Here is a 115,343-nt window from a genome sequence, read left to right as displayed (position 1 = left end):
AGCTCCGCTTCGGGAAGCCCCAGTTCTTCTCCCTGATAGAGGCACAGGCTGCCACGCAGCGAACACAACACCGTCAGGGCGAGCAGGGCGCGCGATTCTCCCCAGCTGGTCGCACTGCGTTCCACGTCATGATTGGACAGGGCCCAGCAAGGCCAGGTGTCTTCGCCTTGCTCGGCAAAGCGCGTCAGCACGTCGTAAAGCGCGCGGGCATCGCCATCACTGTTGAGCAGGTCAAAGGTGTAGGCCATGTGCAGGCGGCGTTGGCCGGCGGTATAGGCAGCCATGGTCGGGAGAGGGTCATTGCCGGCGATCTCGCCGACACTGGTGGTGCCCGGGTACTCATCGAGCAGGTCGCGGATGCGCTCCAGATACGCCAGATTCTCCGGTTGCTCGATATTGTGCTGCATCCGCTGATAGCTCTGCGGGTTGCCCGGGTTGACGCCTTCGCGCGCCATCGCCGGGTTGTCGGTCAAGGCGCGGTCATGGAAGTAGTAATTGACGACGTCGAAGCGGAAGCCGTCCACCCCCAGATCCAGCCAGAAGCGCAGGTTGTCCAGCTGCGCCTGGCGCACCTCGGGATGATGGAAATTCAGATCCGGCTGACTGGCCAGGAAGTTGTGCAGATAGTACTGGCGACGCTTGGCATCGAAGCTCCAGGCGCGACCACTGAAGGCTGCCATCCAGTTGTTGGGCGGGTTGCCATCCGGGAGCGGGTCGGCCCAGACATACCAGTCGGCCTTGGCGTTGTGGCGGTCCTGACGGCTTTGCTGGAACCAGACGTGTTGATCGGAGCTGTGAGACAGCACCTGGTCGATGATCACGCGCAACCCCAGCTGGTGGGCTTGCGAGACCAGGTGCTTGAAATCCTCCAGGTGGCCGAACATCGGGTCGACATCCCGATAGTCCGCGACGTCATAGCCGAAATCATTCATCGGCGAGGTGAAGAAGGGGGACAGCCAGATGGCATCCACGCCGAGGCTGGCCACATGGGGCAGGCGCTCGATGATGCCGGCCAGGTCGCCGATGCCGTCGCCGTTGGCATCCATGAAACTGCGGGGGTAGATCTGATAGATCGTGGCACCACGCCACCAGTCGAGGCGTGCGTGAGGATCGAGTTGAGACAGGGTCATCATGACCTCCTTGTGAGTCGCGTGATCGGCAAGCGGGAGATTCAGTGCACCTCGCCAACACAGCGCGCGATGGCAACGCCGTGGGGCGGCAGCGTCAGGCGACCTGCCTGCCAGTGACCATTGATCATGCCGGGGGCATCCTCGAGGGCTTCCGCTCGCCAGGCGGTCTCCAGAGTCAGGGCCTGAGCAGAGAAGTTGAGCGCGATCAGCAACGACTCGCCGCCTGAGAGACGCGTGAAGCAGATGACTTCCTCATGCAGCGAGTGGAAGTGGATCTCTCCTCGGCTGAGGGCGGGGTGACGGCGGCGGAAGGCGAGCAGCTCCCGGCTGGCATTCAACAGCGATGCCGGGTCGTGTTCCTGATGGTCGACGGCCAAGGCATGATGGAAGTCGGGAACCGGCAACCAGGGAGACACGCGAGAGAAGCCCGCATGTGACTCACCGGCCTGCCACGGCATGGGCGTCCGGCAGCCGTCGCGTCCCTTGTAGCGTGGCCAGAAGGTGATGCCGGCGGGGTCCACCAACTGGTCATGGCGTAGCTGGGCTTCACTCAGCCCCAGTTCTTCGCCCTGATACAGACAGACGCTGCCGCGCTGGGTCAGCAGGAAGGCGAGATAGAGGCGCAGGCGCGCCGGCGAGGCTTCGGCGTCCCAGCGCGTTGCCAGACGTGTGACATCGTGATTTCCCAGCGCCCAGCACGGCCAGCCGTCCCCGATCTGCGCTTCCATCGTCTGTAGGGTCGCCAGGAGGTGGCCGGGTGAGGCGTTCTCGGTCAGCAGATCGAAGGAATAGGCCATGTGCAGCCGCTGGTCGCCCCGGGTGTACTCGGCCATGACGCGCAAGGAGTCATCGTCGCCGACCTCGCCAACGCTGGTGGTGCCGGGGTATTCATCGAGCAGACTCCGCAGCCGTTCGAGAACGGCGAGGTTCTCGGGTTGGGTCTTGTCGTGAAGATGTTGTTGATAGCCGTAGGGGTTGTCCGGGCGCACGCCAATGAAGCCCTCGGCGATCTCACGCCGCGGCGGGTTATCCTTTAGCTCACCATGTGTGCAGAAGTTGATGGCGTCCAGGCGGAAACCATCCACCCCCCGCTCCAGCCAGAATCGCACTTCTTCAAGAATGGCCGTCACGACTTCGGGGTGATGGAAGTTGAGGTCCGGCTGCTCGATCAGGAAGTTGTGCAGGTAGTACTGGCAGCGGCGAGTGTCCCATTGCCACGCGGAGCCCCCGAAGATCGATTGCCAGTTGGTGGGCGGTGCGCCATCGGGTCTGGGGTCTGCCCAGACATACCAGTCGGCGCGCGGGTTATCGCGGCTCTGGCGGCTTTCCTCGAACCACGGGTGGGCGTCGGAGGTGTGTGAGAGCACCTGATCGATGATGACTTTCAGGCCGCGCGCATGCGCTGCCTCGACCAGACGGTCGAAGTCCTCCAGGGTGCCGAACATCGGGTCGACATCGCGATAGTCGCTGATGTCATAGCCGAAGTCCTTCATGGGCGAGGTAAAGAAGGGGGATAGCCAGATCGCATCGACATTCAGCGAGGCGATGTAATCCAGGCGCTCGAGGATGCCCGGCAGATCACCGATGCCATCGCCATTGCTGTCCTGAAAGCTGCGCGGGTAGATCTGATAGATGACGGCGCCGCGCCACCAATCGTGGGCCGACACCTGGGTGTCTCGAATCGTGGACATGCGAGTCTCCTGGGCGGGAACCATGGCTCCCGCCCGTGGGGTCCTTGCGGAGAATGAAGCGGTTGGCCTGAGGCGCCGTGAGCAGGCGCTGGACACTCAGTCCTGGCTGCCAGGCCCTCGAGAAAAAGCCCTGCAGAACAGGCCCTGAACGTCAGGCTGCCTGGCGTTGCTGGGTCAGGCTCAGCGCGCGATCCTGGCTGTCGAAGAGATGCACGTGCTCCAGGTCCGGCACCAGCGCGACGCGTTGGCCGATCTTCCACTGACTGGGGGCTTCACTGCGGTGGATCAGCAGGCTGTCGCCGACTTTCGGATCCAGATAGACATAGACTTCGTTGCCCAGGTACTCGACGTTGACGATCTCGAAGGCGTTGTCGCCACGGGCCTCTTCCAGGCAGAGGTGTTCGGGACGAACCCCCAGCATCAGACGGCTACCAACGCGCTCGCTACCGGCATCGCGAGGCAGGCCCAGCTCGCCGATCCCGGCCGTCGTGATGCGACAGTTATTGGCATCGCTGCTCAATAGCTCCGCCGGCAGGAAGTTCATGGTCGGGGAGCCGATGAAGCCGGCCACGAAGCGGGTCGCCGGTGCCTGATAAAGTGTCTGGGGACTGCCGACCTGTTCGATACGGCCATCACGCAGTACCACGATCTTGTCGGCCAGGGTCATGGCTTCGACCTGGTCGTGGGTGACGTAGACCATGGTGGAGCCCAGGCGGTGGTGCAGGCGGGCGATCTCATTGCGCATCTGCACCCGCAGTGAGGCATCCAGGTTGGAGAGCGGCTCATCGAACAACAGGATCTTCGGCTCACGCGCCATGGCGCGCCCCATGGCGACGCGCTGTCGCTGGCCGCCGGAAAGCGCCTTGGGCTTGCGGTGCAGCAACTCCTCGAGCTGAAGGATGCGCGCCGTCTCCATCACGCGTTGTTCGACGCTTTCCTTGTCGGTCTTGGCAAGCTTGAGGCCGAAGGCCATGTTCTCGTACACCGTCATGTGCGGGTAGAGGGCATAGGACTGGAAGACCATGCCCACGCCGCGCTCACGCGGGGGGAGGTCATTGACCAGATCGTTGGCGATATGCATCTCACCCTCGGTGATCGATTCCAGCCCGGCGATCAGGCGCAGTAAGGTCGACTTGCCACAGCCTGACGGCCCGACGAAGACCACGAATTCTCCGCTGCCGATCTTCAGGTCCAGGTCCTTGATGATGTGCGTGCTGCCGAAGGTCTTGTTGATCTTGGAGAGGGTTACGCTTGTCATCTTGCGACTCCCAGCCGGTGCTCGGCACCGGCTTTCGAAAGAAGGTTAGTCGAGTGCCAGGAAGGCAGCCTGATAGGGCGGCAGTACCAGGCGCGCTGTCTGGGGCTGAGCCTCATCCAGTTCGGCAGTGAAACCCGTGCCCTTGAGAAGACGCGCGCCGCCTGCGTAGGCTTGCGGCAGCGCGGTACTTAGTTCAGTGCCTGTGAGATTGAACAGGCACAGCATGCGCTGACCGTCATGCTCACGCAGGAAGCCCAGAAGCTCGTCCCCCACGTCGACCAGTTGAATGTCCCCCTCACGCAAGACCGGATGCTGACGGCGGAAGTTCAGCAGAATCCGCGTGGCATGAAGCACAGAGTTAGCGTCGTCTTCCTGGTTGGCCACGGCCAGTGGCAGGTGGCGCTCATCGACCGGTAGCCAAGGCTCGACACTTGAGAAGTCCCCTTGCGCCGCTTGACGCCAGGGCATGGGGGTCCGGCAGCCATCACGGCCCTTGAACTCCGGCCACAGCACCTTGCCGTAAGGGTCCTGAATACGCTCGAAGGGCACCTCGGCTTCTGGCAGGCCCAGCTCCTCACCCTGGTAGAGGCAGACGCTGCCGCGCAGTGACAACACCATGGCCAGGGCGACCTTGGGGTAGGACACCGGGTCTTCGTGGGCCCCCCAACGGGTGGCGCTGCGCACCACGTCGTGGTTTGACAGGGCCCAGCATGGCCAGGCATCACCGGCCAGGCGCTGGAAGCGCTCGATGACTTCTCGGATATAGCCTGCGGAATGCGGCGCATTGAGCAGATCGAATCCGTAGGCCATGTGCAGCTTGTCGCCCCCAGCGGTGTATTCCGCCATGCGCTCCAGCGGCTTGTCGTCACCGATTTCACCGACCGTGGTGGTGCCGGGGTATTCATCCATCAGGGCACGTAGGTCTCTCAGGAAGTCGAGATTTTCCGGGCGGCTCAAGTCATAGACGTGGCGCTGCCAGGTATAGGGGTTGGAATCCGGTGCGCCCAGTGTCTTGGCTTCGCCTGCTGGCACTGGCGGATTGTCGCGCAGAGCCTGATCGTGGAAGTAGAAGTTGACGGTATCCAGTCGGAAGCCATCGACGCCGAGTTCCAGCCAGAAGCGCATGTTGTCGAGCTGAGCCTGACGGGCCTCCGGGTGATGGAAGTTCACGTCGGGCTGGCTGGTCAGGAAGTTATGCAGGTAATACTGCTGGCGGCGCGAATCGAAGGTCCAGGCCGAGCCGCCGAAGATCGACAGCCAGTTGTTGGGCGGCGTGCCATCGGGCTTGGGGTCTGCCCACACAAACCAGTCGGCCTTGTCATTCGTGCGGTCCTGACGGCTTTGCTGGAACCAGGGGTGCTGGTCGGAGGTGTGGCTGATCACCTGGTCGATCATGACCTTGAGATTGAGCGAGTGAGCGCGCTCCAGCAGGGCCTTGAAGTCCTCCAGGGTGCCGAACATCGGGTCGACATCACGGTAATCGCTGATGTCATACCCGAAGTCGAGCATCGGAGAGGTGAAGAAGGGCGACAGCCAGATGCCATCCACGCCCAGGGAGGCCACGTAATCGAGTCTGGCGGTGATGCCCGGCAGATCGCCGATCCCGTCGCCGTTGCTGTCCAGGAAGCTGCGCGGGTAGATCTGGTAGATGACGCCACCGCGCCACCAGTTGGAGGAGGTCTGCATTTGGGCTTCGAGCAATGACATGAAAATTATCCTTTGACGGCGCCGGCGGTCAGGCCGGATACGATGCGGCGCTGGAAGATCATCACCAGGATGACCAGCGGTATGGTGACGGTGACGGAGGCGGCCATGATGGGGCCCCAGGGGAGCTCATGCTGGCTGCCGCCGGAGATCAGGGCGATGGCGACCGGCACGGTGCGTTCGCTGTCGGTCAGCGTGAAGGTCAAGGCGAACAGGAACTCGTTCCAGGCCGCGATGAAGGCGAGCAACCCGGTGGTGGCCATGGCCGGCCACATCAGGGGCAGGAAGACCTTGGTGATGGTCTCCCACGGCGTAGCGCCGTCCATGATCGCGGCCTCTTCCAGTTCCATGGGCAGCTGACGCATGAAGGTCGTCAGCACCCAGACAGTGAAGGGCAGCGTGAAGATGGTGTAACTGAGAATCAGGCCACCAGGGTTGTTGTAGAGATTCAGGCTGCGAATCACCTCGAACAGCCCTGACAGCACCGCGACCTGAGGGAACATCGAGACCCCGAGGATGATCAGCATCACGGTGGAGCGGCCGCGAAAGCGCACGCGTCCCAGTGCATAGGAGGCGGTGATACCCAGCAGCAAGGCGATCAACACGACGCTCAAGGCGATCAGGATCGAGTTGCCGATCGCCTGCAGGAAACTCTTCTGCGCAAAGATCTGGGCGTAATTGCTGAAGTCCAGTGAGGTCAGCCAGTAGTTGACCTCGAACAGCTCATTGGACGGTTTCAGTGAGGTGATGACCGCGTAATAGAAGGGGAACACGGCGTAGACGATGATGATGGCGATCAAGGCCCATTTGCCGACCAGCTTGGCGAGTCGGGTCATCTGGTAACGATTCATCGGATGCTGATTCATTTATCCACTCCCAGTTGGCGGCGGCCAAGGTAGAGGTAGACCACGACGGCCAGCGCGATGATCAGGAACAGCATCGTGGAGGCGGCACTGCCGTAGCCCACGTCCTGGAACTCCACCAGTTGCTGGCGGGCGTAGATCGACATGGTCATGGTGCTGGACGAGTTGGAGGTCAGCACATAGATGACGTCGAAGACGCGCAGTGCATCGAGAAGACGGAAGATCACGGCGACCAGCAGGGCCGGGGTGATCAATGGCAGGGTGACACGGAAGAACACCTTCACCGGGTGGATGCCATCGACCTCGGCGGCTTCATAGCAATCCTTGGGCAGCATCTGCAGCGCGGCGAGTACCAGCAGTGCCACGAACGGGATGGTCTTCCACACATCGACCATGATCACGGCCCACATCGAAAGATCGGCATCCGCCGTCCAGGCCAGTGGCGCATCGATCAGCCCCAGCCCCATCAACAGGTGGTTGATGATTCCGAACTGGTCATTGAGCATCCAGGCCCACATCTTGGCGGAGACGATGGTCGGGATGGCCCAGGGGATGAGCACCGCGGCGCGGACCAGCATGCGCCCCTTGAATTCGGCGTTGAGCAGCAGGGCCACGATGATGCCGAAGACAACTTCCAGCGACACCGAGATGACGCTGAAATAGACGGTGTTCCAGACGGAATTCCACCACACCGGGTCAGCCAGCAGGCCGTACCAGACGCCGTCGTCCTTCACGAGATAGTTTTCAAAGCCGATGAAGGCGGCGCCGGTCGTGTCCGAGAGCGAGGCATCGGTCAAGCTGAGGTAGAAGGTTCTCAGCAGTGGCCAGCCGGCCACCAGGGCCAGCGCGACCAGCATCGGCGCGAGATAGGTCCAGGCCGCACGTACCCGCTGGCGTCTGACCTTGGTACCGCGTTTGCGGGTCCGGGCCGAGGGCGTGTCCGTCGGCACTGACTCATTGAGCGTGGTTGTCATGCGAAACCTCCCGGGTTACCAGCGACGACGTTTGATGCGAGCCAGCTCGCCCTTCAGCTGAGCCACGGCCTGGGCGCCGCTCTGCTCGCCGCTCAGCACACTGTGGGTCGCATTGAAGAAGGCGTTGCTGACCTGGCCGTAGTTGTCACCGGTGACGGCAGACGGACGTGCCACGGCATTGGTGAAGGTGTCGTAGAGCGTGCCGAAGAAGGGCACGGCGGTGAGCACCTCTTCGTCCTGATACAGCGCCGTGAGGGTCGGGTTGTAGGCGGCCTGGATGGCCCGGCGTTTCTGCTCGGACTCACCGGTGAGGAAGGCCACCAGCTGCGAGGCGAGCTCGGGGTTCTCGCTGTACTTCGAGACCGCCAGGTTCCAGCCACCCAGCGCCGCCGCGCTTTCTCCCTCGGCACCGTGAGGCAGCTTGACCACCCCGACCTTGCCAGCCACCTTGCTGTCATCGCTCTGGGTCAGCGACCAGGCGTAGGGCCAGTTGCGCATGAAGACGGCGTTGCCGGACTGGAAGATGCCGCGGGCTTCTTCCTCGGAATAATTGAGCGCCCCTTGCGGGGTGATCTCGCCGATCCAGCTGGCGGCCAGGTCGAGAGCGGAGGCCGTATTGGGGTTGTCGACGGTGATCTCGCCATCGGCATCGACAATGGCGCCACCGTCGTTGCTGGCGACCCATTCCAGCGCATTGCAGGTCAGGCCCTCATAGGCACGCCCCTGGAAGACGTAACCCCACATCTTCTCGCTGCCGGCCTCGCGTTCCTTGGCCTGGATCTGCGTGGCAGTCTCTGTCAGCTCCTGCCATGTCTCGGGCGGTGCGAACCCGTACTTCTCCAGCAGGTCCTTGCGGTAGTAGAGCACCCCGGCATCCGTGAACCAGGGCATGGCCACCAGGCGGCCATCGACCGTGTTGTTGTCGATGATGGTCTTGAAGTGGCCCTGCGCTGCCTTTTCGCCGAGCGTCTGGTGCAGATCAAGCAGGTGATTGCCGAGCAGACCCGGCCAGACCACATCGATCTGCAAGACGTCGATGTCACCGGACTGCGCTGACAGAATCTGCTGATAGAGCGAGAGGCGTTCCGTCGAGGAATTGGGCGTGGAGACGATATCGACCTCATGGCCGGTCTTGTCTTCCCAGGCAGCGACGCCCTGTTCACAGAGTTCCAGTTCGGCCCCGACCGCACCGCAGGAGATGGTCAGGTCCGCGCCCAAGGCAGGGGCGGTGGTGGCCGCTCCCAGCAGGGCGAAGCTTGAGGCGATTAACGTCTTGCGTTGCATGGTGGATCCTCGTCACTTGTTGTTGTTTGACCCGCATCGGACGTCTGGGTGGGGGAGAGTCACAACGTCGTCCGATGGTGGTTTCTTAATCGATTAAGGCGTAGTCACAGTCAAGCGATTGGCGTCGATATCCGCAACCTGAACTTTGGTCTTGCTGTCACCGATATGTCGCCAGAAATGGGAGTTTTACGCGGTGATCGCTCCCCTTTGGTCGAATTTCGACATAAGTCGTGTGTCTGGAGCACCAGATTGCCACTAGGGTCTTAAACGATTAAGTGAATGTGGCCACCCCTCCAACGCCAACGCCAATGATTCGGGCGCCACTTCGCTGATCATCGCCAAGCGAGTGATTCGTCAACAACAACAAAGGCTCTCTTCAACATGACAACTCCCCCTCAGCACCCGCTCAAGACCCCACTCGTCATGGCCGTTACCATAGCGGTCATGAGCACCAGTGGACTCGCCAATGCCGACGGGACAGGCGATATCGAGGCGCGGCTCGCAGAGCTGGAACAGCGTATCGATGACGCCGAACAACGGGCCAGAGCGGCTGAGCGTCGCGCCGCCGAGGCAGAGCGCGCGATGGCCGTTCAGCGCCAGTCGAATGAGGCTGATCAACCCGCGCGCGTGACCGCGCAGACCGAGGACCTCGAAGAGCGTCTGGCGGCCGTCGAGCGCCAGGCCAGTGGCGAAGAAGGTTTCTCCTTCAATGCCTATGCCCGCTCTGGGCTATTGATCGGCGAAGGAGGCAAGAGCATCGAAGGCGGCCCCTATCTCACGCCGGCGGGCTCGGTGGGCGGGGCGGTCGGGCGGCTGGGGAACGAGCCCGACACCTACGTCGAGTCGGTATTCAACTACAAGACCCGCTACGACAACGGGACGAAGGCGCTTTACCGCACCATGATTGCCGACGGAGTAGAGACCAGTAACGACTGGACCTCGGACGAGTCCAGTCTGAACGTACGACAGGTCTTCGTGGAGTTGAGCGATCTGCCGAGCTTTACCGGCGCCTTCGAGAATTCCTCCATCTGGGCGGGCAAGCGCTTCGATCGGGACAACTTCGATATCCACTGGCTAGACAGCGATTTCATCTTCCTCGCCGGGACCGGCGCAGGTATCTACGACGTTCAGCTTGCCGATGACTGGAAAGCCAACTTCTCGGTCTACGGGCGCAGTTACAGTGAATACCCGACAGAGGACTCCGATACTGGCGGCAATACCGACAACCTGACGTTCACCATGAACAACTATGTCGGCCACTGGCAGTGGATGGTCAGTGCCCTATCGGCGGCAGACAATGAAGAGCGCGCCATGGACACGGGGGCCGAAGCGGCCGATTCCGGCTTCCACACCATGCTGGCCTACCATGGCGACAGCTTCTTTGGCCTCGCCGATGGCAGCTTCAAGGCCGCCGTGCTGCATGGCCGCGGGCTCGGCGCGGAGACCAAGGTCATCGGGGCTGACGGGAACCTGACGGATGACGCCACCTCTACTCGCCTGGGGCTTTACGGCACGACCTATCTCGCACCCAAGTGGCGCTTCGCACCAGCCGTTCTGGCAGAGGTGAGCAAAGATCGCTACGACGACGGAGATGAGTATTCCTGGGCGACCTTCAATGCGCGTCTGGCCAATGAGCTGACGACGAATTTCGAGATGCAGTACGAGCTGAGCTATCAATGGATGGACCTGGACCCCGGCTCGACAGGCAATGCCGTGGAAGGCGGGTATCGCAAGTTCACCATTGCACCGACCTTCAAGCCTGAAGTCGGTGGCTTCTGGAAGCGTCCGGAAATTCGCCTGTTCGCGTCCTGGAGTGACTGGGATGAGGAGCTCAATGATTACTCCGAAGACGATGCCCTCGGGAGTGCAGGCTTCACGGGAGGCGAATGGGCCTTCGGTGTCCAGAGCGAGGTATGGTTCTAGGAGCAGGATGCCAAGCTGATCATCGCCTGCCAGTGTTTCGATCTTGCCCGCGGTCAGCCGCGGGTTTTTTGTAACACCATCGCTGGATGGTTGAGACGCTGACCGAAAACTGACGAGCGAGATCTTTTTCGTAATGCTGGAAGGAGCTGCTTAGGAAGTCGGCATGAATTTTCGGTGTCGTTGTCTCTTGATTGTGCAGCTTGATACCCATGATGCCTTTTCTGTATGAATTGCTTGTTGGGTATACGAGAGGCCAATAAAGGATAGGTTCATTGTAAGAATCGATCATCCGGCACCTTATAGTGAGTTGTTGATGGGTTATGCTGAATATTTCCTCCTTATATATTTAATGGCAGTTTTCATATTGATTTTTGAAGGCAGGGGAATGACAGTATGTCACGGAAAGATGAAGGGAACTTTCTGTCGATTATGTTGTATTGAGTCGGCTGGCTCGCGCTATGTTTTATGTAAAGTCAGTGGTCGCGCCACCAATGAGGTGAAGCGGTAGGGCTGTTGTTGAGCCCTAATATCTGTGCTAGCTTATATTCGTGGCCTGCCATGAGGCTCAATCACAGCATGTGACTGGTCATTGGTTGATTTTTATTTGTCGCATTATCTGTTTGATTTAGGAGACTGCCATGAATAGTGATATCGCCGAAGGTAAGTGGAAGCAACTCAAAGGTAAGGTCCGCGAAGGTTGGGGAGAGCTTACAGATGAAGATGTCGACGAAATTGCGGGTCGCAAGGAGCACTTTGTCGGAAAGGTTCAAGAGCGTTATGGCATGAACAAAGAAGACGCTGAAAAGGAATGGAATAAACTGTCCGATTCGTAAAGCTTTTTTAATATATATTCCATGTTACCGATGCTTGCGCTTTGCAGGCATCGGTTTTTTGTGTCTGAGCTCCAGCAATCAGAGCAGCACGCATGGTATACAGGGGTTTAGAACATTCTCTCGAGAATACTTGGGATGGCTATTCGATAGCCGAGGCGCTGTCGAGAATGGTCATTCCGTTTCTCGACGCACCTTGCGTAGCTCAGTATTACTGACATTCTTGGAGACTGCCCCTTGGAGAAGTACTGGCGTGTCAAGCCATTGATATTCTCCTTGGTCCCTCGCCAGGTGGGGCTATAGAGGGCATAGCAATACATTTACTGTCAAAGCCCTTTGCACATCTTCGTGATTGGCGACCTCCGAGTCGTATCCAGGGTCATCGTCTGGGTGTGCCACGACGAGGCTCCAGCAACCGATGCATCGGCTGTTGCGTCAGTTCTACTGTGGTCCTGAGCCGTCGTGCTGCCAGAGATAGTCGCCAGGGTCGTGTTATCGAAAGGCGGCTATTGAATCCCTGGTGGCACACGTCAAAGCCAACGTGATATGGCTGTATTCTTCATCATACGCCTGCTGCATGCTTGCGTGATCCGCGGTATGGTCGGCCAATGATTATCCAATGTGGGGTGGAATGCCTTGATGAGATGTTGAGCATTGAGCCCCGTTAGGGAGTGAGCATGAAGAAGTCCGAGGACATATCCTCATCCAAGCGTGTCACCATCACTGAAGTTGCCAAGGAGGCCAACGTCTCGATTGCGGCGGTCTCTCGGGCAATGAATCCTGAAGGCAGCAGCTCCCCCGAGATGCGTAGCCGGATCCTGGCGGTAGCCGAGCGAATGGGGTACAAGCCGAATCGTCTGGCACGAGGCATCAAGTCGCAATCCAGCCTGATCGGGATTCTCGTGACCAATTTCGAGAACCCTGTCTACCTGGCGATTCTCAGCGAATTTTCTGCTGCGATTCAGCGGCATAACTGCCACACCTTGTTGATCAACGTGAATACCGAGAAAAGCATCTCGGAGGCTGTCTCGTTGGTGATGGAATATCATGTCGATGCCTTGATCGTCACTTCTGCATCGGTGCCGCCGGAGTTGGTCGAGGCCTGTGCGAAGCAGAATACGCCTGTGGCCATATTCGGGCGTGATGGAGAAGATTCCGGCGCCTGTGTGGTGACCTGTGACGATGTCGAGATGGGGCGCATGGCAGCAGATCATCTCATTGATCTCGGTTATCGTCGGCTGGCTTATGTGGGGGCGTCGACCAAGGAGCAGGCCACGCTGGATAGAAAGCGTGGCTTCATCGAGCGGCTGGAGCAGCGCGGGCTGACCTTGCATGGCGTGGGGGAAGGGCATCGCCACAGCTACGATGCGGGTTATGAAGCTACCTGTGAGTTGTTCGCAGAGGCGGAGGTCATTCCTGATAGCATCTTCTATTTTGACGATATCATGGCATGTGGCGGCATGGACGCCATACGTCATGAGTTCTCGCACCGCATACCACAGGATATCGGTATCGTCGGGGTGGATGACATTCGCTTTGCCTCAAGCAAATCCTATGATCTGACGACGATCTGCCAGCCATTCACGGAAATGGTCAACAAGACGGTGTCGTTGTTGTTCGCGCGCATCAAGCAAGGTGGCATGGCGCCCAGTCGGGTCATCATGCCGTGTCAGATCACGCAACGCGGGTCGACTCGTCACGTCAACTGACACGCGCACTGCAGAACGCTTGATAGTTTTCTCGTGAAATCTTCTCTGGTGGCGGAGCAGCACTCTCTTGGTAGTCCGCCTGGAATACTGGCGATTCGTTGGCACATCGGTGGATTTTCGTTCTTTCTCGTCCCTTGGTCTAAATGGCTTTGAAAACATTTTCAAAGCCGGTTTGGCTGCGCTAGGCTGCTTGATATGCAGCGTACCAAAGCCAAGGAAAAGCCCCTGTGGTACGCGATAGAACAATAACGCCATCCACGCCTGAAGCCGAGACGCCCAATGACTCAGCAGACACCGCCCTCATTCGATCACCGTTCAAGCTCACAGCAGACAGCGGAACACCGGTCGAGCACTTTGGCCCCCAAAGTGCTGCGCATGGGGATGATCGGGGGAGGCGTTCAGTCTTTCATCGGTCAGGTCCATCGTGCGGCGGCGCAGATGGATGGACGGTATCGTGTCGTCGCCGGTGCGCTGTCATCGAATCCCGAGCGTGCTCGCCAGCAGGCGGAACAACTCAACATCGCACGTGGTTATGGCGATGGTGAATCACTGCTACGCGAGGAAGCTGCCCGCGAAGATGGTGCTGAGGTGATCGCCATTCTCACGCCCAACGATAGTCACTTCGTCCTGGCCAAGCTGGCTCTGGAGCTGGGCTTTCATGTCGTCTGTGAAAAGCCGCTGGTCAATGATCCGGCTCAGGCTCGCGAGCTTGAAGCGATTGCCGAGCGGGCAGGGCTGCGCTTCTGCATGGCCTATGGCTATACCGGTTATCCCATGGTGCGTCAGGCACGCGCCATGATCGAGAATGGCGAGCTCGGTGAAATCCGTCAGCTGCAGTGTGACTACGTTCAGGGGCACCTGGCCTGCCTGACGGATGCGGAAAAGGCAGGCCACGACTGGCATATGGACCCCGCCATCGCGGGGGAGTCGATGATACTCAATGATATCGCGACCCACGCCTTTCATATGCTCGAGTATGTTTCCGGGCTTGAGACCAGTGAATTGAGTGCCGATGTCACGGCCAGCGTGGCCGGACGCGAAGCGCACGATAATGCCAACGTAATGTTGCGCTATGGCAATGGTGCCCGCGGCCTGATGTGGATTACCCAGGCGGCTGCCGGCGCCGAGCATGGCCTGAGCTTCCGGATCTTCGGCAGTCTCGGGGGGCTCGAATGGCATCAGGAAACCCCCAATCAGCTCCTGTTCCGCCGTCTTGATGGCGCTCCTGTGCTGCTCTCCAAAGGGGCAGCGGGACTTCATGAAGCCTCCACGCGCATCTCTCGTGTGGCCTTTGGACACCCCGAAGGTTATCGCGAAGCCTTTTCTTCCCTGTATAGCGACCTCCATGAGGACATCACTGCCTGCCAGCAGGGGACTGAGCCGCACCCATTGGCCTGCTGGTATCCCGACCTGCGCAGTGGTGTGCGTGGTGTCGAGTTCGCCGCCACCGCGCTCGACTCCAGTCGACGAAATGGCGATTGGGTGTCTCTCCCATCACGGCGGACAGTCAATTGACGCGCTGATTCGGCTGTGGAATTGAGATAGCCAATGTCACTTCATTCAGGAATGACGCAATGACGGGCCGCCCTCGAGGCAGCCGGTGCGGATTCTGCTACGCCATTGTTCGGTCAATTACGTTGTAAGGAGTACGGGATGAACAGGAAAGGGGTCGACGATCTGCGCAGTAATCGCTGGTTCAAGCAGGATGATCTGCGCTCTTTCGGGCATCGCTCTCGCGTCAAGCAGATGGGTTACTGGGGAGAGGAGTTCGTCGGCAAGCCGGTGATCGCCATCATCAATACCTGGAACGACCTCAATACCTGCCATTCTCACTTTCCTGAGCGGGTCAAGGATATCAAGCGTGGTATCACGGCAGCGGGGGGCTTTGCTGTCGAACTGCCTGCCATGTCATTGGGTGAGCAATTGATGAAACCCAGCGCCATGATGTATCGCAACATGCTGGCCATGGAAGTCGAGGAATTGCTGCGCAGCTACCCCGTGGATGGCGCCGTGGTCATGGGCGGGTGTGACAAGACCACGCCGGGCGTGCTCATGGGCGCGATCTCCATGAATCTGCCGACCATCTATGTCCCCGCTGGTGCCATGCTGCGCGGCAATTACCGTGGTCAGGTGTTGGGGAGCGGTACGGATGTCTGGAAGTACTGGGATGAGCGACGTATCGGCAACGTCAGTCAGAGTGACTGGAACGAGATCGAGAATGGGATTGCCCGCTCTCCGGGCACTTGCATGACCATGGGCACGGCGGCAACGCTGATGTCGATCGGTGAATCGCTGGGCATGAGCCTGCCGGGGGCCTCAAGCATCCCCGCGGTGGACGCCAATCACAACCGTATGTGCTACGCCAGCGGCAAGCGAGCGGTGGAAATGGTCTGGGAAGATCTCAAGCCGACCGATGTCATGAGCGAGGCCTCCTTTGATAACGCGATTGCTGTCGACATGGCGATCGGTGGTTCGACCAACGCCATCATCCACATCGTGGCCATGGCACGTCGTCTCGGAATCACGCTGCCGATGGAGCGCTTCAACGAGATATCGCGTCGTGTGCCGCTGGTGCTGAACCTCAAGCCTTCCGGCGAATATCTGATGGAAGACTTCTTCTATGCCGGAGGGCTTCCGGCGCTGATGACGAACATCGGCAGTGAGCTGAAGCTCTCCGCGATGACCGTGACCGGCCGCACCCTGGGCGACAACATCGAAGGCGCCAAGGTCTGGCGCCCGGAAGTCATTCTCCCGCTGGACACGCCGGTCAATGCCTCGGGCGGGACTGCCGTACTGACCGGCAGCCTGGCGCCGAAGGGGGCCATCATCAAGCCGACCGCGGCGGACCCTCGTCTGCATGTTCATCAAGGGCCTGCCTATGTGTTCGAGAATATCGCCGACCTCAAGGCGCGTATCGATGATGAAGACCTCCCGGTCACGGCTGACAGCATCATCGTGCTCAAGAATGGCGGACCGGTGGGCGGCCCCGGCATGCCGGAGTGGGGCATGATGCCGATTCCGGCCAAGCTGCTGAAACAGGGCGTGCGCGACATGCTGCGTATCTCCGACTCGCGCATGAGTGGCACCAGCTACGGGAGCTGCATTCTGCATGTGGCGCCGGAAGCCGCCGTCGGCGGCCCGTTGGCCATCGTCAAGACCGGCGACATCATCGCCGTGGATGTCCCCAATCGGCGGCTGGACCTGATGGTCGATGAGGAGGAGATCCAACGTCGACTGGCAGATTGGCAGCCGCCCAAGGACCGGCACCCTCATGGCTATGCCTCTCTCTACAAATCGCATGTCACCCAGGCGGATGAAGGCTGTGACTTCGACTTTGCCAATGGTGCCCCTGGCAGTACTCCTGAGCCCGATATCTATTGAGCGCCGCTGCCTGAAGCAGGGAGATAAGGTCGAGGGTATCGGGGGCAGAGAGATAGAAGGTGTAAGCCCGCAGGGGTATCCACGCATGTGCCATAGCCATCGTCGACGGGAGTCCAGGAAATGGCGGAAATCGAACTGTTGATAGAGAGCCGGGCGGAATTGGGTGAATCCCCGGTCTGGGATGCCAGTCGCAACAGCCTGTTATGGGCGGACCTTTATGCCCCGGCGATCGAGCGCTACTGCCTGAGTGATGGCAAGCGAGAGCGTCGCGTGCTGCCAGAGACCTTGGGTGCCTTCGGGCGCTGTGCCGATGGGCGTTTGATCGTTGCCATGCGTTCGGGTATCCATCTGCTCGATTTCGAGTCGGGTGCACTGGAGTTCCTGGCCTGCCCACCCGGTGAGCCGTTGGCTGGCACGCGCTTCAATGACGGCAAGGTCGCACCGAATGGACAGTTCGTGATCGGCACCATGGATGAAGCGAGCCGCTCCCGGCCGTTGGGGCATTTCTACTCGGTCACGCCTGCGGGCGAGACACATCGTCTGCAGTCAGGCCTCATTGTCGCCAATGGACTGGCCTGGAGTGCTGATGGACGGCGCATGCATTTTGCGGATACGCGGCGCGACACGATCCATGTCGCGGACTACTGCCCGGAAAATGGTGTCATGGGAACGCCGCGAGTGTTTGCCGAGACCCAGCCTGCACTGCACGGTCGCCCCGACGGTGGGGCGATGGATATGGCGGGAGGCTACTGGAGTGCAGGTGTCTTTGGCGGAGTCCTCAATTATTGGGATGCCCAGGGACGTCTGGCGCGCCAGGTCCGCCTGCCATGTCCCGGCCCGACCATGCCGTGCTTTGGCGGGGCCGATATGACAACGCTTTACGTGACCACCTTGCGCAAGGGCATGAGCCCTGAGGCACTGGCCGCAGCCCCCTTGTCTGGCAGTGTCTTCGCGCTGGAGGTCGAGGTGCCGGGTGTCCCCATCGCCACCTTTGCCTCTCGCTCTCCAGCATCACCCGACGTGCTGAATGGAGAACGCTCACCCTCCCTGGACACGACCCGTGAACCTCACGCGTGACTGACCTTGTGGCTGCTCTTGTGCCCCGTCCCTTGTGACCTCCACCGTTGATGAATTCCAGAGGGAGACCCCATGCGCCTCAATCGCCTCAAGCAACGCATTGCCCAAAAAGAGGGCGTCGTGAATGGCTGGCTCTCCATGCCGTGTGCCTTCTCGGCAGAGATCATGGCCCATCAGGGCTGGGACAGCCTGACCATCGACATGCAGCACGGGGTGATCGATTACAGCGATCTGCTGCCGATGCTGACGGCCATCTCTACCACTGACACCGTCCCGCTTGTCCGGGTGCCAAGTCTGGAGCCGGGGTTGATCATGAAGGTGCTGGATGCGGGGGCCTATGGCGTGATCGCGCCTTTGATCAATACGGCCGATGACGCCAGGGCACTGGTGGCCGCCTGTCGTTATCCCCCGCTGGGGATGCGCAGCTTCGGCCCTCATCGCGCCATGCTGTATGGCGGAGCGGATTATGCGAAGCATGCCAATGACGAGATGCTGGTGCTGGGCATGATCGAGACCAGCGAAGGCGTGGCGAACCTGGAAGAGATTCTGGCCGTCGAGGGGCTGGATGGCATCTATATCGGCCCTGCGGATCTGGCGTTGTCACACGGGCACACACCTGGGTTCGATCACGGTGATGGCCCCATGGATATCTTGATCGACGAGATTGTCGCACGGGCTCGGCAGCACGGCAGCGTCATCGGCATTCACAACGGCAGTGCCGCGCATGCGCGACGGATGTTGGCGCGTGGCTGTGATCTGGTCACGGTCGGAGCCGATACACGTCTGTTGATGGCAGGGGCACAGGCAGTACTGAAGGACATGGAGCGCAGCGCGAATCATTGTGAAGGCTATTGAATGCACCTGGCCGTGGCAGTCGTTCGCCTGAGCCAGCGATACGCTATCAGAGGAGAGGCAAAATGAATCAGTTCGCACGTTATCCCAGCCTGGAAGGCCGGCATGTCTTCATCAGTGGCGGCGCCAGCGGCATCGGCGCGACCTTGGTAGAGCATTTCTGTGAGCAGCAGGCGCGAGTGAGTTTCATCGATATCGATGATGCCTCAGGCGAGGCCCTGGCGGCGCGTCTGACCGATCAGGGAGGAGAGGTGCATTACCGACATTGCGATGTGACTGACATCCAGCAGCTGCGCACGGTCATCGAGGCTGCAGCAGATGAGTGGGGGCCGATAGGGGCCCTGGTCAACAATGCCGCGCGTGATACCCGGGTACCGCTCACGGAGCTGGATGTCGAGACATGGGATGACCTTCAAGCCACCAATCTTCGCCATGTGGTGTTTGCCTGTCAGGCAGTCTTTGCCGGGATGCAGGCGGCGGGCGGCGGGTCGATCATCAATTTCAGCTCGCCCAGCTTCCTGCGTCGCTCGCGGGACATCTCGGCCTATTCGAGCGCGAAGGCGGCCACCATCGGTCTGACGCGCACCTTGTCGCGTGACATGGGAGATGCGGGGATTCGCGTCAATACCGTGCTGCCGGGGTGGATCATTACCGAGCGTCAGAAGGCGCTGTGGTGGAATCCCGAGCTGGAGAAGCAGGTATTGGAAAATCAGAGCCTGCACCAGCGGGTACAGCCCGAGGATGTGGCTCGGATGGTGTTGTTCCTGGCAGCGGATGACAGTCGCATGATGACGGCCCAGACCTATATCGTGGATGGTGGCCTCGTCTAGCCATGCTGAAGTGGTCATGGCGTTTTCGCAGAGCGTTTTGGGAGGCTGCGTTTTGCATGCATCACTCCCCATGAAGCGCTTTTCGTGCCAGCGCCACTGGCAACGAGATGGCGGCTTTCGCCGGAGTGGTATCGAGTGCTCCTTGGGATGATCAATAGGATAAGGGTGATCGAAGCGACAGTTTTATAGGCTGCTTCAATCATGCCAAGACATCCTTATTGAACTTTGATCCAAGGAAAGCACTTTTTTTGAAAATGAAGGTGAAAACGTTTTCAAGCGCTGCTAGTGTCTTTTCAAACGGCGAAGAATTCAGCGCTGACCATCATTTTCCTACGTCATCATCACTGAGCTTCAGGTGCGGATTTTTCGACCTGAATGCACACAATAAAACAACGCCATATGCTCGTCGGGAGAGAGGAATGAAAACGATAAAATTGACCGTCTCCGAAGCCATCGCCAGATACCTGGCGGCGCAGAAGATTGAACTTGATGGCAGTGTCGAGACCTTGTTCGGTTGCGGGTTCGCCATCTTTGGCCACGGTAACGTGACCTGTCTGGGGCAGCAGCTGCACAACATCCAGGACACTATCCCGATCTGGCGCGGCCAGAATGAGCAGTCCATGGCGGTTGCCGCCGTTGCCTACGCCAAGGCCAACAAGCGCCAGCGCATCGGGATCGCCAGCACCTCCATCGGGCCGGGTGCCACCAACATGATCACGGCTGCGGGTATTGCGCACACCAACCGCCTTCCGTTGCTGATGTTCGCCGGCGATGCCCATGTCTCACGCCTGCCAGACCCGGTGCTGCAGCAGGTCGAGCATGCCCATCAACCAGGCCTGAGCGTCAATGATGCCTTCAAGCCCGTCACTCGCTATTGGGATCGCATCACTCATCCCGCACAGATCATGCAGTCCTTGCCGACAGCGATCGCGACGCTGACGGATCCCGCCAATTGCGGGCCGGTCATGATTTCATTGCCACAGGATATTCAGGGCGTTGCCTATGACTATCCAGAGGCGCTCTTCGAAGAATGCATCCATCATATTCGTCGTCCGGAAGCCGATACGCGTGCTGTACAGGATGCCATTTCCCTGCTGGAAAAGGCGGAGAAGCCGCTGATCATCGCTGGCGGTGGCGTTCATTATTCCGAAGCCAATCAGTTGCTGGCCGACTTTGCACAACGTCGTAATATTCCGGTGGTCGAGACGATTGCGGGCCGTTCTTCGCTGCTGCAATCCCACCCCTGCAATATCGGCCCGATTGGTGTGACTGGCTCGAATTCCGCCAATGCCATGGCGGCACAATGTGATGTGCTGGTGGCCATTGGCACACGCCTGCAGGACTTCACCACCGGATCCTGGTCGGTGTTTCGTAATCCAGCGCTGAAGATCGTGTCAGTCAACGTGGCGCATATGGATGCCATCAAGCATCGCGCCATGGCGGTCATCGGCGATGCTCGCCACACGCTGGAGCGTCTTGATTCCGGGTTGGGTGAATGGCAAGCCGATCAGCGCTGGCTGGAAAAGGGCCAGGCTGAGGTCGCCGAGTGGAAATCCCTGTGCGCCAACCGTGGCGAGATCACGCCCGGCGAGATGGCGTCCTACGCCCAGGTCATTGCCAGCGTCAATGCGGTGCAGGAACCCGGCGATACCGTGCTGACTGCCGCCGGTGGCTTGCCGGCAGAGCTCAACATGAACTGGCAGAGCAAGCAGCTCGGCAAGTTCGATATCGAGTTCGGCTTCTCCTGCATGGGATATGAAGTGGCGGGCGGCTGGGGCGCCAAGATCGCCAATCCCGACAACGAGGTCGTGGTCCTGGTCGGCGATGGCTCCTACATGATGATGAATTCCGACATCTACAGCTCGGTGCTGACGGGCCACAAGATGATCGTGCTGGTGTGTGACAACGCCGGGTTTGCGGTCATCAACAAGCTGCAGAACAACAGTGGCAATCCGTCCTTCAACAACATGCTGGCCGATTGTCGCAGCCAGGCCGATGAGCTGGTACGCGTCGACTTCCTCAAGCATGCCCAGTCGCAAGGTGCCTATGGTGAGCACCTGAGTGACATCAGTGATTTCCGGGCCGCCTACCAGCGCGCCAAGGAGAGCCCGCGGACCTACGTCATCGTGGTGGATATCGATTCCAGCAAGTGGTCTTCCTGTGACTGCTGGTGGGATGTGGGGCTACCCGAAGTCGTCCGCGAGGACGTGGATGAAGCGCAGGTCACCGCCATGAATGCCGGCCGTGTCCATCAGCGTCGCGGGCTCTGATTCTGCGTGAGGCCTGGCGCACACCGCAACGGGCCTCATGAACACGCTTGGAATGACAACGCCAATTACCAGCACCCATGCATTTGCAGGAGAACCCTGATGTTCAATGAAGAACACAATATCGCACCGCTGCGCTGGGCCATGGTCGGTGGTGGCCGTGGCAGTGAAATCGGCCACGCCCATCGTGCTGCTGCCCATCGTGACAACTTGTTCCAGCTGGTCGCCGGTGCCTTCGATCTCGACGCTGAACGCGGGCGTGAATTCGGCACCAACCTGGGACTCGATCCAGAGCGTTGCTACCCGGATTACGCCAGCCTGTTCGAGGCCGAAGCTGCTCGCGAGGACGGCATTCAGGCGGTCAGCATCGCCACGCCCAACAGCACCCACCATGCCATCAGCCTGGCAGCGCTCAAGGCCGGTCTGCATGTGATCTGCGAAAAGCCGGTGACCTTCACGGTTGCCGAGGCCGAGGAGCTCAAGGCCGAAGCACAGGCGCGCGGTCTGGTCTTCGGTGTCATGTATGGCTATAGCGGCTATCAGATGCTGCACCAGGCCCGTGCCATGGTGCAGTCGGGTGAGCTGGGGCAGATCCGCATGGTCAACATGCAATTCGCTCATGGCTTCCATAGCCAGCCGGTCGAACAGGTCAGCAGCGGCGCCAAGTGGCGTACCAGTCCTGCCGTTTCCGGGCCGACTTATGTGCTGGGGGATCTCGGGACGCACATCTTCTATGCCGGCCAGTTCATCACCGGACTCAAGGTCGAACGCCTGATGTGCCACCGCCAGAGTTTCGTGGCCTCGCGTGCGCCGCTGGAAGACAACGCCCAGGTGTTGCTCCAGTACCAGAACGGCGCGGTGGGGTCGCTTTGGGCCAGCGCCGTGAACGCGGGTTCCATGCACCAGCAGAAGATTCGCGTGGTGGGAGAGAAGGCCAGTATCGAGTGGTGGGATGAGTATCCCAACCAGTTGCGTCTGGAAGTGCAGGGCGAGCCTGCCCGCATTCTCGAGCGTGGCATGGGCTATCTCGCCGAAGGCGACAGCGCCGTGAACAGCAATCGCATCGGCGGCGGCCACGCGGAAGGCTTCTTCGAATCCTGGGCCAATGTCTATCACCGCTATGCACTCGCCATGCAGGGCGCCGAAGCGCGCCGTGATGGCAGAAGTACCCAGCATCTCGGTCTGTCAGAGCAGGAGTTGGAGTCGCTCTGGTTCCCCAATATCGACGCCGGTATCGAAGGTGTGCGGTTGCTGGAGTGCTGTGTGGAATCGTCTGACAACGAGAATCGCTGGGTCGCGTTCTGACCTGACTGCCGGCATCTGGAGCGCCTCACTCTGACGCTATCACCGCCATGGATTGGCGGTTGCTGTGAGGTCGCTTCGCCAATGCGCTACTGACGATGGTTATTTCAAAAGACAACGACAACGCCAAAGAGAAGGACATCCTCATGCAAATCAAGCTTTCCAACGCGCCGTGTTCCTGGGGTATCGAGTTTGCCGACAATCCCGCCAACCCCAGCTGGCAGACCGTACTGGATGAGATCGCCGGCGCCGGCTTCAAGGCGACGGAGCTGGGTCCGCTCAACTATCTGCCGACCGAGCAGGCAGCACTGGCGTCCGCGTTGGACAGCCGAGGGCTCGAGCTGATCGCCGGTACCATCTTCAAGCATCTACATGACGCGTCACGTCGTCAGGAAATCCTGGATTACACCCGCGCGACCTGTGAAGTGCTCAAGCCGCAGCAGGGCAACTATATGGTCATCATCGATCACGTCAGCTCGCCGCGCACCGATGAGGCTGGCCAGCAGGAAACCGCGACACGTCTCAATGATGAGCAATGGAACGAGATGATGGTCACTATCCGCCAAGTGGCTGAAATCTGTCAGGAATATGACGTGATGCCGGTGCTTCACCCGCATGCCGGCACCTATATCGAGTATCGTGATGAAGTCGATCGCGCCATGAAAGAGCTGGACTCTGACCTGGTCAAGCTGTGCATCGACACTGGCCATTGCACCTATGCCGGGATCGACCCCGCCGAGCTGATTCGCACCTACGGCGAGCGCGTCGCCTATATCCACTTCAAGGATATTCAGGCGCCGGTGCTGGAAAACGTGGTTAAGGATGGCATCGACTTCTATACCGCCATCGGCCAGGGCGTGTTCTGCCCGCTGGGCCAGGGCTGTGTCGACTTTGATGCGGTTCGCGAGAGTCTGGAATCCATCGGCTATCAAGGCTGGATCACCGTCGAGCAGGACGTGGACCCGACCAAGGACAACAGCGCGCTGGAAAATGCCCGCGAAAGTCGTGAATTCATTGAACGCAGCATTCTTGAAAAGGGCCTGGCGGAAGCCTGATCCGCATGAAGCCCTGTCGTCATCGCGCCAGAAGACGGCAGGGCACGGAAGATACCGCAATGACTTGTCTCGATAGCGTGGTGCGTCAGATGCCACGAGGACTCGAGCCACACCTGCCTCAGCAGTTCTCGTAATACTATAACAATCGATCACGAGAGGTCGTCATGCCCACTTCACACCCCGGTAGCGACACCGCTACCCCCTCAGCATCCACCGATTCCTCCTCACCCGACAATCAAGAAAAGCTGACGCCAGCGCAGCTTGTCTTCCTGATCAAGATCATTCTAGTGGCCGCCCTGGGTGGCCTGCTGTTCGGTTATGACACCGGCGTCATCTCCGGGGCCATCGGGCCCATCGCGCAGTATTTTGATCTGTCCGCCGCCGAGAAGGGCTGGGCAGTCTCATCTGTGGTCATCGGCTGTATCGGTGGCGCACTCATCGCCGGACGGCTGTCCATTGCCTATGGGCGCAAGGCCGTCTTTATGCTGTCAGCGTTGATGTTCACGGCGTCAGCACTGGGATCCGGCCTGGCGAGCACCTTTGATGCCTACATCTGGTGGCGCATTCTCGGCGGGATTGCCGTCGGCATGGCCAGTGTCATGGCACCGATGTATATCTCCGAGATGTCACCCGGGTATATGCGTGGGCGCACCGTCAGTCTGTTCCAGCAATCCGTGGTCTTTGGCCAGATGGTGGTGTTCTTCGTGAACTACTTCATAGCCAAGGGCATGGCGGAAACCTGGATCCTGAATCACGGCTGGCGCTGGATGCTGGGGTCTGAAGCGATCATTTCCATTCTGTTTGCGGTGCTGATTCCTTTCGTGCCGGAATCTCCACGTTGGTTGGTGCTGAAAGGGCGCCTGGACGATGCCCGCCGAGTCCTGGCGCGCTTCTATCATGGCGACGCCATTGAACGCACGCTGGGCGAGATCCAGAAATCCTTCCAGCACAATGAGAGCAAGCGTCACGCGTCGCTGCGTACCAAGGGGATGCTGGGGCTGGTGGCCATCGGGATCTTCATCGCTGCTGCTCAGCAACTGACCGGCATCAATGTGGTGATGTACTACGCCCCGGATGTGTTGTCCGCCGTCACTTCCAGCAATGAAGATGCCCTGTTCCAGACCTCCATCATGGGGGTGACCTTCGTCGCCGGTAACCTGCTGGGCATGCTGTTGATCGACAAGGTCGGGCGTCGTCCGCTGTTGATTGCGGGGAGCCTGGGCAGCATTGTTGGCATGACCTTCCTGGGTGTCGTGATCGGCAATGGCGAACCGGGCATCAGTGCCTTGATCGCCCTGATCGTCTATGTCGTCTCGTTTGCCATCTCCTGGGGGTGTGTCTGCTGGACACTGGTCTCCGAGATATTCCCCAATGCCATTCGCGCACGAGCCATGTCACTGGCCGTGGCGGCGCAGTGGCTACTGGGCTTCATCGTCACTCAGACCTTCCCGATGATGCGCCAGAGCGACTTCCTCAATGAACTGGTCGGTGGTGGATTCAGCTTCTGGCTCTACGCTGTCCTGACCTTCCTCAGCTTGATGATCGTGCTGCGCTACGTGCCGGAAACCAAGGGCAAGACCCTGGAAGAGCTCGAGAACATCACCGGTAGTCGTCTCAGCAAGCGTCGCCGTCGTCTTGCTCGTCAGGGCTTGCCGCTGACCGCTGAGTAAGCCAGGAGCGCTCTGGACTGTTCATCAAGCCGTCGTTATCTACTCCCGCTGGCAATCTTCACGTGCTGGCGGGAGCATGTCTTGCACCGGGCATTATCGTTCTGCCCCGATACCGATGGCATGATCAAAGGACACCAAGCCACAGCCAGAGGACACATGGATGAAGCATAACGTCGCGCGGTATGGCCTGATATTGAATACAGAACGGTTCGAGGAGTGTGTCGCTTTCTATCAAGGTCTTTTCGAACTGCCGCTGATGTTCAGCAAGGAAGATGGCAGTTTCAGGCTGACCTGCCTGTCTTATGGGGCGGGCTATCTGATGATCGAGCAGGGTGGGAAAGCCATTGAAGGCGGCAAGACACCAGAACAAGGTAGCGCCAAGCTACGCTTCAATGTCAGGGATATCGATCAGGCATTGGCAGATGTCAAAGCCTGGGGTATCGACGCCGAAATTGAAGAAACACCATGGGGCAGGACCATACATCTGCATGATCCCGACGGTAACCGGGTGGGGATTCGGGATGAGTCCGGGTTCGAGTTACAGGTCTCGAAATGAGAGCCTAACCCATTTGCACGATATCTTCTGAGAAGGCGAATCGTGTTCGCGTGTTTCTGGCCTCAAACACTTGCCCCTTGCGAGCCATCGCAAAATGATGGCAGGCAAGGGGCAGGTGTTACGACAAGTCAGTCTTGCGATGGCGAGGGTAGAGTATCAACTGCTGGCATTGGCGCTTGCGAGCTCCCGGCGGCGCTTACTTAGACGTGTACCAGTAATATCTTCCAATTCTTCCAGCGTCTTGCCTTTGGTCTCGGGCACATAGCGCATCACGATCAGCATGCTGAGCAAAATCAAGACGGCATATAGCCAGAAACTGAAGCCAGTGCCGAAGGCCGAGTTGAGGAACTCACTCTGACGTAGCATGGGGAAGGATTGGGTGACCACAAACCCCATGAACCATTGAGCCGCCAGAGCGATGGCCATTGCACGGCCGCGGATGGCATTGGGGAAGATTTCTGACAGTAGCGTCCAGCATACGCAGCCCCAAGAGACAGCAAAGGAAACGACATAGACAATAAGCGCCAGTAGTGCGCCGTAGCCAATGGCATCGCGCGAAATGATCAGCCCTAGTGCGCACATACCAATCATGCTGCCAATGCTTCCCGCTATCAGCAGCGGACGGCGGCCGACCTTATCGATGAGTAGCATGCCCAGCAAATTCCCGCCCACGAAGGTCACACCCATGATGGAGGTTTGTAACAGCGCATCTTCACTGCTTGAAGTTACGGTGGAGAGGACTTCCGGCGCGTAATACATCACGACGTTGATTCCTGTCAGCTGCTGGGCGCAGGCCAAGAATGAGCCCAGCACCACTAAACCAAGCAGGCCACGCTCTTTGAGGCTGATGCGATTCTCCAGGGTGGCGTCACGATAGGAAGAGACAATTTCTTTCAGCGTGCTCTCGACACGAGTGGCAGGGGTAAATTTGGCCAACACTCCGCGTGCTTGCTCGTGTCGTCCACGGAGGACCAACCAGCGAGGTGATTCGGGAATGAACATCAACAGAATGGCAAACAACAGGGCGGGCAAGGCTTCTGATCCCAGCATCCAGCGCCAGCCATGCTCAATGATCCAGGCCTCTGCCATGCCCTTGGCAATGAAGTAATTCACGAAGAAAACGACCATCTGACCAAAGACGATCGATTGCTGGAAAAGGCTGACAGTGCGGCCTCGCAGGTGGCCTGGTGACATTTCTGATATGTACATCGGGGCGACGACACTTGCCAGGCCGACGGCCATACCACCGATGACTCGCCAGATACTGTAAACGGTGAAGTCCGTAGCTGTCGCTGAGCCAATGGCAGACAGGAAAAAGAGGATGGCAGCAATCAGGAAGGCCATACGCCTTCCGAATCGAATAGAGACCCAGCCTGCACAGATGGCGCCGCCGATACAGCCGATAACCACAGACGATACGGCCCAACCTTTCTCTGCTGGTGCTAATTGGAAGTAATCCGTGATGGGACCGATAGCACCTGAGATGACGCCGGTGTCATACCCGAATAGCAGTCCCCCTAGGGTTGCAATCAGCGTGATACGAATCAGATAGCCCAGTTGTCCTTTGGTCAGCCCCTGATGTTCGGAGCCGGTCTTGTGATGTGTCGATCCTGACGTGACTGGCATGCATGTCCTCCAGCGTCATGCTTGTGCAAGACGCGGTTGGCCAGGGTTCCGGCGGGTTGGCGTGGCCGGTCCTGATATTGTTCTGTTCTGAGGATGGACGTCTTGACGTTCTTGGCCCATGCGGGCCTATCCATCCTGACAAGACCGGAGCCAGCCATAAGGCTGACTCCGATATAGTGGGCACTATGAAGTTAGATTGCGGTAGCGGGGGCGAATTGCTCGCGGAGCGCTGTAACGCTCAGTGACAACTGATGTTCAAGCTTGGTGAGGTAGTCGCCCTCTTTGACAGGAGTGAAGGGGTCAGGGCCCATAGCTGGCGCCTCGATGATAATCGGCCCTGGATAACCCATTTTAGCCAGTTGTTCGAATTGTGGCTGCAGGGCGCTGTGGCCTTGGCCAATTCCGCCTCGATTGGAATCTGCGACGTGGTAAAGGCCGAGCTGCTGGCCGGTCTGCGCCAGTGCCTTCACAGGGTCGGCTTCCTCGATGTTCATGTGATAAGCGTCCAGCAACACTTTCAGCTGATCGCTGCCGACATCCTTGATCAGTTGGCGGCATTGCTCCCCAGTATTGATCAGGTGAGATTCGTAGCGGTTGAGCACTTCGAAAACCAAAGGTACCTGCCGCTCTGCAGCATAGGCACAGATTGGCCTGAGGAATTCAACGAGATAGCCGTATTCAGTGGCATGATCGCTACCTGCGGAGGGGCGGATGCGTCCCACCAACCCATGGAGTGATACTCGAGCACCGCCAATTGCATGCGCAAAATCAATAAGATCTCGGTAATACTTATCAGCGGCTTCCCGATCTGATGCATCCGGAGATGCCGGATCACAGTCACCCGGCGTCAGGGAAAAGACTTGCAGGTTGTGCTTCTGGCACAAGCCCAGTACATACTCGGGAGTAAAGCTTTCCAAGTCTCCGTGCAGCTCGACACCGTCAAACCCCAAGCGCGAGACGCGCTCAAAGGTATTTTCCAGAGAGATCGGGCCGAAAGTCCAAGTGCAGACACCTAGTTTCATGAATGACTCCATTGATCGCTATTGTTGTTGAAGGAAGTGAGTGCCCCCTGCCAGGATTAGATGTATGGCAGGGGGAGACATCAAAGTGTTGGCATCGTGAAGTGGCTTGTCTGCTCGCTTCTGAGTCCATCCGGCCAGCGAGTCGTTACGGCCTTCATGCGGGTATAGAAACGCACACCATCCGGGCCGTGCATGTGAAGCGGACCAAAGAGTGAGCGCTTCCAGCCGCCAAAGCTATGGAATGCCATCGGCACAGGGATGGGGACGTTTACGCCGACCATGCCGACCTGAATACGGGTGGTGTATTGGCGGGCAGCATCACCGTCGCGAGTGAAGATGGCCGTGCCATTGCCATACTCGTGGGCATTGATGAGGGAAATCGCCTCGTCGAGTGATTCCTGGCGAACCAGACACAAAACCGGCCCGAAAATTTCTTCGGCATAGATGCGCATATCTGGGCGCACATGATCAAAGAGGGTAGCGCCCACGAAATAGCCGTTCTCGTGCCCGGGAACCTTGATGTCACGGCCATCCACGACCAGCTCCGCACCTTGCTCGACACCGCTGTCGATGAACTCGATGACCTTGTCGGCATGCACGCGCGAGATCAGCGGTCCCATGTCATTTTCTTGCCCCTCGACTTCGCCGGGGCCAACTCGCAGGGTGGCCATCCGCTCGAGGATCTTGTCACGCAGTCGCTGAGCGGTTTGCTCACCGATCGGTACTGCTACGGAGATCGCCATGCAGCGCTCACCAGCACTGCCATACGCCGCTCCCATCAGAGCGTCTGCGGCCTGATCCAGATCGGCATCCGGCATCACGACCATATGATTCTTCGCCCCCCCCAGGGCCTGAACACGCTTGCCATGTGCAGAAGCTGTGGAATAGATGTATTCGGCGATCGGGGTGGAACCGACAAAGGAAACGGCCTCGACGCGCTCATCGGTCAGCAGGACATCGACGGCTTCCTTGTCCCCATTGACGACGTTGAATACGCCCGGCGGCAGTCCGGCTTCTGTCAGCAGTTCTGCCATGCGCAGCGGAGCAGAGGGATCTTTCTCCGAAGGCTTCATGATGAAGGTATTGCCGGTTGCCAGGGCAATGGGGAACATCCACATCGGTACCATGGCCGGGAAGTTGAACGGGGCGATGCCTGCGCAGACACCTAGCGGTTGCATCAGAGAGTGGCTGTCTACGCCGGTACCGACGTTAAGAGAGTGTTCACCTTTTTGAAGGTGAGGCATGCCACAGGCGAATTCGACGACTTCCATGCCGCGAGTCACCTCACCGAGCGCATCCGAATGCACTTTGCCGTGCTCACGCGAAATCAGTGTGGCGAGTTCGTCGCTATGCTTTTCCAGCAGTGCCTTGAAGCGGAACAGGATGCGTGAGCGCTTGAGGGCTGAGGTGTTGGACCAGCCGGGGAAGGCGGCGCTGGCGGCAGCAATGGCGGAGCGGGTTTCCTCGGCACTGGCCAGTGACACACTTGCGGACTGCTCGCCCGTGGCCGGGTTGTAGACTGGTGCATTACGACCGCTGTCGCCGGGTTGCGTTTGACCATTGATGAAGTGATGTAACTGTTGCATGAACGTGTCCTCGTGGAGAGTGGTATTGGCGCTGACTCAAGCGAAGTGATCTGAGTCGTGCGGGCTGTCTATGCAGCCTAGTGGCCTAGAGCCGGCTCCCTCCGTGCGCAGAGGAATAAGAACCGTTCTATTTGTTGAGCGCGGTTGCCACATCATCCCGGCCCAAATATTTCGGATAACTTTGAAATGGCAGATGAATCAGGCGTTGATCAGCTCTGCCTCGCGTGCGAGATGAGCCAGATTGTCGTGACCGAGCGTTGCGTAGGTCAGCGGGTCGGCGACGGCAGGGTCTTGCTCGGCCTCTACAACCAGCCAGCGATCATCGTGCTGACCATATCCCTGACGCTTCAGCTCGGTGAAAAGCGCGGCAAAGTCAACACCGCCGTCTCCCGGCACGGTGAAAACGCCATCCAGTACGGCATCCAGGAAGGACTTGTCACGGTTGATCGCGTTGTCCATCAGTGCCATACGGATGTCCTTGCAGTGGACGTGGGTAATGCGTTTGCCATGCTTGCGTGCCACAGCGACGGGATCGCCACCGGCATAGGTCAGGTGACCGGCATCCAGCAACAGCTTCACGTGTTGTGTGGAGGCCATCAAACGGTCCACATCGGCTTCACTCTCGATGACGGTGCCCATGTGATGGTGATAAGCCATTTCCACGCCTTGAGACGCCATCTCTTTTGCGACAGCATCCAGGCCGGTTGTTAAACGCTCCCAATCGGCATCATTCATGACGGGGCGGCGTGAGACAGGAGTGTCTTGATCCCCATGTACACAGCGGCTGACTTCGCAATACACCATGACAGTAGCGCCACACGTCTTGAGCAGCTGAAGATGATCATTCAGGGCTTCCAGCTCTTCCTCGACGCTACGCTCCAGCAGGCGGCTTGAGTACCAGCCAGATACCAACGCCAGATCGTGAGCATTGAGTACCTGAGACAGGGCGTCGGGGGTGCGCGGGAATTTGTTTCCTAGCTCGAAACCAGCAAAACCTGCCTGGCGGCCTTCGCTGAGACATACCTCCAGCGGTGTGTCGGCACCGAGGCTCGGTAGATCATCATTGGTCCAGGTCAGCGGGTTGATGCCTAGGCGAATGCTCATGGCGGTATCCTTCTTCGAGATATTGAGTGTGCAAGGAGGCACCGTGGCCTCCGAGGGCATGGCGTAGACTCAGGGCCGGAGAGGCTGGCTGCACCCGACCCTGTGGATGTTTTAGTGAGCTTGTTGCTGTTTTTGCGTCACATAGCCCTGGTAGGCGTCACGGACCTCAGTACGTTCGCTGACCTCGGGAATGGCGACCTCCCACCAGTGCCCGCCTTCCTGGGTGGAGGGCAACGGATCAGTGTCTAGCGCGATGACGTAGGTTGTCTCTGAGGCCCGGGCACGCTCGAGGGCGGCTTCCAGTTCGCCAATCCCTGTGACCTGTTCGGCCTGACAGCCCAGCGCACGAGCGTGTGCCGCAAAATCCACCTTGGGAGCGCCTTCCGGAACGGTGCGACAGTCCTTGAGCAGATTGTTGAAACCGGCACCGCCAGTCGCGTGTTGTAGGCGATTGATGCAGCCGTAGCCTCGGTTATCGAGCACGACGACGGTCAATTTGTGGCCCAGCATCACTGAGGTGGCCAGCTCGGAGTTAAGCATCAGGTAACTACCGTCTCCCACTACGACGGTCACATCACGCGATGGGTGAGCCATCTTGACGCCCATCCCGCCGGCCAGTTCATAGCCCATGCATGAGAAGCCATATTCCACGTGATAACTGCCGGGGACAGTGGCTGCCCATAGCTTGTGAAGCTCACCTGGTAAGCCGCCGGCGGCACAGACCACGGTGGTGTCTTCTGTCGCTTGACGATTTACGGCACCGAGTACCTGAGCATCGGTTGGCAGCGAGAGTGCCTGGTCAGCCATCACGCTTTCCCTGACCGCTTCCCATTCCTGCTTGAGCCCAGATTGGCGTTGCACCCAGCTATCTGGTGCAGCCCAGTCGGCTAGCCCCGTCGTTAAAGCTTCTATTCCGCGCAGTGCGTCGCACTGCAGCTGCTGTGCGCCATGCTTGACGGCATCGAAGCGACCGACATTGAGGCTGATGAGTGTTTGATCGGCGGCTTCAAAGAGCGTGCGAGAGCCGCTGGTAAAGTCTTGGAGTCGTGAACCGATGGCCAGAATGACATCTGCTTCACGTGCCAGCTGATTGGCGCTGGCCGCGCCCGTCACCCCAATCGCGCCCATATTGCGAGCGTGGCTCCAAGGCAGGGCACCTTTGCCTGCCTGTGTTTCGACCACGGGGATACCGTGCTGCTCGGCAAAGGTGGATAGAGCATCGCACGCCTCGCTGTAGTGCACGCCACCGCCTGCAATCAAAAGTGGGCGCTTGGCTGAGCGGAGCGTGTCTAACGCCATCACAAGCTCTTCCTGGGCGACAGGAGCACGGCGGATACGATGGAGCTGGCGGTCGAAGAAATCGGTAGGCCAGTCGTATGCTAGCGTCTGGACGTCCTGTGGCAGACACAGGGTGGCAGGGCCGCAGTCCACGGGATCCAACAGCGTCGCCAATGCTTGGGGAAGGCTGGTCAGCAACTGTTCCGGCCGTGTGATGCGATCAAAGAAGCGCGAAACAGGTCGGAAGCAATCATTGACGCTCAGGCCGGGGTCGTTGAAATGTTCGACCTGTTGAAGCACCGGATCTGGTGCGCGGCTGGCGAAGGTGTCACCGGGCAAGAACAGCACCGGTAATCGGTTGACATGGGCAAGCCCGGCAGAGGTCACCATGTTGGTGGCACCAGGTCCGATGGACGAGGTGCACGCCATGATTCGGCGACGGTTGTTCGCCTTGGCATAGGCGATGGCAGCATTGGCCATGCCTTGTTCGTTATGAGCACGATAGGTGGGGAACGCATCACTTGCAGCGTGCAAGGCCTCGCCAAGGCCTGCCACATTGCCGTGGCCGAAGATGGCAAAGCAGCCACCGAACAAGGGGACTTCCTGTCCGTTTTGCTCGATATATTGCGCACTCAGGTATCGCACCAATGCCTGAGCGACTGTCAGGCGCACGGTACCCGGCGCTGCCGCTGAGTGAGAAACAGAGCTCATTGCAGGACTCCTTCTGCGAGCGTGGTGGCAGGACTGGCATCCTCTGCGTTGCAATAGGCATCACGCAGTTTCTGCCAATGGGTAATCAATTCGAGATAGTTGTCAGCGGCCTGTCGGGTCAGGGTCGCGTCATCGATAGTGCCCGAAAGCCAAGCTTGGCTGGGGGCGGTGAATAATGTACGGCCGACGGTGAACCCTTTGCAGATCGGGAAACGTGCTGCCTGTTCGAATCCACGCTTTACGTCTTCGATGGGGGCATCCAGTCCCAGAAGTACGACACCGTGACACCAGCTATCGCGTGTACTGATGATTTGATTTACCTTTTCCCAGCCCTGGGCTGTAAGAGCCGGAAGTTTCCACCAATCGGGACGAATGCCGAGGTTGTAGAGACGCTCCAGACTGCGCGGAATGGTGGTCTCATCGCAGGTGGGGGCGTCTGCCTGACGTGGCGGAATCACTTCAATCAGCAGTTCATGTCCGGAAATGCAGCAAGCGTCATACAGCTGGCGCAAGCGGGCTTCCTGGTCAAGGCGCAGTGTGGCTTCGTCATCGGGGTGGTAGAACACCAGGCACTTCACGATGTGGTGGCGCGGCCAGCGTCTCAGCTGGCTACCGATGTCATCGCCATGCTGGAAGCGAAGTGGGCGTGAGCTGGGGAGCTCGACCGGGCGGCCGACCCACCATTCCAGTTCAGCGGTGTCATTGAGTGCATCCTGGCCCAAGACATCATCACAGAGGATCGCCGGCCGTGTGATGCCGGCCTGCTGTGCCGCTGTGCGGGTGGCTTGTACCAGTAACTGCTTCAAGCGAGGCAGGCGATCGGGGTTACCTTCGACATCGCGTGCCATGTCCAGGAATTGACGGCGATGATCGAATGCCAGTCCCAGCACGCTGTCCCAGTGCGCTACACGACGGGTGGTGACGCGATGCAAGTGGGTTAGATGATCATCAAGATCCGGGCGAGGCACGGACTCGCGGCGGCTCAGATAATCGAACAGTTCCGCTTCTGTGGGCATGGCTGGTGCACACCCGTGACGGGACACCACCAAGGCGCCGCACGCGTTGGCGTAATGGCCGCAAGTTTCCCAACTTTCATCGCGCAGGTAGCCACGCAGGAAACCGCTCATGAAAGCATCGCCGGCACCGAGTACATTCATGACCTCGACCTTGACGCCCTCGACCAGAATGCCGTCTTCAAGTTGTTGCGGGATCTCTTCTTCGAAGATGACGCAGCCACGCGCCCCTATCTTGCACACGAGCACTGCCTCGCTATGACGGCGAACTTCACGCAGCGCTTCTAGCGTGTCGGTACTGTTGCCGGCAATGTGAAACTCTTCTTCCGTGCCGACGATCAGGTCAAAGTCGCCAAGCCAACGTGCCATGTGCTGGCTTACGCTTTCATCCGCGACGAACCGAGTCTCGCCATCGCCAATGCTGGTCAGCCCCCAGAGTACTGGCCGGTAGTCGATGTCCAAGACACGCTTTACACCAGCGTTTCGTGCAGCATCCAGTGCCTTGCGAGCAGCGCGCTGCGTACGCGGTGTAGAGAGATGAGTGCCGGTGATGGCTAAGGCACGTGCTCGGGAGATAAATGCCGGATCGACATCATCTTCATCAATGGCCATGTCAGCACAGTCGTTACGAACAAAGAGTAGGGGGAACTGGTCTTTGTCCTTGATGCCGAGGAGCACTAGGCCCGTCAGGCGTTCAGGATCGCGGATTAAGTGGCTGACATCACAACCGGCCGAGGTGAGCTCTTCGCGCAGAAATTCCCCCATCTGCTCGTTGCCAACTCGAGCTAGCATCGAGGATTTGAGTCCAAGGCGTGCCGTACCATACGCCATATTGCCGGAGCTCCCGCCCAGGTATTTCTTGAAGCTGGTGGCGTCCTCGAGACGCGCACCGATCTGTTCAGCGTAGAGGTCAACGGCGACGCGGCCGAGGCAAATGACATCCAGATCCGGTGAGTGAGGAGAGTGGCGCGTCATGGGCATATCCCTTAATGGGCCGGTGTTACCCGGCATTGACAATAATCGATGTAGATCGAGGTATCGGGGGGAGCCCCGTAGTGCTTATTGATGATCTACGTGTACGCCTGCTCGCGGTCAGGCAACAGAGGCGGAATCCGTCCGTTGGAACTCCGCCAACTCTGCATCCAGGCTGGCCATTTCCTCGCCACCGGCCATCATGTTGAGCACTTCCTCACGAGTGATGTCCTCTTTGCGCCAGCTTCCTAATGAGGTGCCGCGCTTGAGCAGAGTAAAGGCATCACCGATGGGGTAGGCGTGATGGACGTTATGCGTGATGAAGATGACGCCGAGCCCTCGGTTGCGCGCCTGAGCGATATAGCGCAGTACCTTCGATGCCTGCTTGACACCTAGTGCTGACGTTGGCTCATCCAGAATGAGCACCTTGGCACCGAAGTAGACAGCGCGTGCGATTGCGACACACTGGCGTTCGCCGCCTGACAGCGTGCCGACTGGTTGAGACGGGTCACGCACATCGATCCCGATCTTGGCCATCTCTTCACGTGCCACCCGATCTGCAAACTCCCAGTCCACATATTTGAAAGGACCGAACCCCTTGGTGGGCTCACGGCCCATGAAGAAATTACGGGTGATCGACATCAAGGGAATCATTGCGAGGTCCTGGAAGACCGTTGCGATGCCGGCATCGAGTGCCTGGCCGGGGGACGTGAAATTGGCAGGATTCCCCTCCAGCAGCAGTTCACCGTGAGTCGGGGCATGCACTCCTGATAACGTCTTGATGAGGGTCGACTTGCCGGCGCCGTTATCGCCGAGCAGGCACATGACCTCGCCTGCGTAGACTTTCAATGAAATATTGGAAAGGGCGACTACGTTGCCGAAGTGCTTGTCGACAGCCTGCATCTCGATAAGAGGAGTGCGGGTGTCAGCGGCTTTCGGAGTATCACCTCTGGCGCGATCGGCGGCGGTCGTAGTCTGTTCCGGCGTCTGTTGCAGGTTGGCGTTAGTAGTCATTACTTAGCCTCCAGAGCTTTCTTGCGCACGTAATTGTTGAACAGTACTGCGATCAGGAGCATGGCGCCGAGGAAGACCTTGAACCAGTCAGTGTTAACGCCGGTGTAGAAGATGCCCATCTGTACCGTGCCGAAGATAAGCGCACCGAATACGGCACCCACGGCAGAGCCATAGCCGCCTGTCAGCAGAGCTCCGCCGATCACGACGGCGATGATGGCTTCCAGTTCCTTGAGCAGACCGCGAGTCGTGTCGGCTGAACCGGTATCCATGACTTGCAGGCAGGCAAAGATGGTGGCGGCGACAGCGGTAAAGATGAACAGCAGGATCTTGACCTTCATTACAGGGACGCCGACGTTGCGTGCAGCATTCACATCACCGCCGCAGGCGAATATCCAGTTGCCGAAGCGGGTGTAAAGCAGCAGCCAGGTCGCGGCAGCGGCCAGTACAATCCACCAGACGATAGAGACCGGGACACCAGTGACACTTGGATTTCCCGCGAAGTTGGTGGCAATCCAGCCTTGGGCTGCCATCCAGCTGAAGAGGCCAGTAAATACCTCGCCGGAGAAAAACGGTGCCAACCAGTCATGATCGGCAATCTCTTGCAGACCGCTGACTTGGGTGCGTCCAGTCGTCAAGCGGGTCAGGCCGATGGCCAGGCCGCGCAGGATGAACAGAAAGCCCAGTGTGACGATGAAGGAGGGCAGGCCTGTCCGCATCACCAGATAGCCGTTAATCCAGCCAATCAGGACGGCACAAGCAAAGGCGAAAGTAATGGCCAGCCAGAGGGGCCAGCCGTATTGCACGGCAGGGATGGCAATCAAGATGCCGGCAAAGCCGATCATGGAGCCGAGAGAAAGGTCGAATTCACCGCCGATCATTAGCAGCGACGCCGCGATCGCGAGAATGCCTAGCTGCGCAGAGACTTCCAGGAAGTTGAGGATGCCCGCCAAGCTGAACATGCCTGTCCCCGAAGCGGCGACAGAGAAGAAGGCAAATACCAGGATGGTGCCGGCAATGGCGCCAAATTCAGGACGTTTCAGCGCGGCCTTGAGGGGATGAACGCGGCGCAGCCGTTCGTCATCAGCGGCCGGAACGGCACTGACAGTGTGATCAGTCATGATGCTCTCTCCTGGCGCCCTCACTGAGAGGACGCCATGTCATGGAAATGAAAGTTTTGCCAAATTGAGCTTTTCGCTTAGCGAATGCCTTGCTCTGAAAGCTCGATGACCTGACCTGCATTTTCGGCGGTAACAAACCCGGGGCCTGTGGCGACATCGCCAGCCGGCATCAGACCGTGTATGTGGTACTGATGCATGAAGACCACCGGCAGATAGCCCTGCAGGTACTGTTGTTGATCAATGGCAAAGTTCATTTCACCCGACTGAATCGCGGCAAGAATATCGGGGGAGAGGTCGAAGGTGCCGAGCTGAAATTTTTGAGTAGCGCCGGCTTCTTGCATGGCTTTGAGCATTGGCTCAGAGCCGAGAGGCCCCAGGGCGAGGATGGCGTCCACTTCGCTATGCTGATTGAGGTAAGCCACGAGAGAGTTTTTGATTTCGGTGGGATCGGTGCTGGTGGCTAGCTCGCTGGCGCTACCGTCAAACCCTTTGATGAAGCCCGCACACCGTGCATCTAGGCCTACGTTGCCTTGTTCCTGATTGATGCAGAGCCCGTGCTTGGCGCCGCTCTCGACCATGCGTTCTGCTGCACCGCGCCCTGCTTCATATTCACTTTGACCAATGTGAAGGCGTGCGCCAATCTCCTTGGACTTATCGCCACCAGAATTGATGGTGATGACCGGGATCTGCTGCTCCACAGCGTTCTTGATGCCTTTGCCCAATGCATCGGCGTCTGTCAGGGAAATGATAAGGCCATCTGGCTGTGAAGCCACAGCAGCATCCAGTAGTTGGGCCATCTTTGCCATGTCAAAGGTAGAAGGTGCGCGGTACTCGACTTTGACACCAAGCTCTTCAGCCGCATCGTCAGCGCCGCGCTTGACGACAGACCAGAAGGGGTCGGAGTTCTGGCCATGAGTGATCATGACGTAGCGCTCGGTGTCGGCTGCCCAGGCGGCATTGGCCACAGAGACTGCTAACAAGGCTGTCGTGAGACTGGCTATCGCACGACGCAGGCGTGGCATCCTTCTGTGAGAGTTCGGAGAGGTGGCGAGAGGCTCGACTTTGTACATGGTTGGCTCCTGACGTTCTTTGGTTATTGTCTTTGTCAGTGAGGAAGAGCGGACTGGCGCTGCTCTCTTCCAGTATGCGAGTGCCCGGTGGTCTGGAACATGGCGTATTCCATCGCGACCGGTAGTTGGAATGTAGATTCCACTCGGATGGAATGCAACCGGAATATTCATTTTATTTTGATCTTGGAATTTTCATTCCATGCGCCTAGACTCCTCCCTATCGCCTACCGGGGGATCGCCAAGATCTCAGCGCCCAGTCAGGTAGGCACAGCGAGGAGTATTTATGCCAGATCCCACTTCCTTGCAGCGCGCCGCGCGTCAGCTGCAGACTTTTGAAGCCCTAGAGGCGCATATAGGCGAGCAATATCCCGAGCTCTCCAAGCGCTTGCAGCAGAGTGCTCGCTTTCTTCTGGATCATCCCCAGGAAGTGGCATTCGGCACGGTAGCCGCACTGGCTGACAAAGCTGGGGTGACACCCTCCACCATGATCCGCTTTGCGAATGCGCTGGGATTCTCTGGCTTTTCGGAGATGCAGAAGCTGTTCCGCTCACGCTTGGTTGAGGCAGAGCCCGATTACAACGAACGCATTCGTGTGGCTCGTGAGGTCACTGGGACGAGCCCAAGCGTCAACGAGCTACTGATGAATTTCGCCGAGGCCAATCTGCAAGCTTTGGCTCAGTTGCCTCATCGCGTGCCGACGCAAGATATCGAGCGAGCGCTGGACCTCATGCAGGCCGCGGAGGCCATTCATCTGTTGGGTGCTCGCCGTAGCTTCGTGGTCTCAAGTTACCTGGCCTATTCGCTGCGTCACGTGGCCAAGCGTGCGTTTCTCATGGATGGGATGGGGGCGATGTATCGCGAGCAGGCCGAGGCAGTGTCTGAACGGGACTGTCTATTGGTGACCAGCTTTGCCCCCTATGCCGAGGAGGTACAAAACGCCGTCAGGTCGGTCAGGGAGCGAGGGGTCCCCATCATATTGATTACGGATTCCTCGTTGAGCCCTCTGACTCGCCAAGCGGATGTGGCATTGGTCGTCAATGAGGCGGAAGTACAGGGATTCAGAGGATTGACCTCCACGTTATGTCTGGCACAAGTGCTGGCAATCGGGCTGGGGGTTCGCAATGAAGCCAATATGGCAACAGATAGTCAGAAATTGCAGATAGAAAACTGATGTTTCAATAACCAGCGGGTTCTCTTGGCAAGTCAACACAGGAGGTGTTGCCTTCCAGCCCCGCGACTTCTCGCAATGCAGTTGCAACAAGCTCAACAACAAACGCCATGAAGAGGAAGTCTTATATGAAAATCGCTCTGTTAGGTGCCGGTCGCATCGGCCGTGTTCATGCTCGCGCTATCTCTGACCACCCGACGGCCGAGCTGGCTTCGGTTAGCGACGCCTTTTCTGCAGCAGCCGAGTCACTGGCTAGCGAGTACGGCGTGCCGGTGCTAAGTGCTGATGATGTTTTCAGCTCTAACGATATTGACGGTGTCTTGATTGCGTCTTCAACACCAACGCATTCTGACTTCCTGGAACGCGCCGCTCGTTCTGGCAAGGCCGTACTGTGTGAAAAGCCGATTGACCTGGATCTAGTGCGTACGCGCCATTGTCTCGCGGTGTTGGAAGAGTATCCGGTCACCTGCGCTCTGGGGTTCAATCGTCGTCACGACCCCCAGTTTTCCGCGCTGAAGACCGCAATGGACTCAGGACGCATTGGCAAGTTGGAAATGATCACGATCACCAGCCGTGACCCTGAGCCGCCCCCCGCTGAATATATTGCAGCCTCGGGCGGTATCTTCCGTGACATGAGCATTCATGATCTGGATATGGCTGCCTGGTTGCTCGGAGAGCCTGTAACGGAAGTGACAGTAAGTGGCAGCTGTCTTGTGGACCCGGCTATTGGTGAGGCAGGTGATCTCGACAGTGTCCTGATCAATCTGAAAAGTGCGTCGGGCAAGTTGGTCAATATCAGCAATTCTCGCCGGGCCTGCTATGGCTACGATCAGCGTATTGAAGTGTTTGGCAGCAAGGGGATGTTGGAGGCGCGCAACGAAACGGATACTCAGTTGCGCTTCACGGGTGCCGAGGGGGTCGTGGATGAGCGTCCACAGTGGTTCTTCCTCGAGCGTTACTCGCGCGCTTATGCACAGGAAGTCGCCGACTTCGTGGCAGCCTGGCAGGAAAATCGGGCGCCGTTGGCAGGAGCGCATGATGGTCTGGCGGCACTTGAACTAGCAGAAGCCGCGCTGATTTCCTACCGAGAAGGTCGGCGAGTCTTGCTCAGTGAAATCCGCTGAGACCTGCTCAGTAATTTGAATTGCCATCGCCATGATAGGAGTCGACCAATGAGCCTTCTGGTAAGACCGCATGCCCCGAGTGAAGATGGCACCTTGCTCGAGGTAACCCCGGAATCTGCAGGCTGGACACACGTGGGCTTTCGCGTGCATCGCTTGAAACAAGGTGAGCGTTTCAAGCGCCACACCGAGAGCCGTGAGCAATGCCTCGTGCTGCTCTCGGGGCGTGCGACCGTGCGTACCGGTGACCAGACTTTCGAGAATATTGGCGAGCGCATGAGTGTTTTCGATCACTTGCCTCCCTATTCGGTGTATCTGCCAGATGGCGTCGCCTACTCGGTAGAAGCCCTGACAGAGCTTGAGATAGCAGTTTGCAGTGCACCGGGGCATGGCAACCATGCCGCGCGCTTGATTCGCCCCGAGCAGGTGGCCTGTTCGACACGAGGCGAGGGGACCAATACGCGCCATGTGCAGGACATTCTTCCGCAGACAGAGCCTGCTGATAGTTTGTTGGTGGTTGAGGTCTATACACCGCCGGGTAATTGGTCCAGCTACCCGCCGCACAAGCACTGTGCGGACAACCTCCCGGAGGAGTCTTTCCTGGAGGAAACCTATTATCACAAGCTCAATCCGTCACAGGGCTTTGCGTTCCAGCGCGTCTATACCGATGATCGCTCTCTGGATGAAACCATGGCGGTGGAGGACGGTTGCTGTGTGATGGTGCCGGAGGGATATCATCCTGCCGCTGCCCCGCACGGCTATGAGCTCTACTACCTCAATGTCATGGCCGGGCCCAAGCGGGTCTGGAAGTTCAAGAATGATCCTGCGCATGAGTGGATCGTCGAGCAGGCGTGATAGACAGGCTATTCTTCGGTAAGTCGTAAAAAAGCCCGCTTCTGGGCATTCCAGAGGCGGGCTTTTGCGTTCATGGCGTCACATTACGCCAGAGGGCTTTATACCAGCTCGCGCTTTTCTTCCCGTGCGATGCGGCGATCACGTGCGACCGCGCGGCAGATGACGATCAATACCGCCAGGGTGAGCACTGGCCATACCAGTACGTAGGTGGCAAATAGCAATGTCATGTGTGTTGTCTCCCTGTTCTGTTTCGGACGTTATCCAGAATCATGCGCCGGTGGAGGCGGCAGGCTGCGTCTGGATCGGTGTTGTCGTATCACGACCGCCTGAGTCGAGTGCTTCGTCATAGTTGCCGACACGTGCGGTGATAGTGTCGAAGTCGAAGCGTTCCTGGCGGCTGGTGAGGCTCATGACCACACACACCAGGGTGCTGGTGCCGTAAGCGGTCAGCGATGCCAGCAGGACGGTGTAGTCGCGCAGGAAGTCAGTCGCGAAGATCAGCATGGCGATCATGGCCGCGATTCCAGCAAGGATGCCGAGAATGCGCCCCAGGAAGCCGAATACCATCAGTCCGATGATCACGCCGCCGCCGATGCTGGCGAGCAGCTCGAAGAACAGACCGCTCATGCCCGTCAGCGGCACCAGTTCAAAGCGTGCCAGGCAGAACATCACCATCGCGACGATGACCGACGTGGTGAAGGCGGTATTGGTCACTCGATTCCAGAAGCAGCTGGCGATGACCGGGAAGACGATCGCGCCCCACAGAGCCCCGACGAAGACCAGCATCACCAGGATATCCAGTGAGAAGCTGGCGAAGACGATACCCAACACCGTGGCGATGATCATGGTCAAGCGGCCGATGAAGAGCATGCGCTTCGGGTCTGGCTTGCCGCGGGCGATATTCTTGCCATAGACATCGGCCATGATGATGGCGGACAGCGCGGAAAGGTCGGAATCCGCGGTGGAGGACAGCGAGCCGATCACCAGAATGAAGAACAGCGCGATGAAGAACGGCGGCAGGTACTCGGACACCATCTGCGGGATGAGGTTGTTCATGTCGCCGTTGAGCGGCTCCACCCCGAGTGTCAGTGCCATCAGGCCAATCATGCCCAGGCCGATGACGATGGCGCCATAGCCCAGCGTCGCGGTGAGGAAGGTCGGCTTGATGTGGTCTTCGTTGACGGCGAACAGGCGCTGGGAAATGGTCTGGTTACCGATCGCATAGGCCAGTACCGCGACGAAGAAGGGCGCACCCTGATTCAGGATGGCATCCGTCGAGAAGAAGTTGGCCTGCTCGGGCGTCAGGTTATCCAGGCCTGCGACCAGCTCTGTCGGGCCACCCATCGCAAAGAACACCGCCGGAATGATCACGATGGCGATCGCCATCAGGGCAACCAGTTGCGCGAAGTCGGTCAGTACCGAGGCGCGGAAGCCCGACCACAGGGTATAGAACAGCACCCCCACGCCCGCCATGATCACGCCCGCCTGGAAGGACAGCGGCGAGAGCACGGAGACGAGCGCCCCGGCGGCAGTGAAGTTGACCATCAGGCTGATCACGCTACCCAGCAGGTTGGAGAGCGCCAGAATCAGCTGACTGGAGGAGCCGTGGCGCGCATGGATCAGCTCGCCCAGTGTATGCGCATTGGGCGCCAGCTTGCGGAAGCGGCGGCCGAAGGGGTAGATGAACAGAATCATCAGTGCGCCCCACAGGCCATAGTGGATCGGCCCTGAGACACCATAGGTATAGCCGGAGGTGGCGGCAGCATAGAAGGAGGCCGCCCAGATCCAGGTAGCCGTCATGCTCGCCGCGCCCATGCCGAAGCCAACGCGATGGTTGGAGACCATGAAGGCATCGGCATCTTCATTTTTCTTGCGGATCCCCAGCGTCATCAGGTAGGTGCCGCCATAGAAGGCAAGCAGCAGCAGTACGACAGTCAGGGTAGAGAATTGATATAGCGATTCGTTGTTCAAGAACTGGCCCTCGGTAGGGAAACAGGGCGCTACGCAACGCAGTCGCCCGAGGGCAAACGGTTGTCGATAGCGACGAGTAAGGAGGGGAAGGTTCTTAGCCGTGGACGTAGTTCTGCGTCATTTGCTCAAGCAAATGGCATCCAGCGCAGCACGTGGGCCGCGTCATCAATAATCGGCAATCTCGGTCAATGAAGACGGAGTTGGTGGCACTTCCCGGTCAGGCGGGAACTTGGGGGAGGGCGGCGTGGCATGCATCTGCCTTCATCGGAATAATGATATCGCATACGCGTCCTTGTTATCGGTCAAGCCTTGCAAGGGCGCTGATGCGAGTTGTTGGTCAGCCCCAAGCTTGGCAAAACGGTGTTTTTATTTTCTCTCGTTATCAAATTCGTTGACAACGATAAATTATGCGCATGTCAATGTCTACACCCTGGCGGGCAAAGCTTGCCTCTCATTCACGTCAACGGTGGTTGGACGAGCGGGTGCGACGATGTTCAGTTGCGTGACACGTGCCAGAGCAGCATGGAAGACATGACTTATTATATATAAATAATATTACTCGGCATGAGTTGTGTTTATTTGCTGAGTGTTCTGAATGGTGCCAGAAAGTGGAATAAATCGTTGTTATTACGTCATGCGTATTACTTGTCCAATGCTTGAGGAAAAGACTCCCTCAATGGCTCAGGCAACGACTGACTCGGCTTGGAGGGGGTGTTGACCCATGGGAGAGCGAGTCTTCAAAGCGGCCTACCCACAGTAAAACGCCCTGTCCGAAGACAGGGCGTAGTGGGCATGCTCAACGCAGGGTTTGGCTTACCGAGAGCTTTCTGCTGTCTTGCGAGTGCTTTCCCAGCGCAGGTGCGCTTCGGGAGAATAGCTACGTGACGGCGTGTGCTCGAGACCGATCTTGGCGGTACCGATCGACACCAGACGCAGCAGGGACGCCGTGGCGGCAATCACGATGAACAGCGCCGGCACACCGCCGAGATTGGAGAGCATCTTGATGCCATCAATGCCCACGAAGGCCGTCATGATCCAGGCGACGGCGCCGATGGTGCAACCCCAGATGATCTTCATGAGCAGACGATCATTGGTATTTTCATCACTGTCACCGGCCATGGCGGCCTGGCTGTCAGTGCTGCACAGCTGGCTGATCGCTTCGGTGTTGGAGTCGGCTGCCGTCACGAAGGACAGGAAGGCGATGATCAGGAAGACGGCGCTGACCAAGGTGCTCATCGGCAGTTCGTCAAACAGGGCATAGATGACGGAGCCTGCACCAGACTCATTCAGCAGTTGGTAAAGCGCACCGCCACTTTGCATGTCGAACTGGATAGTGGAGCTTGCGAAGACACTCACGTAGGTGATCGAGAACAGGGCCGGCGCGACCAGGTTGATCAGCATGAACTGTCGCACGGTATAGCCACGGGAAATCTTGCCCAGGAACAGGGCGGATATCGGTGCCCATGCCATCCAGTTGGCCCAGTAGAAGATACTCCAGCTTTTCGGCCACGGATCGTCATCGAAGGCCCCGGTGAACAGGCTCTTTTGCATGAAGTTGTTGAAATACTCACCCGCAGCTTCGGTGCCATAGCCAAGAATGGTCTGGGTCGGGCCGCACAGGAAGACGAAGGCCATGAAGACGAAGAAGGCCTTGGCGTTGATGGCGGACAGACGCGCAATGCCTTTCTGCAGACCACTGGCCGCGGAGGCGGTAAAGCAGGCCACGATGGCGAGAGTCACCAGTGCCAGCATCAGCGGGCCAGTGCCGGTCCCCAGGAAGCGGTCCAGGCCGCCGGCCAGTGTCATGGCGCCGGTGCCCAATGACGATGCCATGCCGCAGACCAGTGCGAACAATGCCAGTGCATCCAGCGCGCGGCCCTTGCGGCCGATCAGGCGATCACCCAACAGCGGCACGAAGAGCGTGCCGAGCGAGAACGGCTTGCCCAGGTTGTAATGCATCAGAGCGAACAGCAATGCCGGGACGGTATAGATCGCATAGGGCGTGAATGACCAATGCAGGAACATCGTCGAGAGTGCAAAGCGTGCTGCCTCAGGAGAGTTCGCCGTCACCTCCAGTGAGCCGGGCGGAGTGTGTAAGTGATAGAGCGGTTCTGCGGTCGACCAGAACATGATGCCGACGGCCAGCGTGGTACATAGCGTGATAGAAAACCAGCGCCAGGGTGTCAGGATTCGCGTGGCATTTTCACCACCGATCCGCGTGCGGCCCAGTGGTGACAGGTAAGTGATCAGGCATGTCACCACCATCGCCAGTGCCGTAATCGAGAACAGCCAACCGAACTTGTTGAGTACCCAGTCATTCAAGGCCGTCGTGGTGGCGAGAAAGCCTTCGAGATTGATAAGGCTTGCTGCCACTGCGACTATCAGCAGGATGAACGGTGGCCAGAAGACGAGGGGGCGGATGGAAGAACTAAACATACGCGTTCCTATAATTTTCTTGTGTGTCTGAGGATGCTAACCCATAAAATTCTGTTTTGTCAGCGTTGTGCTTTCAGCCTTGTATGGGTATACACGCGCGCGTTCAGGTAAGGAATCTGGGTTATTTTTTGAGGGTTCTGTCAGGAAATCGCTTCAGTGGCTAACGCACCCTAGCCGTAACGCAGGCTGCATGGCCCATGCCACTGTGCGGGCCATGACACTCAAGAGAAAACCACGACACCCCCGTCGCCTCTCGGCCCGGGGGTGTCGTGGTTTCTCCTTGAGGACTTGAGTGTCACGCCATCTCGAGTTGGCTCAGCTGGACTGGGAAGATTGCCAGCGCTGGTGAGCTTCCGCCGAATAACTGCGTGACGGCGTGTGCTCGAGGCCGATCTTGGCGGTGCCGATCGAGACCAGTCGTATCAGAGACGCCGTGGCACCGATCACGATGAAGAGCGCTGGTACCCCGCCGAGGTTGGAGAGCATCTTGATGCCATCGATGCCGACGAAGGAGGTCATGATCCAGGCGACGGCACCGATGGTCGAGCCCCAGATGATCTTCATCATCAGGCGGCCCTTGCTGCGGTCTTCGCTTTCGTTGCCTGCCAGAGCCTCCTGGCTATCCGAGCTGCAGAGTTGGCTGATGGCATCGGTATTGGAGTCGGCCGCTGTCACGAAAGACAGGAAGGCGATGACCAGGAAGATCCCTCCCACCAGAGAGCTCATCGGTAGCTCATCGAATAGTGCGTAGATCACCGAGCCAGCCCCGGCCTCGCTGAGGATGGTGTTGAGTGCCCCGGCGGTATCCATGTCGAGCTTCAATGTCGTGCTGCTGAACACCGCGACATAGATGATCGAGAAGAGTGAGGGCGCCACCATGTTGATCAGCATGAACTGCCGCACGGTATACCCCCGTGAGATCTTGCCCAGGAACAGAGCCGAAATCGGTGCCCATGCCATCCAGTTGGCCCAGTAGAAGATGGTCCAGCTCTGTGGCCAGGGGTCATTGTCGAAGGCCCCGGTGAACAGATTCTTGCTCATGAAGTTGGTGAAGTATTCGCCAGCCGCTTCCGTGCCGTAGCCCAGGATGGTCAGCGTCGGACCGAAGGCGAACACGAAGATGAGAAAGGCGAAGAAGGCCTTGGCGTTGATGGCGGACAGGCGTGCGATGCCTTTTTGCAGACCACTGGCCGCCGAAGCGGTGAAACACAGCACGATCGCGAGGGTGACGATGCCCAGCATCAGCGGGCCCGAGCCAGTGCCGAGGAAGCGGTCGATGCCGCCTGCCAATGTCATGGCCCCTGTACCGAGGGACGACGCCATGCCACAGACCAGGGCGAAGAGCGCGAGTGCATCGAGCGCACGTCCCTTGCGACCGATCAGTCGATCTCCCAGCAGCGGCACGAACAGGGTTCCGAGCGAGAAGGGCTTGCCGAGGTTGTAATGCATCAGGGCAAAGATCAGCGCAGGGACGGTGTAGATCGCATAGGGCGTGAACGACCAGTGCAGGAACATGGTCGAGAGCGCGAACCGCGCGGCTTCCGGGCTATTGGCGGCAATGTCCAGCGAGGTGGGCGGCGAGTGCAGATGATAAAGCGGCTCTGCGGTCGACCAGAACATGATGCCCACGGCCAACGTGGTGCATAACGTGATGGAGAACCAACGCCATGGGGACAACAGTCGCGTCGCGTTCTCGCCGCCGATACGGGTGCGGCCCAACGGCGAAAGATAGGCTATGAGGCAGGCCACCACCATGCTGAGCGCCGTGATGGAAAACAACCAGCCGAACTTGCTCAGTACCTGGTTGTTGAGATTGGTAGTGACAGCCAGAAAGCTGTCGAGATCGATCAAGCTCGCCAATACGGAGGCGAACAGCAGAATGAAAGGTGGCCAGAAGACCAGTGGGCGCACGGATGCTCCGAACATTTGATACTCCTCGATCTTGTTGTCGGGTGTAGCCGATCATCTTGTTGTCAGGTGTTACCGATCATCTCGGGGTGGCGCTTGACGTCTTGTCTGCGCCGATCAGGGGCCTCATCGGTAAGGGGGGGAATGAGCGTCTGATCATGTAGGGACGATCATCTGATTTTGCAACGTCAGTGCTCGAGGAGGAGGCGGAATTACGTCAGCTTTCCGGGCTCCCTGTGACATGCAGCGAACTGCCGTGCAGCGTATTGCAGGGCAGTTCGGAAAATCTTCCATCCTGTCGCAGGCAGAATGTCAGGGGTCGTAATGGAGATAGTAAAAACGCCCGTATAAGCAGCAAGACCAGTGATCCTGATGAGGACTCATCGCTCCTGAGGTTTCTCTCGCAACAATTCGCGAATCATCTCTGCGCAAGTATCGAAGATCGGATGCGTCAGGCTGGGGGAACGATGGAGTTCAATTTCGGCAGTGGGTAGCGCCGGAAGCCCCGCTTCGGTGCCCAGCTCGCACCAGTCTTCAGGCAACGAGCGTCGATCTGCCACCGTGATGGCATGGCCCTGATTGACGATGACTCTCAAGCCACTGGGGCTCTGACTGGTGGAATCGATACGCCAACTGCGTTCTGCCTGGGTCAGGGCGGACAATGCCCTCTCGCGATAGATGCATTGTTCGGGGAACAGCGCCAACGGCAGCGGAGCGGAGGGGTCCAGCACAAAGCGTTGATGCGCCGCCCACACGACAGGCTCGCGAGACAGCAGTTCCCCCTGGCGTTGTTGGTTGTGGCTGACCGCGATGACCAGATCCAGCTGGCCGGCATCGAGCTGTTCCAGCAGTTCCGTGGACATCCGGCAGTGGATGTGCGGACGGATCTGGGGGTGGCGCTCGCCGAGATGTGCCAGCAGCTCTGGCAACCAGGTGGTGGCGTAATCCTCCGGCAAGCCGAGGCGCAACGTGATCGGGTGGTCGTTTTCGCTGAGGGCCGCCACGGCTTCGCGTTGCAGTTGCAGGATGCGTCGTGCGTAACGCAGAAACGTTCGGCCGGCATTGGTCAATTCCATATGACGGCTGGTTCGCATCAGCAGTCGATAGCCAAGACGCTCCTCGAGGGTGCTGATGCGCAGACTGACAGTGGACTGCGTGCGATGCAGATGCCGCGACGCCTGAGTGAAGCTCCCGCTGTCGGCCACCGTCACGAATGCCAGCAGGAGATCCGTATCCAGCGATGGCAGCGGGCGAGGGGCGTCTGCGCTTGATGTATCGGGTTTGCCGATGGATTTCATTGGAATGACTCGTTTCTCAAATGCATGGATTCTGGCCAGCATAGTGCCTGACCCACGAGCTGTCTTGTCCCCCAGCCCCACGACGTGAGGATACCTCCGTGACTGACCTGACTTCCGCGATGCCCCCGCAATTGGCCGATGCCGAGACCGTCGATCTCTCCGCGTTGGTTGATACCGAGCGTTACCCCCTGCATGACCCCCGATCTCCAGCGCTTGAGGCCACGATCGCCAAGGCGCGTGAAGATCTCGAGCGTGAGGGTTGCGCCGTATTGAGAGGATTTCTGCGTCCGGAGCGCCTTGCGCAGATGCAAGCGGAAACGGCCCGTCTCGCCGAGACCGCGTTCTACAACACCCGTGAGGTGAATGCCTATTTCACGGCCGATGACGACCGCTTGCCCCAACAGGACCCGCGTCGCTTGTTCATGACGCGCACCAGTGGCTTCGTGACGCGTGACATGATCCCTGCCGATAGCCTGATGCAGCGGCTGTACGTCTCGCAGGCCATGAAGCAACTGGTGTCGGCCTGTCTTGGTCGTGAGCGGGTGTACGAGTATGCCGACCCCTTTGCCGGGCTCGTGCTCAACGTGCTGCCAGATGGCACCGAGCAACCCTGGCACTACGACACCAACGAATTCATCGTCACCATGATGACGCAACAGCCCGAGAGCGGGGGTCAGTTCGAGTATTGCCCCGGCATCCGTACCCCCAACGATGAGCACTACGCTGCCGTAGGCGAAGTGATCCGGGGAGAGTCGCGTGAAGCGGTGAAGACCTTGAGCCTCAACCCGGGCGATCTGCAGTTGTTCAAGGGGCGGTTCAGTCTGCACCGCGTCACGCAGGTGTCGGGTGAGGTTCCCCGGTTGACGGCGATCTTCGCGTATTCCGAAACGCCGGGAGTGGTCGGCCGGCTTGAACGTACGCGTCAGCTGTATGGACGAGTCTCGGAGCAGCACATTCTGGCGGAAGCTCAGCACGTCCAGCGTGCCGATGGTCTGCTCGACTGAGACGGGCGCGACATTCCCGTGACGCCTTCCCCCTTGTACGCGCCTTGGCGCTTGACCGAACTTTTCCCACAGGGCACTTCACATGAAAATGGACCTGACAGCGATGGGCATTCTGGCCCCGACCCATGCACTGGAAGACTGCGAACCGACTTCGGAAGAGATTGCGCAGATCCAATGCGACCGACTCGCGCGTGTTCGCCAGGAACTGGCCCGTCGCGATATCTCGGCGGCAGTGCTGTTCGACCCGGCCCATGTCCGCTATGCCACCGGGTCTCGCAACATGCAGGTATACAGCTCACGCAATCCCGCTCGCTACGTATTCGTCCCCGCGGCAGGGCCGGTCGTGCTGTTCGAGTTCTCGGGGTGTGAACACCTGGCCAGCCATCTGCCGACCGTGGACGAGATTCGTCCGGCCAAGGCGATTTCCTATTACTTCAATGAGAAGAATACACAAGACGTCACCAGGGCCTGGGCGGATGAAATCATTGACCTGGTGCGCCAGTGTGGCGGAGGTGAGCGGATCGCCCTCGAAAGCGCGACTGCGGAAGCCGCTTTCATGCTCGAGCAGCGTGGCTATCAGGTGTTGGATGCCCATGAGCCCCTTGAGCAGGCACGTGCCATCAAGGTACCCAACGAGATAAAGATGATTCGCTCCTCCCTGAGAGCGGTCGAGGAGGGGGTGCGCAAACTGGAGACCTCCATCCGTCCTGGCGTCACCGAGAATCACGCCTGGTCGCTGCTGCACCAGCACATCATCGAGACAGACGCCGATTTCATCGAGACACGCCTCATGAATTCCGGGCCGCGCACGAACCCCTGGTTCCAGGAATGTTCCGACCGTGTCATCCAGGCAGGAGAACTGGTCGCACTGGATACCGATGTGGTGGGACGTTACGGATACTATGCGGATTTCTCGAGAACCTTCCTGTGTGGTTCGGGGGAGGCCAGCGCCGAGCAGAAATCGCTCTATCGCATGGCGTATGACCAGATCCAGACCAACATGGAAAATCTCAAGCCCGGGGTCAGCTTCAAGGAATACGCCGAACGCGCCTGGCGAATCCCTCCCGCTTACCGCGCGCGTCGTTACTTTGCCCTGGCGCATGGTGTCGGGATGAACGGCGAGTATCCCTACATCGTTCATCGCGAGGATATCGAGGACAAGGGTTACGACGGCATCCTCAAGCCGGGGATGACGCTGTGTGTGGAGAGCTATATCGGGCATGAGTCCGGTGGTGAAGGCGTCAAGCTCGAAGAGCAGCTGTACATTCGTGACGATGGTCAGGTGGAGCTGTTGTCCGACTACCCCTTCGACGAGCGCCTGCTGAGCTAGGCCGTCTGAGTCAGGCCGGTTGAGCCGGGCCTGTTGAGCCGGGCCTGTTGAGCCGGCCCCGGGTAGCTTGCCGACGCGCATCGGCATTACGCGGCATGGCGGCTTTGGTAACATGAGGTCAATTGTGCGGGTGGCTGTCAGCGACGGTCACCCGCTTTGCCATTGTCTCATGGCGAAAGAGAGCCAGATGGCAGCCGTGTGCCGTGAACGTGAGAGTGTGTCGAGAACGTCTATCGTTCATGGGATACCGGTTGCTTCCTGCTCGCCTTTTGCCTTTCGTGAGTGTCGTCTATGCCAACCCCTCTGCCACTGCAGAAACTGCCGCCCTTGAGTTCGCTGAAAGGGTTTGAAGCTGCTGCGCGTCTGCTGAGTCTCCGCGCGGCCGCCGAGGAGCTGAACCTGACGCATCCGGCCATCGCCAACCAGATTCAGCGTCTCGAAGAGAGTCTGGAGGTGAAACTGTTTGCCCGTGAAGGCCGTCATGTGGTGCTGACGGCAGCTGGCGAGCGTTTCTATCCGGTAGTACGTGAAGCGCTGGCGGGCTTGGTGCAAGGCGCCGAGTCTCTGCGCCAGATGCAGCATGCCCAGCCGCTGACGATTCAGGTCTATGTGACGACCTCGATTCGCTGGTTGGCACCTCGCTTGTCGCATTTCCAGGCCATGCATCCTGAAGTCGAGCTCAAGCTGATGACGTGCAGTCTCGGCTGGGAGTTCGATGAGGCCAATGCCGATGTCGGTATCGTCTTTCGCGATGCGCCGCTGGCGGACCACCTGCACTGGCAGCCGTTGTTCGAGTCACGCCTCTTCCCGGTATGCAGCCCCCAGCTGCTGGGCGACGATGCACGCCCGGTTGCCGCGGATGCCTTGAAGACGCTGCCGTTGATCGGGGTCTACACCGAGGGCTGGAATTGGGAGAGTTACTTCGAGGCATTGTCGCTAGGCCCGTGTCCCACCCGCAATTGCATCGTGGTCGACACCCTGGCCGTCGCCCTAGAGATGGCGGCGCGCGGGGAGGGCGTCGCATTGGTCAACGGGCCCTTTGCCGACGATGACCTGGCGAACGGTCGACTCATCAACCCGACCGGACAGGTGACGACCGGGCGCGGTGAATGGGGGGCTGTCTGTCATCGCGAGCTGGAGCGGGATCCGCGCGTCGCGACCCTCCTTGGCTGGCTGGAGGCACAGAGTCGCAGCGTGCCCACCTGATCCGCCAGAGCGAGAGCTGTCACGTGACAACGCCACCTTCGGGTGGCGTTTTTTGTTTCCGGGTTCTGACTTCTGGGTTCTGTGTTCTGAGTTATGGGGGGGCTGGGCATCTGGCATCTGCCGGTTGATCGCTGTTTGCCATTTGCTGTTCGTTCGGAGACGTGGGGTCTGGGGGCTTACAAAAATTGTTACCAATCACCAAATTCTTATGAATTGTTGGCAGGCAGGTCGGCCAGTAGGGTGAGCTTCAAGATGACATGGGCCACGACGGACAGGATTCCACTCCGTCCCAACCCTGTGCAGTACACCGGACAGCCAGCAGGCAGACAGCAAAGAGGACAGCACATGAAAGTCGGATTCATCGGTCTCGGTAACGTGGGTGGCAAGCTGGCAGGTAGTCTGCTGCGCAATGGACATGACGTCACCGTGCGTGACCTTGACCCGGAAGCCGCCAAGCCTTTCCTCGCGCAGGGTGCCAAGTGGGCGGATTCTTCCAAGGAACTCGCCGAAGCCAACGACATGGTCATCACCTGCCTGCCGTCTCCGGCTGCCTGCAGCGCCGTGATGGAAAGCGACGACGGCATCATCGCCGGTCTGCGTGAAGGCAAGATCTGGCTCGAGATGAGCACTACCGACGACGGCGAACTGCGTCGTATCGCCGACAAGGTGCTGGCCACCGGTGCCAAGGCACTGGAAGCGCCGGTCTCCGGCGGCTGCCACCGCGCTGCCACCGGCAATATCTCCATCTTCGTCGGCGGTGACCGCGAATCCTTCGAGCAGGTGCTGCCGGTGCTGACCAACCTGGGGCGTCGCGTTCTGCACACCGGGGAGCTGGGTACCGCCTCCGTGCTCAAGGTGATGACCAACTATCTGGCCACCGCCAACCTGTGCGCCGTCGCCGAAGCCCTGACCGTCTGCAAGAAGGCCGGCATGGACATGAACACCACCTACGAGGCGATCAAGATTTCCTCGGGCAACTCCTTCGTCCACGAGACCGAGTCCCAGGTCATCCTGAACGGAAGCCGCAACATCAGCTTCACCATGGATCTGGTGCTCAAGGATGTCGGCCTGTTCGACACCCTGGCCAAGAACCTGGATGTGCCGCTGGAAATCTCCCCGATGCTGATGGACATCTTCCGCGATGGTCAGGAACGCTTCGGTCCGCGTGAGTGGTCCTCCAACATCATCCGTCGTCTCGAGGAAGCCGCCGATGTCCGTGTGCTCGGCACCGGCTTCCCGGCAGAGCTGACCGATGACGAGCCGGAAGAAGTCGGCTACGAAGTCGGCGTTACCGGCCGCAGCTGAGCCGTGAAGACTGCCCCGGAGCGCCGTGCGAATGGCCTCCGGGGCATTTGCGTTTGAGACTCACCCTCAGGGAAAGTGTTATCTCCCACCAGCAACGAGAGGTCTGGCATGCAACATCACGACAACTTCTACATCAATGGCCACTGGCAGGCACCCTTCGGGCGCGAGCGCATGGAGGTCATCAATCCGGCCACCGGCGAGCTGTGCGCCAGTGTGCCGCGCGCCGGTGAGCAGGATGTGGAGGCTGCCATCATGGCAGCACGTCAGGCGCTGCCTGCCTGGTCCACGACATCCGCGCAGGAACGCCACGATATCCTGATGGCGGCAGCGGATGAGATGCAGCGTCGCTTCGATGAGCTGCGCGACGTGCAGGTGCTCACCATGGGTTGCCCGGTGCAACTGGCCGGCGCGCTGCACGTGGAAGGTCCCATCGAAGGCATGCGTTACTACGCCGAGCGTGCCTTCCAGATGGAAGAGGACGAGCGCAAGGGCGATGTGACCCTGATGCGCGAGCCCATCGGTGTCTGCTCGCTGATCAACCCGTGGAACTATCCGCTGCATCAGTTGATCGGCAAGCTGGCCCCGGCGTTGGCGGCAGGCTGCACCGTGATCGCCAAGCCGGCGGAGCAGACGCCGCTGCAGGACTTCATCATGGCCGAGATCTTCGAGAAGGTCGGTCTGCCTGCTGGCGTCTTCAATGTGGTGACGGGCGAGGGCAGCGAGATCGGCCCGGTGATGTCCGGCCATCCGCAGGTCGACATGGTGTCCTTCACCGGCTCGACCATTGCCGGTAGCAAGGTCGCCGAGAGTGCCGCGCCTACCGTCAAGCGGGTCTGTCAGGAACTGGGCGGCAAGTCGCCGTTGCTGGTGACGGAAGATGCCGACCTGGCCACGGCCGTGCGCTTGAACGTCGAGAACGTGATGGCCAATACCGGCCAGACCTGCGACGCCTTCACGCGTCTGCTGGTGCCGCGTTCGCGCATGGAAGAGGCGACCCGTCTGGCGGTCGAGATCGCCAATGAGCAGGTGGTGGGTGACCCGAATGATCCGGCGACCACCATGGGGCCGCTGGTCTCCCAGCGTCAGCGCGAGCGGGTGCTTGATCTGGTGCAGCGGGCCATCAACGATGGTGTCGAGCTGGCGCTGGGTGGCGTCGAGCCGCCCGAAGGGCTCGAGAAGGGCTGCTATGTGCGGCCGACCATCTTCACCAATGTCAGCAATGAAATGGAGATCGCCCGTGAGGAGGTCTTCGGCCCGGTGCTGTGCATCCTGCCCTACGACGACGTGAAGCAGGGGATCGCCATCGCCAATGACAGCGTCTATGGCCTGTCATCTGCGGTCTATGCGCGTGACGCCAAGGCAGCATTGCCGATCGCCCGCTGCATGCAGGCAGGGCAATGCTATCTGCAAGGGGCAGAGTTCTCCTTCGATGCGCCCTTCGGTGGCTACAAGCGTTCCGGCAACGGCCGTGAATGGGGCGACGAAGGCCTGGCGGAATATGTCGAGGTCAAGGCACTGCTCGGTGCGCCGGTCATCTCCTGACAGGAGGCGAATGACGCCGCCGTGATGCCACGCAAGATACCCGTGATTCGTGAGGCCAGGCTGGCCTTGTGAATCACGGGTATCTTGCATTCGCGCCATCGACCATTCGCGCCATCGACAAAAGACACCCTCAAGGCGCTTGTCGGCTGTCGCGGATGCGCTTCGCTATCAGAGCAACGCCCATCGCGTCTGTCACATCGCTGAGTACTGAAAAATACCTATATGCTCAGTGCTAAAAATACCTATATATAGTGGCAAGACTTTGTGCGGTGCAGCATAACTGGCTCGCCAGGTGCCGTTTTGGACCTCAGATGATGCGCGAGGAGAGCTGACGCGCCGCCTGAACCAGATGCTTGGAGTAGGCGCGAGCCTGCTGCGGATTCAGGCAGTCCTGGCTGATGACGGCACTGATGGCGGCAATGGGCTCGTTGCGCATGTTCAGCACAGGCGCCGCGATACAGCTCAGCTGTCCTTCAGCCTCGCCGCTGGACACCGCATATCCCAGGCGTTGTGCGCGTTCAAGCTCGGCATCCATCTCGTCACGGCGTTCGGCCAGGCCGGGCGTGCTCCGCGTTGCAGCTTCCAGATACAGTTGGCATGAGGCATCGGGGCGCATGGCGAGAATCGCCTTGCCGGCGGCACAGGCGTGCTGGGCCATGGTCTTGCCGATGTAGAGGTTGTAGCTGCCACTGCCGGAGGCATCGACCTTCGAGATCACCACCACCTGATCCCCGATGGGGATACACAGGAAGATCGAGCGGTGAATCTCGTTCTTGAGAATCTCGGCGATGGGGTAGAAGACCGGAATCAGGCTCTGCTTGTTGTAGATCGTCGAGGAGATCTGGAAGATGCGCGAGCCGATGCAGTAGGACTTCTTGCGACCGGGATCGTGGGCGACCAGCTGATGGTGCAGCAGGGAGTTGATCACGCGGTGTCCGGTGGCAGGCGAGATGCCGGTGGACTCGCAGATTTCCGAGAGCGTCAGCGGGTAGGAGGCTGCCGCAAGCAGATCCAGAATCATGACACTGTGGTCGACGGCAGGGGCTTTGGTCTTCTCGTGATTCATGAACGCGGGGACACTCCGAAACGCGAATCTCGGTCACAGGCGGCGTGCATCCGGGACTGTGACACCTTGACGACGGATGAACGATGCCACACACGGCATCTCTCATGCGCTGAAAATAAAACGGCCCATAGGGTACCAGACCCATGGGCCGTGCGCGGGATTGGTGGCTGACCTCGGCTCACTCGGCGTGATCGGCCAGCACCAGGTCCGCGCCTTTTTCCGCCACCATCATCACCGGCGCATTCAGATTGCCGGAGGTGATATTGGGGAAGATGGCGGCATCGATGACGCGCAGCCCCGCCACACCATGCACCTTCAGCCGGCTGTCGACTACGGCGTTCGCCTTGTCTGGGCCCATCGCGCAGGAGCCACACAGGTGGTAGATGGAGCCTCCCTGAGAGCGGAAGTACGCAAGCATGCTGTCCTCATCCTGTACCGTCTCGGCCGGGGCGACCTCGCACTCGGTGATGGCCTTGAGCGCGGGCGCGCCCATCAGCTTGCGCACCAGACGACTGCCCTGGATGACCTCATCAATGTCTTTCTGGGTGCTGAGGTAGTTGGGGCAGATGGTCGCCGGCGCCGCCGGGTCTGCCGAGGCCAGTGAAATGCTGCCACGGCTGGTCGGTCGGCAGGAATTGAAGGCCAGCAGGAAGCCGGAATACGGCTCCGGCGTCAGCTTGGCCTTCGGGTCGTTGGGAATCTGGTAGGACATCGGATTGAAGTAGAGCTGAATGTTCGGCTCTGACTCCGCGTCGCTTCCGCGGAAGAATCCCCCGGCCTGATTGACGCTCATGCCCAGCGGTCCGCTGCGGTTGATAAGATACTGCAGTCCTGCCTTGGCCTGGCCCCAGAAGGATGCGAAGTCGTCATTCAGCGTGGTGCGATTGGCGCGGTAATAGTAGCTGGCACACAGATGGTCCTGCAGGTTCTGCCCGACGGCCGGCAGGTCTACCTGTGTCTCGATACCATGCGTGGCCAGTGCCCTACGCTCGCCGATCCCCGAAAGCTGCAGCAGCTTCGGGGAGTCCACGGCGCCAGCGCAGAGAATGACCTCGCGCCGTGCCGTCACCTCGATGACCTCGTCATCAAGCCGGTAGACGACACCCGTGGCGCGCTTGCCGCCATCGGATGTCTCTTCCAGCGTCACGCGCTCCACCCGGCAGATATGCTTGAGCGTGAGGTTGTCGCGTGACAGTGCCGGCTTCAGGTAGGCGGTGTTGCTGGAGTCCCGCTGTCCCTTGCGGATGTTGGCCTCATAGATGCCAGCACCCTCGAAGTGTTCGCCATTGAAATCATCATTGAGCGTGTAACCCAGCTCGCGGGCACCTTCCAGCCACGACTGGCAGATCGGGTGCGCGCCATGTTTCAGCGGCGTGATGCCGATCGGCCCCTGGCCGGAGCGATACTCGGTGTCGCCATCCGGGTGGCATTCAAGACGCTTGAAGTAGGGCAGTACCTCGCGATAGGACCAGCCGTCGTTGCCGGCGCGCGCCCAGTCATCGAAGTCCGAGGCCTGGCCCCGGACATAGATCATCGCATTGATGGAGCCGGAGCCACCCTGCACCTTGCCGCGGGGGGTATAGATCTTGCGCCCCCCCATCGCGGCTTCTTCCTTGCTGTAATACATGTAGTTGTAGGTCGGGTTGTAGTAGGTCTTGGCGAACCCGACCGGCACCTTGATCCAGGGCGAGGTGTCCTTGCCGCCGGCCTCCAGCAGCAACACCCTGTGGCGTCCGCTGGCGCTCAGCCGGTTGGCGAGGATGCACCCCGCCGACCCGGCACCGACAATGATGAAATCGTATTGCATCGGCGTTACGCCTCCGGCTTGCGCTTCCAGTCGGTGCTGGACTGTTCCTTCACGTCATAGGGACGCGGGTCCATGCTCAGGTGCAGGGTTCGGCCGGTGTAAGGCGAATTGGCCTTGACCACGTCCATGTCCAGTTCAACCCCCAGGCCCGGCTTGGTGGAGGGGATGATGTAGCCATCACGCCACTCGATCTTCTCCTTGAGCACATCGGCGTGGAAGCCATCCCAGGTGCCGATGCTTTCCTGAATCAGGAAGTTGGGTGTGGCGGTCGCCAGCTGGATGCTGGCCGCGGCGCCGACCGGGCCGTTGTAGAGATGCGGGGCGATCTGGGCGTAATGGACTTCTGCCAGCGCCGCGATCTTCTTGCCTTCCAGAATGCCGCCGACGCGTCCCAGGTTCATCTGCAGGATGGAGGCCGCGTTGTTCTTGAGCACATCGTGGAATTCGTACTTGGTGGTCAGGCGCTCACCGGTCGCGACCGGGATGGAGGTGTGGTCTGCCACACGCGCCATGGCCTCGCTCTGTCCCGGCGGCACCGGCTCTTCCAGCCACAGCGGGTCATACGGCTCGAGATACTTGGCGAGACGAATGGCGGATGCCGGCGTCATCTGACCGTGGGTGCCGAACAGCAGATCACAGCTGTTGCCGACCGCTTCGCGGATGCGCCGGCAGAAGGTGGCGCTCTTGTCCATGCCTTCCAGAGACAGCATCTGTCCGGAGTAGGCGGTGTAGGGGCCGGCCGGGTCGAACTTCAGCGCGGTGAAGCCCTTCTCGCGGTTTTCCAGTGCGCATTCGACAGCCAGCTCGACGTTGTCATAGTCGTAGTTGCCGCGTGCATCCTTGGGGTACAGGTAGGTATAGGAGCGCAGCTTGTCGTGGACCTTGCCACCGATCAGCTCATACACCGGCAGACCGGCCGCCTTGCCGACGATGTCCCAGCAAGCCATCTCGAGACCGCTGAGCACACCCATCATGGTGAGGTCAGGGCGTTGGGTGAAGCCACTGGAGAAGGCTTCGCGGTACAGACGTTCAATATGATGCGGGTTCTTGCCTTCCAGATAACGCGAGAAGACATCGGCGATCGCCTTGCTCATGACTTCCGGGTGGAAGGTGGCGGCATAGACTTCACCGACCCCTTCGATGCCGCAAGCGGTACGCAGCTGAACGAAGATCCAGTACATGCCGCCGACGTGGGGCGGCGGAGTGGCGACGATGTGTGTCTCGCAACTGACAACTTTCATGGTGGCAGGCCTTTCAGTGGTCACTGGCTAGCAGGAGGTTATGGATGCGCACTGCCTGGCATGCCGTCATTCGACGCCAACAGCGCGCTTCCGGAAAGAAATGGGGTAGGGCGTCAGCGCCTCCGGGGGAGAGGGTTCCCCGAAGGCGTGACAGGTAAAACGGAATGGCGTGATCAGTAGTTCATCACGACCAGACGGGTCTGGGTGTAGTCGAGCATGCCGTGCTTGCCATCATCACCGCCCAGGCCAGAGCGCTTCCAGCCGGCGTGGTAGCCCTGGTAGGGGTCCGCCGGGGTGCGGTTGATGTAGAGCTCGCCGGCTTCGATGTTGTTGGCGACCTTCATGGCGGTGCGATAGTTCTCGGTGAAGACCACGGAGGCCAGACCGAACTGGTGGTCATTGGCCAGTGCCAGCGCTTCATCCACATCGCTGTAGGTCAGCACCGGCAGTACCGGGCCGAAGATCTCTTCCTGCACGATCTCCATGTCCTGGCGGCAACCGGTCAGCAAGGTCGGCGGGTAGAAGTGACCCTTGCCCTCGGGGATATAACCGCCGATTTCCAGAGTGGCGCCGTCATCGATGGCGCGTTCCACCATCTGATGGATGTTGAGACGGGAATTCTCGTTGATCAGCGGCCCCATCAGGCTGGCATCTTCCAGACGGTTGCCGAACTTGACGCCTTCCATCTGCTGCTTCAGCTGGGCGACGAAATCGTCATAGACGGATTCGTGCACATAGACACGCTCGATGGCGGTACACAGCTGGCCACAGTTGGTGAGGGTAGAGGCCGCGATCTGTGCCGCTGCCTTGGCCAGGTCGGCATCCGGCTCGACGATGGCCGGTGACTTGCCGCCCAGTTCCAGTGAGGACTTGGCGATGTTGACCTGGGAATATTCCAGCACCTTGCGACCGGCGCCGACGCTGCCGGTCAGGGTGATCATGCCCACCTTGGGGTGCGTGCAGACGGCTTCCGCGGTGCCGTGGTCCATCGCCAGGATATTGACGATGCCTGCCGGAATCCCGGCATCCTGAATCGCCTTGGCGATCTCGAAGGCGGAGGTAGGGGTGTTGTTGCTCGGACGCACGACCACGGCATTGCCGGTAATCAGCGCCGGGGCGATCTTGCGCAGCAGGGTGAACACCGGGTAGTTGAACGGAATCAGGCAGGCCACGACGCCGATGGGCTCACGCTGCAGCAGCAGGCTTTCATTGGGAGTGTCGCTGGGGACGATCTCGCCCTCGATACGACGTGCCCACTCGGCGTGGTAGCGCGTGATGTCGGCGGCGTAGACGGCTTCATTGGTGGCGTCTTCCAGGCTCTTGCCGGATTCATCTGCCAATGCCTGGCCGATGGCATCCTTGCGCGCCATCAGAGCCTCGGCAAGCTTGTGCATGTAGCCGGCACGCTCGGTGCTGGTCTTGGCACGCCAGTCCTTCTGAGCCTTGGCCGCAATGCTCACCGCTTCAAGCGCTTCGTCAGTGGTTGCTGCCTGCACCTGACCTACCAGTGCTTCGGTGGCCGGGTTGTAGACCGAAATCATCTCGCCCTGGGATGAGGCGACGAATTCGTTGTTGATGAAGTTCTTGTCAGTGCGCATGCATCACTCCTCCTGAATTTGGCCTACAGGCTATGAAGTGACGCCAAAGGTGTCAAACTGTTTTTCACATGTAGAAATAGATTTCCGTATATAGAATTTTGTTTGGGAATTATAGTTGGGCGAGTACTGCTGGTGGGAATGGCGTGAAGGTGATTTCGTACGCCATTGCCTACCCATGGCCATCAGTCTGGAAACAGGGAAATCAGCGTCCTGTCAGTGCGTTCAGCAACAACTGGTCATCCTTGTTGCCGGGTACTCCAGCGTTTCCGCGTTCAAGGTTTCATTGAAAGTCTTTCTCCGCGCCGCGGGTTTTTCAGCCAGGCAGCGAAAGATAGTGTCAGTCACTTCCCGAGACAGAGCTGCTGCCACGTGACGCAGCAGGTCTTGCCGTTGGGCCGATGACAACCATTGACTATAAGGGGCATCTCCATGCTCACCTTGATCGTGAAATTTGACGTCAAGCCCGAACAACTCGCTACCTTCAAGCAGGCCTTGGCTGACAACAAGCTGGGCTCAGCGGCTGAACCGGGGATGCTGGAAATGCGTTTCTTCGCGGCCAAGGATTCTCCCACCGCCATCCACGCCTGTGAGCTCAACCAGGCGGCTGTCATGAAATCCTGCAGCGTCAGCGGCACATAAGCTGGCAGGCCAGTGCGAGTCACGCGAATGTGATAGTTTCTGGAGCATCCAGCCGTTTGTCGGCGCAGAGTCCCGGGCATTTTCTTCGCCGGCGGGGCAAGCGGCGCCATGTTATTACCCGGTAGTGGCAACCCTCTTCATCTTTGGTCAGGACTCCTCGTCATGAGTGATGCGTATTACCTCCACCTTACCGATCGCCTGCGCGAACAGCTGAAGGATCCTGATGCCTTTGAAGAGGGGCGTTTGCCTTCTGAACGAGTGCTGGCCGAGCGCTTCGATACCACGCGCGTGACGTTGCGTCAGGCGTTGGGGCAGCTGGAGGGAGAAGGGCGCATTCATCGCAGCAATCGCCGTGGGTGGTTCGTGTCGCCGCCACGGCTGGATTACGACCCCACGCGTGACTCCGGCTTCAATGACTATGTGACGGCGCAGGGACGGCGGCCACGGACGGAAGTGCTGCTGACCGATGTTCAGGCCTACCCACCGGCTGCGCAAGCGCTGGGCCTGGCGGCCCAGACACCGCTCTATCATATTCGCCGCCGGCGTTTCGTGGATGAGCGCGCAGTGCTCAGCGAGTCGATGTGGGTGGTGCCGGAGCGCGCCCCGGGGCTGCTCGAGGAGGGCCAGTTCGGGGTGTCACTGTGGGCGGAGCTGCGCGGGCGCTACGGCCTGACGCTGGCCCACCGTGAGCTGCGCTTCTACTCCGAGTCGCTGGGGGAGCAGGCCGCCCGGGAGCTGGGGGTCGCCATGGGCAGCCCCGGTCTGACCGTGCGTCGCGCTACCTTCGATGAGCAGCATCGTCCCATCGGCTATGACGAAGAGCGCTGGCTGCACAATGCGCTGTGCATCACCGTCACGCTCAAGAACAAGCCCTGAGCCCGCGCTGCAGGGACACTATATGAGATAACACTGTTTCACCGGGCCTTCAACTGACTGTCACGGGGGTGTCATTCGGCCCGCTCATACTCTTGGTATATACCAGATGGTGAGAGCCATTCATTCCAAGCGTTGGAGAGTCCCGATGTCCTTCTTGACCCGTTCCTTCCTCACCCGTTCCTTGCTGGCCAGTGCCGTTGGTCTGGTCGTTTCCCTCAATGCCCAGGCGGCCACCGAGCTCACCGTCTATACCGCGGTGGAGTCCGATGATCTGCAGAAATATGCCGAGCGCTTCCAGCAGGCGCACCCGGATATCGACATCAAATGGGTGCGCGACTCCACGGGCGTGATCACCGCACGATTGCTTGCCGAGAAGGACAACCCGCAGGCGGATGTGGTGTGGGGCCTGGCCGCGACCAGCCTGCTGGTGCTCGAGAAGGAAGGCATGCTGTCGCGTTATGCCCCCAAGGGAGTCGAGGCGCTGGATAGCAAGTTCGTCGACCCCGCCTACCGTGATGGCCAGGACCCGTCCTGGGTCGGGATGGACGCCTGGGTCGCCTCGCTCTGCTACAACACCGTCGAAGGTGAGCGACTGGGAGTGCCCAAGCCGACGTCCTGGGAAGACCTCACGCGTCCCGAGTTCAAGGGCCACGTGATCATGCCCAATCCGAGTTCTTCCGGTACCGGCTATCTGGATGTCGCCAGCTGGTTGCAGCTGTGGGGTGACGAGGGCGGCTGGGAGTACATGGACCGCCTGCACGACAACATTGCCCGCTATACCCACTCAGGCTCCGCGCCCTGCAATCTGGCCGGTTCCGGCGAGGCCGTGGTCGGTGTGTCCTTCGCCTTCCGAGGCGCGCGCCTCAAGGCACAGGGCGCACCGGTGGACCTGGTCTTCCCCGAGGAAGGGCTGGGCTGGGACATGGAAGCCGCGGCGATCATGAAGGGCACCGACAAGCGTGAGGCGGCGCAGGCACTGATGGATTGGGCAGTGTCCAAGCCGGCCAATGAACTCTACAACGAAGGCTATGCGGTCGTGGCCTATCCGGGGGTGGCCAAGCCGATCGAGCATTATCCGGCCAATATCACCGAGATGATGATCGAGGCTGACTTTGCCAAGGCGGCCAACCAGCGGGATGAAGTGCTCGCCGAATGGCAGCGCCGTTACGACGGCAAGTCCGACAGTCAGTAAGTCACGCCCAGCCACCTTCGTCATTGCCCCGGCGCCTTGCGCCGGGGTCGGGAGTTTCTCGCATGTCTCTTGTGACCGCACCCCCGCGTCATCACGCCTCGCGTCAAGCGCCGCCAGCGACTGCCGGCGCCTCGCCGCGCGCGGTATCCGCCCCTGCAGCCCGGGCGCCTGCGCGTGACGCAGCGCCTCAGGCACTCACCACGCGTTCTGCGTCGTCAGACAGCATCCACCTCAAGATCAGCGGCCTCACCAAGCGCTATGGCCAGTTCACGGCCCTGAGCGAGATCGATCTCGCGATCCGCGAAGGCGAGTTCGTGTGCTTCCTCGGCCCCTCCGGCTGTGGCAAGACCACCTTGCTGCGCGCCATCGCCGGGCTTGCGCCGCAGAGCGAAGGCACCATCCACCAGCGCGGCCAGGACATCTCACGGCTGCCGCCGCAGGCGCGCGACTTCGGCATCGTCTTCCAGTCCTATGCGCTGTTCCCCAATCTCACCGTGTTCGACAATGTGGCCTATGGGCTGCGCAATCGGCGCGATGCGCGTGACGCGATGCGCCGCCGCGTGACGGAGCTGCTCACCCTGGTGGACCTGGCCGGCAGTGAAGGCAAGTATCCGGCGGCACTGTCCGGGGGCCAGCAGCAACGCGTGGCATTGGCGCGGGCGCTGGCGACCGAGCCGGGGCTGCTGTTGCTCGATGAGCCGCTGTCGGCACTGGATGCGCGCGTACGCCTGCATCTGCGCAGTCAGATCAAGGCACTGCAGGCACGGCTGGGCGTCACCACCATCATGGTGACCCACGACCAGGAAGAGGCCCTGGCCATGGCGGACCGCATCGTGGTGATGAACCATGGCGTGATCGAGCAGATCGGCACTCCCGCCGAGATCTACCGTCAGCCGGCGAGCGCCTTCGTGGCCGAATTCATCGGCAGCATGAACTTCCTGCAATGCTGTCCCGAGAACGCCAGTACTCTGCGTCTGGGCCAGCAGCGACTGGAATGCGCGGCGCATGATCTTGAGGGGCTGGATCAGGCGCGTCTGGCCATTCGCCCGGAAGCCGTCTCGCTGTGCGCAGTGGGTGAGGGGCTGTCGGCGCAGGTGGATCACGTCGAGTTTCTCGGCGCCTTCCTGCGTATCACTCTGACGCTTGAGGGCTGTGGGCAGACACTGTCGGCGGATGTGGCGCTCAAGGACAGCGAGTCACTGGGCGTGCGGGTCGGTGCTCGGGTGGGTGTGCGTCTGCCGTCCGAGGCGATCCGCCTGTATCCGTTGGTGGAGGCGCAGGCATGATGGCGCGCGCATTGCCCTTGTCGGGTCGGCTGTCTGGCGAGTCCGGCTTGCGTCTGTTGATGTTGCTGCTGGCCTTGGCGCTGCTGGTCATCGGGCTGCTGTTGCCGCTGGCCACCATGCTGATCAAGAGCGTGCAGGACCGCAGCGGCGACTTCGTCGGCCTGGCCAACTTCGCGCGCTATGTGCAGACGCCGGCGCTGGTCGGCTCGATCATCAATTCCGTCAGCATCGCGTTGATCAGTACCCTGACGGTGGTGAGCCTGACCTTCCTGTGCGCGTACGGCACCACCCGCACCTGCATGCCGGGCAAGCGCGTCTTCCGCATGCTGTCCATCCTGCCGCTACTGGCTCCGTCACTGCTGCCAGCCATCAGTCTGGTGTATCTTTTCGGCAATCAGGGCTGGTTCAAGGATGTGCTGCTGGGGGAGAGCATCTACGGCCCCATCGGCATCGTGATGGGCATGACATTCTGGATCTTCCCGCATGCGCTGATGATCATGATGACGGCGCTCAGCAACAGCGATGCCCGTCTCTATGAAGCCGCGGACGCGCTGGGAACGCCCAAATGGCGCAGCTTTCTGACCATCACCTTGCCGGGTGCGCGCTACGGCATCATCTCCTGTGCCTTCGTGGCCTTCACGCTGGCGATCACCGATTTCGGCGTGCCGAAGATCATTGGCGGGCAGTTCAGTGTGCTGGCCACCGATGTCTATCGTCAGGTGGTGGGGCAGCAGAACTTCCAGATGGGCGCGGTGGTCAGCGTCATCCTGCTGTTGCCGGCCTTGCTGTCCTTCGCGGTGGACCGCTGGATCCAGCGCCGTCAGGTCGCGCAGCTCTCGGCGCGCGCCGTGCCCTGGCAGCCGACGCCAAGCCCGCTGCGTGACTGGGTCTTCGCGCTGCTCTGCTATGGCGTGGCCGCCGCGATTCTGGCCGTGATCGGCACCGCCATCTATGCCTCGCTCGTGCAGTTCTGGCCCTACAACCTGAGCCTGACCCTCGATCACTACGCCTTCAAGGCGCTGGCGGGTGGTGGCTGGGACGCGTGGCTCAACTCGCTGACGCTGGCCTTCTGGGTCACCTTGATCGGCACGCTGGTCATCTTCTTCAACGCCTGGCTGACCGAGAAGAGTCAGGGCTATCGCCCGCTGCGCCAGGGACTGCACTTCATGGCGATGATGCCGATGGCCGTGCCGGGCATGGTGCTGGGTCTGTCCTACATCTTCTACTTCAACCAGGCCGACAACCCGCTGAACTGGATCTACGGCACCTTCGCGATTCTGGTGCTCAACACCCTGGTGCATTTCTATACCGTCTGCCACCTGACCTCGGTGACCGCGCTCAAGCAGCTCGATGGGGAATTCGAGGCGGTCGGTGCCTCACTCAAGGTGCCGTTCTGGAAGACCTTCTGCCGCATCACCTTGCCGGTGTCTCTGCCGTCAGTGCTGGATATCTCGGCCTATCTGTTCATGAACGCGATGACGACCGTCTCGGCGGTGGTATTTCTCTACAACAGCGATACCCGACTGGCCTCCATCGCGGTGATGCATCTCGACGAAGCCGGGCACTTCGCCAGCGCGGCCGCCATGGCAGTGCTGATCTTCTTCACCTGTCTGGGCGTCAAGCTGCTGCATGCGGTGGTCAGTCATCTGCTGTTGACCCGTGCCCAACGCTGGCGACAGGCGACCTGATTACGCCGTTGGCCGTCTTTTTTTTGTGCAAATTAACTGGTATATACCAATGAGTATTCAACATCCGTACCTGCTGACTCCCGGTCCCTTGACCACCAGTGAGAGCGTCAAGGCCGCCATGATGAAGGACTGGGGCTCCTGGGATCAGGACTTCAACACCAAGACCGCCGAGATCTGCCAGCAGTTGCTCCGCTGTGCCAATGCCAGTGAGCACCATGAGTGCGTGCCGATGCAGGGCAGCGGTACCTTCGCGGTCGAGGCGGCGCTGGGCAGTCTGATCGAGCCGACGAGTACGACGCTGGTGCTGGTCAATGGTGCCTATGGCAAGCGGCTGGTCAGTCTACTGACCCGCATGGGGCGCGACTGCGACGTGCTGGCGTGGGGCGATGCCGAGGCGCCGTGTGCCAAGGCCGTGGCCGACAGACTCGCGGCAAGGCCCGAGATCGGCCATGTCGCCATGATTCACTGCGAGACAAGCTCCGGGATGCTCAATCCGGTGGCGGACATCGCCGAGGTGGTGGCAGCACACGGCCGTGAGCTGATCCTCGATTCGATGAGTGGCTTCGGGGCGCTGGAGATCGATGCGCAACGTACCCCGTTTCTGGCGCTGATCTCCTCGGCCAACAAATGCTTCGAGGGGGTGCCGGGGTTCGGCTTCGTGATCGCCCGGCGCGATGCGCTGCAGGCGGCACAGGGGCGTAGCCACTCATTGTCGCTGGACCTGCACGATCAATGGCAGTACCTCAAGCGCACTGGGCAATGGCGTTATACCCCGCCGACTCACGTGGTGGCGGCGTTTCACCAGGCGCTGAAGGAACACGCCGAGGAGGGCGGCGTCGCGGGCCGCCACGCCCGCTATCACGCCAACATGCAGCGACTGGTGGCAGGCATGCGTCAGCGCGGCTTCACGACCCTGCTCGACGATGTCTGGCTGTCGCCGATCATCACCACCTTCCTGAGCCCGGCACACCCGGACTTCGACTTTTCACGTTTCTACGCCGAGCTCAAGGCACGTGGCTTCATCATCTACCCGGGCAAGCTCACCGACGTGGAGAGCTTCCGCATCGGCAGCATCGGGCAGCTGGATGTCCGCGTGATGGATCAACTTCTGGCCGCCGTGGATGACGCGCTGGCCACCCTGGGTGTCGACGATGCCCGCCCGTGCGCTGGCGCTGTCGCACTCAACTGACTGGAGAACTGTCATGCAATACCACACCCCGGATCGTCTGCAGGCTGCCATCTTCGATTGGGCCGGCACCCTGGTGGATTTCGGCTCCTTCGCGCCGACCCAGATCTTCGTCGAGGCCTTTGCGGAAATCGGCGTGGCCATCAGTCTGGAAGAGGCGCGCGGCCCGATGGGCATGGGCAAATGGGAGCACATTCGCACCCTGTGTGATGACCCAGCGATCGCGGCCCGTTTCGAGGCGGCCTGTGGCCACGCCCCCAGTGATGCCGATGTCACGGCGCTTTATGAGCGCTTCATGCCGCTGCAGATCGACAAGATCGGGGCGCACTCCGCACTGATTCCCGGCGCGCTCGAGGTCATCAACGGGTTGCGCGACAAGGGCATCAAGATCGGTTCCTGCTCCGGCTACCCCCGCGAAGTGCTCGAGCAGGTCGTCGCACGGGGCAAGGGCAATGGGCTGGTGGTGGACCATGTCGTGGCCACCGATGAGGTGCCCAAGGGGCGACCCTCTCCGGCGCAGTCTCTGGCCAATGTCATCGCGCTGGGCATCACTGACGTGGCGGCCTGTGTGAAAGTGGATGACACGGCGCCGGGGCTGCTGGAAGGTCGCAGCGCCGGCATGTGGACGGTCGCGCTGACCTGCTCCGGCAACGCCATGGGGCTGGATCACGCGGTGTTCATGGACCTGTCGGAGGCAGAGCTCAACGAAAGGCGTAGCGCCATCGAAGCCCAGTTCACGCCGTCCGGGCCGCACTTCATGATCGACACCATCGCGCAGCTGCCCGAGGTGATCCGCGAGATCGAGGCGCGTCTGGCGCGCGGTGAGCGCCCCTGACAGCCTGGTGACGGGGTGGCGACGCCAGGCCTGCCTGTCACCTCGCTCGCCCACCTTGATCTACCATTTCACCCCACCACTTCACTCCACCCCTTCAGGCGCCAGCCTCGGGTCCTTGCACAAGGCCTTGAGGCTGGCGTCTTCTCGCAAAAGGTAAGGACATATGCTCATTGGCGATTGCCGCCTGGTTGCCCTGAAAGCCCGTAATTCCCGCATGCCCGTCCGCATGCCTGTCCCCATGCACGGGCAAGCTCACTCTCAAGCCCAATTTCATGTTCAAGCTCAAGCTCAAGTTCAAGCCCACACGATTGCCGTGAGTGCCTCTTGAGCCCACTGGCGCTGGGACTCATCCTGATCTCGGTCTGTCTGCATGCCGGCTGGAATCTGCTCGGCAAGGGGCGGGCGCCGTCGCTGGCCTTCTTCATGCTGGCCATGGCCAGTGGTGCGCTGATCTTTGCGCCGCTGCTGGGACTGGGGCCATCGTTTGCCGTGCTGCCCACTGAATTCTGGGGCTGGCTGGTGGCCACCGGCCTCTGTCAGGTGCTCTACATGGGCGGACTTGCCTGGGCCTATGCGCGCGGCGAGGTCAGTGTGCTGTATCCCATCGCGCGGGCCTTGCCGGTGGTGCTGGTGCCGCTGGTGTCACTGAGTCTGCTGGGCAGTCAGGCACTCACGGCGTTGGATCTGGTCGGCATGGGGCTGATCGTGCTCGGCGCGTTGGTGCTGCCCTTGAGCAGTCCGCAGGGCCTGCGCCCCTCGACCTACCTGACGCCCGCGTTGGGGTTCGCGCTGCTGGCAGCAGTCGGCACCACCGGCTATTCGCTGATCGACAAGCAGGCGCTGGATATCATGGTGAGTGTCGGTTACTCGCCCACCTCGGCGGGCGCTGTCTTTCTGGTGTTGCAGGCCATCATGACCGTCGCTTGGGGCGCGCTGCTGGTGATGTTGCTGCCGGCAGAGCGTCGCCGCCTGCCCGCGCTATGGCGGGGGGAGCGGGGCAGCATGGTGCTGACCGGCGTGATGGTGATGGCGACCTACGGGCTGGTGCTGGTTGCCATGACGCTGACGGCGGAGGTCAGCCTCGTCGTGGCGATGCGTCAACTGTCGATCCCGCTGGGCGTGATGCTCGGGGTGCTCTGGTTGCGCGAGCGAGCGGCCATCGCCAAGTGGATCGGCATCGTCATCATGCTGGCGGGACTCTGGACCGTTGCGCTGGTGTGAGGAAAGGCGTGGCATGAGGCACAAAAAAAGCGAGACAGGCGGCTGCCTATCTCGCTTTTGTCTTTCTGCGGGCGCTGGCGGGGCATCACGTTGTCGTGAACCCCTGCACCGCCATGCTTACTTGGCGTCTGCCACCAGCATTTCCAGCGTGGCGCGCGCGCCGTTGTCGTGCAGGCTCTTCAGCGCTGCCAGGTAGGCGTCGCGGAAGCGCGGCTGATCGACCAGATCACCGAACAGTTCACGGTTGTCCAGGAAGGCAGTCGGCTCTTCGCGCTGACGGCTGGCACGCTCCATCAGCTCGTCCTTCAGCGGGTCGACCACGTCGATGGTCTCGCCTTGCTCATCCACGCCTTCTGCATAACGTGCCCAGCTGGCCACGACGGCTGCGGTACGACGCAGTTCGCCGTCGGTCTTGAGCTGTGCGTGTGCCACCGGGATCAGGAACTTCGGAATGCGGTCGGAGGTCTCGGCGCACAGACGCGCGAGGGTGTCCTTGACTTCCGGGTTGGCGAAACGCTCGATCAGCGTGCGGCAATGGGCGTCGAGATCGATACCCGGCAGCTGGGCCAGCGTCGGGCGAGCTTCCTCGTTCATGTAGCCGAGCAGGAAGTCGACGATCAGCGGGTCGTTGCAGGCTTCATGCGCGTAGCGATAGCCGGCCAGATAGCCGAAGTAGCACAGCGCCTGGTGACCGGCGTTGAGCAGACGCAGCTTCATCAGCTCATAGGGCTCGACATCTTCCACCGGCTGCACGCCGGCATCTTCAAAGGCCGGGCGGCCATGGGCGAAGTGGTCTTCCAGCACCCACTGGGTGAAGGGCTCGCAGACCACCGGCCAGGCGTCTTCCACGCCGAAACGTGAGGACAGCTCTTCGATGTCAGCCGGCGTGGTCACCGGCGTGATGCGGTCGACCATGGAGTTGGGGAAGGGGACTTCGGCTTCGATCCATGCCGCCAGTTCTGCATCACGTGCACGCGCGTAGGCAGTGAACATCTTGTGGGCGACGTTGCCGTTGCCTTCGATGTTGTCACAGGACATCACGGTGAACGGGGCGACGCCACGCTCGCGACGACGTGCCAGGGCTTCGGTGATCAGGCCGAAGCTGGTCTTGGCTTCCCCCGGGTTGGCCAGGTCGTGCTGGACGTCGGCGTTCTCGAGATTGAATTCGCCGGTGACCGGGTGGAAGTTGTAGCCACCTTCGGTGACGGTCAGCGAGACGATGCGGATCGCCGGGTCGGCCATCAGCTCGATGACGGCATCCGGGGAGTCCGGGGCAAAGCGGTAATCGATGATGGAACCCACCACGCGCGGCTCATAGTTGCCGTCCGGGTGCTTGAGTACCACGGTGTAGAGGTGGTCCTGCGAGGCCAGGGCTTCCTGCATGCGGCGGTCGCCCGGCATCACGCCGACGCCGACGATGCCCCAGTCCAGCGCCTTGCCCTGATTCATCAGCTCGTCGAGGTACATGGCCTGGTGCGCACGATGGAAACCGCCCACGCCGAAGTGGACGATACCGGCGCTGACCGCAGTGCGGTCATAGTTCGGAGTGGCTACCTTGGCGTCCAGCTGAGTCAGACTGGCATTGGAGAGACGGGTCATGGGGAGGTCTCCTGCCGCGTGTCGCGGTCGAGTCGAGATGGGTAAAGAAAGGGTAGGTCGTAACGGCCAGCGGCGAAGGTCACCCGTGTGATTCAGGCTTCCTTCGCCGCTGGCATGGCAGGGGGCAAGCCCCTGCCGACTCAGCTAGCGGTGGCCGCTTGCTTGGGGGACTGCTTGTTGAACAGCGCCTTGCTGCGCTGCAGCTCCCAGTACGCGAAGATGAAGTAGATGATCGTCGACCAGATGGTCACGTCATAGAACAACTCACGATTCGCTTCGTAGCTGGCCAGGTCCGGGCTGCCGAAGAGTACGCGCAGCGCGAGGACCATCGGCACCGCCAGGCCCAGCACCATCCAGACGGCCTTGATGGCCTTGGTCAGACCCGAAGTGTCCTTGACCGGTGCGTGGTTGGTGGTCTCGGCCTGCTTGGCGTGCAGGGCTTCGACACGCTCCTGGAATTCCCGCTCGGCCGCTTCGGCTTTCGGGTAGGAGTCGGCTGCACCGGCAGATCTGGCCATCAGGGTGTAGAGGATGATGGAGACGAACCAGGTCGGCAGGAACAGGTAGTAGAACGGGATCACGTCGACCGTCTCGAGGCCAAAGCCGAAGATCAGTGACAGCGCCCAGGTTGCCAGTGCCGGCGTGTTGTGCTTCACGCCCTTGTAGCGCGCCCAGTAACGGCTGAAGCCGAGTTTCGGGAACAGGTGATGCTCAGCGAAGATGATCCCGCCGACCGGCACCAGCACCAGGCCCGCATAGGTCAGCAGCGGCAGCATGCTGCGATAGACGAACGGGAAGCAGCTGAGCACGGCAACGCAGATACCCACGGCCAGCGTCGCCTTGTTGCGCGACAGGTTCGGCATGGCCGACTGGGCGGCAAGGCCCGCGCGGTACAGGTTGGCGTTGGCGGTGGTCCAGCCTGCGACGACCACGATAACGAAGCCAGCGGCGCCAAGGGCGTGCAACGCCACTTCGCCCGGTTCCAGCACATCGATGCTGATACCGGCGACGGCTGCGGTGGCCGCGCCCATCAGACCGGCGGAGATCCAGGCGACATAGTGGCCGAACATCATGCCGGTGCTGGTCGCAAGGCCGGAGCGCATACGCTTGGCATAGCGCAGCAGCGCCATGTCGATCAGACCGAAGTGGGAGAAGGTGTTGGCCGCCCAGGAGAAGCCGATGACTTCCCAGATGCCGATGCCCGCTTCGCCCTGGGAGTTGATCCCGGTGAAGACGGTACTGCCGGCGACATCAATGAAACTCGAGAAACTGTTCAGGCTGGTTTCACCAGTGACGGACTCCGCCAGTTCCGGCAGCAGAACCATGCCGCCGACGGTGAACATCAGCATCAGCCACGGGGCACAGATGCTGGCGAATTCGGTCAGGGCGTTGAAGCCATAGACCGCGACCAGCACCACAATGGCCGCCACGGCCAGTGCCAGCAGGATGAACTCGAAGCTGGTGGGATAGGCCTGGGTCTGGGCCGGGATGTCGAACAGCAGCCTGACCGCCGTGGCGGAAACGGTAATCATGGCCGCCGATATGGCGGTGAATATGACCACGTTGGCCCAATTGTAGAGCCGTGACATCGAATCACCGGCAATACGGTGAAGATAGGTGAAGAGGCTCAGACGGGTCTCGATCGCGATTGGCGTCGTGATCAACCAGAAGCTGAGCACTGCGAGGCCATTACCGATCAGCAGGCCCAGCAGGATATCCCAGATACCGGCACCGAGCGCCACGAAGGTGGCACCGATGACGAACTCGGTCGCGGCAACGTGCTCGGCGGCATAGAGACCGGCAAAGTGTGGCCACCGGTGCAGTTTATGACGTGGCACCGGCAGTAGCTCATCGTCCATATGGGCGATCTGCCGATCCAAATCTGGCGCAGTACTGGCCATGATTGGCTCCTGTTTTTTTACGGCTTGTCTTGCTGCTCCTACCCGAGATGTCACGCAGCCGCCTTGGCGATCCTGTCGGCGATGACGAGGGTAGATCGTCTATTATCGATCAAATGACTCAGGTGTGGTGCAAATGATCGGTGAATGGTCATCAAAACGCAAAGCCCGCGTGCTTGAACTTTGGGCTATGACCTCGAGTGATCATGGCTATGGAAGTCAGGAAGGCGCTGAAGGCCGCATGAAATCTGGGATTGCGCGAAGGTGTCTCGATTCAATGACACGATTCAGCAAAATGAATTTTTCCGTTCTCACACCCCGTTCGGCGCCTGAAGCATTGTGTCCTGGCTAAAACGGCCAACGATCCAGGGGCAGATATCTCACAACTCTGAGAGTGGTCTTGCACCGATGTGGTGCGATTGGCGTACCAGGCATCGTCGCTTTCTTGCCATGCCTCAGCAGTGTCTTGATCGAGGCCCGAGGCCCGGGAGTCGAAAGGGGAAATGGGGCAGCGGAAAGAGCAGCGGAAAGGGCAGCGAAAGTCGGGTCGCTGCGAGAGAGCACGATAGAGAGCGCTATAGAGGTGACGACATATAAAGGTGGGTGTTGGTCGGTGGCGACATCGGTTTCGGCACAATGCGACGGAAAGTGCATGAAATAACGACAAAGAACGAGAAAAATGAGACATCTTGCGGCTTTCCCCAGTTCTCGCTAAGGTTGCGCAACACTGTTTCCTAACCAGGAAGCCCCAACACGACTCCCGGCGCTTGATTGGCGACGGGGCAAGGCGAGGAGGCCAGCCATGCGAACGCGCACACTGACCATTCTGATGATGATATTCACGCTGTTGGGAGCCCCGCTGGCTCAGGCAGGACCGCACGATAGAGGCCACGGGCATCATGACCGTGGGCATGGCCACCACGACCGCGGCCATCACGGTAAACAGCACAAGAAGCACCACAGGCAGCAGCGTCATCATGAACGCCGCCGTCATGAGGCGCGACGCCATCACCAGTGGCGCCGTGGCGATCACCTGCCGCGTCATTACTACTCCGACAGCCGCTACTGGGTGAAGGACTGGCACCATCGTCACCTCTCCAAACCGCCGCGCGGGCATCGTTGGCTGAACATCGATGGGCGCTATGTGCTGGCGGCGGTGGCGGGTGGCGCGATCACGGCCATCATTCTCAATCGCTGATTCCAGCCGCGTGTTCATACGTCAGTAAGTCAGCAAGACCAAAGACAAGGGCCTCCAGTGAGGCCCTTTCTCGTGCTTGTCGTTCACGTTTTGACATGGCGAGGCTGCCAACGCACGTCAGGCCCGGGCAGCATTCTCAGGCGTAGGCGCTGCATACCCAGGTCATGGTCGCCGGGGTGTCACCGTTGTAGGTGATGGCGTGTCCGAGGGTGCTGTCGAAGGCCAGGCTGTCACCGACCTTGAGCTGGATGGGGTCGTAGAGTTCGGTCCAGACCGTCACCTCGCCGCTGGTCACGATGATCTGCTCCTGGCCGGAATGTTTTTGCAGGCCGCCGAACTCCTCGAGACTGCGATTGAGCACGGTGGTTTCCAGTACCATGTATTCCTTGGACGCCACGTTGTTGCAAAGCGGTCGATAGCGGTAGTTGGGCGTCTCGATGACTTCTCCCTCCTGCGCTCGCGTCAACGCGAGCCAACCCCGAAATGACGTGTCCTCCGTGTGATAGAACAGCTCGCTGACATCCACGTTCAGGCCCTTGGCGAGGTTCACGATCGCCTCGAAGGTCGGTGAGATGCGTCCATTCTCGATTCTCGACACGCTGGCCGCCGAGATTCCCGACGCGCTGGCCACGGCCGCGATGGTCAGCCCCTTCTCCTTGCGTAGTGCCTTGAGATTGTCACCAATGGCGCCTGCCTTGCGTTCTCGGTGCTTCATGGCGATCGGCGTTTCCTGGTGGGGTGTCATGTCAGCGTGCTCCATCGTGTTCGTCTGCTGGGGTGGCGTCTGTCGCTGCCTATGCCGGTGTAGCGCAAGGGCGTGAGCTTTCAGGTCATGCTGCGGCAGGGAGAGGCATGAACGCCATGATGGCGTCCATTTAGGGCTTCCATGAGCAAAATGTCGAGCCTGATATCCATATTTGACCCAATATTGCGTATATGCAATTGTGGAGGCGAATGCGCAATCGACAGTGGCCGCCCACTGGGCGTGTATCAGGCCTCAGCCTGTATCAGGCATTCGCCTGCAGGTACGCATAGCATTGCACTCTAATTAAAATAATCTTGGGAAAACAATAATGTACAACTTCAAGAAACAGCTCCTCGGCATGGGTATCGCTGCCAGCCTGTTGGCGACTGCCACGACTCAGGCGGCGGACATCGAGTGGAAGATGGCGACACCGTGGGGCGGTGGGCCCTGGCTTGAACGGGATGCCAAGACCTTCGCGGACTATGCAAACGAATTGACCAATGGTGACGTGAGCATCCAGGTGTTCCCCGGCGGCACCTTGGGTGGTGCGCTGCGTGTCACCAATACCGTGAAGTCCGGTGTCGCGCAGATCAGCCATAACTACATCAACTATGACTACGGAACTGACCCGACGGCAGCGCTGCTGGCCGGGCACTCCAGCGGCCTGACGCCGGAAGAATTCATGCTGTGGATGTACGAGGGCGGCGGCGTCGAGCTCTATGAAGCCTTCCGTCGCGAGGTGTTCGGCGTCGTGGCCTTCCCGTGCTCGACCCTGGGCACCGAGATATTCCTGCACTCGAGCAAGAAGGTGCAGACTCTTGAAGACTTCCAGGGACTGCGCCTGAGAACATCGGGTGCCTGGGCTGAAATCGCCTCACGCCTTGGGGCCTCCACCGTGGTGATGGCCGGCAGTGACATCTATACGGCGTTGGATCGCGGTGTGATTGATGCGGCGGAGTGGGGGAGTCCTGAGCTCAACAAGCCGACGGGTTTCCAGAATGTGGCGCAGTACGTCATCTTGCCCGGCATCCATCAGTCGGGCGGCATTCTTGAGTGTGAAGTGAATGTCGATGCCTGGGACGGCCTGAGCGAAGCCCAGCAGAGCCAGTTGCGTCTCGCGGGCAAGCTGAGCGTGTTCGAGTCCTGGCTGGATAGCTCCTTTGCCGATCTCAAGGCCTTCAAGGAGCTGGAAGAAGGCCCCAACGAAATCGTGCAGCTGGATCAATCCTTCATCGATGCCATCTACGAAGAGACCCGTGCCTGGGAAGATGAGAAGGCGGGCGAGAATGAGTGGTTCGCACGTGTGCTTGAGTCGCAACGTACCTTCAAACAGAGCATGACGACCTGGCAGGACTACCGTTTGCCGATCGGGGAAATGGGACGCTAAGTCCTCTTGAATGATGTCCCTGGCCCGGGCGATACCTGTATCGCCCGGGCTCTCTCCTTGTCGTCATCCTGGTGAGTTGCCATGAAAATCGTCGCTGTCATTGAGCGCCAGACCCGCTGGGCCGGGTATCTGGGGGCAGTCTTGATACTGCCGCTGGTGCTTGCGTTGGTCTATGAAGTCTTCAGTCGTTATGTGCTGGTAAAGCCCACTTTATGGGCGTTTGAAGTCAGCTACATGGTGATGGGCGCCATCTTCATGCTTGGCATGGCAAATGCCCTGCGTGTCGGCCAGCACGTCAGTGTGGATGTGTTGAGCCAGAATTTTGCACCGCGTCTCAGAGCTGGAGTTCATCTGGCCTGTTATGCGGTGTTGCTGCCGGTATTGATGTGGCTTGTCTGGGAGCTGTCGCTCTATGCGCTCGAGGCGTTCTCCAGCAATGAGCGCTCCGGGCGTTCTGCCTGGAATCCGGTGATCTGGCCGGTCTTCGGCGTGTGGTGGCTGGGCTTTGTCTATCTGACGCTGCAGGTGATCGCGGAGATGTTGAAGCTCTGGAGCACACTGCTGGGCCATGATCATGGCGCGGAGGTGTCCTCATGAGCGACTTCATTGCCCTTATCATGTTCCCTGCGCTCATCGCTCTGATCGTGCTCGGTTTCCCGATCGCGTTCTCGATGATCGTCGTCGCTACCGTCTTTGGTGTTGCCCAGTTCGGGGATGCCGCGGCCTATCAACTGCTGACCAAGATCGAGGATACGGCGTCCAACTCCATTCTGGCTGCCGTGCCCTTGTTCATCTTCATGGGCGCGATGCTCGAGAATTCCGGCATTGCCGAGCGACTGTTCGGTGCCATCCATCTGTGGACACGCCGGATGCCCGGCGGACTGGGCGTCGGCGCGGTCATCATGGGCACCATCTTCGCCGCCGCCAGTGGTGTCGTCGGGGCCACCGAAGCGGTGATCGGCATGCTGGCCGTGCCGGTCATGCTCAAGCATCACTACGACAAGTCGCTGATCTCCGGCACTATCTGTGCCAGTGGCTCATTGGGCACGGCGATTCCGCCTTCCATTACCGTGGTCATTCTCGGGCCTGTGGCCGGCGTCTCTGTCGGATCACTGTTCAGTGGTCTGCTGATCCCGGGCCTGTTGATGGCGCTGTTGTTCCTCCTCTATATCGTCGTGGTCTGTGCGCTGAAGCCAGCCCTTGCGCCGCGACTCAAGGAAGATGAGCAGCATCCGGGGTGGGGCAAGCTGCTCACCATTACCCTGAGTGCGCTGCTGCCGACCATGAGTCTGATCCTGGTGGTGCTGGGCACGATTCTGATGGGCATCGCCACGCCGACGGAAGCGGCGGCCTGTGGGGCGCTCGGCTCCGTATTGCTGGCGCTGGGGTATCGCAATCTCACGCTGTCCACCCTGTGGAACGCGGCGATACGCACACTCAACATCACCGCTATGATTCTGCTGATCGTGCTGGGCGGCAACATGTTCGCGGGCGTCTTCTTCGCCTCCGGCGGGATGGCCACCGTACAGTCGTTGCTGCTGGATACCGGCTTGAGCCCGTGGCTGATTCTCGGCGCCATCCTGCTGATCGCCTTCCTGGCCGGTTTCGTGCTCGACATGATCTCGGTGGTCCTGATCGTCATCCCCGTGGCGATGCCGGTCATCGGCCTGCTCGGGTTCGATGAGATCTGGTTCTGCGTGGCCTTCCTGATCGTGATGCAGACGAGTTATCTGACACCGCCGTTGGCGCCCTCCATCTTCTATCTGCGTGCCATCACACCTCCTGAAGTGACGCTGAAGCACATGTACAAGGGGGTGATGCCCTTCATCTTCCTGCAGCTGGTGGTGTTGGCGCTGATCCTGGCCTTCCCGGGACTGGCGCTGTGGTTGCCTGATGCCATCAGCGGACCGTCATGGAAATGATGGACACCTTATTGGAAAGGAATGAGTTCGTATGAGTGATGCAACACAGGAAGAGACAGGAATGGACGTCAATCTCGATCGGGCAGCGCTCAAGACGCTATGTCACGAGGTGCTGAGCCACCATGGGTTCAGTGAGCCACATGTCGATGCCATGAGTGACGCGCTGGTGGCGGCGGAAATGGACGGCTGTCGCTCCCATGGGCTCTATCGCCTGATGGGGTTCGTCGCGACACTGAACAATGGCGGTGTGGTGCCGGACGCCGTGCCGGTGGTCGAGGATACGGCGCCCTCCATCGTCAAGGTGGATGCCAGGGGGGGCTTCTCGTCGCTGGCCTTCCAGCAGGGCGTGCCTGAGCTGCTCGACAAGGCGCGAGCCAATGGCATTGCCATTCTGGCCATCAATCATTGCGTGCATGGTACGGCATTGTGGGTAGAGATCGAGCGGCTGACGCGTGAAGGGCTGGTCGCTATCGCCTGCAATCCGACTCAGTCGTACATGGCGCCGTATGGTGGCAGTCAGCCTCTGCTGGGGACCAATCCCCTCGCCTTTGGCTGGCCGCGCGAGGACGGTAACCCGTACGTATTCGATTTCGCCACCAGTGCCATCGCGCGCGGCGATATCGAGCTGCATCGTCGCCAGGGGGACAAGATTCCGCTCGGCTGGGGTGTCGATCGACAGGGTGAGCCGTCGCAGGACCCGACGGAAGTGCTGGATCATGGCGCGATGCTGCCCTTCGGTGATCACAAGGGCTCTGCGCTGGCGATCATGATCGAGTTGATTGCAGGGCCGCTGATCGGCGACATGCTGAGTATCGAATCCAGCGAACACGATCAGGGCAAGGGGAGCCTGCCGTATCATGGGGAGTTGATCATCGCGATAGATCCCGCGCGCCTCACGGGTGGCAGCTCCCAGCAGCACATGCTGCGCTCTGAAAGGCTGTTCGAACTCGTGAAGCAGCAGGGCGCAAGGCTATCTTCCGAGCGTCGCTTCAAGGCTCGCCGGAAGCATCAAGAAGAGGGCGTCACGCTTTCGAGAGCCTTGTATGACGATATCCTCAAGCTGGCCTCATGAACCTCCGTGTAGATCGAGCAGCAGAGTGATCGCTGAGAGCACACCGCGGAAAGTCACAACTGCATGAAGAAGAACGGCCGCCTCCTGGGCGGCCGTTCTTGTATGAGGGTCTCTATCGTCTGGCTTGTCATCGGCGTTGTCTTCGGTGCTGCCAACCTCACGCCTGCCGATACTGAGCGCCCATCCAGTTCTGCCTGAATATGTGCACCACTGGTTGAGCCTGCTTTTCAGCAAATGCGCAGATGCTGATAGCGTAAGACGTATTGAGGGTGGCTGACGCCACCTGAAGGTCACGCAGGGGAGAGGCACATGACGCTTGAGATGACATCGCGGTTTCGTGGTTGCCTGTTGGGTGGTGCGGTGGGTGACGCCCTGGGGGCGGCGGTGGAATTCCTGTCGCACGAGGAGATCCAGGCGCGCTTCGGCAGTGATGGAATAGCCGACTATGCGCCGGCCTATGGTGGGCTGGGGCGGATTACCGATGATACGCAGATGACGCTGTTTACTGCCGAGGGCCTGCTGCGCAGTCATGTGCGTGGCTGCTTGAGAGGCATCACGACGCAAAGTGGTCTGGTCAGCAGCGCCTACGAGCGCTGGCTTTACACCCAGGGCGAACGCTCGCGGCAGGAGACCGAGCAGGAATGGTTGGACAGTGGCTGGCTGATCAAGCAACGCGAGCTCCATTCGCGGCGCGCCCCGGGCATGACATGCCTGTCAGCGCTCAAGCAGATGCGTGCCTACGGTGACAAGGCGCAGAACGACAGCAAGGGTTGTGGTGGGGTGATGCGTGTGGCACCTGTCGGCTTGTTCGCGCATGCGATGGGAGCCTCCCATGAGATGTGCTTCGAACTCGGAGAAGAGGTCTGTGCGCTGACCCATGGGCACGTGACCGGCCAGCTGACCGGCGGCGTGCTGGCGGTGATGATCCAGTGTCTGGTGGCGGGGGATTCGATGGTGAAGGCACTCGCGCATGCCCTGTGTATTCTCGAGCGCAAGCCGGGCTGTGATGACACCCTGCAGACCCTGGAGCAAGCCCGCGCCCTGGCCGAGTCCGAGACGTCGGCACCGGCCGCAGTGGTATTGCTGGGACTGGGATGGATCGCGGAAGAAGCCTTGGCAATCGCTGTCTACTGCGCGCTCACTGCCCGGGATTTCCGCTCTGCGATTCAGCTCGCGGTCAATCACGACGGAGATTCGGATTCCACCGGGGCCATCACGGGCAATCTGCTCGGGGCGCAATGGGGCGAGGAGGCGATACCGAGGGACTGGCTGGCGCCCCTTGAACTGCGTGATGTGATCGGCGAGATCGCCAAAGACCTGCACGACTGCCCCCGCTGGGAGCTCTATACCGAGGGTGGTGGCAAGGATGAAAAGTGGGCCTGGGAGAAATACCCGGGCTATTGAGGCGCGGTGCAGCAGCATGAAAAAACGCGGAGCCATCTTCCAATGGCTCCGCGTTTTCGTGTCTGGACAACAATTTTCATCGTTCGTCGCGATGCAAGGGGAGCGCAGAGGCGCAGGGAGCGCTTGAAACAGGTGACTTGAGAGGGCGTCCACGGGCTTCGTAAGCGGTTGATAATACTATGCTTATTACCAAAGTCGTAGATGAGTGTCTGCCCAGCTGGTCAGGTGAGTGGCGCATTGGTTCGTGATTGGAATCAATGCTGTTCCAGTGGAGGGATATCTCGCGTGGCGGGTTTCGTCCACAATGCGCTCATTCCACATTGCACGAAACGTCAGTCTGGATTCGGTCGATGGCTGGCGCCTGTCAAGACGCCTTCCACTTTTTTGAAGATGGCATGCATCCAACCCGTTGGCGCAAGCGTAAGACTCTACAAGCACAACGGTGAGGGTTTCAGCAGGGTAGAAAGACATACTGCTGACGAATGCCTTCCTCATGATCGCGACCAAAGTTGAAGTGTCAGGCAGCAGTACCGGAGCAGACCTGAGTGACTGATCGACATTCGATCACTGGCGACATGCACCTTCATGGTTGTACAGAAGTGATGCAAAAAGCTTGCAAGGGTTTTGCGTGGTGAGGGGCTTCATCACTTGCGGGTACCGAGGCAATGACAAGGCATCGCAATCTGGTTCTTTGATGGAAACAGTGAGCTGCCAGCGACACGGCTAGTGTGATAGCGCAATAATCATTAGTCTGTTAACAAGTTAGACGGGTGCAGCCGAGACTGCACACGACATCACAAGGGCAACATCGCCCAGGACAAGCAAAGGAAAATCATCATGAAAACTCTGAACCTCAAGACTCTGATCGCCGCCGCCGCTCTCGCTACCGTGAGCACTGCCTCCTTCGCAGCGGATGACAGCCCGGCCGCACAGCGTGTTCAGCAGTCCGTCAGCCAGGACGTCGTCGTCGGCACTGCCCAGCAGGCACCGACTGCCCAGGCCACCTTCGCCGATACCGGCATGAGCGTTGCCGCAGGTCGTGTCGAGACTGCCCTCAATCAGTCCGCCATCGAAGGCAAGGGTGTTGCCACCGTCAGCCGCGAGCAGGCCTTCGACAATGACGCCGGCAAGAGTGTCGCTGCTACCCGCGTTCAGCACGCCCTGAGCGACAGCAACGTCTGAGCCATTCAGCCGTCTTGCCCGGGCACTCACGCCCACTGACCACTTTGTTCATCGAGGAGATTCATCATGAAAACCATCAAGACTCTGATCGCCGCCGCCGCTCTCGCTACCGTCAGCACCGCCACCTTCGCCGCGGATGACAGCCCGGCCGCCCAGCGTGTCCAGCAGTCCATCAGCCAGGACGTCGTCGTCGGCACCGCTCAGTCAGCCGCTACCCAGCAAGCCAGCTTCGCGGAAACCGGCATGAGCGTCGCGGCAGGTCGCATTCAGCAGTCCATCAGTGCCGATCGCATCCATGGTCAGTCGCACACCGTGGCCACTGCCAGCCAGGCATTCGATAACGATGCCGGCAAGAGTGTCGCAGCGACTCGCGTCCAGCACGCCCTGAATGACAGCAACGTCTGAACCATCGTCAAGCCTGACCTGGATTGCCGGGTCTGATCATCGCTTTGCTTTTTATCGAGGAGATACACCATGAACACTCTCAAGACTCTGATCGCCGCTGCCGCACTCGCCACCGTCAGCACTGCGTCCTTCGCCGCCGACGATAGCCCGGCTGCCAAGCGCGTCCAGCACAACGTCAGTGATAGCGTCATCCATGGCTCTGCCCAGCAAGCTCCGACCGCCCAGGCGACCTTCGCGGAAACCGGCATGAGCACCGCTGCTGGCCGTTTCCAGGTGGCATCCGGTGACGACGAGATCCGTGGCCATGATCGCTCCATCCATCTGCAGGAATTCGATGTCGCCAATGATTCTGGCGATAGCGTCGCCGGCACCCGTGTTCGTCACACCGTGAGCGACGTCAACGTCTGAGACGCCCGACGTCTACGTCAGGCGCTTGCAGGCCAGGTGTCTGCACTGACATGACCTTTTTCGACAGGAGAACCCCATGCAATCCCTCAAGTCTCTATTTGCCATTGCCGCATTGTCCGTTGCCGCCACTGGCGTGGCCTCTGCCAATGACAGCGAAGCCGATGCCCGCGTCCGTGCCACCCTCAGTGATAGCGTGATCATGGGCCAGGCACAGCCGGTGACTCAGCAAGCCGCGCTGCATCACGATGACGCCGTGGAAACCGGCATGAGTGTCGCTGCCAGCCGCGTCCAGAAGTCCATCAGCAACGCCGGCATCCAGGGCACCACCCGTGCACTGGCCAGCGATTCGGCTGATTACGTCAACGATGCTGGCAAGAGTGTCTCTGCTACACGCGTCGAGCATGCCTTGAACGAAAGCGCATGATCTCTCGTCGGCGGATGAACATCCTCCGACTCTGCAAGACAGCCAAGGATGCCGATATGCCATCGACTTGCCCCTGTCAGTTGCTGAATGGACCCACTGACCATCGTGTCGCGTCATGATGGTCAGTGTCCCAGAGAAGAATACGTGAGAGAGAAGAACGCTTGAGCAAGTGTTTTGGCTGAGTGGAAGCCAGTATGGAAATGCGCACTCGTCGTCAACTGCAGAGCCCTTGCTCAAACGCTTTCCTGTCCTGAATGTCCTGTCCCGACATTCCCTGCCCGCCATTGGTGGGCTTTTTTCGTTGCATGAAGGTAATCAGCAGCGATGATCCGCAGCAGGGACAGGCAGCCGGGACAGGCAGCTGGGACAGGCAGCCGGGACAGAAAGCCGGGTCATGCCGCGACCAGCTTGGCCTCCATCAGAGTTTGCACATAGGGCGGCAGGTCCCCTGTGGCGAGGCTTGCGACATCTCCCAGATGCTCGGTGCGGCCATTGCGCAGCACCAGTACGCGGTCCGCGAAATGACTGACCAGCCCCAGGTCATGGGTGACGAAGACCAGGCTCAGGCCGCGCTCACGCTTGAGGCGTTGCAGCAGGCGAATGATGGCGGCCTGAACCGAGACATCCAGTGCCGAGGTGATCTCGTCACACAGCAGGATGTCGGGCTCGGCGGCCAGCGCGCGGGCGATGGCGACGCGCTGCTGCTCGCCCCCCGACAGCTGGCTGGGCAGACGGTCGAGATAGAGCGCGGGCAGGCGAACTTCTTCCAACAGCGACTGGGCACGCTGGCGGGCGCCATCGCCCTTGAGATCGAACCAGCGAGACAGCACCGGTGCGAGGGATTCGAACACGGTCAGACGAGGATTCAGCGCCGTGCTGGCATGCTGGAAGATGTACTGGATCTTCTGACGCTGCACCGGACGCCGCTCGGCGACCAATCCCGCCAAGGACTCCTGACGCAGACTGAGCTGTCCGGAGACGGGGGAGAGCAGGCCGGCCAGCGCCTTGAGGATCGAGGTCTTGCCGCTGCCGGATTCGCCGATCAAGGCCAGCGTCTCGCCTTGCTGGAGCGAGAATGCCACATCGCTGACGGTGAGCGCCGGCGTTTCACCGCGCAGGCGCGCCAGCCAGCTGGGCATGCGATAGCACAGGTTCAGCGACTCCACGGCCAGCAGCGGCGCGATGTCCAGCGACGTGGCTGGCTGCGAGTCGTTCTTTACGCGATCGGCCCGCTCATCGGTTGCTGCGTTACTTTCCGCACTTTTCGCACTTTCTCCGCTCTCCGCATGCGCTCTGCCCACTGATTCATGACCCTCCAGCGCATGATGGCAGGCGTAGCGCCCTTGCCAGCTCGGCACGCTGTCACGGCACGTCTCACTGGCGCGCGGACAGCGCGGTGCGAAGGCACAGCCCTTGATGGTGCTTCCCACCAGGGGCGGCGTGCCTTCCAGCGCGGCGTCAGGTCGATAGCACTGACTGCCCGGAGTCGCGGCCAGCAGCGCGTGACCATAGGGGTGGCGCGGGCCGTTCAGGAAGTCGCGAGTCGCGGCGACCTCCACCAGCTGACCGGCGTACATCACCGCGACGCGGTCACACAGGTGAGATACCGCGCCCAGATCATGACTGACGAAGACGATGCTCATGCCCAGCTCAGCGCGCAGCGAGGCCAACAGCGCCAGAATCTCATTCTGGGTGCTGGCATCCAGGCCGGTGGTCGGCTCATCCATTACCAGCACTCGTGGGCGTTGCGCCAGGGCCAGCGCCAGACTGGCGCGTTGCTGCTGTCCGCCGGAGAGCTGGTGCGGATAGCGCTGCATCAGTACTTCGGGGTGAGGGAGGTGGACGCGTCGCAGCCATGCCACGGCCTGCTGTTCGCGTTCCGCCTTGCCTTTCACGCCCTGTGACAGCAGCGTCTCGCACAGCAGGCTGCCGAGCGTGAGGTGAGGCGTCATGGCCTTTTCGGCATGCTGGGACACCAGCCCGAGCCTGAGTTCGCCCAGCCAGCGCCCCGGTTGATGATGAAAGCTCAGCTGGCGGTGCTCGTCGTGAAGAGGGTCATGACTGCTAGAGATCGAGGTAGAGGCAGTGGCAGAGGTAGAGGCGGGCGCAGGTGAGGCGACACTCACCTCGCCGGTGCGCACCAGGCTTCCCCGACGCAACAGGCCCAGCATGGCCGTGGCCAAGGTGCTCTTGCCGCTGCCGGACTCGCCCACCAGACCCAGAATCTCGCCCTGGCCCAGGCTCAGATCGATACCGCGCAGCACGGGTCGCCAGGTCTGCTGGCGATCATGAAAGCCGATGTTGAGATCGCGAACGCGGATCACGGCGTTGTCCGTCATGGCGTCACCTTTGGAGTTCGGAATCATTCGGGGCGCCCCGCTCGGTCGATGCCCAGTGTCTTGGCCAGGGTGTCGGCGACCAGATTGATGGCGATGATCAGGCTGGATAGCGCCACGATGGGCGGCAGCACGGCCCAGGGCGCAAACGACATGAAGCCGCGGCCATCGGCGACCATCAGTCCCCAGTCCGGGGTCGGCGGGGAGACGCCGAAGCCGAGAAACGACAGCGAGCTGAAGGCCAGCAATGCCCAGGACCAGCGCATCGCCAGCTCGACGAGGATGGTGTCGAGCACGTTGGGTTTGATCTCGCGCCACAGCAGGCGCATCAGGCTGTCGCCACGCAGCCGTGCGGCCTGTATATAGTCAAGGCACAGCACTTCGCGGCACGCCGTGACCATCACGCGCACCACCGCCACGCCATAGAAGATGCCCAGGGTCAGGATGAAGACCAGCGGGCCGGGGCCCATCACGCCGATGACCAGCAAGAGGAACAGTAGCCAGGGAATCGACAGCAGGGCGTCCACCAGACGCATGGCGATGTTCTCGACCCGCCCGCCGATGATGGCCAACAGCATGCCGCAGGCGCTGCCCCATACCACGGCCAGCACGGCGGCCGGAAGAGAGGTGTAGATGGCCTCGCGGCCCCCGGCCAGGGTACGGCTGAGGACATCGCGGCCGAGCTGGTCGGTGCCCAGCCAATGTTCGGCACTGGGGGGCAGCAGTGAGGCGAGACTGTCACCCGCGGAAATGTCATGGGGCGCCAGCCAGCGGCCAGCGACGGCCAGCAGAAGATGCAGGCCGATCAGCACCAGGCCCAGGCGGCCCTGGCGATTGGCCCACAGCAGCGCCAGGGTGTGTTGACCCGGCAGGGCCAGTCGCGGGCCGCGTGCGGTCGTCGAGGAAGTAGCGTTCATGAGTGACTCAGGCTGTCTTGAGTTTGGGATTGAGCACGATGACCAGCATGTCGGCGACCAGATTGCACAGCACATAGGTGACGGAGAGCACCAGCGCGCAGGCCTGCACCACCGGCATGTCGCGGTCATTGATGGCCGAGATCATCAGGCGCCCCAGCCCCGGATAGTTGAAGACCTGTTCGACGATCACCACGCCGCCCAGCAGCCAGGCGATGGTCATGGCGGCCAGACTGATGGTCGGCAGCAGGGCGGCCGGCGCCAGATGGCGGATCACCAGACGCCAGCGCGGCAGCTGGCGGATACGCGCCATGTTCATGAAGTCGCTGTCCATCACGCTGATGGTGTTGGAGCGGGTCATGCGCATCATGTGTGCCATGGCCACCAGCGCCAGCGTGATGGCGGGCAGCCAGACACCGGGCAGCAGGCTCCACAGGCTCTCATTGGCACCGGCCACGGTGATGGCAGGAAACCACGGCAGCCAGATGGCGAAGGCCAGGGTCAGCAGGGTGGCGCTGATGAATTCCGGCACCGTCATGGCGATCAGCACCAGGCTGGAGAGGCTGGAGTCGATCCAGCTATCGCGCTTGAGCGCCGCGATCAGCCCCAGCAGGATGGCCAGCGGAATGGCTATCACCGTCGCGATGCCGCCCAGCAGCAAGGTGTTGGCCAGACGTGGCATCAAGGTATCGCTGACCGGTGCACGACTGGTCAGCGAGGTGCCGAAATCACCACTCAGCAACTGCCCCCACCAGCTGACGAAGCGCGTCGTCACCGGCGTGTCCAAGCCAAGCTCGGCGCGACATTGGGCGAGATTGATCGGTGTCATGCTGCGTCCCAGATAGTTGACGCAGAAGTCGCCCGGCAGCATCTCGATCACCCAGAACACCACGCAGGCCACGAAGACCAGCGTGAAGCCGCCATACAGGCAGCGCTGCAACAGCATTGCCCACATCTCAGTTCACCTCTTGAAGATCGCGTGCCCGCAGTGGCGTCGAAGCCTCACCGAGGGGCGGCAGGCCCAGCACCTGACGCAGGCGCGGGTGGAGGGCCAGTGACTCTAGCTCAAGGCGCTCGCCCGCAGTGATTGACGGGCCGTGCAGAATGGCGAAGCGCTGGTCCGACGTGGCGCCGGGGCCGAAACCGTGTGTGGAGACATAACCGGGCGCCGCCACCAGCTCTGCGTGATGGGCATGCTTGCAGGCGGGTTCGAAGCTCATGCCCAGCGGCGCCTGATAGAGCTGGATATGCTTCACATCCGGGGGCAGGAAGTCGGATGCCGCGAGCGGCGTGACGCCGAACTCGGCCAGGCGCGCGGCCTGCTCGCGTTGGCGTTCGTCATCGTCACAGGCCACCATCAACAGGCCACCATCACATTGCAGCGCGACATCCGGTAGAAGGCGGTCTGCCACCAGCGCCTGCTGGACCGGGGCATGACCATGATCACTGAAGACACACAGGTGATAGGCCTCGCGCTTGTTGATGGCCTCAAGGCCGGCCAGCAGGCTGCCGAGCTGGGCATCGACCATCATCAGGGCCCCATCGACCAGGGCGTCATCATTGCCATGCACATGCAGGCAGTAATCGGGGGTGTTGAGTTCGAGCAGCACCAGCTCTGGCGTTTCGCGCTCGATCAGCGACAGCGCCTCGTTGAGCAGTTGCTGGTCATTGCTCATCGCGCGCATCAGGGCGTCATTGCGGGCGTCCCAGTGATTCAGACGCGGCGCGGTCATGCCCTTGGCGCGCAGGTCGCCTTCCTCCCACCAGGGCGACAGATACCAGTCACAGCTCTCGGGGCGGGCCAGCCCGAAGCCGAGGCTGGCCACCCGCAGTCCTGCCGCGCGCGCGGCCTCGAGCAAGGTCTCGCCACGCAGGTCCTCGACCATTGCAGGGCGAAAATGCCCTGCAGTGGCGCCGGCGTCTGAGGCGTGACTGTCGCTATCCGTCTCAGCACCGGGGCAATGGATGCCGTTGGAATAGATACCGTTTGAGTAGATGCCGTGCACCTGAGCCGGTTGCCCGGTCAGGATGCCCGCTCGCGCGGGCATCGAATTGGCATTGGTATCGGCACCCAGGCGCTCGATCAGCAAGCCGTCTCTGGCCAGGGCATCGAGATGCGGCAGGCGCGCCCGCGTCTCGGCGAAGCGCTGACTGCTGATGCCGTCCATCAGGATCAGGATCAGGCTAGGGCGGGACATCAGCTCTCTCCCTGCTTGTCGACCTGGTGCCAGCGAATGGCGAAGTGTTCGACTGCCGGGATATGCACCTCACGCTTCATGACGCGGTTGTTGTTGAGGTGGAAGGGAATCAGTGTCGCGCCGGTCTCGGTCAGCAGCGCCTGGGCCTGGTGATAGAGCTCGGTGCGTGCTTCGTCATCCAGGGTGGCGCGTGCCTTGGCGAGTAGGGCATCGAATTCAGGGTTCTTGTAGGCCGACTCGTTCCAGTTGGCCTCGCTCTGGAAGATCTCGTTGAGCACCTGATCGGTGGGGCGCTGGCCCCAGGCCGCGGTGAAGGCCGGCTTCTTCATCCAGGCGGTGTTCCAGTAATCCGCCGCGGGCACGTTGTGCACGTTGACGGTGATGCCGGCCTCGGCTGCCTGACGCTGGTAGAGCTCCGTCATCGGGCGGAAATAGTTGTCGACGCCGCTGGTGTAGACGTCGATCTCCAGTCCATCGGCATACCCCGCGTCGCTCAGCAGGCTGCGAGCGGTGTCGAGGTCCTGCGGGCATTGCTGCGCCAGCTTGTACTGATCGCCATTCCAGACCGGGTTGTCACAGGTAATGGTGGCACCGCCCTTGCCGAACAGCAGGTTGACCATCTCTTCACGGTCGGCCACCAGACGCAGCGCACGGCGCACGCGCACATCCTGGAAGACCTCGTCGTCGGCGCGGAACACCATGCCACGCCAGTCGCCGGTGGCGATGGAGTCGTAGTGGTAGGCCGGGTTGCTGGAGAACAGGCGCAGCTGCTGGGCGTTGACGCCATTCCAGCCCGACCAGTCAATCTGGCCGGCCAGCAATGCCTGGGTGCGGGCGTTGTCATCGGGAATGCCGATCAGGTCCATGCCATCCAGCTTCGGTGCGCCTTCCCAGTAGTCAGCGAAGGCTTCGAAGGTAGTGGTGCCCTGCGGATCGAATTCGACCAGCTTGAAGGGGCCGGTGCCGATGCCCTGCAGTGAGGTGTCGTCATCAAAGCCGACCGGCACGATCTTGGCGCGGTAATCCATCAGCAGAATCGGCAGGTCAGCATGGGACTGGCTGAGGCGGAACACGATCTGGCCGGTCTCATTGACGCTGACGTCCTCGATGACTGACAGCGCGGCACGTGCCGGAGCATCGCGCTCGGGGTCGAGCAGACGCGTGAAGCTGTAGATGACGTCATCCGCGCTCAGCGCCTTGCCGTTGTGGAAGCTGACCCCGTCACGCAGCGTGAAGGTCCACTCATCGGCAGCGGGATTGGCCTGCCACTCGGAGGCCAGGTCCGACACCGGCTCGCCCTTGCTGCCCTGACGGACCAGGCGGCTGTAGATCAGCTGGTTGGCCGAGTAGAAGCGCGTCGGGGAGATGGGGTCCAGCGACTCCTTGCCACTGAACTCGACCCAATGCGGGGTGCGCAGTGTTTCGGCATGGGCCAGCTGGGGGACGGCCAGTTGGGCGAAGGCGGCAAGGCCGATGGCGGCGATCAAGGGCTTCTTCATGTCAGGCTCCAGGCAAGGGCAACGGTCAGGGACGGTAGTCAGGGACGGTGGTCAGGTACGGTCATCAGTGACAGCAAGCAGGTTCCGCAAGACCGGGTCAGGCCGACAGGCAGGCCGTTGGATGGCTCGTGGCGCAGCCCGCCGGGACGGTCGAACTGCGTCAACGCTGTCGTCTTGAGGCGTCATCTTTGGCGCAGATGATGACGTTTCCGTGACAGATGCCGGCCGTTGGCCGCAACAAAAACTGCGACTGTGCCTTAGAAATTCTGAGGCTCGCGTCTTCCTTCCCGTGCTAGCGGGGCTGAGAGGGCATCTCGCTGGTGACAGGATTGGCCTGAGAGGTGTGCATGGTGCTGCGCAACCAGGCACAGAAATCGTTGACCGCCGGGGCATGGCGGCGTTCTGGAGACACCAGCAGGTACTGGCTGCTGGCGCTGGGCATGCGCAAGGCGTGCGCCAGTTGTAGGCGTCCGTTCTTGATCAGGTCCATCACGAAGGACTGGCGGACGAGCAGGAAGCCATGCCCCTCGAGTGCCGCGGCAATCGCCAGACTGGCATTGCCGAACTTGAGGCTGGCCGGCGGGATGTGGCCGCGAAACTTCTGCAGGCGGAACCAGTCCAGCCAGCTTTCGCGGTAGCCGATGCACTCGATTCTGGGCGCGCGGGCCAGCTCGTCGAGTGGGCTCGCGGGCGAGGCATTGGGGGCGAGGGAGTGGTGCAGGAAGGTGGGGCTTGCCACGACGATCCACTGCTCATCGGCCAGTTTCTCGTACTCGCGCCCGCACCAGCCGCCGTAGCCATTGATGATCTCGATATCGACGTCGGGCTGCTCATCCGGGAGTACCTGGTTGTGCGGCAGTACCGTGACCTGGATGTTCGGATGCAGGCGCTGGAAGTCCTTGAGTCTGGGGATCAGCCAGTATTCGACGAAGCTGTGATTGGAGCGCAGTGTCAGGCTCTGCTGCTCATTGTGCTGGAAGAGGGTGGCGGTACCGCGCTTGAGGGTCTCGAACACGCCACTGACCAGCGGCAGATAGGCATGCGCCTCATCGGTCAGCTCGATGCGATTGCCGCGGCGCACGAACAGGCTGACCGCGAGGAAGTCTTCCAGCTGCTTGACGCGCTGACTGACGGCACCCTGGGTAATGCACAGTTCGGCGGCGGCGCGGGTCAGGCTGCCGAGGCGTGCGGTGGCCTCGAAGGCGGTCAGGGCATTGAAGGGGGGAAGGCGCTGAGCGAGGCGCTGGGAAGGGTGATAGGCAGGACGCGACATGCAGAACTCCAGCTTGACTGAGCCAGTCGCCGCATCGGCGGCTGGTGCTGAAGCCATGACTGCAGATCCTGCCGCGGCACGCGGCCGGGCGCTCATTCTTGCAGCCGTGCATGACGATGACGTGACAGTCTGCGCGCATAAAAACTAAGGCTCGCCGCCAGAAAGTCTCGCTATGGTCACGGGTCTGCGTTCACTAGCATGGCGGGCATCCACTGGCGAATCGCTCGTTTGACATGAGCGCCAGCCACACCCGTTCGTCATGCCGTGCCTTGCGGCTTGTGATCGCACTCGACAGACAGGAAGACTCTGCATGCCTCGCCTCGCGTTTGACGCCGAACAGCTTCACCTGACTCTGGATGATGGCCAGACCCTTGCCCAGCATGTGCTGTGGCTGCAAGACCATGACCCCGCCCGTCGCCATGCCAATGGCCAGCGTCTGGACAGTGTGCTCGACCTCGACTGGGACGCCGCCATCAGCGAGGCGGCGCTTGAACAGGGCGACGTCCTGCGAGTGACACTGAGCAATGCACGCGAGATTCGCTACGGCGTCGATGAGCTGGCCGCCTTGAGCACCGGCTTCCCCGATGAGCGCAGCAGTGCGCACAAGACGCTGTGGCAGGGCAGCGAGTTCTCGGTCGCCCGGGTCGAGTGGGCCGATGTCATCGCCGGGGGAGAGGCACGTCGCAAGGCACTGGCCTGGGTCCGTGACACCGGGGTGGTGTGCCTGCGTGGCGTGCCTGTCGAGCCGGGCAAGGTGCTCGAGGTGATCGAGCAGTTCGGGTATGTGCGCGAAACCAATTACGGCAAGCTGTTCGATGTCCGCACCGAGGTCTCGCCGAGCAATCTCGCCTTCAGCAATCTCGGACTCGGGGCGCATACCGACAATCCCTATCGTGATCCGGCGCCGAGCATCCAGCTGCTGCATTGCCTGAGCAACGAGGTGGAAGGCGGCCAGACCCTGCTGGTGGATGGCTTCGCCGCCGCCGAGCGCCTGCGCGAACTGGCGCCGGAGAGTTTCGCGCTGCTGACGCGCACGCGGGTGCCGTTCCGCTTCCATGACGCGGACCATGCCGATCTCAGAAGCTGGGTGCCGTTCATCGAGACCGACCACAAGGGCAACATCCGCCAGGTGCGTTACAACAACCGCTCCATCGCCTCGCTGCCGCTGCCGCTTGAGGCGCAACGCGCCTTCTATCGTGCCTATCACGACTGGGCGCGCGTGATCGGTCAGCCGGAGCAGGCCACGCGCCTGCGCCTTGCCCCGGGGGACTGCCTGCTGTTCGACAACAGTCGCGTGATGCATGCCCGTACCGCCTTCGTGGCCGGTGGCAATCGTCATCTGCAGGGCGCCTACGCCGATCTCGACAGCCTGTATTCCACCCTCAACCTGCTGGAGAACGCCCGATGATCACGCAGCCTGCCAACGCCGAGGGCATCGTTGGCCTGATCGAGGACATCTTCGCCCTGCACGGTGCGGACTCCTATCTGGGCGAGGACGTGACCATGGCCGAGCACATGTTGCAGGCGGCGCATCTGGCCGAGCAGCAGGGGGAATCCGAGTCGGTGATTCTGGCCGCCTTGCTGCATGACGTGGGGCATTACGCCAATGCGCTGCCGCCGGAGGTCTTGATGAACGGCCAGGACAACCGTCATCAGGTCAGCGGTGCCGACTGGCTGGCACGCTTCTTCCCGGCCGAGATCGTCGAGCCGGTACGCCAGCACGTGGCGGCCAAGCGTTATCTGGTCGCGGTGGAGCCGAGCTATCGCGCCTGTCTGTCACAGGCCTCGCTGGATAGCCTGGCCCTGCAGGGCGGGGCGATGGAGCCGCACGAGGCCGCGGCCTTTGCCCAGCTGCCCCAGCTTGCGGCCATTCTCAAGGTGCGGCGCCTGGATGATGCTGCCAAGGTGGCCGGCATGCAGACGCCGGACTTCGCTCACTACAAGCCGATGCTTCAGCGCTGGGTGCTGGCGGCGGGATGACGGGCTTTCCGGCGTCTCAGCCCTGTTGGACATCCCAATAGGGCGGGCTGCCGAAGTATTCGGAGAAGTAGTCCAGGAAGGCGCGCACCTTGGGGGCCAGCTGGCGGTTGCTGGGATAGACCGCCCAGATGCCGGTCTCGCTGATCAAGGGCGTCTCGGGCAGCACCTCTACCAGGCTGCCTTCGGCCAGGTGGCGGTAAATGCTCCATGTCGAGGACAGGGTGATGCCCAGGCCAGCAGCGCAGGCGTCACGAACGGCTTCGCCATTGTCGGTGCGGATACGCCCCTTGACGCGAATCGGTTCGACGCCGTTCTCGCACTGAAAGCACCACTGGTCCATGCCGATCAGGGTCAGGCATTCGTGTTCGTGCAGCATCGAGGGGTGCGTCGGCGTGCCATGGCGCGCGAGATAGTCCGGCGAGGCGCACAGAATGCGCTTGTCCGGTGCCAGGCGCCGCGCGATCAGGCTGGAATCCTTGAGGGCGGAGTTGCGGATGGCGATATCAAAGCCGCCCTCGACCAGATCGACGATGGTGTCGGTCAGGCGCAGGTCCAGTTCCAGATCAGGGCAGCGCTCGAGAAAACCGGCCAGGCCCGGCACCAGGTGCATGCGCCCGAAGGAGGCGGATGCGGTGATGCGCAAGGTGCCGCTGGGGGAGGTCGTGCCGATGCCGACGGCAGCCCGCGCGGCCTCGGCGCTGATCAGTACCTCCTCTGCATGGGGGAGAAAGGCACGGCCTTCTTCGCTCAGCGCCACATGACGCGTGGTGCGATGCAACAGGCGCACCCCCAGACTGTCCTCGAGCTTGCGCAGGTGAGAGCTGGCGACGGCGGGCGACAGCCCCAGGTCCTCGCCGGCCTGACTGATGCTGTTCACGGCGGCCAGGCGGACGAACAGCTTCAGGTGCTCAAGATTCATGCGGGTGTCCTCATTTGCGTCGACGTGCGTGGCTCCCGATGGCGAGAGGCACGCCAGCTACGGCTTGGCGCAATGTTCGTGACGTCCACTACGCCCAATACATCCAACACGCCCAATACGTCCAACACATCCATTACTTTCAATAAAACCAATAAACTGATTGTAGTTTATCGCCGTTTATCATTCAGGCCCATGACAATTATGCTGGCTCCACATCCACGCAGGAGACAGACTCATGAAAGCGATGCTCGTCAAATCATTCGGTGGTCCCGAGGTGTTCGAAGCGGCGGAAATCGCCAAGCCCCAAGCGGCGGCAGGTCAGGTACTGGTGCGCATCGCCGCCACCAGCATCAACACCGTCGACACCATGATTCGCGAGATGGGCCCTGAGCTGCCGCTGTCTCCGGCACTGCCGGCGCTGCTGGGCATGGACTTCGCCGGTACCGTCGAAGCCGTGGGCGAGGGCGTCGAAGGCTACGCCATCGGGGATGAAGTCTATGGTTGTGCTGGTGGCCTGGCGGACCTTCCGGGCACGCTGGCCGAGTATATCGCCGCCGATGTCCGCCTGATCGCCCACAAGCCGAAGTCCCTGAGCATGGTGGAAGCCGCGGCGCTGCCGCTGGTCGGCATCACGGCCTATGAAGGCCTCAAGCGCGCCAACATCGAAGCCGGTCAGAAGGTGCTGGTTCACGGTGGTGCGGGTGGTGTGGGTCACATCGCCATCCAGCTGGCCCGTCACTTCGGTGCCGACGTCGCCTCTACCGTCGGCCGCGATGAGCACGAGACGCTGGTCGAAGGCCTGGGTGCCAGTGCCATCAATTACCGCAATGAGCAGGTCGCCGACTATGTGGCCAAGCACACCGACGGCAAGGGCTTCGACATCGTGTTCGACTCCGTCGGCGGTGCCAACCTGCCGACATCCTTCGAGGCTGCCGCGCTCAATGGCCATGTCTCGACGACCGTGTCCTTCATGGAAATCGATCTGTCCACCGCGCACTTCAAGGGCCTGTCACTGCATGTCGTCTTCATGCTGATCCCGATGCTGCATGACTTCCGTCGTCAGCAGCACCACGAGATTCTGGCCGACATGGCGCGTATCGCCGATGCCGGCGCGCTCAAGCCGATCATCGATGATCAGGTCTTCCCGCTTGAGGAAGTGGGCCAGGCCCACGCTCGTCTGGGCAGCGGCAAGGCAACCGGCAAGGTCATCGTCGAGGTCTGATGCCGAGACCTGCTGCTGAGGTCTGATGCCGAGGTCTGTTAGCGAGACCCGCCAGCCATCCAGGCGGCAGCATTTTGACACTGCGCTGGCACAGATGAACGACAGGGTGTGGCCATACGGCACACCCTGTCGTTCGCGTCTCAAGCGTCGTGTGACATTTCAAGGAGAGAGCGCATGAAAACCATCCTTATCACCGGTTCTACCGATGGCATCGGCCTGGTCACGGCCAAGGCCCTGCTGGAGCGCGGCCATCGCGTGCTGATTCACGGGCGCAGCGAGCAGAAGGTCAATGGCGTCGTCGCCGAACTTGCAGCGCTGGCAGGGGCTGGGCGTGTCGCCGGTTTCGTGGCCGACCTGTCCGACCTGGCCGCCATCGATTCACTGGCAAGCGAAGTGCTGGCGGCCAACGCCAGTCTGGATGTCCTGATCAACAATGCCGGTGTCTTCCAGGCCCCCAGCGTCGTGACGGTTGACGGTCTCGACCTGCGCTTCGTGGTCAATACCCTTGCCCCTTATCTGCTCACCCAGAAACTGGCTTCGGCACTGCGTCCGGCCGGACGGGTCGTCAACCTGTCTTCGGCGGCTCAATCTTCCGTGGACCTGAAGGCGCTGACCGGAGAGGTCGCGTTCAACGACCACTACGCGGCCTATGCCCAGAGCAAGCTCGCGATCACCATGTGGACCCGCACGCTCGCACGGGACTGGGAAGGCCAGGGGCCGATCCTGATCGCGGTCAACCCGGGCTCTCTGCTGGCCAGCAAGATGGTCAAGGAAGGCTTCGGCGTTCCGGGCAAGGACCTGGGCATCGGTGCCGATATCCTGGTGCGTGCGGCACTGGATGAGGAATTCGCCGGCGCCAATGGTCAGTACTTCGACAACGACGCCCAGCGATTCGCACCGCCGCACGCCGACGCACTCGATGATGCGCTGTGCCGTGAAGTGGTCGCGACGATGGAGAAGACGCTCGGCTCTGTGGCTGGCTGAAGCGCGCCGGGAACCGCTGTCACGCTGCAATATGACGCCCCGCTCATGCTGATGATCTCTCAGCGTGGGCGGGGCGTTGTCGTATGCAAGGGCATGCAACGGCTGGCGGATGGATAGCGCAGGCTAGCCTCAGAGGCGATCGATCGCGGCGCTGACCTGTCGGGCACCGGCCAGGATCTCGGCGATGACCGCCTGGGTCTGATCTACGCTTTGTGTCATGCCAAGCTCGTAAGAAAACCGGCGTCGCCGATAGGCAATTGACGACAGTCGTTTGCTGGGAACTTCTTTTGGCTAGGGCTTGGGATAGACAAGTCCAGGAAGCATCTCTTCAAGCAACATGGCAGCATGCATCACTTTCATGTCCTGGAACTTTCCTCCCACCAGATGCAGTCCGACAGGCAGTCCATTGTCATCCAATCCGCAGGGGAGTGATGCCGCGGGTTGTTGGGTCAGGTTGAAGGGGTAGCTGAACGGCGTCCAGTCCATCCAGTCAGCGTATTTCTTGCCGGGTGGGACGTTGTGCCCAGCGGCAAAGGGTGAAATGGGCAGGGTAGGGGTGACAAGCAAATCCCATTGCTCGTGGAAGGATTGCATGTGTGCGCAAAGTGCAGTCCGCTCTCGTCTTGCCGCCAGATATTGCGACAAGGAAATGTTGTTTCCTCGCTCTGCAATGTCCAGCAAGCCCGGGTCCATGTGCTCTCGCTGGCTGTCGGTCATCTTTTCGACCACCTGGGTGGCACCCGCGAACCACAAGGTATTGAAGGTATCGAGGGGACAGGCAAACCCGGGGTCTATCTCGATGACGTCAGCGCCCAGTCTCGAGAGTAGAGCGACCGCTTCGTCCACTCGCAGGCGTATGTCCTGTGCAACGTCGACATACCCAAGCGTCGGGCTGTAAGCGATTTTCCATCCTTCAAGAGACAATGGGAGTGGCGCATTCCAATGAATGCCATGTGGATTGCCGAGCAATCCGTCTCGGGCATCCGGTCTTGCCATGCTGGCAAGCATCAGGGCGCTATCGGACGCCGTCCGCGTCATCGGTCCCAGGTGTGAGAGTGTCGACATGGCACTGGTCGGCCACTGGGGAATCCAGCCAAACGTGGGTTTCAGGCCGAAGGTGCCGGTAAAGCTGCAGGGAATGCGGATCGAACCGCCCGCGTCACTTCCTTGATGGAGCATGCCCAGGTTCAGCGCGGCCGCTGCTCCAGCCCCGCCTGAGGATCCACCCGACGTCAGCGCGGTATTCCAGGGATTGCGCGTTACGCCATGCAGGGGATTGTCCGTCACCCCCTTCCAGCCGTACTCCGGTGAGGCTGTCTTGCCGAGAAAGACGGCGCCTGCCTTGCGCAGGCTCGCGGCGACGGGGGCATCGACGTCACTCCCCCCGTCGGGTGATGTGGTGGCGGAGCCGTACCGGGTCGGCATGTCCCGGGACAGCGTCAGGTCCTTGAGTGTTGTCGGTACACCGTCCAGCGGGCCGCAGGGCGAGCCGTTCATCCAGCGGGCTTCGGCGTCTTTCGCCGCCTTCATTGCCCCATCATGGGCGATATGCACGAAAGCATTGATCTTGGGGTTGAGCGTGTCGATACGTTCCAGACAATCCCGGGTCAGCTCGACAGGGGAGAGCTCACCCTGGCGAAATAGCGTCAGGGCGTCAGTGGCGGTCAATTCAGATAATTGCGTGGGAAGAGAGGCTGGGGTCATGTCAGATCCTGTCCATTGGCTATCAAGTGCCGGCTATCAGGTACTGCGATCAAGTACTCGCACGTGGGACGTTCTCGGCACGTGAGACGTGCTCGGCAATGAAAAGGGCCTGCGCAATGCAGGCCCTTGTCGCTGGTCAGCGGGCTTCGATCACCTGAGGTGAGGGAGCCACATCATCTTCCAGCTGCTCCGGGTGATATTCCGCGGTGTAATCCCGACGCGCCTGCGCGAAGCGTTCTACCACATCGGTATCCTTGCGCTGCAAGGCGAGGCTGATGATGACGAAGGCTGACGCATTGAGGATCAGGCCCCAGATGCCGGCATGCAGGCCAAGCGGGTTGCTGACGCTGGCGCCGTAGGACAGCCAGAGGACGGTCACGATACCCAGAATCAGGCCCCAGATGGCCGCTTGCGGGTGTGCCTTGCGCCAGGTGATGGCGCCCAGTGTCGGCACGATCAACTGAGCGGTGCCCGCCAGTGCCGCGATCCCGATCGTGACGAGCAGCCCCGGAACGGTCAGTGCCAGGATGTAGGCCGCCAGAGAGAAGCCGACCAGAGACAGGCGTCCGATGTGGACGATGCGCTTCTGATCCGCTTGCGGGTTCACGTAGCGCTTGTAGATATCCATGGTGACGACGGTCGATACCGCATGGATCTGGGAGTTGGCCGTGGACATCGCCGCTGCCGCGCCAGCCGCCATGATCAGCGATGCCAGCAGGTAGGGTGCATAGTTCATCAGCATGACAGGCAGGATCTGGTCAGCATTCTCCAGGCCAGGCTCCAGCAGTACACCGGTATACCCCGTCAGTACCGAGCCGAAGTAGGCGAAGGCGGCGAGCCCCAGCAGGAAGGGCATCAAGCCGAACAGCTTGCCGCTTTTCACCGAATACATGCGCAGCCAGATCTGGGGACCCATGAAGGCGCCGATGGCCACGATCACGAACAGCGAGAACCACATGGAGTAGCCCATGTTGCCATTCGGCCCCGGCAGCGTCAGATGCGCGGGCGAGTCGCTGGCGAGCTGAGCGAACATGCTGGTCGGACCACCTGCCTGGCCGGCGATGTAGTAGCCCGCATACATCATGCCGAAGAACAGCAGCGCCCCGTAGATCACATCTGTCCAGGCGATGGCGCGAATTCCGCCGACCCACACATAGACGATGATGATGAAGTAGAACAGCAGTGCGGCCAGCCAGAAGGGCACGACGCCACCGGAGGCGACCTCGATCAGGTAGGCGCCGCCTGTCAGCTGGATCTGCAGATATGGCACGGTAAAGATCAGCGTGATGACGGCAACGAGGACTCTGAGTGCTTCACTGTTGTAGAAATCGCCCATCAGGTCTGACGGCGTCAGGTAGTCAAAGCGCTTGCCGAGATACCAGACGCGCTTGCCCACCCAGTAGTACATGAAGCCGAAGAGCAGGTTCCACGCAAGCGCGGTGAGATAGATCGGGCCACTGGTGTAGAAGGTGGCATTCGATCCCAGGAAGGCAAAGGCGCTCCACCAGGTGGCCGCCACCGTGAAGAATACGGCAATGCTGCCCATGGCCCGCCCCTGAACGAAGAAGTCTTCGCTCGTCGTCTGGGACTTGCGGGCCGAGACGAGCCCGACGATCAAGGGAATGATCATGAAGGCCGCGATGATCAAGATGCTTCCAGTCATGGTGAGCTCCTCAGCGCTTGCCGCCGGTGGAAGGGGCTCTGGCGCTACCCCAGTTGGTCAGGTAGGCATACAGGAACACGGCGGTGAGGAAGCCCCACCACACCAGGTTCCAGACGAGGAAGAACGGAACTCCCATCACCATGGGCTCGATCTTGTTGGCCATCAGCATCAATGGACTCTCGAGCATCAAGAATCCCAGCAGCATGCTGCCGTAGATGGCGACCTTGCGGGTCGTGAAGCGCTTTCTCATTGCATTCCCCTTTATTGTGGTTGGTGGGGCGGGTTGTGACCTGTCGTGTCGATGGCAGGGAACCAGGCATGGCAAAGCATCAATTATTGTATTTATGCGTATAAATTAACCAATAGGTGACAATCCCCCTACCGTCAAGGAAGTCACGGCGTTTTCGCTTTTCGCCTCACCCGCGACGCAGGCCCCCAAAATCTGGATAATGGCGGCCATCGCGTAGCCGTCAGACTGGCGTGCTGGCGCCCACACTCTTCACAGCGGTGCATCGTTCATGGAAATCAAGGTCAACTTTCTCGACAACCTGAGGCTCGAGGCGAAATTCGACGACTTCACGGTCATCACCGATCAGCCCATCCGCTACAAGGGTGATGGGTCGGCGCCGAGCCCGTTCGACTACTTCCTGGCGTCGTCGGCGCTGTGCGCGGCGTACTTCGTGAAGGTGTACTGCGTGGCGCGGGACATCCCGACCGAGAACATCCGCCTGTCGCAGAACAACATCGTCGACCCGGAGAATCGCTACAACCAGATCTTCAAGATCCAGGTGGAGCTGCCGGAAGACCTCTCCGACAAGGACCGCCAGGGCATCCTGCGTTCCATCGAGCGTTGCACGGTGAAGAAGGTCGTCCAGACCGGCCCGGGCTTCGAGATCGAGACGGTCGACAACCTCGACGAGGACGCCCAGGCATTGCTGATGGCGGAGCCGCCAGAAGGGCAGAGCACCTGGATTGAAGGCAAGGACCTGCCGCTGGAGCAGACCATTGCCAACATGACGGGCCTGCTGAATGATCTCGGCATGAAGATCGAGATCGCCTCCTGGCGCAACATCGTGCCGCACGTCTGGTCGCTGCACATTCGTGATGCCGCCTCACCGATGTGCTTCACCAACGGCAAGGGTTCGACCAAGGAGAGCGCGCTGTGCTCGGCACTGGGCGAGTTCATCGAGCGCCTGAGCTGCAACTTCTTCTACAACGACCAGTTCTTCGGCGAAGCCATCGCTGACAGCGAGTTCGTGCACTACCCGAACGAGAAGTGGTTCCAGCCGGGCCCGAATGACGACATCCCGGAAGGCGTGCTGGATGACTACTGTCTGGAGATCTTCAATCCGGACGGCGAGCTGGGTGGCTCCAATCTGATCGACACCAATTCCGGGCGTGCGGATCGTGGCATCGTGTCCCTGCCGTTCACTCGCCGTTCGGACGGTGAGACGATCTACTTCCCGTCCAACCTGATCGAGAACCTGTATCTCAGCAACGGCATGAGCGCCGGCAATACTCTTCCGGAAGCCCAGGTGCAGTGTCTGTCCGAGATCTTCGAGCGTGCCGTGAAGCGCGAGATTCTCGAGCAGGAACTGACCCTGCCGGACGTGCCGCAGGAGGTGCTGGCCAAGTACCCGGAAATCGTCGAAGGCATCGAGGCGCTGGAAGCCCAGGGCTTCCCGATTCTGGTCAAGGACGCCTCGCTGGGCGGTCAGTTCCCGGTGGCCTGCGTCACGCTGATGAACCCGAAGACCGGCGGTGTCTTCGCCTCCTTCGGCGCGCACCCGAGCTTTGAAGTCGCCATCGAGCGCAGCCTGACCGAACTGATGCAGGGCCGCAGCTTCGAGGGGCTCAACGACTTCATGCCGCCGACCTTCAACTCGCTGGCCGTGTCCGAGCCGAACAACTTCGTCGAGCACTTCATCGACTCCTCGGGTCTCGTCTCCTGGCGTTTCTTCAGCTCCAAGACCGACATCGAGTTCGTCGAGTGGGACTTCTCTGGCAGCAATGAAGAAGAAGTCGCCAACCTGTTCGGCATCCTCGATGAGATCGGCAAGGAGGCTTACATGGCGGTGCACGAGGATCTTGGCGCGCCGGTGTGCCGTATCCTGGTGCCGGGCTATTCCGAGGTCTATCCGGTCGAGGACCTGGTGTGGGACAACACCAACATGGCGCTGGATTACCGCGAGGACATCCTCAATCTGCATCGTCTCGATGACGATCAGCTGGCGGACCTGGGCGAGCGTCTCGAAGAGAGCCAGCTTGATGAGCACATGGACATCAAGACGCTGATCGGTATCGAGTTCGACGAGAACACCATCTGGGGCCAGCTGACGATTCTCGAGCTGAAACTGATGATCAATCTCGCGCTGGGCCAGCACGAGGACGCGCTGGATCGCGTCGAGATGTTCCTGCAGTACAACGACAACACCGTCGTGCGCGGCCTCTATTATCAGGCCATGAAGGCGGTGCTGGAGATCACGCTGGATGACGAGCTGGAACTCGAGGACTACCTCTACAACTTCCGCCGCATGTTCGGTGAAGACACCATGGCTGCCGTGGTGGGCTCCGTGCAGGGCGAGGTGCGCTTCCATGGTCTGGAGCCGACCAACATGCAGCTGGAAGGGCTCGATCGCCACCTGCGTCTGATCGAAAGCTACCAGAAACTGCACGCCCATCGTGCTGCCCTGGCTGCCAAGCAGGGCTGATGCTCGCCTGCTGAATCCCGTGGCATGTCAAGAACGGCCCCTCACTGGATGGTGAGGGGCCGTTTTCGTAGCCGGGCGCTTATTTTCTGTGCTCTGTGCTCTGTGCTCTGTGCTCAGGGCTCAGGACTTAGGACTTAGGACTCAGGACTCAGGACTCAGGACTCAGGACTCAGGACTTAGCGCAACACCTGCTGTCCCTCCGCCAGACGTTGACAGCATTCAATGATCTGCTCGCGGATCCAGCGATGCGCGGGGTCCTTCTGATAGCGGCGATGCCAGCTCAAGTGGAAGGGGAAGGAGGCGAAGGCGACCGGCGGTGCCACACGGGTGACGGCGAACTGGCGGCAGAAGTGCTGGCATAACCCGGTGGGCAGGCTCGCGATCAGTGGCGAGCGCTCCAGCAGGGAGGGCACGGCCATGAAGTAGGTGACCGCCAGGGCCACCTCACGCTTGAGCCCCTGGCCCTCGAGCTGCTTGAAGATGCCGCTTTTCAGGCGGGTATGGGGCTGTACCAGCACATGGGCGTGGTGCTCGAAATCCGCCTTTGTCATGCGGCCTTCATCATCCAGACGCTCCAATAGCGGATGCCCGTTGCCGACCAGACAGTCGATGCCTTCCGTGATCACTTCCCTGACCACCAGATTCTCGGGCGGATCGACCTGACGCCCGAAGGCGAGGTCCGTCGTGCCGCTCATCACGCCGGCTTCGCTCATGTCCTGCGAGAGACGGCGTACCTGGAGGGTGATGCCCGGTGCCTGTTCACGCAGGATCGTCGCCAGTTGCGGCAGGATCAGCACCTCGAAGTAATCGTTGGCGGCGATCTCGAAATGACGGCTTTCGGTGGTGTGGTCGAAGTGCCGCTCGCTGTTGATCAGGCCATCGAGGTCGGTCAGCGCCGCCTCGATGGTCGGAAACAGGTGGTCGGCCTTCTCGGTAGGGCGCATGCGCTGGCGGTCGCGGATGAACAGCGGGTCATTGAACAGCTCGCGCAGCCTGGAGAGCGCCGCGCTCACCGAGGGCTGACTCAGGTGCAGACGCTCGCCGGCGCGCGTGACGTTCTGCTCGAGATACAGCGCATGGAAGGTGCGCAGGAGGTTGAGGTCGTAGTTGAGCTTCATGATGACTACCAGAGCAGGCGGAGTGTCGCGGTTGCACTCGGGCGAGTGAGCACTATTTGTCTGGATGATAGCAGCTATCTGTACTATCGATTATCACGATGGCAAGTTCAGGCGGTAGGGTAGTGATCAGAACACGACGAGTGATCCAAGCGACCCACAGGAGTGAGCCATGAGTGATGTGAAGCGGACGCAAGCCGAAGAGGAAAAGATCGTGCTGATCACCGGCGCCTCCAGCGGTATCGGTGAGGCCACCGCGCGCGCACTGGTGAAGGCCGGGCACAAGGTCGTCGCGACCGCCCGTCGCAAGGAGCGCCTCGATGCGCTGGTCGATGAACTGGGCAGCGACAAGGTGCTGGCGATTGCTGCCGATGCCACGGACTACGATCAGCTTGCCAAGGTCGTCGAGCAGGCCGTCGCCCAGCATGGCCGTCTGGATGCGGCGTTCGCCAATGCCGGTACCGGCGTCAGCCAGGCAGGCACCGAGAACGGTGATCCCGAGGAGTGGAAGCGAGTCATCGACATCAACATCAATGCGCTGCTGTGGACCGCCCACGCGACCCTGCCGCACCTGAGAGAGAGCAAGGGCCACTTCCTCCTCACCAGTTCCGTGGCCGGCCGCGCCAATCATGCGGGCTCCATCTACAGCTCCAGCAAGTGGTTCGCCTACGGCTTCGGCCAGAACCTGGCGATGGAAATGGCCGATTGGCAGGGCCGCTGCACCACCATTACCCCGGGCATGGTCAATACCGCCTTCTTCGATCAGCCCAAGCCGGACAAGCTGGACCCGCAGGATGTAGCGGATGCCGTGCTCTACGCCATCAGTGCTTCGCCGCGTGCCAATATCCGTGAAGTGCATCTGATGCCGACCTATTGAGCCGGTTGCCGGCATGCGAGTTGGCAAGTGTGTGGGTCGATGAGCACGCTGGCCCAAGACAACTATTTGTGTGTGCGATAGTGGCTATCCGGACTATCGATTATGACGATGGTGGCGTGAGCAGTAAGCTTCATTCAACACAGGACGAGCACCACTTGGTGCCCCATTACGTGGTGACCATCACGTCGCCGACATCTTTCGTGAAGTGACCGTTGCGGGCTATCCCGCACGTTGAGGAGAGCATCATGAGCAAGGTTCTGGTAGTAGTGACATCCCACGATACGCTGGGTGACACGGGCAAGAAGACAGGCTTCTGGCTGGAAGAGCTGGCGGCTCCCTACTACGTCATGAAGGACGCCGGCATCGAGGTGACGCTGGCCTCTCCCAAGGGCGGTCAGCCGCCGCTGGATCCGGCAAGCCAAGGCGAGGATTTCCAGACGGATGCCACGCGTCGTTTCGACAAGGACGCCGCTGCTCAGCAGGACCTCGCCACCACCGCCGTGCTGGCAGACATGAAGGTCGAAGACTTCGACGCCATCTTCTACCCGGGTGGCCACGGCCCGCTGTGGGATCTGACCAACGACGCGGATTCCATCCGTCTGATCGAGCAGTTCCATGCGGCTGGCAAGCTGGTCAGCTCCGTCTGCCACGCCCCGGCAGTGCTGCTGAACGCCCGCAAGCCTGATGGCACTCCCTTCGTGGACGGCGTGCGTGTCACCGGCTTCACCAATGGCGAAGAAGAAGGCGTCGGCCTCACCAATGTCGTGCCGTTCCTGGTCGAAGATGCCCTGCAGCAGAAAGGCGGCATCTATGAGAAGAAGGCCGATTTCACCTCCTTCGCGATTCAGGATGGCCTGATCATCACCGGTCAGAACCCGATGTCTTCCGAAGGTGTCGCTGAGCTGCTGATCGACAGCCTCAAGAAGTAAATCGGGCTAGTTCAGGCAGCATGAAAAACCCCGCGACCGGATTACCGGTTGCGGGGTTTTCGTCTTTCAGGTGGCGGGTCTCAGCTGCGCCCGCCTGGTTCAGTAGAATGAGTCAGGCGCCTATTTTAATAGAATTAGTCAGTAGAACGAGTCAGTTGCCATCAGCCATTCGAGGCTTTCGCTGCTCGCGCAAGCTGGGTCACGTAGGCATCGAGCACTTCCGGCATCGAGAGCGGTGTCGGGTTGGCCGCCGTGCCCATCGGGTCATTCTCCAGCAGGATGACCCTGTCGTTGCTGAAGGTGGGCAGGTCATTGTCCGCGAGGTGCTGGTTGAGGCGCTCAATCAGCACCTGGCCGCCATAGGTCAGGATGATATCGACGTCGGCCAGCTCCGCCAGTTGTTGCGGGGGCACTCGCCCGCCAATCTTGCCGTCGCTGGCACTCGCCGTCACGAAGGACGGGGAGGTCAGCCCCAGCTCGGCAAGGAAGCGCCCCCGGGCATCGTTGTCGTTGTAGAAGGCGATCCGGGTCGGGTCTTCGGGGTCGATATAGCGCAGGGTGATGGCCGACTTGCCCTTGATCTCCGGGTGGGCGGCGATGTTCTCGGCGACCTGAGCCTCGAGACGCTCGATCAGTGCTTCCCCTTCGGCGGCCATGCCCATGCCGGCACTGTCGAGGCGAATCATGTCGCGCCAGCTGGAAGACCAGCGCGGCCCCGGGCGCGCCACGACCGGCGCGATCTTGCTGAGCTTGGCGTAATCGTCTTCGCTCAATCCTGAATAGGCGGCGAGGATGACGTCCGGCTGGCTGGCGGCCACGGCATCGAAATCGAGGGTCTTGCCCTGATCGAACAGATTGGCCGAGTCGGCCCCCAGTGCTTCCAGGCGCGCCTTGACCCACGGCATCATGCCGTCGCCGTCATCATCCCCGAAGTCCTGACGGGGGAAGCCCACCGGCACCACGCCCAGTGCCAACGGCACTTCATGATTGGCCCAGGCGACGGTGGCGATACGTTGCGGCTTGTTCTCGATGACGGTAGTGCCGAAGGCATGTTCGATCGTGAGCGGATACTGCGCCGTTGCCTCGGCGGAGGTGGCAGATGTTCTGACAGATGACGTGTGTGCAGTCGCTGACTCGTGTGCCTGTACGGCAGGCGTGAGGCAGGCAGCCATGACGGTGGTCAGGCCGATGGCGCAGGAAAGTCGCGTGAGTCGCAAGGGAGACTCCTTATGTGATCGGCTGGCGGCAGACGCCGCTGGCCAGAGACGAGATGACAGCCCCTGGCGGGGAGGGGCTGTCGGTAGGTAGGCAAGCGTTACGTGTGGAGACGAGTGTCCTGTCGGCAGGGCGGGCCCGTGGTCAGAAGTCGTAGGTCATGCTCAGCAGCGCACTGCGCGGTGCGCCGTACAGGTACTGGCTGTAGAAGCCCTGCTGCGTGTAGTACTCCTCATCGAAGAGGTTGGACACGTTGAGCTGGGTGCTGAAGTTGTCATTGAAGCGATAGCGCGCCATGGCGTTGGCGAGGAAGACATCGCCCTGGCCGACCTTCTCGGTACCGGTGGGCGTGTCGGTATCCTTGTAGGTATCACCCTGCCAGGTGCCACCAGCGCCCAGCGTCAGACGCGACCAGTCGCCGGGCAGCTGCCAGGTGGCGTAGACCTTGGCCTGCTGGCGCGGATAGCTGGTATTGAGCTGGGTGCCATCGGCGTCCTCGGCGTCCACCAGTGCGTAGCTGGCGGAGAGATTGATGCCCGGCGCGACTTCACCGGCCACTTCCAGTTCGAAGCCTTCGACCACGGCGCCGTCTGACTCGGTGTAGGCCTGATCGGTGGTGCCGGCGACATAGACACCGGGGATCTCGACGGCCAGATTGTCCTGCTCGCTGCGGAAGACGGCGAAGGACACGTCAGCGCGGTCCTCGAACAACGCCGCCTTCAGGCCCGCCTCATAGCTGGTGCCCTCGAGCGGGTCGAGCAGGGCGCCATCGGGGGCACGTTCGCTCTGGGTATTGAAGATCTGCGTGTAGCTGGTATAGGCGGTGAGGTTGTCGGTAATGTCGACGATCAGGCCGGCATAGGGCGTGAACTCGTCGTTGTATTCATAGCTGCGCTCGCCACGGTAGTCCTGGTCGATCTCCCAATCGGTCAGGCGGGCGCCGATGATCAGGTGCACGGGGTCGGCCAGCGAGAAGCGCGTCACGGCGTAGAAACCGCTCTGCTCGGTTTCGGTGTCGTCGGTCAGGCCCCATTCGCCCCATTCCGGCTCGGCCAGCGCCGGGTCATCGCGATCGGTGAAGCTGCCCAGCGCCGGCACGGCGCTCGCCGGGGTGCGGCTCCAGATCTCGTACTCTTCCTTGAGCTGCATGTAGCCAAAGCCCAGCTGGTGCTCACGACCGAGCAGCTCGAAGGGGCCCTCAGCGCTCAAGTTCAGGTTCTTCTGGGTGCGATCACCGCGATAGTCGACCAGATAGGAGGTCGTCGGATACTCGCGATTGCTGTCGTAGTAGAGGATGCCGTTGTCACGATCCACATAGCCGCCACGGTAGTTGTAGGTCAGCCCGTAGTTGGCATCGCCATGACTGTAGGCGGCGGTCGCCTTCCAGCCGTTGGCGAAGTAGTGGGTCAGGTCGGCGAAGCCGCGCGTATTCTCGGTGAAGAAGTGCGCCCATTCGGTATTGTTGGCGACCGACTGGTCGAAGTCGGTGCGCGTGCCGTCGGTGCGCGTGCCGTCGGTGTAGTAGAGCGGCACGCCCAGATAGGCGCCATCCTGGTCATAGCGCTGATACTCGACCCCGACGTTCAGCTCGGTGTCAGGCGTCAATTCGGCGGCGATCACCCCGTAGAGGGTCTCGCGGTCATTCTCGACATCATCCATGAAGCTGTCGGAGCGGTCCTTGGCGGCCACGAAGCGCACGCCGACCTTGCCGGCATCATCCAGCGGCGTGCTGACATCCACCACGCCACGTCGGCGGTCCCAGCTGCCGACAGCGCCAGTCACGCTGGCCGCGGCTTCGTCCAGCGGCTTCTTGCGCACGAAGTTGACGGTGGCGGACGGGTCGCCGACGCCTGTCATCAGGCCAGTGGCCCCGCGGACCACCTCGACGCGATCATAGATGGCGGTGTCCCACTCGGCGTCGCCGAACGGCCAGAAGCTGCTGGTGTTGCTCTGTTGTCCATCGAACTGGAAATTGCGGATGGTATAGCCGCGCGACTGGAAGCTGGCGCGGGTACCGTCCAGGCGATTGGAGGACACGCCCGGCAGGCGGTTGATCGCCTCCGTGGTACTGGTCAGCGCCTCATCATCCATCTGCTGGCGGGTCAGGAAGCTGACAGACTGCGGTGTCTCGCGTGGCGACAGGGTCAAGCCATTGGCGCTGGTGCTGGAGTCGACCGTATACGCCTGAGTCTCTTCCGTGGTGCCGCCTTGCGCCTCGCCGACGATGGTCATCGCCTCAAGTGTGCGAGTCTCATCCGCGATAGCGGTGGCACTGAGCAGTGACGAGGTTGCGAGCGCAATGGAGAGGGCGAGTGGCGAGCGAGTGAAACCTGGACGGCGGAGTGAGTGAGCCAAGACTGCGTTCCCTAGTTGTTTATAATAATCATTATTATTTACCCGCTGGCGGCACTTTTGTTTTGCGAAATGCCAGACACGCTTTGCGGGATGCCAAGAATGAAAATTTCGGGGAACTTCATGAGCCCGGCGTGGTGCTATCGGGCGAGGGATTTGGTCATGCGGCACACCGGAGGAGATGCACTATGTCGCCGCCGTGCTGCGGGAAATGAAGGCCAAGGGCATCGTCTAGTCGTGACGATCTCCCTTGTAGGAAGACGCAAACGCCCGCCATTTGGCGGGCGTTTGCGTTTCAAGGCGGGGTTGTCAGATCAGCTATTGCGCGTCAGGCGGGTGGCCAGCCACCAGCCCAGCAGCATCGTCACCAGAAAGCCCGCCAATGGCAGACTCATGGCGCTGCTGGAGACGATGGCAGGCCCGGGGCAGTAACCGCTCAGCCCCCAGCCGATACCGAACAGCGCCGCACCGAGCAGCAGGCGGCCATCGATATCGCGACGCGTGGGCAGCTGGAAGCGCTCGCCCAGCAGGGGAGTGCCACGCCGCCAGACGAGTCGATAGCCGAGGAAGGTGGTGATGACGGCACCGCCCAGCACGAAGATCAGCGTGGGGTCCCAGTCTCCGGCCACGTCGAGAAAGCCGACCACGCGCGCGGGGTCGGTCATGCCGCTGAGTGTCAGCCCGAGGCTGAAGACCAGCCCGGTAAGAAAGCCGATGACCGTTTTCATGGTGACTCCCCCAGCAGATGTTGGCTCACGAAAACCGTCAGCATGGCGACAGCCACGAACACCACCGTGGCCACCAGCGAGCGGGGTGAGAGACGCGCGATACCGCAGACGCCATGACCACTGGTACAGCCGCCGCCGATGCCTGTTCCGATACCCACCAGCAGGCCGGCGAACATCATGCTCAGCACCCCGCTGGTGGGATTGCCGATCAGCGCATCCGTGCTTGCGGCCACATTGCCCCAGTCAAGATTGAGCAGCAAAAGCAGCAGCGGGCCGCTGATCAACCCGAGCACGAAGGCGAGACGCCAGCGGCGGTCCGGGCCTGATTCCAGCAGTGCGCCGCGCGTGATGCCACTGATACCGGCGATACGTCCCAGAAAGGCCATCAGCATCACTGCCGAGAGACCGATCAAAACGCCACCGGCGAGTCCTTTCATGCTGCTTATCATGTCCATGTCGTTCATCCTCGTGTCGCGATCATCCTGCGGTGCGTCGATGATATGCTCGTGGCTGGCAAGCGCCAACCGGCTGTCTGGCCGCTTGGCTGTACGACAAGGACGCCGACCTTTCGATGGAGGGCACCGCAGGAGCACCATGAACGAACTGACCCAACGCCTGCGCACCTTTCTCAAGGTGGCGGAGCATCAGAGCTTCAACGTGGCGGCGCGGGAGCTGGATATCGCCAGTTCCACGGCGACGCGTCACGTCAATCATCTAGAGCGCCAGCTGGGCGAGCCGCTGCTGGTGCGCACCACGCGCCATGTACGGCTGTCGCCGGCCGGCGAGCGCGCCCTGATCCGCTTTCGCGCCATTCTGGCCGAGGTGGACCAACTGGAAGATGAGCTGGATACGCTGAGTGAGCGGGTCGCGGGGCCGCTGCGCATCTCGGTGCCGTGGCGCTATTCACGCCTCTATCTGGCGCCGCTGGTGAGCGAGTTCATGCAGTGCTATCCCGAGGTGGCGCTGGATATCGTCAGCAGCGACCAGCGGGTGGACCTGGTCGAGGACCACTTCGACGTGGCGCTGCGCATCGGCCATCTGGAAGATTCGAGCCTGATCGCGCGCCATATCAGTGATCAGCGCTTCGTGCTGGCTGCCGCGCCGTCCTACCTCGCCGCCCAGCCGCCTATCCATCAGCCACAGGACCTGGAGCAGCACCGTCTGCTGACCTTCAGCTATACCACCGCCAATCATCACTGGCGGCTGGTGCAGGGCGACCGGGAGCATCGCATCTCGGTGCGCGCCCGCGCGCTGCGCACCAACAATGCCGACATTCTCACCCAGGCAGCGCTGGGGGGCGCCGGCGTGGTGGTGCAGCCGCTCTGGGCCATTCGGGAAGAGCTGGCAAGTGGCCGCCTGCTGCCGGTGCTGGAGGACTTTCAGGTCACCTCATCGGATTTCGACACCGGTATCCACGTCGTCTTCGCGCGCGAGAATCAGCATAACCCGCGCGTACGTGCCTGGGTCGACTTCCTGCTTGCCCGCCGCGAGCGGCTGTCCTGCTGACAGGCCCTGTGAACGACACGCAGGAAACATGAAGGGCCCGGTCTCGAGAGATCGGGCCCTTCATGTTTTCAGGCTGCGCGCTGGGTACTTATCAAGCGGCATCTACCAGGCGGTACCTGCCAAGCGGCGCCTGGCCACTGCTGCTGCTCAGGCAGCCATCAGTAGAGGATATCGCTGCGGATGATGTACTTGGCACCGTCGCGGATCGGCTCGCCGGCATGCACGCAGTGCTGCGGGTGCGAGCCATGCGGGAAGCACAGTACGCCACCCTTGGGCGTGGAGACCGAGACCTTCTGGATGTCATCCTGCGACTGGGCCGGTTTGCCGGGGTCGCGACGGCTGACCAGAAACTCGGTGCGCCCGCCGGTATAACCATCGCTCAGGAAGATGAGGAAGGTGTACTGGCTCATCAGGCCCGGATAGGCGTCCTGGACGATCTCGCCATTGATGACGCGACTGCCCGGCCAGGCACCATCGGTGTGCGGCTTGAAGAAGTCGCCGGCCTCGTAGCGATAGACGCGAAAGCGCGCATTGATGCCCTTGGCGCCTTCGCCCTGGATCTGCTCGGTCACCAGCGGCGCCGAACGCTGCCAGATGACCTGATCGACCGCTTCACTGACGACCCAGTTGACGTTGTGGTTGTGGCGTACCGAACGCGGCAGTGAGACGGGCGCATCTTCCTCGAAGCCCATTTCCTCCAGGGCGGCGACGAAGTTGTCGGCCTCGGCGGGTGTCAGCACATTGAGCAGCTGGAAGGCCCCCGGGACACCCTCGACTTCCTGACGGACCACCTCTGGTGCCGCGTCGGCCTCGAAGAGATCAGACACGTCGCCGTTGTCGGTCCAGATGGGCAGGGGCGTGGGAGAGAAGCCGCGTTCGTGGCGGACGACATGGAAAGACAAGCTCATGGCAAAGCTCCTGAATGATGAAGAATGTGAGATGAGAATCTGGTGGCCGCCAGGCGGTGGCCGCCAGGCCTGCAAGGAGGGAGGCCTGGGCGACGGTCATCTGGTGGCGAGTGCCGATAAGGTCGGGCGAGGGGCGGGCGAGGGGCAGCAACCCGGATGGGCCAGGTGTCTGCCATCTCGACCGCGGCGCTCAGCCGCCACCAACCAGTCATTTTCAACCAGCCGCCACCGACCAGCCGTTATCAACCAGCGGCCGTGACACCTCAGTCGGGATAGCGGACCAATACCCGCGTCTCGAGACTGGTGCGTGTCGGCGCATCGTCGGGCGTATCGAGCAGCTCGGCCGCGGTATGCGCGACCGGCGGCTTGCCGGCGCTGTCGAAGGCATTGAAGACGATGGCTTCGTCGGGGCGCATCTGTGAGGCGAAGTACCAGCGGTGAGCCGGATTGTGCACGAGGCCCTGGATCTGGCCGCAGCGGTCCGGATAGAGGATGTCGATGTTGACCCAGTCCTCGTGTTGCACGCTCTGGGTATCGGCGAAGGCCAGCGGGTCTCGTGCGACGGCCTGCTCGACCGGCTGCCAGACATTGACGATGCCGTAGTGGCCGCTCAGCCACTGCTCCGCCTGCTCGGGCGGGAGCAGATCGCGCACGCGCTGCGGTCCAGAGCGCGGCGAGTAGTCGACATGCACATGCTGCGCCGGCACGCGCTCACCCTCGAAGCCGCGCAGGGTGTGGTCGAACACCTGCACCTCACTGACGCCGAGCTGCTGCTTGAGCAATGCCTCGATGGCCGGTGTGTGCAGGCGATCGCGCACCTTGGCATCGCGCACATCGACGGCAAGTTCGGGCGTGTCGAGAAACAGCAGCCCCTGGCAGGCGAAGCTGGGCGGTGTGGCGCGCAGGTCCTGCAGTCTGACACCGCGGCGGTCATGCTCCGGCTCGATACGGCGACCGGTCTCGCCGTTCGGGTCCACCTTGATCTGCAGGCCTTCCGGGCGGTCGAGCTGATAATTGACGAACGCCATGCGGGTAGGGACGGGCGCTGACATGAACGAGACCTCCTTCACGATGGGTTGTCAGAGGATGCCGCAGGACAGGCACTCAGGCGGGTGCCTGCGGTGCCGAGTCCAGGAGGCTGGTTCACGAGGCTAGTGCACTGGCGCGGGCAGAAAAAGGCGCCTGTCGGCAATTGGTTATTGCACATATGGCAATAATCAAGCGCCGACCGACGCTCAATGCCCGCCGGACAGGTGCAGACCAGCGATGGACAGCACGATGACGCCGATGCAGGCCATGCGGCGAAACGAGAAGTGCTCGCGCCAGAACAGCACGCCGATGATGGCGCTGACCACGGTCCCGATGCCGGAGAACACGGCATAGGCGATGCCCAGACTGATGGTGTCCATGGCCAGATACAGCAGGCTCAAGGAGGAGCTGAAGCCCAGCGCGACCAGCAACACGCCCATGCGGCGGTGCTGATTGGCGTACTGGTTGAAACCGGTGACGCCGACGACTTCACAGCAGCCGGCGGCGATCAGATAGACCCAATCCATGACGTCACTCCTGGTCATTCACTGAGGGTGGTCTGCGGTGTGGCACTCGCGCGAGGCTGCTTGTCGGCAGGCGCGCTGGGGGCCGTCTTGAGCACGATGATGCCGATCAGCATCAGCACCACGAAGCCCAGCGTGGACCACTGGAATTCGAGATCGAAGAACAGCAGGTCAGCCACCACCGTCCCCACCGTGCCCAGGCCGACGAAGATGGCGTAGGTGGTGCTGGCGGGCAGTGTCTTGGCGATCTGGGTGACCAGACTCAGGCTGATGATGACCAGCAGCACCGTCAGTGCCCATTCCAGCGGACTGTCGGCGACTTTCAGGCCCGTGGCCCAGCCGATTTCGCACAGGGTCGAGATCAGGAAGTAGAGCGTGATGCGCATGGTGATCGGGTGTCCTTGTGGGGTGTGTCTAGTCCTGAAATAGGTTGACACTTTGGGAACTCAAAACGCTCGATGCAC

The 115,343-nt window shown here is 60.8% G+C and carries 94 protein-coding genes (1 of these 94 running past the window's edge); 47 read left to right on the top strand and 47 right to left on the bottom strand.

Annotation, left to right across the window (positions count from 1 at the left end; all coding sequences use genetic code 11):
- From QD208_RS10000 to QD208_RS09970, 7 genes are all read right to left on the bottom strand, one after another.
- On the bottom strand, positions 1-1,130 hold the 5' portion of the coding sequence (locus QD208_RS10000) for an alpha-amylase family glycosyl hydrolase (protein WP_088743465.1). Its footprint begins 535 nt before the window's first position; the window shows 1,130 of its 1,665 coding nt (coding positions 1-1,130); the start codon lies at positions 1,128-1,130; the stop codon falls past the left edge of the window.
- A 41-nt stretch (positions 1,131-1,171) separates the two neighbouring features.
- On the bottom strand, positions 1,172-2,821 hold the full coding sequence (locus tag QD208_RS09995) for an alpha-amylase family glycosyl hydrolase (RefSeq protein ID WP_024950906.1): 1,650 nt from the start codon (positions 2,819-2,821) through the stop codon (positions 1,172-1,174).
- 151 nt (positions 2,822-2,972) lie between these two features.
- On the bottom strand, positions 2,973-4,079 hold the full coding sequence (ugpC, locus tag QD208_RS09990) for a sn-glycerol-3-phosphate ABC transporter ATP-binding protein UgpC (protein WP_175090554.1): 1,107 nt from the start codon (positions 4,077-4,079) through the stop codon (positions 2,973-2,975).
- A 45-nt stretch (positions 4,080-4,124) separates the two neighbouring features.
- Entirely contained in the window at positions 4,125-5,765 is a 1,641-nt protein-coding gene (locus tag QD208_RS09985; RefSeq protein ID WP_175090568.1) for an alpha-glucosidase family protein, read from the bottom strand.
- A 26-nt stretch (positions 5,766-5,791) separates the two neighbouring features.
- Positions 5,792-6,634 (bottom strand): carbohydrate ABC transporter permease, encoded by an 843-nt coding sequence (locus QD208_RS09980; RefSeq protein ID WP_279836719.1) that lies wholly within the window; start codon positions 6,632-6,634, stop codon positions 5,792-5,794.
- An 11-nt stretch (positions 6,635-6,645) separates the two neighbouring features.
- Complete coding sequence (locus QD208_RS09975) at positions 6,646-7,620, bottom strand: sugar ABC transporter permease (RefSeq protein ID WP_043334056.1); 975 nt, start codon at positions 7,618-7,620, stop codon at positions 6,646-6,648.
- Between the two features lie 15 nt (positions 7,621-7,635).
- Positions 7,636-8,904 (bottom strand): ABC transporter substrate-binding protein, encoded by a 1,269-nt coding sequence (locus QD208_RS09970; protein WP_225347884.1) that lies wholly within the window; start codon positions 8,902-8,904, stop codon positions 7,636-7,638.
- Positions 8,905-9,327: 423 nt separating this feature from the next.
- Here QD208_RS09970 and QD208_RS09965 point away from each other — a divergent pair, with 423 nt between their 5' ends.
- The 13 genes from QD208_RS09965 (at position 9,328) to QD208_RS09905 (ending at position 26,356) form a co-directional block, all read left to right on the top strand.
- Complete coding sequence (locus QD208_RS09965; RefSeq protein ID WP_279836708.1) at positions 9,328-10,827, top strand: carbohydrate porin; 1,500 nt, start codon at positions 9,328-9,330, stop codon at positions 10,825-10,827.
- A 638-nt stretch (positions 10,828-11,465) separates the two neighbouring features.
- Entirely contained in the window at positions 11,466-11,660 is a 195-nt protein-coding gene (locus QD208_RS09960) for a CsbD family protein (RefSeq protein ID WP_043334054.1), read from the top strand.
- Between the two features lie 674 nt (positions 11,661-12,334).
- The gene (locus QD208_RS09955) at positions 12,335-13,366 is read left to right on the top strand and encodes a LacI family DNA-binding transcriptional regulator (RefSeq protein ID WP_054555839.1); all 1,032 of its coding nucleotides are present in this window, start codon (positions 12,335-12,337) and stop codon (positions 13,364-13,366) included.
- 375 nt (positions 13,367-13,741) lie between these two features.
- Complete coding sequence (locus tag QD208_RS09950) at positions 13,742-14,881, top strand: Gfo/Idh/MocA family oxidoreductase (protein WP_225347887.1); 1,140 nt, start codon at positions 13,742-13,744, stop codon at positions 14,879-14,881.
- Between the two features lie 138 nt (positions 14,882-15,019).
- A complete protein-coding gene (gene araD, locus QD208_RS09945; protein WP_107335098.1) occupies positions 15,020-16,747 on the top strand; it encodes an L-arabinonate dehydratase in 1,728 nt (575 codons plus the stop codon).
- A 120-nt stretch (positions 16,748-16,867) separates the two neighbouring features.
- Complete coding sequence (locus QD208_RS09940) at positions 16,868-17,824, top strand: SMP-30/gluconolactonase/LRE family protein (RefSeq protein ID WP_215824245.1); 957 nt, start codon at positions 16,868-16,870, stop codon at positions 17,822-17,824.
- Positions 17,825-17,896: 72 nt separating this feature from the next.
- Positions 17,897-18,679, top strand: a complete 783-nt coding sequence (locus QD208_RS09935; RefSeq protein WP_225347889.1) for an aldolase/citrate lyase family protein — start codon at positions 17,897-17,899, stop codon at positions 18,677-18,679.
- A 62-nt stretch (positions 18,680-18,741) separates the two neighbouring features.
- Positions 18,742-19,506, top strand: a complete 765-nt coding sequence (locus tag QD208_RS09930; protein WP_192837993.1) for an SDR family oxidoreductase — start codon at positions 18,742-18,744, stop codon at positions 19,504-19,506.
- A 419-nt stretch (positions 19,507-19,925) separates the two neighbouring features.
- Entirely contained in the window at positions 19,926-21,776 is a 1,851-nt protein-coding gene (gene iolD, locus QD208_RS09925) for a 3D-(3,5/4)-trihydroxycyclohexane-1,2-dione acylhydrolase (decyclizing) (protein ID WP_131431787.1), read from the top strand.
- Between the two features lie 99 nt (positions 21,777-21,875).
- Positions 21,876-23,078: a Gfo/Idh/MocA family oxidoreductase gene (locus tag QD208_RS09920; protein ID WP_054555846.1), complete on the top strand. Its 1,203-nt coding sequence runs from the start codon at positions 21,876-21,878 to the stop codon at positions 23,076-23,078.
- A gap of 143 nt (positions 23,079-23,221) precedes the next feature.
- Positions 23,222-24,130 (top strand): TIM barrel protein, encoded by a 909-nt coding sequence (locus QD208_RS09915; protein WP_215824247.1) that lies wholly within the window; start codon positions 23,222-23,224, stop codon positions 24,128-24,130.
- A gap of 164 nt (positions 24,131-24,294) precedes the next feature.
- Positions 24,295-25,800: a sugar porter family MFS transporter gene (locus QD208_RS09910; RefSeq protein WP_279836707.1), complete on the top strand. Its 1,506-nt coding sequence runs from the start codon at positions 24,295-24,297 to the stop codon at positions 25,798-25,800.
- Between the two features lie 160 nt (positions 25,801-25,960).
- On the top strand, positions 25,961-26,356 hold the full coding sequence (locus tag QD208_RS09905; RefSeq protein WP_192837996.1) for a VOC family protein: 396 nt from the start codon (positions 25,961-25,963) through the stop codon (positions 26,354-26,356).
- 156 nt (positions 26,357-26,512) lie between these two features.
- Here QD208_RS09905 and QD208_RS09900 read toward each other — a convergent pair whose 3' ends face one another.
- From QD208_RS09900 to QD208_RS09860, 9 genes are all read right to left on the bottom strand, one after another.
- Positions 26,513-27,982, bottom strand: a complete 1,470-nt coding sequence (locus tag QD208_RS09900) for a sugar porter family MFS transporter (protein WP_279836706.1) — start codon at positions 27,980-27,982, stop codon at positions 26,513-26,515.
- 191 nt (positions 27,983-28,173) lie between these two features.
- Positions 28,174-29,004, bottom strand: coding sequence for a sugar phosphate isomerase/epimerase family protein (locus tag QD208_RS09895; protein WP_215824250.1), 831 nt, complete (start codon positions 29,002-29,004; stop codon positions 28,174-28,176).
- Between the two features lie 80 nt (positions 29,005-29,084).
- The gene (locus QD208_RS09890; protein ID WP_192837999.1) at positions 29,085-30,590 is read right to left on the bottom strand and encodes a CoA-acylating methylmalonate-semialdehyde dehydrogenase; all 1,506 of its coding nucleotides are present in this window, start codon (positions 30,588-30,590) and stop codon (positions 29,085-29,087) included.
- Positions 30,591-30,788: 198 nt separating this feature from the next.
- Entirely contained in the window at positions 30,789-31,694 is a 906-nt protein-coding gene (gene iolE, locus QD208_RS09885; protein WP_225347892.1) for a myo-inosose-2 dehydratase, read from the bottom strand.
- Between the two features lie 111 nt (positions 31,695-31,805).
- On the bottom strand, positions 31,806-33,683 hold the full coding sequence (gene iolD / locus QD208_RS09880) for a 3D-(3,5/4)-trihydroxycyclohexane-1,2-dione acylhydrolase (decyclizing) (RefSeq protein WP_215824253.1): 1,878 nt from the start codon (positions 33,681-33,683) through the stop codon (positions 31,806-31,808).
- Entirely contained in the window at positions 33,680-35,671 is a 1,992-nt protein-coding gene (gene iolC / locus QD208_RS09875) for a 5-dehydro-2-deoxygluconokinase (RefSeq protein ID WP_215824254.1), read from the bottom strand. The genes iolD (QD208_RS09880) and iolC overlap by 4 nt, the downstream gene beginning before the upstream one ends.
- 117 nt (positions 35,672-35,788) lie before the next feature.
- Complete coding sequence (locus QD208_RS09870; protein ID WP_192838264.1) at positions 35,789-36,571, bottom strand: ATP-binding cassette domain-containing protein; 783 nt, start codon at positions 36,569-36,571, stop codon at positions 35,789-35,791.
- Positions 36,572-36,681: 110 nt separating this feature from the next.
- On the bottom strand, positions 36,682-37,800 hold the full coding sequence (locus QD208_RS09865) for an ABC transporter permease (RefSeq protein ID WP_107335086.1): 1,119 nt from the start codon (positions 37,798-37,800) through the stop codon (positions 36,682-36,684).
- Positions 37,801-37,877: 77 nt separating this feature from the next.
- Positions 37,878-38,870 carry a sugar ABC transporter substrate-binding protein gene (locus QD208_RS09860; RefSeq protein ID WP_279836704.1) on the bottom strand — a complete coding sequence of 331 codons (993 nt, stop codon included), beginning with the start codon at positions 38,868-38,870 and terminating at the stop codon, positions 37,878-37,880.
- A gap of 283 nt (positions 38,871-39,153) precedes the next feature.
- Here QD208_RS09860 and QD208_RS09855 point away from each other — a divergent pair, with 283 nt between their 5' ends.
- The 3 genes from QD208_RS09855 to iolB all read left to right on the top strand — a co-directional run bounded on the left by QD208_RS09855 (position 39,154) and on the right by iolB (position 42,014).
- Positions 39,154-40,041: a MurR/RpiR family transcriptional regulator gene (locus tag QD208_RS09855; protein WP_215824255.1), complete on the top strand. Its 888-nt coding sequence runs from the start codon at positions 39,154-39,156 to the stop codon at positions 40,039-40,041.
- 125 nt (positions 40,042-40,166) lie between these two features.
- Positions 40,167-41,162: an inositol 2-dehydrogenase gene (gene iolG, locus QD208_RS09850; protein WP_279836702.1), complete on the top strand. Its 996-nt coding sequence runs from the start codon at positions 40,167-40,169 to the stop codon at positions 41,160-41,162.
- A gap of 48 nt (positions 41,163-41,210) precedes the next feature.
- Entirely contained in the window at positions 41,211-42,014 is an 804-nt protein-coding gene (gene iolB / locus QD208_RS09845; protein ID WP_279836701.1) for a 5-deoxy-glucuronate isomerase, read from the top strand.
- Positions 42,015-42,112: 98 nt separating this feature from the next.
- On the opposite strand, the gene QD208_RS09840 is transcribed toward iolB, so the two are convergent.
- The 5 genes from QD208_RS09840 to QD208_RS09820 all read right to left on the bottom strand — a co-directional run bounded on the left by QD208_RS09840 (position 42,113) and on the right by QD208_RS09820 (position 49,627).
- The gene (locus QD208_RS09840; protein ID WP_215824257.1) at positions 42,113-42,241 is read right to left on the bottom strand and encodes a putative transporter small subunit; all 129 of its coding nucleotides are present in this window, start codon (positions 42,239-42,241) and stop codon (positions 42,113-42,115) included.
- 40 nt (positions 42,242-42,281) lie between these two features.
- A complete protein-coding gene (locus tag QD208_RS09835; protein WP_279836699.1) occupies positions 42,282-43,985 on the bottom strand; it encodes a sodium:solute symporter family protein in 1,704 nt (567 codons plus the stop codon).
- Positions 43,986-44,798: 813 nt separating this feature from the next.
- Positions 44,799-46,421, bottom strand: coding sequence for a BCCT family transporter (locus QD208_RS09830; protein WP_215824259.1), 1,623 nt, complete (start codon positions 46,419-46,421; stop codon positions 44,799-44,801).
- Between the two features lie 315 nt (positions 46,422-46,736).
- Entirely contained in the window at positions 46,737-48,347 is a 1,611-nt protein-coding gene (locus QD208_RS09825) for a BCCT family transporter (RefSeq protein WP_131431800.1), read from the bottom strand.
- Positions 48,348-48,709: 362 nt separating this feature from the next.
- Positions 48,710-49,627, bottom strand: coding sequence for a LysR substrate-binding domain-containing protein (locus QD208_RS09820; RefSeq protein WP_225347896.1), 918 nt, complete (start codon positions 49,625-49,627; stop codon positions 48,710-48,712).
- A gap of 98 nt (positions 49,628-49,725) precedes the next feature.
- Here QD208_RS09820 and QD208_RS09815 point away from each other — a divergent pair, with 98 nt between their 5' ends.
- From QD208_RS09815 to QD208_RS09795, 5 genes are all read left to right on the top strand, one after another.
- Positions 49,726-50,631, top strand: a complete 906-nt coding sequence (locus QD208_RS09815) for a phytanoyl-CoA dioxygenase family protein (RefSeq protein WP_324692257.1) — start codon at positions 49,726-49,728, stop codon at positions 50,629-50,631.
- Between the two features lie 82 nt (positions 50,632-50,713).
- Positions 50,714-51,961 (top strand): Xaa-Pro peptidase family protein, encoded by a 1,248-nt coding sequence (locus QD208_RS09810; RefSeq protein WP_279836696.1) that lies wholly within the window; start codon positions 50,714-50,716, stop codon positions 51,959-51,961.
- Between the two features lie 291 nt (positions 51,962-52,252).
- Positions 52,253-53,167, top strand: a complete 915-nt coding sequence (locus QD208_RS09805) for a LysR substrate-binding domain-containing protein (RefSeq protein WP_107335084.1) — start codon at positions 52,253-52,255, stop codon at positions 53,165-53,167.
- A gap of 345 nt (positions 53,168-53,512) precedes the next feature.
- A complete protein-coding gene (locus QD208_RS09800) occupies positions 53,513-54,472 on the top strand; it encodes an NAD(P)-dependent oxidoreductase (protein ID WP_131431804.1) in 960 nt (319 codons plus the stop codon).
- Between the two features lie 108 nt (positions 54,473-54,580).
- Positions 54,581-56,014, top strand: coding sequence for an aldehyde dehydrogenase family protein (locus QD208_RS09795; RefSeq protein ID WP_279836694.1), 1,434 nt, complete (start codon positions 54,581-54,583; stop codon positions 56,012-56,014).
- A 307-nt stretch (positions 56,015-56,321) separates the two neighbouring features.
- Here QD208_RS09795 and QD208_RS09790 read toward each other — a convergent pair whose 3' ends face one another.
- From QD208_RS09790 to aldA, 4 genes are all read right to left on the bottom strand, one after another.
- Complete coding sequence (locus QD208_RS09790; protein ID WP_279836693.1) at positions 56,322-57,080, bottom strand: IclR family transcriptional regulator; 759 nt, start codon at positions 57,078-57,080, stop codon at positions 56,322-56,324.
- Positions 57,081-57,258: 178 nt separating this feature from the next.
- Positions 57,259-58,887, bottom strand: coding sequence for a GMC family oxidoreductase N-terminal domain-containing protein (locus tag QD208_RS09785; RefSeq protein WP_279836692.1), 1,629 nt, complete (start codon positions 58,885-58,887; stop codon positions 57,259-57,261).
- Positions 58,888-58,892: 5 nt separating this feature from the next.
- Entirely contained in the window at positions 58,893-60,128 is a 1,236-nt protein-coding gene (locus tag QD208_RS09780; protein ID WP_279836690.1) for a mandelate racemase/muconate lactonizing enzyme family protein, read from the bottom strand.
- A gap of 173 nt (positions 60,129-60,301) precedes the next feature.
- A complete protein-coding gene (gene aldA, locus QD208_RS09775) occupies positions 60,302-61,726 on the bottom strand; it encodes an aldehyde dehydrogenase (RefSeq protein WP_054555865.1) in 1,425 nt (474 codons plus the stop codon).
- 429 nt (positions 61,727-62,155) lie between these two features.
- Here aldA and QD208_RS09770 point away from each other — a divergent pair, with 429 nt between their 5' ends.
- The 8 genes from QD208_RS09770 (at position 62,156) to QD208_RS09735 (ending at position 70,649) form a co-directional block, all read left to right on the top strand.
- On the top strand, positions 62,156-62,365 hold the full coding sequence (locus tag QD208_RS09770) for an antibiotic biosynthesis monooxygenase (protein ID WP_225347905.1): 210 nt from the start codon (positions 62,156-62,158) through the stop codon (positions 62,363-62,365).
- A gap of 162 nt (positions 62,366-62,527) precedes the next feature.
- Positions 62,528-63,241, top strand: coding sequence for a UTRA domain-containing protein (locus QD208_RS09765; RefSeq protein ID WP_054555867.1), 714 nt, complete (start codon positions 62,528-62,530; stop codon positions 63,239-63,241).
- A gap of 145 nt (positions 63,242-63,386) precedes the next feature.
- Positions 63,387-64,433 carry a putative 2-aminoethylphosphonate ABC transporter substrate-binding protein gene (locus tag QD208_RS09760; RefSeq protein ID WP_153635506.1) on the top strand — a complete coding sequence of 349 codons (1,047 nt, stop codon included), beginning with the start codon at positions 63,387-63,389 and terminating at the stop codon, positions 64,431-64,433.
- Positions 64,434-64,495: 62 nt separating this feature from the next.
- Positions 64,496-65,719 (top strand): putative 2-aminoethylphosphonate ABC transporter ATP-binding protein, encoded by a 1,224-nt coding sequence (locus QD208_RS09755; protein WP_153635507.1) that lies wholly within the window; start codon positions 64,496-64,498, stop codon positions 65,717-65,719.
- Entirely contained in the window at positions 65,716-67,407 is a 1,692-nt protein-coding gene (locus QD208_RS09750; protein ID WP_279836689.1) for a putative 2-aminoethylphosphonate ABC transporter permease subunit, read from the top strand. The genes QD208_RS09755 and QD208_RS09750 overlap by 4 nt, the downstream gene beginning before the upstream one ends.
- Before the next feature lie 49 nt (positions 67,408-67,456).
- Positions 67,457-68,596 (top strand): 2-aminoethylphosphonate--pyruvate transaminase, encoded by a 1,140-nt coding sequence (locus QD208_RS09745; protein WP_279836687.1) that lies wholly within the window; start codon positions 67,457-67,459, stop codon positions 68,594-68,596.
- A gap of 13 nt (positions 68,597-68,609) precedes the next feature.
- On the top strand, positions 68,610-69,428 hold the full coding sequence (gene phnX, locus QD208_RS09740) for a phosphonoacetaldehyde hydrolase (protein ID WP_153635510.1): 819 nt from the start codon (positions 68,610-68,612) through the stop codon (positions 69,426-69,428).
- A 324-nt stretch (positions 69,429-69,752) separates the two neighbouring features.
- Positions 69,753-70,649: a drug/metabolite transporter gene (locus QD208_RS09735; protein WP_153635511.1), complete on the top strand. Its 897-nt coding sequence runs from the start codon at positions 69,753-69,755 to the stop codon at positions 70,647-70,649.
- Between the two features lie 117 nt (positions 70,650-70,766).
- Here QD208_RS09735 and QD208_RS09730 read toward each other — a convergent pair whose 3' ends face one another.
- Together QD208_RS09730 and QD208_RS09725 are read right to left on the bottom strand one after the other, a co-directional pair.
- Positions 70,767-72,248, bottom strand: a complete 1,482-nt coding sequence (locus QD208_RS09730) for a mannitol dehydrogenase family protein (protein ID WP_279836685.1) — start codon at positions 72,246-72,248, stop codon at positions 70,767-70,769.
- Between the two features lie 140 nt (positions 72,249-72,388).
- Complete coding sequence (locus QD208_RS09725; RefSeq protein WP_153635513.1) at positions 72,389-74,149, bottom strand: hypothetical protein; 1,761 nt, start codon at positions 74,147-74,149, stop codon at positions 72,389-72,391.
- 799 nt (positions 74,150-74,948) lie between these two features.
- Here QD208_RS09725 and QD208_RS09720 point away from each other — a divergent pair.
- Entirely contained in the window at positions 74,949-75,344 is a 396-nt protein-coding gene (locus QD208_RS09720; RefSeq protein ID WP_279836683.1) for an RcnB family protein, read from the top strand.
- Between the two features lie 136 nt (positions 75,345-75,480).
- Here QD208_RS09720 and QD208_RS09715 read toward each other — a convergent pair whose 3' ends face one another.
- Positions 75,481-76,089, bottom strand: coding sequence for an XRE family transcriptional regulator (locus QD208_RS09715; RefSeq protein ID WP_279836681.1), 609 nt, complete (start codon positions 76,087-76,089; stop codon positions 75,481-75,483).
- 328 nt (positions 76,090-76,417) lie between these two features.
- Between QD208_RS09715 and QD208_RS09710 the strand changes: the two genes are divergently transcribed.
- The 9 genes from QD208_RS09710 to QD208_RS09670 all read left to right on the top strand — a co-directional run bounded on the left by QD208_RS09710 (position 76,418) and on the right by QD208_RS09670 (position 84,293).
- Entirely contained in the window at positions 76,418-77,476 is a 1,059-nt protein-coding gene (locus QD208_RS09710) for a C4-dicarboxylate ABC transporter substrate-binding protein (RefSeq protein ID WP_107335045.1), read from the top strand.
- 81 nt (positions 77,477-77,557) lie between these two features.
- Complete coding sequence (locus tag QD208_RS09705) at positions 77,558-78,073, top strand: TRAP transporter small permease subunit (protein WP_279836680.1); 516 nt, start codon at positions 77,558-77,560, stop codon at positions 78,071-78,073.
- Complete coding sequence (locus tag QD208_RS09700) at positions 78,070-79,398, top strand: TRAP transporter large permease subunit (protein WP_279836679.1); 1,329 nt, start codon at positions 78,070-78,072, stop codon at positions 79,396-79,398. The genes QD208_RS09705 and QD208_RS09700 overlap by 4 nt, the downstream gene beginning before the upstream one ends.
- A 31-nt stretch (positions 79,399-79,429) precedes the next feature.
- Positions 79,430-80,470: an Ldh family oxidoreductase gene (locus tag QD208_RS09695; RefSeq protein WP_279836677.1), complete on the top strand. Its 1,041-nt coding sequence runs from the start codon at positions 79,430-79,432 to the stop codon at positions 80,468-80,470.
- A gap of 309 nt (positions 80,471-80,779) precedes the next feature.
- The gene (locus QD208_RS09690) at positions 80,780-81,874 is read left to right on the top strand and encodes an ADP-ribosylglycohydrolase family protein (RefSeq protein ID WP_279836676.1); all 1,095 of its coding nucleotides are present in this window, start codon (positions 80,780-80,782) and stop codon (positions 81,872-81,874) included.
- 837 nt (positions 81,875-82,711) lie between these two features.
- Positions 82,712-83,056: a hypothetical protein gene (locus tag QD208_RS09685; protein ID WP_043334022.1), complete on the top strand. Its 345-nt coding sequence runs from the start codon at positions 82,712-82,714 to the stop codon at positions 83,054-83,056.
- A 66-nt stretch (positions 83,057-83,122) separates the two neighbouring features.
- A complete protein-coding gene (locus QD208_RS09680) occupies positions 83,123-83,461 on the top strand; it encodes a hypothetical protein (RefSeq protein WP_054555881.1) in 339 nt (112 codons plus the stop codon).
- Positions 83,462-83,530: 69 nt separating this feature from the next.
- On the top strand, positions 83,531-83,869 hold the full coding sequence (locus tag QD208_RS09675; protein WP_175090547.1) for a hypothetical protein: 339 nt from the start codon (positions 83,531-83,533) through the stop codon (positions 83,867-83,869).
- 76 nt (positions 83,870-83,945) lie between these two features.
- Positions 83,946-84,293, top strand: a complete 348-nt coding sequence (locus QD208_RS09670; RefSeq protein ID WP_279836675.1) for a hypothetical protein — start codon at positions 83,946-83,948, stop codon at positions 84,291-84,293.
- Between the two features lie 392 nt (positions 84,294-84,685).
- On the opposite strand, the gene QD208_RS09665 is transcribed toward QD208_RS09670, so the two are convergent.
- The 6 genes from QD208_RS09665 to QD208_RS09640 all read right to left on the bottom strand — a co-directional run bounded on the left by QD208_RS09665 (position 84,686) and on the right by QD208_RS09640 (position 92,513).
- A complete protein-coding gene (locus QD208_RS09665; RefSeq protein ID WP_279836674.1) occupies positions 84,686-86,632 on the bottom strand; it encodes an ABC transporter ATP-binding protein in 1,947 nt (648 codons plus the stop codon).
- Positions 86,633-86,655: 23 nt separating this feature from the next.
- Positions 86,656-87,546 (bottom strand): ABC transporter permease, encoded by an 891-nt coding sequence (locus QD208_RS09660; protein WP_279836672.1) that lies wholly within the window; start codon positions 87,544-87,546, stop codon positions 86,656-86,658.
- A gap of 7 nt (positions 87,547-87,553) precedes the next feature.
- Positions 87,554-88,498: an ABC transporter permease gene (locus QD208_RS09655; protein ID WP_279836671.1), complete on the bottom strand. Its 945-nt coding sequence runs from the start codon at positions 88,496-88,498 to the stop codon at positions 87,554-87,556.
- A 1-nt stretch (position 88,499) separates the two neighbouring features.
- Positions 88,500-89,741, bottom strand: a complete 1,242-nt coding sequence (locus QD208_RS09650) for an alkaline phosphatase family protein (protein ID WP_279836670.1) — start codon at positions 89,739-89,741, stop codon at positions 88,500-88,502.
- Positions 89,741-91,240, bottom strand: a complete 1,500-nt coding sequence (locus QD208_RS09645; protein WP_279836669.1) for an ABC transporter substrate-binding protein — start codon at positions 91,238-91,240, stop codon at positions 89,741-89,743. Before QD208_RS09645 ends, QD208_RS09650 begins: the two co-directional genes overlap by 1 nt.
- 292 nt (positions 91,241-91,532) lie before the next feature.
- Positions 91,533-92,513 (bottom strand): LysR substrate-binding domain-containing protein, encoded by a 981-nt coding sequence (locus tag QD208_RS09640; protein ID WP_279836668.1) that lies wholly within the window; start codon positions 92,511-92,513, stop codon positions 91,533-91,535.
- A gap of 310 nt (positions 92,514-92,823) precedes the next feature.
- Between QD208_RS09640 and QD208_RS09635 the strand changes: the two genes are divergently transcribed.
- A complete protein-coding gene (locus QD208_RS09635; RefSeq protein WP_279836666.1) occupies positions 92,824-93,921 on the top strand; it encodes a TauD/TfdA family dioxygenase in 1,098 nt (365 codons plus the stop codon).
- Positions 93,918-94,493: an HD domain-containing protein gene (locus QD208_RS09630; protein ID WP_279836664.1), complete on the top strand. Its 576-nt coding sequence runs from the start codon at positions 93,918-93,920 to the stop codon at positions 94,491-94,493. The genes QD208_RS09635 and QD208_RS09630 overlap by 4 nt, the downstream gene beginning before the upstream one ends.
- A gap of 16 nt (positions 94,494-94,509) precedes the next feature.
- Here the strand turns inward: QD208_RS09630 and QD208_RS09625 are convergent, their stop codons facing one another.
- Positions 94,510-95,412 (bottom strand): LysR family transcriptional regulator, encoded by a 903-nt coding sequence (locus QD208_RS09625; protein ID WP_043332286.1) that lies wholly within the window; start codon positions 95,410-95,412, stop codon positions 94,510-94,512.
- A gap of 235 nt (positions 95,413-95,647) precedes the next feature.
- On the opposite strand from QD208_RS09625, the gene QD208_RS09620 reads away from it, so the two are divergent.
- The gene (locus QD208_RS09620; protein WP_192838062.1) at positions 95,648-96,634 is read left to right on the top strand and encodes a zinc-dependent alcohol dehydrogenase family protein; all 987 of its coding nucleotides are present in this window, start codon (positions 95,648-95,650) and stop codon (positions 96,632-96,634) included.
- 174 nt (positions 96,635-96,808) lie between these two features.
- Positions 96,809-97,618 (top strand): SDR family NAD(P)-dependent oxidoreductase, encoded by an 810-nt coding sequence (locus tag QD208_RS09615; RefSeq protein ID WP_279836662.1) that lies wholly within the window; start codon positions 96,809-96,811, stop codon positions 97,616-97,618.
- A gap of 291 nt (positions 97,619-97,909) precedes the next feature.
- Here QD208_RS09615 and QD208_RS09610 read toward each other — a convergent pair whose 3' ends face one another.
- The 3 genes from QD208_RS09610 to QD208_RS09600 form a co-directional block, all read right to left on the bottom strand.
- The gene (locus QD208_RS09610; protein ID WP_279836661.1) at positions 97,910-99,322 is read right to left on the bottom strand and encodes an amidase; all 1,413 of its coding nucleotides are present in this window, start codon (positions 99,320-99,322) and stop codon (positions 97,910-97,912) included.
- 136 nt (positions 99,323-99,458) lie between these two features.
- A complete protein-coding gene (locus QD208_RS09605) occupies positions 99,459-100,985 on the bottom strand; it encodes a sodium:solute symporter family protein (RefSeq protein WP_279836660.1) in 1,527 nt (508 codons plus the stop codon).
- 10 nt (positions 100,986-100,995) lie between these two features.
- Positions 100,996-101,235 carry a hypothetical protein gene (locus tag QD208_RS09600; RefSeq protein ID WP_107335026.1) on the bottom strand — a complete coding sequence of 80 codons (240 nt, stop codon included), beginning with the start codon at positions 101,233-101,235 and terminating at the stop codon, positions 100,996-100,998.
- Between the two features lie 268 nt (positions 101,236-101,503).
- Between QD208_RS09600 and QD208_RS09595 the strand changes: the two genes are divergently transcribed.
- On the top strand, positions 101,504-103,696 hold the full coding sequence (locus QD208_RS09595) for an OsmC domain/YcaO domain-containing protein (protein WP_279836658.1): 2,193 nt from the start codon (positions 101,504-101,506) through the stop codon (positions 103,694-103,696).
- Between the two features lie 176 nt (positions 103,697-103,872).
- On the opposite strand, the gene QD208_RS09590 is transcribed toward QD208_RS09595, so the two are convergent.
- Positions 103,873-104,814, bottom strand: a complete 942-nt coding sequence (locus tag QD208_RS09590; protein ID WP_107335025.1) for a LysR substrate-binding domain-containing protein — start codon at positions 104,812-104,814, stop codon at positions 103,873-103,875.
- Between the two features lie 169 nt (positions 104,815-104,983).
- Here QD208_RS09590 and QD208_RS09585 point away from each other — a divergent pair, with 169 nt between their 5' ends.
- Together QD208_RS09585 and QD208_RS09580 are read left to right on the top strand one after the other, a co-directional pair.
- The gene (locus QD208_RS09585) at positions 104,984-105,688 is read left to right on the top strand and encodes an SDR family oxidoreductase (RefSeq protein WP_279836655.1); all 705 of its coding nucleotides are present in this window, start codon (positions 104,984-104,986) and stop codon (positions 105,686-105,688) included.
- Between the two features lie 245 nt (positions 105,689-105,933).
- Positions 105,934-106,617 carry a type 1 glutamine amidotransferase domain-containing protein gene (locus QD208_RS09580; RefSeq protein WP_215824280.1) on the top strand — a complete coding sequence of 228 codons (684 nt, stop codon included), beginning with the start codon at positions 105,934-105,936 and terminating at the stop codon, positions 106,615-106,617.
- A 161-nt stretch (positions 106,618-106,778) separates the two neighbouring features.
- Here the strand turns inward: QD208_RS09580 and QD208_RS09575 are convergent, their stop codons facing one another.
- The 4 genes from QD208_RS09575 to QD208_RS09560 all read right to left on the bottom strand — a co-directional run bounded on the left by QD208_RS09575 (position 106,779) and on the right by QD208_RS09560 (position 111,367).
- A complete protein-coding gene (locus QD208_RS09575) occupies positions 106,779-107,834 on the bottom strand; it encodes an ABC transporter substrate-binding protein (RefSeq protein ID WP_279836653.1) in 1,056 nt (351 codons plus the stop codon).
- Positions 107,835-107,976: 142 nt separating this feature from the next.
- A complete protein-coding gene (locus tag QD208_RS09570; RefSeq protein WP_279836651.1) occupies positions 107,977-110,187 on the bottom strand; it encodes a TonB-dependent siderophore receptor in 2,211 nt (736 codons plus the stop codon).
- A gap of 311 nt (positions 110,188-110,498) precedes the next feature.
- Complete coding sequence (locus QD208_RS09565) at positions 110,499-110,912, bottom strand: DUF6691 family protein (RefSeq protein WP_043332231.1); 414 nt, start codon at positions 110,910-110,912, stop codon at positions 110,499-110,501.
- Positions 110,909-111,367: a YeeE/YedE family protein gene (locus tag QD208_RS09560; protein WP_131431857.1), complete on the bottom strand. Its 459-nt coding sequence runs from the start codon at positions 111,365-111,367 to the stop codon at positions 110,909-110,911. The genes QD208_RS09565 and QD208_RS09560 overlap by 4 nt, the downstream gene beginning before the upstream one ends.
- A 139-nt stretch (positions 111,368-111,506) precedes the next feature.
- Between QD208_RS09560 and QD208_RS09555 the strand changes: the two genes are divergently transcribed.
- On the top strand, positions 111,507-112,418 hold the full coding sequence (locus tag QD208_RS09555; protein WP_279836648.1) for a LysR family transcriptional regulator: 912 nt from the start codon (positions 111,507-111,509) through the stop codon (positions 112,416-112,418).
- A gap of 158 nt (positions 112,419-112,576) precedes the next feature.
- On the opposite strand, the gene QD208_RS09550 is transcribed toward QD208_RS09555, so the two are convergent.
- The 4 genes from QD208_RS09550 to QD208_RS09535 all read right to left on the bottom strand — a co-directional run bounded on the left by QD208_RS09550 (position 112,577) and on the right by QD208_RS09535 (position 115,265).
- Positions 112,577-113,326, bottom strand: a complete 750-nt coding sequence (locus tag QD208_RS09550; protein WP_279836646.1) for a 2OG-Fe(II) oxygenase — start codon at positions 113,324-113,326, stop codon at positions 112,577-112,579.
- A 263-nt stretch (positions 113,327-113,589) separates the two neighbouring features.
- Positions 113,590-114,378: a CmcJ/NvfI family oxidoreductase gene (locus QD208_RS09545; protein WP_156961859.1), complete on the bottom strand. Its 789-nt coding sequence runs from the start codon at positions 114,376-114,378 to the stop codon at positions 113,590-113,592.
- Between the two features lie 183 nt (positions 114,379-114,561).
- The gene (locus tag QD208_RS09540) at positions 114,562-114,882 is read right to left on the bottom strand and encodes a multidrug efflux SMR transporter (RefSeq protein WP_043332225.1); all 321 of its coding nucleotides are present in this window, start codon (positions 114,880-114,882) and stop codon (positions 114,562-114,564) included.
- Between the two features lie 14 nt (positions 114,883-114,896).
- The gene (locus QD208_RS09535) at positions 114,897-115,265 is read right to left on the bottom strand and encodes an SMR family transporter (protein ID WP_052384368.1); all 369 of its coding nucleotides are present in this window, start codon (positions 115,263-115,265) and stop codon (positions 114,897-114,899) included.
- Positions 115,266-115,343 lie beyond the last annotated feature (78 nt).

Source organism: Cobetia sp. 29-18-1, assembly GCF_029846405.1.
Lineage (GTDB): Bacteria > Pseudomonadota > Gammaproteobacteria > Pseudomonadales > Halomonadaceae > Cobetia > Cobetia amphilecti.
The sequence above is the reverse complement of the archived record's forward strand: the minus strand, read 5'-3'. Positions and strand labels throughout refer to the sequence as shown.

Excerpts from the sequence above, each read along its gene's own strand:
- QD208_RS09780 (WP_279836690.1), bottom strand. The coding sequence starts at position 60,128 with ATGAAAGTTGTCAGTTGCGAGACACACATCGTCGCCACTCCGCCGCCC.
- QD208_RS09625 (WP_043332286.1), bottom strand. The coding sequence starts at position 95,412 with ATGAATCTTGAGCACCTGAAGCTGTTCGTCCGCCTGGCCGCCGTGAAC.
- QD208_RS09970 (WP_225347884.1), bottom strand. The coding sequence starts at position 8,904 with ATGCAACGCAAGACGTTAATCGCCTCAAGCTTCGCCCTGCTGGGAGCG.
- QD208_RS09610 (WP_279836661.1), bottom strand. The coding sequence starts at position 99,322 with ATGACCCCAGCCTCTCTTCCCACGCAATTATCTGAATTGACCGCCACT.
- QD208_RS09655 (WP_279836671.1), bottom strand. The coding sequence starts at position 88,498 with ATGTGGGCAATGCTGTTGCAGCGCTGCCTGTATGGCGGCTTCACGCTG.
- QD208_RS09675 (WP_175090547.1), top strand. The coding sequence starts at position 83,531 with ATGAACACTCTCAAGACTCTGATCGCCGCTGCCGCACTCGCCACCGTC.
- QD208_RS09935 (WP_225347889.1), top strand. The coding sequence starts at position 17,897 with ATGCGCCTCAATCGCCTCAAGCAACGCATTGCCCAAAAAGAGGGCGTC.
- QD208_RS09960 (WP_043334054.1), top strand. The coding sequence starts at position 11,466 with ATGAATAGTGATATCGCCGAAGGTAAGTGGAAGCAACTCAAAGGTAAG.
- QD208_RS09995 (WP_024950906.1), bottom strand. The coding sequence starts at position 2,821 with ATGTCCACGATTCGAGACACCCAGGTGTCGGCCCACGATTGGTGGCGC.
- QD208_RS09855 (WP_215824255.1), top strand. The coding sequence starts at position 39,154 with ATGCCAGATCCCACTTCCTTGCAGCGCGCCGCGCGTCAGCTGCAGACT.
- aldA (WP_054555865.1), bottom strand. The coding sequence starts at position 61,726 with ATGCGCACTGACAAGAACTTCATCAACAACGAATTCGTCGCCTCATCC.
- QD208_RS09645 (WP_279836669.1), bottom strand. The coding sequence starts at position 91,240 with ATGAAGAAGCCCTTGATCGCCGCCATCGGCCTTGCCGCCTTCGCCCAA.
- QD208_RS09545 (WP_156961859.1), bottom strand. The coding sequence starts at position 114,378 with ATGTCAGCGCCCGTCCCTACCCGCATGGCGTTCGTCAATTATCAGCTC.
- QD208_RS09730 (WP_279836685.1), bottom strand. The coding sequence starts at position 72,248 with ATGACCCGTCTCTCCAATGCCAGTCTGACTCAGCTGGACGCCAAGGTA.
- QD208_RS09870 (WP_192838264.1), bottom strand. The coding sequence starts at position 36,571 with ATGCAGGCTGTCGACAAGCACTTCGGCAACGTAGTCGCCCTTTCCAAT.
- QD208_RS09665 (WP_279836674.1), bottom strand. The coding sequence starts at position 86,632 with ATGACGGACAACGCCGTGATCCGCGTTCGCGATCTCAACATCGGCTTT.
- QD208_RS09895 (WP_215824250.1), bottom strand. The coding sequence starts at position 29,004 with ATGAAACTAGGTGTCTGCACTTGGACTTTCGGCCCGATCTCTCTGGAA.
- QD208_RS09700 (WP_279836679.1), top strand. The coding sequence starts at position 78,070 with ATGAGCGACTTCATTGCCCTTATCATGTTCCCTGCGCTCATCGCTCTG.
- QD208_RS09950 (WP_225347887.1), top strand. The coding sequence starts at position 13,742 with ATGGGGATGATCGGGGGAGGCGTTCAGTCTTTCATCGGTCAGGTCCAT.
- QD208_RS09920 (WP_054555846.1), top strand. The coding sequence starts at position 21,876 with ATGTTCAATGAAGAACACAATATCGCACCGCTGCGCTGGGCCATGGTC.
- iolG (WP_279836702.1), top strand. The coding sequence starts at position 40,167 with ATGAAAATCGCTCTGTTAGGTGCCGGTCGCATCGGCCGTGTTCATGCT.
- QD208_RS09940 (WP_215824245.1), top strand. The coding sequence starts at position 16,868 with ATGGCGGAAATCGAACTGTTGATAGAGAGCCGGGCGGAATTGGGTGAA.
- QD208_RS09695 (WP_279836677.1), top strand. The coding sequence starts at position 79,430 with ATGAGTGATGCAACACAGGAAGAGACAGGAATGGACGTCAATCTCGAT.
- QD208_RS09670 (WP_279836675.1), top strand. The coding sequence starts at position 83,946 with ATGCAATCCCTCAAGTCTCTATTTGCCATTGCCGCATTGTCCGTTGCC.
- QD208_RS09590 (WP_107335025.1), bottom strand. The coding sequence starts at position 104,814 with ATGAAGCTCAACTACGACCTCAACCTCCTGCGCACCTTCCATGCGCTG.
- QD208_RS09725 (WP_153635513.1), bottom strand. The coding sequence starts at position 74,149 with ATGGCCAGTACTGCGCCAGATTTGGATCGGCAGATCGCCCATATGGAC.
- QD208_RS09860 (WP_279836704.1), bottom strand. The coding sequence starts at position 38,870 with ATGTACAAAGTCGAGCCTCTCGCCACCTCTCCGAACTCTCACAGAAGG.
- QD208_RS09555 (WP_279836648.1), top strand. The coding sequence starts at position 111,507 with ATGAACGAACTGACCCAACGCCTGCGCACCTTTCTCAAGGTGGCGGAG.
- QD208_RS09550 (WP_279836646.1), bottom strand. The coding sequence starts at position 113,326 with ATGAGCTTGTCTTTCCATGTCGTCCGCCACGAACGCGGCTTCTCTCCC.
- QD208_RS09585 (WP_279836655.1), top strand. The coding sequence starts at position 104,984 with ATGAGTGATGTGAAGCGGACGCAAGCCGAAGAGGAAAAGATCGTGCTG.
- QD208_RS09745 (WP_279836687.1), top strand. The coding sequence starts at position 67,457 with ATGAGTATTCAACATCCGTACCTGCTGACTCCCGGTCCCTTGACCACC.
- QD208_RS09985 (WP_175090568.1), bottom strand. The coding sequence starts at position 5,765 with ATGCAGACCTCCTCCAACTGGTGGCGCGGTGGCGTCATCTACCAGATC.
- QD208_RS09900 (WP_279836706.1), bottom strand. The coding sequence starts at position 27,982 with ATGCCAGTCACGTCAGGATCGACACATCACAAGACCGGCTCCGAACAT.
- iolE (WP_225347892.1), bottom strand. The coding sequence starts at position 31,694 with ATGAGCATTCGCCTAGGCATCAACCCGCTGACCTGGACCAATGATGAT.
- QD208_RS09890 (WP_192837999.1), bottom strand. The coding sequence starts at position 30,590 with ATGCAACAGTTACATCACTTCATCAATGGTCAAACGCAACCCGGCGAC.
- QD208_RS09980 (WP_279836719.1), bottom strand. The coding sequence starts at position 6,634 with ATGAATCGTTACCAGATGACCCGACTCGCCAAGCTGGTCGGCAAATGG.
- QD208_RS09580 (WP_215824280.1), top strand. The coding sequence starts at position 105,934 with ATGAGCAAGGTTCTGGTAGTAGTGACATCCCACGATACGCTGGGTGAC.
- QD208_RS09685 (WP_043334022.1), top strand. The coding sequence starts at position 82,712 with ATGAAAACTCTGAACCTCAAGACTCTGATCGCCGCCGCCGCTCTCGCT.
- QD208_RS09975 (WP_043334056.1), bottom strand. The coding sequence starts at position 7,620 with ATGACAACCACGCTCAATGAGTCAGTGCCGACGGACACGCCCTCGGCC.
- QD208_RS09930 (WP_192837993.1), top strand. The coding sequence starts at position 18,742 with ATGAATCAGTTCGCACGTTATCCCAGCCTGGAAGGCCGGCATGTCTTC.
- QD208_RS09605 (WP_279836660.1), bottom strand. The coding sequence starts at position 100,985 with ATGACTGGAAGCATCTTGATCATCGCGGCCTTCATGATCATTCCCTTG.
- QD208_RS09560 (WP_131431857.1), bottom strand. The coding sequence starts at position 111,367 with ATGGACATGATAAGCAGCATGAAAGGACTCGCCGGTGGCGTTTTGATC.
- QD208_RS09690 (WP_279836676.1), top strand. The coding sequence starts at position 80,780 with ATGACGCTTGAGATGACATCGCGGTTTCGTGGTTGCCTGTTGGGTGGT.
- QD208_RS09905 (WP_192837996.1), top strand. The coding sequence starts at position 25,961 with ATGAAGCATAACGTCGCGCGGTATGGCCTGATATTGAATACAGAACGG.
- QD208_RS09760 (WP_153635506.1), top strand. The coding sequence starts at position 63,387 with ATGTCCTTCTTGACCCGTTCCTTCCTCACCCGTTCCTTGCTGGCCAGT.
- QD208_RS09755 (WP_153635507.1), top strand. The coding sequence starts at position 64,496 with ATGTCTCTTGTGACCGCACCCCCGCGTCATCACGCCTCGCGTCAAGCG.
- QD208_RS09600 (WP_107335026.1), bottom strand. The coding sequence starts at position 101,235 with ATGAGAAAGCGCTTCACGACCCGCAAGGTCGCCATCTACGGCAGCATG.
- QD208_RS09680 (WP_054555881.1), top strand. The coding sequence starts at position 83,123 with ATGAAAACCATCAAGACTCTGATCGCCGCCGCCGCTCTCGCTACCGTC.
- QD208_RS09705 (WP_279836680.1), top strand. The coding sequence starts at position 77,558 with ATGAAAATCGTCGCTGTCATTGAGCGCCAGACCCGCTGGGCCGGGTAT.
- QD208_RS09710 (WP_107335045.1), top strand. The coding sequence starts at position 76,418 with ATGTACAACTTCAAGAAACAGCTCCTCGGCATGGGTATCGCTGCCAGC.
- QD208_RS09785 (WP_279836692.1), bottom strand. The coding sequence starts at position 58,887 with ATGCAATACGATTTCATCATTGTCGGTGCCGGGTCGGCGGGGTGCATC.
- phnX (WP_153635510.1), top strand. The coding sequence starts at position 68,610 with ATGCAATACCACACCCCGGATCGTCTGCAGGCTGCCATCTTCGATTGG.
- QD208_RS09830 (WP_215824259.1), bottom strand. The coding sequence starts at position 46,421 with ATGTTTAGTTCTTCCATCCGCCCCCTCGTCTTCTGGCCACCGTTCATC.
- QD208_RS09635 (WP_279836666.1), top strand. The coding sequence starts at position 92,824 with ATGCCTCGCCTCGCGTTTGACGCCGAACAGCTTCACCTGACTCTGGAT.
- QD208_RS09750 (WP_279836689.1), top strand. The coding sequence starts at position 65,716 with ATGATGGCGCGCGCATTGCCCTTGTCGGGTCGGCTGTCTGGCGAGTCC.
- QD208_RS09715 (WP_279836681.1), bottom strand. The coding sequence starts at position 76,089 with ATGACACCCCACCAGGAAACGCCGATCGCCATGAAGCACCGAGAACGC.
- ugpC (WP_175090554.1), bottom strand. The coding sequence starts at position 4,079 with ATGACAAGCGTAACCCTCTCCAAGATCAACAAGACCTTCGGCAGCACG.
- QD208_RS09795 (WP_279836694.1), top strand. The coding sequence starts at position 54,581 with ATGCAACATCACGACAACTTCTACATCAATGGCCACTGGCAGGCACCC.
- iolC (WP_215824254.1), bottom strand. The coding sequence starts at position 35,671 with ATGACGCGCCACTCTCCTCACTCACCGGATCTGGATGTCATTTGCCTC.
- QD208_RS09535 (WP_052384368.1), bottom strand. The coding sequence starts at position 115,265 with ATGCGCATCACGCTCTACTTCCTGATCTCGACCCTGTGCGAAATCGGC.
- QD208_RS09630 (WP_279836664.1), top strand. The coding sequence starts at position 93,918 with ATGATCACGCAGCCTGCCAACGCCGAGGGCATCGTTGGCCTGATCGAG.
- QD208_RS09540 (WP_043332225.1), bottom strand. The coding sequence starts at position 114,882 with ATGGATTGGGTCTATCTGATCGCCGCCGGCTGCTGTGAAGTCGTCGGC.
- araD (WP_107335098.1), top strand. The coding sequence starts at position 15,020 with ATGAACAGGAAAGGGGTCGACGATCTGCGCAGTAATCGCTGGTTCAAG.
- QD208_RS09825 (WP_131431800.1), bottom strand. The coding sequence starts at position 48,347 with ATGTTCGGAGCATCCGTGCGCCCACTGGTCTTCTGGCCACCTTTCATT.
- QD208_RS09790 (WP_279836693.1), bottom strand. The coding sequence starts at position 57,080 with ATGAATCACGAGAAGACCAAAGCCCCTGCCGTCGACCACAGTGTCATG.
- QD208_RS09595 (WP_279836658.1), top strand. The coding sequence starts at position 101,504 with ATGGAAATCAAGGTCAACTTTCTCGACAACCTGAGGCTCGAGGCGAAA.
- QD208_RS09910 (WP_279836707.1), top strand. The coding sequence starts at position 24,295 with ATGCCCACTTCACACCCCGGTAGCGACACCGCTACCCCCTCAGCATCC.
- QD208_RS09840 (WP_215824257.1), bottom strand. The coding sequence starts at position 42,241 with ATGACATTGCTATTTGCCACCTACGTACTGGTATGGCCAGTGCTCACC.
- QD208_RS09770 (WP_225347905.1), top strand. The coding sequence starts at position 62,156 with ATGCTCACCTTGATCGTGAAATTTGACGTCAAGCCCGAACAACTCGCT.
- iolD (WP_215824253.1), bottom strand. The coding sequence starts at position 33,683 with ATGAGCTCTGTTTCTCACTCAGCGGCAGCGCCGGGTACCGTGCGCCTG.
- QD208_RS09615 (WP_279836662.1), top strand. The coding sequence starts at position 96,809 with ATGAAAACCATCCTTATCACCGGTTCTACCGATGGCATCGGCCTGGTC.
- QD208_RS09640 (WP_279836668.1), bottom strand. The coding sequence starts at position 92,513 with ATGTCGCGTCCTGCCTATCACCCTTCCCAGCGCCTCGCTCAGCGCCTT.
- iolB (WP_279836701.1), top strand. The coding sequence starts at position 41,211 with ATGAGCCTTCTGGTAAGACCGCATGCCCCGAGTGAAGATGGCACCTTG.
- QD208_RS09915 (WP_215824247.1), top strand. The coding sequence starts at position 23,222 with ATGCAAATCAAGCTTTCCAACGCGCCGTGTTCCTGGGGTATCGAGTTT.
- QD208_RS09800 (WP_131431804.1), top strand. The coding sequence starts at position 53,513 with ATGAAAGTCGGATTCATCGGTCTCGGTAACGTGGGTGGCAAGCTGGCA.
- QD208_RS09965 (WP_279836708.1), top strand. The coding sequence starts at position 9,328 with ATGGCCGTTACCATAGCGGTCATGAGCACCAGTGGACTCGCCAATGCC.
- QD208_RS09805 (WP_107335084.1), top strand. The coding sequence starts at position 52,253 with ATGCCAACCCCTCTGCCACTGCAGAAACTGCCGCCCTTGAGTTCGCTG.
- QD208_RS09865 (WP_107335086.1), bottom strand. The coding sequence starts at position 37,800 with ATGACTGATCACACTGTCAGTGCCGTTCCGGCCGCTGATGACGAACGG.
- QD208_RS09620 (WP_192838062.1), top strand. The coding sequence starts at position 95,648 with ATGAAAGCGATGCTCGTCAAATCATTCGGTGGTCCCGAGGTGTTCGAA.
- QD208_RS09565 (WP_043332231.1), bottom strand. The coding sequence starts at position 110,912 with ATGAAAACGGTCATCGGCTTTCTTACCGGGCTGGTCTTCAGCCTCGGG.
- QD208_RS09955 (WP_054555839.1), top strand. The coding sequence starts at position 12,335 with ATGAAGAAGTCCGAGGACATATCCTCATCCAAGCGTGTCACCATCACT.
- QD208_RS09765 (WP_054555867.1), top strand. The coding sequence starts at position 62,528 with ATGAGTGATGCGTATTACCTCCACCTTACCGATCGCCTGCGCGAACAG.
- QD208_RS09820 (WP_225347896.1), bottom strand. The coding sequence starts at position 49,627 with ATGAAATCCATCGGCAAACCCGATACATCAAGCGCAGACGCCCCTCGC.
- QD208_RS09810 (WP_279836696.1), top strand. The coding sequence starts at position 50,714 with ATGAAAATGGACCTGACAGCGATGGGCATTCTGGCCCCGACCCATGCA.
- QD208_RS09650 (WP_279836670.1), bottom strand. The coding sequence starts at position 89,741 with ATGTCCCGCCCTAGCCTGATCCTGATCCTGATGGACGGCATCAGCAGT.
- QD208_RS09660 (WP_279836672.1), bottom strand. The coding sequence starts at position 87,546 with ATGAACGCTACTTCCTCGACGACCGCACGCGGCCCGCGACTGGCCCTG.
- iolD (WP_131431787.1), top strand. The coding sequence starts at position 19,926 with ATGAAAACGATAAAATTGACCGTCTCCGAAGCCATCGCCAGATACCTG.
- QD208_RS09720 (WP_279836683.1), top strand. The coding sequence starts at position 74,949 with ATGCGAACGCGCACACTGACCATTCTGATGATGATATTCACGCTGTTG.